At 65.0% G+C, this 111,657-nt stretch carries 109 protein-coding genes, 1 other RNA gene, 1 pseudogene and 1 riboswitch (1 of these 112 running past the window's edge); of the genes and pseudogenes, 52 read left to right on the plus strand and 59 right to left on the minus strand.

Annotated elements, in window-relative coordinates; translation table 11 throughout:
- The first annotated feature begins 5 nt into the window (after nt 1-5).
- Nucleotides 6-893: a 50S ribosomal protein L11 methyltransferase gene (locus MTR72_RS00780; RefSeq protein ID WP_341509983.1), complete on the plus strand. Its 888-nt coding sequence runs from the start codon at nt 6-8 to the stop codon at nt 891-893.
- A 113-nt stretch (nt 894-1,006) separates the two neighbouring features.
- Here MTR72_RS00780 and MTR72_RS00785 read toward each other — a convergent pair whose 3' ends face one another.
- Nucleotides 1,007-1,189 carry a hypothetical protein gene (locus MTR72_RS00785; RefSeq protein ID WP_280965825.1) on the minus strand — a complete coding sequence of 61 codons (183 nt, stop codon included), beginning with the start codon at nt 1,187-1,189 and terminating at the stop codon, nt 1,007-1,009.
- A 188-nt stretch (nt 1,190-1,377) separates the two neighbouring features.
- Between MTR72_RS00785 and MTR72_RS00790 the strand changes: the two genes are divergently transcribed.
- Together MTR72_RS00790 and MTR72_RS00795 are read left to right on the plus strand one after the other, a co-directional pair.
- On the plus strand, nt 1,378-3,204 hold the full coding sequence (locus tag MTR72_RS00790) for an aminopeptidase P family protein (RefSeq protein ID WP_341509984.1): 1,827 nt from the start codon (nt 1,378-1,380) through the stop codon (nt 3,202-3,204).
- A gap of 328 nt (nt 3,205-3,532) precedes the next feature.
- Nucleotides 3,533-4,813 carry a multidrug effflux MFS transporter gene (locus MTR72_RS00795; RefSeq protein ID WP_341509985.1) on the plus strand — a complete coding sequence of 427 codons (1,281 nt, stop codon included), beginning with the start codon at nt 3,533-3,535 and terminating at the stop codon, nt 4,811-4,813.
- A 161-nt stretch (nt 4,814-4,974) separates the two neighbouring features.
- Here MTR72_RS00795 and ligA read toward each other — a convergent pair whose 3' ends face one another.
- From ligA to rsmH, 19 genes are all read right to left on the minus strand, one after another.
- Nucleotides 4,975-7,128, minus strand: coding sequence for an NAD-dependent DNA ligase LigA (gene ligA, locus MTR72_RS00800; RefSeq protein WP_341509986.1), 2,154 nt, complete (start codon nt 7,126-7,128; stop codon nt 4,975-4,977).
- Between the two features lie 175 nt (nt 7,129-7,303).
- Entirely contained in the window at nt 7,304-8,977 is a 1,674-nt protein-coding gene (recN, locus tag MTR72_RS00805) for a DNA repair protein RecN (RefSeq protein ID WP_341509987.1), read from the minus strand.
- Between the two features lie 15 nt (nt 8,978-8,992).
- The gene (locus MTR72_RS00810) at nt 8,993-9,895 is read right to left on the minus strand and encodes an outer membrane protein assembly factor BamD (RefSeq protein WP_280965829.1); all 903 of its coding nucleotides are present in this window, start codon (nt 9,893-9,895) and stop codon (nt 8,993-8,995) included.
- Nucleotides 9,896-10,150: 255 nt separating this feature from the next.
- A complete protein-coding gene (gene lpxC / locus MTR72_RS00815) occupies nt 10,151-11,113 on the minus strand; it encodes a UDP-3-O-acyl-N-acetylglucosamine deacetylase (protein WP_280965830.1) in 963 nt (320 codons plus the stop codon).
- 363 nt (nt 11,114-11,476) lie between these two features.
- Entirely contained in the window at nt 11,477-13,273 is a 1,797-nt protein-coding gene (gene ftsZ, locus MTR72_RS00820; protein ID WP_341509988.1) for a cell division protein FtsZ, read from the minus strand.
- Between the two features lie 87 nt (nt 13,274-13,360).
- Nucleotides 13,361-14,683: a cell division protein FtsA gene (gene ftsA / locus MTR72_RS00825; protein WP_280965832.1), complete on the minus strand. Its 1,323-nt coding sequence runs from the start codon at nt 14,681-14,683 to the stop codon at nt 13,361-13,363.
- Nucleotides 14,680-15,693, minus strand: coding sequence for a cell division protein FtsQ/DivIB (locus MTR72_RS00830; RefSeq protein ID WP_341509989.1), 1,014 nt, complete (start codon nt 15,691-15,693; stop codon nt 14,680-14,682). The genes ftsA and MTR72_RS00830 overlap by 4 nt, the downstream gene beginning before the upstream one ends.
- Nucleotides 15,694-16,041: 348 nt before the next feature.
- Nucleotides 16,042-17,028 (minus strand): D-alanine--D-alanine ligase family protein, encoded by a 987-nt coding sequence (locus MTR72_RS00835; protein WP_341509990.1) that lies wholly within the window; start codon nt 17,026-17,028, stop codon nt 16,042-16,044.
- Nucleotides 17,029-17,117: 89 nt separating this feature from the next.
- Complete coding sequence (gene murB / locus MTR72_RS00840; RefSeq protein ID WP_341509991.1) at nt 17,118-18,035, minus strand: UDP-N-acetylmuramate dehydrogenase; 918 nt, start codon at nt 18,033-18,035, stop codon at nt 17,118-17,120.
- A 187-nt stretch (nt 18,036-18,222) separates the two neighbouring features.
- Nucleotides 18,223-19,626 (minus strand): UDP-N-acetylmuramate--L-alanine ligase, encoded by a 1,404-nt coding sequence (murC, locus tag MTR72_RS00845; protein ID WP_341509992.1) that lies wholly within the window; start codon nt 19,624-19,626, stop codon nt 18,223-18,225.
- A 171-nt stretch (nt 19,627-19,797) separates the two neighbouring features.
- The gene (gene murG, locus MTR72_RS00850) at nt 19,798-20,898 is read right to left on the minus strand and encodes an undecaprenyldiphospho-muramoylpentapeptide beta-N-acetylglucosaminyltransferase (RefSeq protein ID WP_341509993.1); all 1,101 of its coding nucleotides are present in this window, start codon (nt 20,896-20,898) and stop codon (nt 19,798-19,800) included.
- A 113-nt stretch (nt 20,899-21,011) separates the two neighbouring features.
- Entirely contained in the window at nt 21,012-22,163 is a 1,152-nt protein-coding gene (gene ftsW / locus MTR72_RS00855; RefSeq protein WP_341509994.1) for a putative lipid II flippase FtsW, read from the minus strand.
- Between the two features lie 236 nt (nt 22,164-22,399).
- Nucleotides 22,400-23,800, minus strand: coding sequence for a UDP-N-acetylmuramoyl-L-alanine--D-glutamate ligase (gene murD, locus MTR72_RS00860; RefSeq protein ID WP_341509995.1), 1,401 nt, complete (start codon nt 23,798-23,800; stop codon nt 22,400-22,402).
- 10 nt (nt 23,801-23,810) lie between these two features.
- On the minus strand, nt 23,811-24,914 hold the full coding sequence (gene mraY, locus MTR72_RS00865; RefSeq protein ID WP_280965840.1) for a phospho-N-acetylmuramoyl-pentapeptide-transferase: 1,104 nt from the start codon (nt 24,912-24,914) through the stop codon (nt 23,811-23,813).
- A gap of 139 nt (nt 24,915-25,053) precedes the next feature.
- Nucleotides 25,054-26,433, minus strand: coding sequence for a UDP-N-acetylmuramoyl-tripeptide--D-alanyl-D-alanine ligase (locus MTR72_RS00870; protein ID WP_341509996.1), 1,380 nt, complete (start codon nt 26,431-26,433; stop codon nt 25,054-25,056).
- Nucleotides 26,430-27,887, minus strand: a complete 1,458-nt coding sequence (locus MTR72_RS00875; protein WP_341509997.1) for a UDP-N-acetylmuramoyl-L-alanyl-D-glutamate--2,6-diaminopimelate ligase — start codon at nt 27,885-27,887, stop codon at nt 26,430-26,432. The genes MTR72_RS00870 and MTR72_RS00875 overlap by 4 nt, the downstream gene beginning before the upstream one ends.
- A gap of 83 nt (nt 27,888-27,970) precedes the next feature.
- A complete protein-coding gene (locus MTR72_RS00880) occupies nt 27,971-29,725 on the minus strand; it encodes a peptidoglycan D,D-transpeptidase FtsI family protein (protein ID WP_341509998.1) in 1,755 nt (584 codons plus the stop codon).
- On the minus strand, nt 29,722-30,114 hold the full coding sequence (gene ftsL, locus MTR72_RS00885) for a cell division protein FtsL (protein ID WP_280965844.1): 393 nt from the start codon (nt 30,112-30,114) through the stop codon (nt 29,722-29,724). Before ftsL ends, MTR72_RS00880 begins: the two co-directional genes overlap by 4 nt.
- Nucleotides 30,115-30,117: 3 nt before the next feature.
- On the minus strand, nt 30,118-31,107 hold the full coding sequence (gene rsmH / locus MTR72_RS00890) for a 16S rRNA (cytosine(1402)-N(4))-methyltransferase RsmH (protein WP_341509999.1): 990 nt from the start codon (nt 31,105-31,107) through the stop codon (nt 30,118-30,120).
- Between the two features lie 512 nt (nt 31,108-31,619).
- Here rsmH and MTR72_RS00895 point away from each other — a divergent pair.
- Complete coding sequence (locus tag MTR72_RS00895) at nt 31,620-32,402, plus strand: N-acetylmuramoyl-L-alanine amidase (RefSeq protein ID WP_445819535.1); 783 nt, start codon at nt 31,620-31,622, stop codon at nt 32,400-32,402.
- 111 nt (nt 32,403-32,513) lie between these two features.
- Here the strand turns inward: MTR72_RS00895 and MTR72_RS00900 are convergent, their stop codons facing one another.
- Entirely contained in the window at nt 32,514-33,746 is a 1,233-nt protein-coding gene (locus MTR72_RS00900) for an RNA polymerase sigma factor (RefSeq protein WP_341510001.1), read from the minus strand.
- A gap of 23 nt (nt 33,747-33,769) precedes the next feature.
- Nucleotides 33,770-34,123 carry a YciI family protein gene (locus MTR72_RS00905; protein ID WP_280965848.1) on the minus strand — a complete coding sequence of 118 codons (354 nt, stop codon included), beginning with the start codon at nt 34,121-34,123 and terminating at the stop codon, nt 33,770-33,772.
- Nucleotides 34,124-34,272: 149 nt separating this feature from the next.
- Here MTR72_RS00905 and rnpB point away from each other — a divergent pair.
- An RNA gene (gene rnpB, locus MTR72_RS00910) (RNase P RNA component class A) lies at nt 34,273-34,699 on the plus strand.
- 198 nt (nt 34,700-34,897) lie between these two features.
- Here the strand turns inward: rnpB and MTR72_RS00915 are convergent.
- Nucleotides 34,898-35,329, minus strand: coding sequence for a DUF983 domain-containing protein (locus MTR72_RS00915; protein WP_445819536.1), 432 nt, complete (start codon nt 35,327-35,329; stop codon nt 34,898-34,900).
- An 80-nt stretch (nt 35,330-35,409) separates the two neighbouring features.
- Here MTR72_RS00915 and MTR72_RS00920 point away from each other — a divergent pair, with 80 nt between their 5' ends.
- Nucleotides 35,410-36,786: an aminotransferase-like domain-containing protein gene (locus MTR72_RS00920; RefSeq protein ID WP_341510003.1), complete on the plus strand. Its 1,377-nt coding sequence runs from the start codon at nt 35,410-35,412 to the stop codon at nt 36,784-36,786.
- Nucleotides 36,787-36,791: 5 nt separating this feature from the next.
- Here MTR72_RS00920 and MTR72_RS00925 read toward each other — a convergent pair whose 3' ends face one another.
- Nucleotides 36,792-37,055, minus strand: coding sequence for a hypothetical protein (locus MTR72_RS00925; RefSeq protein ID WP_280965851.1), 264 nt, complete (start codon nt 37,053-37,055; stop codon nt 36,792-36,794).
- Nucleotides 37,056-37,286: 231 nt separating this feature from the next.
- Here MTR72_RS00925 and MTR72_RS00930 point away from each other — a divergent pair, with 231 nt between their 5' ends.
- A complete protein-coding gene (locus MTR72_RS00930; protein WP_280965852.1) occupies nt 37,287-38,030 on the plus strand; it encodes a sulfite exporter TauE/SafE family protein in 744 nt (247 codons plus the stop codon).
- A gap of 77 nt (nt 38,031-38,107) precedes the next feature.
- On the opposite strand, the gene MTR72_RS00935 is transcribed toward MTR72_RS00930, so the two are convergent.
- From MTR72_RS00935 to MTR72_RS00945, 3 genes are all read right to left on the minus strand, one after another.
- Entirely contained in the window at nt 38,108-39,910 is a 1,803-nt protein-coding gene (locus MTR72_RS00935) for an ABC transporter ATP-binding protein (protein ID WP_341510004.1), read from the minus strand.
- A gap of 426 nt (nt 39,911-40,336) precedes the next feature.
- Nucleotides 40,337-41,923, minus strand: coding sequence for a DHA2 family efflux MFS transporter permease subunit (locus MTR72_RS00940; RefSeq protein ID WP_341510005.1), 1,587 nt, complete (start codon nt 41,921-41,923; stop codon nt 40,337-40,339).
- Between the two features lie 25 nt (nt 41,924-41,948).
- Nucleotides 41,949-43,286 carry an HlyD family secretion protein gene (locus MTR72_RS00945; protein WP_341510006.1) on the minus strand — a complete coding sequence of 446 codons (1,338 nt, stop codon included), beginning with the start codon at nt 43,284-43,286 and terminating at the stop codon, nt 41,949-41,951.
- Between the two features lie 196 nt (nt 43,287-43,482).
- Here MTR72_RS00945 and MTR72_RS00950 point away from each other — a divergent pair, with 196 nt between their 5' ends.
- Nucleotides 43,483-44,118: a TetR/AcrR family transcriptional regulator gene (locus MTR72_RS00950; RefSeq protein WP_341510007.1), complete on the plus strand. Its 636-nt coding sequence runs from the start codon at nt 43,483-43,485 to the stop codon at nt 44,116-44,118.
- A 79-nt stretch (nt 44,119-44,197) separates the two neighbouring features.
- Nucleotides 44,198-44,548, plus strand: a complete 351-nt coding sequence (locus tag MTR72_RS00955; RefSeq protein WP_341510008.1) for a DUF6665 family protein — start codon at nt 44,198-44,200, stop codon at nt 44,546-44,548.
- Nucleotides 44,549-44,584: 36 nt separating this feature from the next.
- Here the strand turns inward: MTR72_RS00955 and MTR72_RS00960 are convergent, their stop codons facing one another.
- Nucleotides 44,585-45,793, minus strand: a complete 1,209-nt coding sequence (locus tag MTR72_RS00960) for an extensin-like domain-containing protein (RefSeq protein WP_341510009.1) — start codon at nt 45,791-45,793, stop codon at nt 44,585-44,587.
- A gap of 496 nt (nt 45,794-46,289) precedes the next feature.
- Here MTR72_RS00960 and MTR72_RS00965 point away from each other — a divergent pair, with 496 nt between their 5' ends.
- Nucleotides 46,290-47,708, plus strand: a complete 1,419-nt coding sequence (locus tag MTR72_RS00965; protein WP_280971076.1) for a FecR family protein — start codon at nt 46,290-46,292, stop codon at nt 47,706-47,708.
- Nucleotides 47,709-47,883: 175 nt separating this feature from the next.
- Here MTR72_RS00965 and MTR72_RS00970 read toward each other — a convergent pair whose 3' ends face one another.
- Nucleotides 47,884-48,450, minus strand: coding sequence for an NUDIX hydrolase (locus MTR72_RS00970; protein ID WP_280965859.1), 567 nt, complete (start codon nt 48,448-48,450; stop codon nt 47,884-47,886).
- A gap of 71 nt (nt 48,451-48,521) precedes the next feature.
- Nucleotides 48,522-49,385, minus strand: coding sequence for an archaetidylserine decarboxylase (gene asd, locus MTR72_RS00975; protein ID WP_280965860.1), 864 nt, complete (start codon nt 49,383-49,385; stop codon nt 48,522-48,524).
- Between the two features lie 35 nt (nt 49,386-49,420).
- Between asd and MTR72_RS00980 the strand changes: the two genes are divergently transcribed.
- A complete protein-coding gene (locus tag MTR72_RS00980; protein WP_280965861.1) occupies nt 49,421-51,085 on the plus strand; it encodes an aminotransferase class III-fold pyridoxal phosphate-dependent enzyme in 1,665 nt (554 codons plus the stop codon).
- A gap of 311 nt (nt 51,086-51,396) precedes the next feature.
- Here MTR72_RS00980 and MTR72_RS00985 read toward each other — a convergent pair whose 3' ends face one another.
- From MTR72_RS00985 to MTR72_RS00995, 3 genes are all read right to left on the minus strand, one after another.
- A complete protein-coding gene (locus MTR72_RS00985) occupies nt 51,397-52,056 on the minus strand; it encodes a hypothetical protein (protein ID WP_341510010.1) in 660 nt (219 codons plus the stop codon).
- 127 nt (nt 52,057-52,183) lie between these two features.
- Complete coding sequence (locus tag MTR72_RS00990; protein WP_280965863.1) at nt 52,184-52,873, minus strand: class I SAM-dependent methyltransferase; 690 nt, start codon at nt 52,871-52,873, stop codon at nt 52,184-52,186.
- Nucleotides 52,874-52,908: 35 nt separating this feature from the next.
- Complete coding sequence (locus MTR72_RS00995) at nt 52,909-53,961, minus strand: glycosyltransferase family 4 protein (RefSeq protein ID WP_280965864.1); 1,053 nt, start codon at nt 53,959-53,961, stop codon at nt 52,909-52,911.
- 274 nt (nt 53,962-54,235) lie between these two features.
- On the opposite strand from MTR72_RS00995, the gene MTR72_RS01000 reads away from it, so the two are divergent.
- From MTR72_RS01000 to MTR72_RS01010, 3 genes are all read left to right on the plus strand, one after another.
- On the plus strand, nt 54,236-54,952 hold the full coding sequence (locus tag MTR72_RS01000) for a L,D-transpeptidase (RefSeq protein ID WP_280965865.1): 717 nt from the start codon (nt 54,236-54,238) through the stop codon (nt 54,950-54,952).
- A gap of 117 nt (nt 54,953-55,069) precedes the next feature.
- Complete coding sequence (locus tag MTR72_RS01005) at nt 55,070-55,492, plus strand: c-type cytochrome (RefSeq protein WP_445819537.1); 423 nt, start codon at nt 55,070-55,072, stop codon at nt 55,490-55,492.
- 110 nt (nt 55,493-55,602) lie between these two features.
- Nucleotides 55,603-55,878 (plus strand): GIY-YIG nuclease family protein, encoded by a 276-nt coding sequence (locus MTR72_RS01010; RefSeq protein WP_280965866.1) that lies wholly within the window; start codon nt 55,603-55,605, stop codon nt 55,876-55,878.
- Nucleotides 55,879-56,103: 225 nt separating this feature from the next.
- Here the strand turns inward: MTR72_RS01010 and MTR72_RS01015 are convergent, their stop codons facing one another.
- The gene (locus MTR72_RS01015; protein ID WP_280965867.1) at nt 56,104-56,391 is read right to left on the minus strand and encodes a hypothetical protein; all 288 of its coding nucleotides are present in this window, start codon (nt 56,389-56,391) and stop codon (nt 56,104-56,106) included.
- Nucleotides 56,388-57,182, minus strand: a complete 795-nt coding sequence (locus MTR72_RS01020) for a DUF899 domain-containing protein (RefSeq protein WP_341510011.1) — start codon at nt 57,180-57,182, stop codon at nt 56,388-56,390. Before MTR72_RS01020 ends, MTR72_RS01015 begins: the two co-directional genes overlap by 4 nt.
- Nucleotides 57,183-57,332: 150 nt before the next feature.
- On the opposite strand from MTR72_RS01020, the gene MTR72_RS01025 reads away from it, so the two are divergent.
- From MTR72_RS01025 to MTR72_RS01040, 4 genes are all read left to right on the plus strand, one after another.
- Nucleotides 57,333-58,553: a helix-turn-helix domain-containing protein gene (locus tag MTR72_RS01025; RefSeq protein ID WP_280965869.1), complete on the plus strand. Its 1,221-nt coding sequence runs from the start codon at nt 57,333-57,335 to the stop codon at nt 58,551-58,553.
- 28 nt (nt 58,554-58,581) lie between these two features.
- A complete protein-coding gene (locus tag MTR72_RS01030; RefSeq protein WP_280965870.1) occupies nt 58,582-59,229 on the plus strand; it encodes a Vgb family protein in 648 nt (215 codons plus the stop codon).
- Between the two features lie 124 nt (nt 59,230-59,353).
- A complete protein-coding gene (locus tag MTR72_RS01035; RefSeq protein ID WP_280965871.1) occupies nt 59,354-60,916 on the plus strand; it encodes a DUF4403 family protein in 1,563 nt (520 codons plus the stop codon).
- Between the two features lie 235 nt (nt 60,917-61,151).
- Nucleotides 61,152-62,366, plus strand: a complete 1,215-nt coding sequence (locus MTR72_RS01040) for an ABC transporter substrate-binding protein (protein ID WP_280965872.1) — start codon at nt 61,152-61,154, stop codon at nt 62,364-62,366.
- 169 nt (nt 62,367-62,535) lie between these two features.
- Here MTR72_RS01040 and MTR72_RS01045 read toward each other — a convergent pair whose 3' ends face one another.
- The gene (locus MTR72_RS01045) at nt 62,536-63,060 is read right to left on the minus strand and encodes a PRC-barrel domain-containing protein (protein ID WP_280965873.1); all 525 of its coding nucleotides are present in this window, start codon (nt 63,058-63,060) and stop codon (nt 62,536-62,538) included.
- A 223-nt stretch (nt 63,061-63,283) separates the two neighbouring features.
- A complete protein-coding gene (locus MTR72_RS01050) occupies nt 63,284-63,850 on the minus strand; it encodes a hypothetical protein (protein WP_280965874.1) in 567 nt (188 codons plus the stop codon).
- 179 nt (nt 63,851-64,029) lie between these two features.
- Between MTR72_RS01050 and MTR72_RS01055 the strand changes: the two genes are divergently transcribed.
- Nucleotides 64,030-64,800, plus strand: a complete 771-nt coding sequence (locus tag MTR72_RS01055; RefSeq protein ID WP_280965875.1) for a response regulator — start codon at nt 64,030-64,032, stop codon at nt 64,798-64,800.
- A 14-nt stretch (nt 64,801-64,814) separates the two neighbouring features.
- Nucleotides 64,815-66,140, plus strand: a complete 1,326-nt coding sequence (locus MTR72_RS01060) for an ATP-binding protein (protein WP_280965876.1) — start codon at nt 64,815-64,817, stop codon at nt 66,138-66,140.
- A gap of 8 nt (nt 66,141-66,148) precedes the next feature.
- Here the strand turns inward: MTR72_RS01060 and MTR72_RS01065 are convergent, their stop codons facing one another.
- Entirely contained in the window at nt 66,149-66,349 is a 201-nt protein-coding gene (locus MTR72_RS01065; protein ID WP_280965877.1) for a hypothetical protein, read from the minus strand.
- A gap of 254 nt (nt 66,350-66,603) precedes the next feature.
- Here MTR72_RS01065 and MTR72_RS01070 point away from each other — a divergent pair, with 254 nt between their 5' ends.
- The 7 genes from MTR72_RS01070 (at nt 66,604) to MTR72_RS01100 (ending at nt 72,872) form a co-directional block, all read left to right on the plus strand.
- Nucleotides 66,604-67,146: a transglycosylase SLT domain-containing protein gene (locus tag MTR72_RS01070; protein ID WP_280965878.1), complete on the plus strand. Its 543-nt coding sequence runs from the start codon at nt 66,604-66,606 to the stop codon at nt 67,144-67,146.
- A gap of 197 nt (nt 67,147-67,343) precedes the next feature.
- Nucleotides 67,344-67,472: riboswitch (TPP riboswitch) on the plus strand.
- The gene (locus tag MTR72_RS01075; protein WP_280965879.1) at nt 67,460-68,470 is read left to right on the plus strand and encodes an FAD-dependent oxidoreductase; all 1,011 of its coding nucleotides are present in this window, start codon (nt 67,460-67,462) and stop codon (nt 68,468-68,470) included. It overlaps the preceding riboswitch by 13 nt.
- A 7-nt stretch (nt 68,471-68,477) precedes the next feature.
- Nucleotides 68,478-68,675: a sulfur carrier protein ThiS gene (gene thiS, locus MTR72_RS01080; RefSeq protein WP_280965880.1), complete on the plus strand. Its 198-nt coding sequence runs from the start codon at nt 68,478-68,480 to the stop codon at nt 68,673-68,675.
- A gap of 228 nt (nt 68,676-68,903) precedes the next feature.
- The gene (locus MTR72_RS01085) at nt 68,904-69,686 is read left to right on the plus strand and encodes a thiazole synthase (protein ID WP_280965881.1); all 783 of its coding nucleotides are present in this window, start codon (nt 68,904-68,906) and stop codon (nt 69,684-69,686) included.
- Complete coding sequence (locus MTR72_RS01090; RefSeq protein WP_280965882.1) at nt 69,673-70,281, plus strand: thiamine phosphate synthase; 609 nt, start codon at nt 69,673-69,675, stop codon at nt 70,279-70,281. Before MTR72_RS01085 ends, MTR72_RS01090 begins: the two co-directional genes overlap by 14 nt.
- Before the next feature lie 178 nt (nt 70,282-70,459).
- Entirely contained in the window at nt 70,460-72,358 is a 1,899-nt protein-coding gene (thiC, locus tag MTR72_RS01095) for a phosphomethylpyrimidine synthase ThiC (RefSeq protein WP_280965883.1), read from the plus strand.
- Between the two features lies 1 nt (nt 72,359).
- Nucleotides 72,360-72,872 carry a mismatch-specific DNA-glycosylase gene (locus MTR72_RS01100; protein ID WP_280965884.1) on the plus strand — a complete coding sequence of 171 codons (513 nt, stop codon included), beginning with the start codon at nt 72,360-72,362 and terminating at the stop codon, nt 72,870-72,872.
- A 242-nt stretch (nt 72,873-73,114) separates the two neighbouring features.
- Here MTR72_RS01100 and MTR72_RS01105 read toward each other — a convergent pair whose 3' ends face one another.
- Nucleotides 73,115-73,552, minus strand: coding sequence for a VOC family protein (locus MTR72_RS01105; RefSeq protein WP_280965885.1), 438 nt, complete (start codon nt 73,550-73,552; stop codon nt 73,115-73,117).
- Between the two features lie 152 nt (nt 73,553-73,704).
- Between MTR72_RS01105 and MTR72_RS01110 the strand changes: the two genes are divergently transcribed.
- Nucleotides 73,705-74,400, plus strand: a complete 696-nt coding sequence (locus MTR72_RS01110; RefSeq protein WP_280965886.1) for a glutathione S-transferase family protein — start codon at nt 73,705-73,707, stop codon at nt 74,398-74,400.
- A 141-nt stretch (nt 74,401-74,541) separates the two neighbouring features.
- Here the strand turns inward: MTR72_RS01110 and MTR72_RS01115 are convergent, their stop codons facing one another.
- Nucleotides 74,542-74,976: a hypothetical protein gene (locus MTR72_RS01115; RefSeq protein ID WP_280965887.1), complete on the minus strand. Its 435-nt coding sequence runs from the start codon at nt 74,974-74,976 to the stop codon at nt 74,542-74,544.
- Between the two features lie 631 nt (nt 74,977-75,607).
- On the opposite strand from MTR72_RS01115, the gene MTR72_RS01120 reads away from it, so the two are divergent.
- The 3 genes from MTR72_RS01120 to MTR72_RS01130 all read left to right on the plus strand — a co-directional run bounded on the left by MTR72_RS01120 (nt 75,608) and on the right by MTR72_RS01130 (nt 76,957).
- Nucleotides 75,608-75,991, plus strand: coding sequence for a RidA family protein (locus MTR72_RS01120; protein ID WP_280965888.1), 384 nt, complete (start codon nt 75,608-75,610; stop codon nt 75,989-75,991).
- Nucleotides 75,992-76,145: 154 nt separating this feature from the next.
- Nucleotides 76,146-76,406 carry a hypothetical protein gene (locus tag MTR72_RS01125; protein ID WP_280965889.1) on the plus strand — a complete coding sequence of 87 codons (261 nt, stop codon included), beginning with the start codon at nt 76,146-76,148 and terminating at the stop codon, nt 76,404-76,406.
- A 299-nt stretch (nt 76,407-76,705) separates the two neighbouring features.
- Complete coding sequence (locus MTR72_RS01130; protein ID WP_280965890.1) at nt 76,706-76,957, plus strand: hypothetical protein; 252 nt, start codon at nt 76,706-76,708, stop codon at nt 76,955-76,957.
- A gap of 140 nt (nt 76,958-77,097) precedes the next feature.
- On the opposite strand, the gene MTR72_RS01135 is transcribed toward MTR72_RS01130, so the two are convergent.
- A complete protein-coding gene (locus MTR72_RS01135; RefSeq protein WP_341510012.1) occupies nt 77,098-77,586 on the minus strand; it encodes a J domain-containing protein in 489 nt (162 codons plus the stop codon).
- Nucleotides 77,587-77,697: 111 nt separating this feature from the next.
- On the opposite strand from MTR72_RS01135, the gene MTR72_RS01140 reads away from it, so the two are divergent.
- The 3 genes from MTR72_RS01140 (at nt 77,698) to MTR72_RS01150 (ending at nt 79,678) form a co-directional block, all read left to right on the plus strand.
- Nucleotides 77,698-78,465: an SDR family NAD(P)-dependent oxidoreductase gene (locus MTR72_RS01140; protein WP_280965892.1), complete on the plus strand. Its 768-nt coding sequence runs from the start codon at nt 77,698-77,700 to the stop codon at nt 78,463-78,465.
- 338 nt (nt 78,466-78,803) lie between these two features.
- Entirely contained in the window at nt 78,804-79,049 is a 246-nt protein-coding gene (locus MTR72_RS01145) for a helix-turn-helix domain-containing protein (RefSeq protein WP_280965893.1), read from the plus strand.
- A 131-nt stretch (nt 79,050-79,180) separates the two neighbouring features.
- Nucleotides 79,181-79,678 (plus strand): collagen-like protein, encoded by a 498-nt coding sequence (locus MTR72_RS01150; protein WP_280965894.1) that lies wholly within the window; start codon nt 79,181-79,183, stop codon nt 79,676-79,678.
- Between the two features lie 91 nt (nt 79,679-79,769).
- On the opposite strand, the gene MTR72_RS01155 is transcribed toward MTR72_RS01150, so the two are convergent.
- Nucleotides 79,770-80,036 carry a DUF2277 domain-containing protein gene (locus tag MTR72_RS01155; RefSeq protein ID WP_279375615.1) on the minus strand — a complete coding sequence of 89 codons (267 nt, stop codon included), beginning with the start codon at nt 80,034-80,036 and terminating at the stop codon, nt 79,770-79,772.
- A 118-nt stretch (nt 80,037-80,154) separates the two neighbouring features.
- Nucleotides 80,155-80,847 carry an ArsR/SmtB family transcription factor gene (locus MTR72_RS01160; protein ID WP_280965895.1) on the minus strand — a complete coding sequence of 231 codons (693 nt, stop codon included), beginning with the start codon at nt 80,845-80,847 and terminating at the stop codon, nt 80,155-80,157.
- A 143-nt stretch (nt 80,848-80,990) separates the two neighbouring features.
- On the opposite strand from MTR72_RS01160, the gene MTR72_RS01165 reads away from it, so the two are divergent.
- The 4 genes from MTR72_RS01165 to MTR72_RS01180 all read left to right on the plus strand — a co-directional run bounded on the left by MTR72_RS01165 (nt 80,991) and on the right by MTR72_RS01180 (nt 83,685).
- A complete protein-coding gene (locus MTR72_RS01165) occupies nt 80,991-81,398 on the plus strand; it encodes a nuclear transport factor 2 family protein (protein WP_280965896.1) in 408 nt (135 codons plus the stop codon).
- A gap of 170 nt (nt 81,399-81,568) precedes the next feature.
- Entirely contained in the window at nt 81,569-82,630 is a 1,062-nt protein-coding gene (locus tag MTR72_RS01170) for an alpha/beta fold hydrolase (protein ID WP_280965897.1), read from the plus strand.
- Nucleotides 82,631-82,648: 18 nt separating this feature from the next.
- A complete protein-coding gene (locus tag MTR72_RS01175; protein ID WP_280965898.1) occupies nt 82,649-82,996 on the plus strand; it encodes an MmcQ/YjbR family DNA-binding protein in 348 nt (115 codons plus the stop codon).
- Between the two features lie 83 nt (nt 82,997-83,079).
- Nucleotides 83,080-83,685 carry a pyridoxamine 5'-phosphate oxidase family protein gene (locus MTR72_RS01180; protein ID WP_280965899.1) on the plus strand — a complete coding sequence of 202 codons (606 nt, stop codon included), beginning with the start codon at nt 83,080-83,082 and terminating at the stop codon, nt 83,683-83,685.
- 214 nt (nt 83,686-83,899) lie between these two features.
- Here MTR72_RS01180 and bfr read toward each other — a convergent pair whose 3' ends face one another.
- Together bfr and MTR72_RS01190 are read right to left on the minus strand one after the other, a co-directional pair.
- Nucleotides 83,900-84,388: a bacterioferritin gene (gene bfr, locus MTR72_RS01185; protein ID WP_280965900.1), complete on the minus strand. Its 489-nt coding sequence runs from the start codon at nt 84,386-84,388 to the stop codon at nt 83,900-83,902.
- Between the two features lie 132 nt (nt 84,389-84,520).
- Entirely contained in the window at nt 84,521-84,793 is a 273-nt protein-coding gene (locus tag MTR72_RS01190; RefSeq protein WP_280971078.1) for a (2Fe-2S)-binding protein, read from the minus strand.
- 377 nt (nt 84,794-85,170) lie between these two features.
- Between MTR72_RS01190 and MTR72_RS01195 the strand changes: the two genes are divergently transcribed.
- From MTR72_RS01195 to MTR72_RS01205, 3 genes are all read left to right on the plus strand, one after another.
- Nucleotides 85,171-85,311 (plus strand): hypothetical protein, encoded by a 141-nt coding sequence (locus MTR72_RS01195; protein WP_341510013.1) that lies wholly within the window; start codon nt 85,171-85,173, stop codon nt 85,309-85,311.
- 62 nt (nt 85,312-85,373) lie between these two features.
- A complete protein-coding gene (locus tag MTR72_RS01200; protein ID WP_280965901.1) occupies nt 85,374-85,703 on the plus strand; it encodes a hypothetical protein in 330 nt (109 codons plus the stop codon).
- Between the two features lie 211 nt (nt 85,704-85,914).
- Nucleotides 85,915-86,196, plus strand: coding sequence for a hypothetical protein (locus tag MTR72_RS01205; RefSeq protein WP_279375605.1), 282 nt, complete (start codon nt 85,915-85,917; stop codon nt 86,194-86,196).
- Nucleotides 86,197-86,285: 89 nt separating this feature from the next.
- Here the strand turns inward: MTR72_RS01205 and MTR72_RS01210 are convergent, their stop codons facing one another.
- Together MTR72_RS01210 and ettA are read right to left on the minus strand one after the other, a co-directional pair.
- A complete protein-coding gene (locus MTR72_RS01210; protein ID WP_280965902.1) occupies nt 86,286-87,512 on the minus strand; it encodes a lytic murein transglycosylase in 1,227 nt (408 codons plus the stop codon).
- 7 nt (nt 87,513-87,519) lie between these two features.
- The gene (gene ettA, locus MTR72_RS01215; RefSeq protein ID WP_280965903.1) at nt 87,520-89,169 is read right to left on the minus strand and encodes an energy-dependent translational throttle protein EttA; all 1,650 of its coding nucleotides are present in this window, start codon (nt 89,167-89,169) and stop codon (nt 87,520-87,522) included.
- A gap of 234 nt (nt 89,170-89,403) precedes the next feature.
- Between ettA and MTR72_RS01220 the strand changes: the two genes are divergently transcribed.
- Together MTR72_RS01220 and MTR72_RS01225 are read left to right on the plus strand one after the other, a co-directional pair.
- Complete coding sequence (locus MTR72_RS01220) at nt 89,404-89,619, plus strand: hypothetical protein (RefSeq protein ID WP_280965904.1); 216 nt, start codon at nt 89,404-89,406, stop codon at nt 89,617-89,619.
- A 136-nt stretch (nt 89,620-89,755) separates the two neighbouring features.
- Nucleotides 89,756-90,718 (plus strand): D-2-hydroxyacid dehydrogenase family protein, encoded by a 963-nt coding sequence (locus MTR72_RS01225; RefSeq protein ID WP_280965905.1) that lies wholly within the window; start codon nt 89,756-89,758, stop codon nt 90,716-90,718.
- 12 nt (nt 90,719-90,730) lie between these two features.
- Here the strand turns inward: MTR72_RS01225 and MTR72_RS01230 are convergent, their stop codons facing one another.
- Both MTR72_RS01230 and MTR72_RS01235 read right to left on the minus strand, forming a co-directional pair.
- Nucleotides 90,731-91,699 carry an NAD-dependent epimerase/dehydratase family protein gene (locus MTR72_RS01230; protein ID WP_280965906.1) on the minus strand — a complete coding sequence of 323 codons (969 nt, stop codon included), beginning with the start codon at nt 91,697-91,699 and terminating at the stop codon, nt 90,731-90,733.
- A 157-nt stretch (nt 91,700-91,856) separates the two neighbouring features.
- A complete protein-coding gene (locus tag MTR72_RS01235; protein ID WP_280965907.1) occupies nt 91,857-93,071 on the minus strand; it encodes a L,D-transpeptidase family protein in 1,215 nt (404 codons plus the stop codon).
- Nucleotides 93,072-93,432: 361 nt separating this feature from the next.
- Here MTR72_RS01235 and MTR72_RS01240 point away from each other — a divergent pair, with 361 nt between their 5' ends.
- Nucleotides 93,433-94,254 (plus strand): hypothetical protein, encoded by an 822-nt coding sequence (locus MTR72_RS01240; RefSeq protein ID WP_280965908.1) that lies wholly within the window; start codon nt 93,433-93,435, stop codon nt 94,252-94,254.
- Nucleotides 94,255-94,257: 3 nt separating this feature from the next.
- On the opposite strand, the gene sseA is transcribed toward MTR72_RS01240, so the two are convergent.
- The 3 genes from sseA to MTR72_RS01255 all read right to left on the minus strand — a co-directional run bounded on the left by sseA (nt 94,258) and on the right by MTR72_RS01255 (nt 97,011).
- Nucleotides 94,258-95,115: a 3-mercaptopyruvate sulfurtransferase gene (gene sseA / locus MTR72_RS01245; RefSeq protein WP_280965909.1), complete on the minus strand. Its 858-nt coding sequence runs from the start codon at nt 95,113-95,115 to the stop codon at nt 94,258-94,260.
- A gap of 149 nt (nt 95,116-95,264) precedes the next feature.
- Nucleotides 95,265-95,678, minus strand: coding sequence for a rhodanese-like domain-containing protein (locus MTR72_RS01250; protein WP_280965910.1), 414 nt, complete (start codon nt 95,676-95,678; stop codon nt 95,265-95,267).
- A gap of 157 nt (nt 95,679-95,835) precedes the next feature.
- Nucleotides 95,836-97,011, minus strand: coding sequence for a vWA domain-containing protein (locus MTR72_RS01255; RefSeq protein ID WP_280971079.1), 1,176 nt, complete (start codon nt 97,009-97,011; stop codon nt 95,836-95,838).
- 123 nt (nt 97,012-97,134) lie between these two features.
- Here MTR72_RS01255 and MTR72_RS01260 point away from each other — a divergent pair, with 123 nt between their 5' ends.
- Nucleotides 97,135-97,380 carry a GlsB/YeaQ/YmgE family stress response membrane protein gene (locus MTR72_RS01260; protein WP_280965911.1) on the plus strand — a complete coding sequence of 82 codons (246 nt, stop codon included), beginning with the start codon at nt 97,135-97,137 and terminating at the stop codon, nt 97,378-97,380.
- A 98-nt stretch (nt 97,381-97,478) separates the two neighbouring features.
- Nucleotides 97,479-98,321: an AAA family ATPase gene (locus tag MTR72_RS01265; RefSeq protein ID WP_280965912.1), complete on the plus strand. Its 843-nt coding sequence runs from the start codon at nt 97,479-97,481 to the stop codon at nt 98,319-98,321.
- A gap of 265 nt (nt 98,322-98,586) precedes the next feature.
- Here the strand turns inward: MTR72_RS01265 and MTR72_RS01270 are convergent, their stop codons facing one another.
- From MTR72_RS01270 to MTR72_RS01285, 4 genes and pseudogenes are all read right to left on the minus strand, one after another.
- Nucleotides 98,587-100,233 carry a GMC family oxidoreductase gene (locus MTR72_RS01270; protein WP_280965913.1) on the minus strand — a complete coding sequence of 549 codons (1,647 nt, stop codon included), beginning with the start codon at nt 100,231-100,233 and terminating at the stop codon, nt 98,587-98,589.
- Between the two features lie 19 nt (nt 100,234-100,252).
- Complete coding sequence (locus MTR72_RS01275) at nt 100,253-100,846, minus strand: GNAT family N-acetyltransferase (protein ID WP_280965914.1); 594 nt, start codon at nt 100,844-100,846, stop codon at nt 100,253-100,255.
- A gap of 123 nt (nt 100,847-100,969) precedes the next feature.
- Nucleotides 100,970-101,896, minus strand: a complete 927-nt coding sequence (locus MTR72_RS01280; RefSeq protein WP_280965915.1) for an SMP-30/gluconolactonase/LRE family protein — start codon at nt 101,894-101,896, stop codon at nt 100,970-100,972.
- 204 nt (nt 101,897-102,100) lie between these two features.
- Nucleotides 102,101-102,947, minus strand: a pseudogene (locus MTR72_RS01285) (GyrI-like domain-containing protein).
- Between the two features lie 183 nt (nt 102,948-103,130).
- Here MTR72_RS01285 and MTR72_RS01290 point away from each other — a divergent pair.
- A complete protein-coding gene (locus tag MTR72_RS01290) occupies nt 103,131-104,234 on the plus strand; it encodes a mandelate racemase/muconate lactonizing enzyme family protein (RefSeq protein ID WP_280965916.1) in 1,104 nt (367 codons plus the stop codon).
- A 146-nt stretch (nt 104,235-104,380) separates the two neighbouring features.
- Here MTR72_RS01290 and MTR72_RS01295 read toward each other — a convergent pair whose 3' ends face one another.
- Nucleotides 104,381-104,770 (minus strand): hypothetical protein, encoded by a 390-nt coding sequence (locus tag MTR72_RS01295; RefSeq protein WP_280965917.1) that lies wholly within the window; start codon nt 104,768-104,770, stop codon nt 104,381-104,383.
- Nucleotides 104,771-104,953: 183 nt separating this feature from the next.
- On the opposite strand from MTR72_RS01295, the gene MTR72_RS01300 reads away from it, so the two are divergent.
- Nucleotides 104,954-105,172, plus strand: coding sequence for a hypothetical protein (locus MTR72_RS01300; RefSeq protein WP_280965918.1), 219 nt, complete (start codon nt 104,954-104,956; stop codon nt 105,170-105,172).
- 314 nt (nt 105,173-105,486) lie between these two features.
- Here MTR72_RS01300 and MTR72_RS01305 read toward each other — a convergent pair whose 3' ends face one another.
- Nucleotides 105,487-106,143 carry a glutathione S-transferase family protein gene (locus MTR72_RS01305; protein ID WP_280965919.1) on the minus strand — a complete coding sequence of 219 codons (657 nt, stop codon included), beginning with the start codon at nt 106,141-106,143 and terminating at the stop codon, nt 105,487-105,489.
- A 166-nt stretch (nt 106,144-106,309) separates the two neighbouring features.
- On the opposite strand from MTR72_RS01305, the gene MTR72_RS01310 reads away from it, so the two are divergent.
- Nucleotides 106,310-107,533, plus strand: coding sequence for a polyhydroxyalkanoate depolymerase (locus tag MTR72_RS01310; protein WP_280965920.1), 1,224 nt, complete (start codon nt 106,310-106,312; stop codon nt 107,531-107,533).
- Between the two features lie 252 nt (nt 107,534-107,785).
- Nucleotides 107,786-109,672, plus strand: a complete 1,887-nt coding sequence (locus MTR72_RS01315; protein WP_280965921.1) for a PAS domain S-box protein — start codon at nt 107,786-107,788, stop codon at nt 109,670-109,672.
- A gap of 8 nt (nt 109,673-109,680) precedes the next feature.
- Here the strand turns inward: MTR72_RS01315 and MTR72_RS01320 are convergent, their stop codons facing one another.
- Nucleotides 109,681-110,706 carry an AraC family transcriptional regulator gene (locus MTR72_RS01320; RefSeq protein ID WP_280965922.1) on the minus strand — a complete coding sequence of 342 codons (1,026 nt, stop codon included), beginning with the start codon at nt 110,704-110,706 and terminating at the stop codon, nt 109,681-109,683.
- A gap of 198 nt (nt 110,707-110,904) precedes the next feature.
- Here MTR72_RS01320 and MTR72_RS01325 point away from each other — a divergent pair, with 198 nt between their 5' ends.
- Complete coding sequence (locus tag MTR72_RS01325) at nt 110,905-111,354, plus strand: cupin domain-containing protein (protein WP_063698171.1); 450 nt, start codon at nt 110,905-110,907, stop codon at nt 111,352-111,354.
- A 109-nt stretch (nt 111,355-111,463) separates the two neighbouring features.
- Nucleotides 111,464-111,657 carry the start of a flavin-containing monooxygenase gene (locus MTR72_RS01330; RefSeq protein WP_280965923.1) on the plus strand. It continues 1,300 nt past the right edge of the window, so only the first 194 of its 1,494 coding nucleotides appear in the window; it begins with the start codon at nt 111,464-111,466; its stop codon lies off the right edge, out of view.

A 111,657-nucleotide genomic window follows, 5' to 3' on the forward strand; every position in this document is an offset into this window, starting at 1 on the left:
TTAAGATGCAGCCATCTCCCACCCATCGCGCAAGCTTTTCAATCGGCACTGAGGCCGCGGCCAAGCGTGTCGTCGACGTGCTCACTGAGGTCTTTTTCGATGGCGACGCGGCAGTTGCCGCCTTCGAGCGGCCGGACGGACAATGGGACGTCACCCTGCATTTCGCCGAGGCGCCTGATCAGGCGCTATTGCGCGAAGTCGTTGCAACTTCAGCAGGAAACGAGATCGCAGATCAACTCGCCTTCGATACGATCGAGGCCAAGGACTGGGTCAAGGCGAGCCTGGAAGATCTCATCCCGGTGCCGGCGGGGCGCTTCGTGGTGCACGGCAGCCATGATCGCGACCGCGTGGCGCAGAACAAGCTCGCCATCGAGATCGAGGCGGCGCTCGCCTTCGGCACCGGCCATCATGGCACCACGCGCGGCTGTTTACTGCTGCTTGACCATATCCTGAAGAGCGCGCGGCCACGGCGCGTGCTCGACCTCGGTACCGGCACCGGCGTGCTGGCGATCGCAGCAGCCAAGGCGCTGCATCGCGCGGTGCTCGCCTCCGATATTGACCCGCCTTCCGTGCGCGTGGCGGCCGAGAACGCCAGGCTGAACGAAGTTGGTCACCATGTGCGGGCGATCCGCGCCACCGGCTTCGCCGCGCCGGACTTTGCCGAGTGCGGCCCGTTCGACCTGGTGCTGGCCAACATCCTCGCCAATCCGTTACGGCAATTGGCGAGCCCGATGACGCGGCATCTCGCCCCTGGCGCCCGGGTGATCCTTTCCGGCCTGTTGACCCATCAGGCCCCTGCTGTGATCGCCGCCTACCGCGCGCGCGGGCTCGTTCCGCTGCGCCATCTGCGGATCGAGGGCTGGAGCAGCTTGTTGCTGCGCAAGGTGGGTTGAGCTGCTGTAGGGTGGGTTAGCGAAGCGTAACCCACCACTTGTCTCGCCCGTGAATGGAAAGTTGGTGGATTACGCCTTCGGCTAACCCAGCCTACGAAGCCGTCGATGCGGCGCTACTCCGCCGGCTTCTCTTCCCGGCGCGTCGGCGCGCAGTCGCCTTGCAGGGCACGCCGGGCGCGGCGCTCGGCGAAACGGTCGATCATCTGGCTGATGACGCCGCGCGGCTTCTTGGGCGTCGTTGCAGCCGGGGCGCGGCGGACCGGCGGCGAGATCTTCTCAAAGGTGAACGCTGGCATCGTGTGTCCCCTCGCCGTTGAGTAGAACCACTTGCTCGAATTTCCCTGTTATCCGGACGAAGCCTAGAGGCCGCATCCCTTTACTCCACGCGACTCAGACGGAATTTTTCAAGCACAGTCCATGCCAAATGCGCTGCAAATGCGTCTACATTGCGGACTGATCCCCTTGATCCTAAACTGAGCCTGCCATGTTCGAAGCGCACTTCCAGACATTCGAGGAGCCGGAGGCCGGCGTCGCATTGACGGCGCGGCTTGCCGCATTTCGTGAAGAGCTCGCTCGCCGCAAGCTGTCGGGGTTCGTGATTCCGCGCGCCGACCAGCAGCAGAATGAATATGTGGCGCCATCGGAGGAGCGGCTCGCCTGGTTGACCGGTTTCACGGGATCGGCGGGACTTGCGGTGGTTCTGACCCTGGAGGCCGCAGTCTTCGTCGACGGCCGCTACACGCTTCAGGCCGCCAAGCAGGTCGATGCGAAGGCCTGGGCGGTGGAGTCCTTGATCGATCCGCCGCCGGAGAGTTGGCTGACGGCGCATCTGAAGCCCGGCGACCGCCTCGGATTTGATCCGTGGCTGCACACTTCTGCGGCAGCCGAGCGCCTCGCAGGCGCCTGCGCCAAGGCCGGCGCCGAGCTGGTCGCCGTCGACAGCAACCCGGTCGACGCAGTCTGGCCGGACCGGCCGCTGCCGCCGCTCGCGCCGGTCGCGGTGCACGGCCTGCAATATGCCGGTACCGCCGAAGCCGAGAAGCTGAAGCAGATCCGGAGCGAGATCGAAAAGCTCGGTGTCGATGCGCTGGTGCTGTCGGACAGCCATGCCGTGGCGTGGACCTTCAACATTCGCGGCGCCGACGTCGCGCACACGCCGCTGCCGCTGTCCTACGCGCTGGTGCCGAAGGACGGCCGGCCGACCGTGTTCATCGACCACCGCAAGCTTTCCAACCTGACCCGCGACCATCTCGAGCAGTCGGCGGATGTGCGCGAGCCCGATGCGATGGCGCCGACGCTGATGGCGCTCGCCAAGAGCGGCGCCGCGATTGCGCTCGACAATGCCACCGCGGCCGATGCGCTCAGCCGGTTGATCACAGGCGCCGGTGGCAAGCCGGTGCGCGGCAACGATCCGATTGCGCTGTTGAAGGCGGTCAAGAATACGACCGAGATCGCCGGCACGAAAACCGCGCACCGGCGCGATGCCGTGGCGCTGGCGCGCTTTCTCGCCTGGGTCGACCGCGAGGCAGGAAGCGGCAAGCTCACCGAGATCGATGCCGTCGAGGCGCTGGAGACGTTCCGCCGCGACACCGGTGCATTGAAGGACGTGTCGTTCCCGACCATCTCCGGCACCGGACCGAACGGCGCCATCGTGCACTACCGCGTCACCCGCAAGAGCAACCGGCGGATCGCACGCGGCGACCTCTTGCTGATCGATTCCGGCGCACAATACGAAGACGGCACAACCGACGTCACCCGCACTATGGCGGTGGGCGAGCCGACCGCCGAGATGCGCGACCGCTTCACTCGTGTCTTGCGCGGCCACATCGCGATCGCGCGCGCGGTGTTCCCCGACGGCACCACTGGCGCGCAGCTCGACACGCTGGCGCGGCAATATCTCTGGGCCGCCGGCGTCGATTTCGAGCACGGCACCGGCCACGGCGTCGGCAGCTATCTCTCGGTGCATGAGGGGCCGGCGCGGATCTCGAAGCTCGGCACCACGCCGCTGAAGCGCGGCATGATCCTCTCCAACGAGCCCGGCTACTACAAGACCGATGGTTTTGGCATCCGCATCGAAAATCTCGAGCTGGTGGTCGCGGCAGACATTCCGGGCGCCGAGAAACCGATGAATGCATTCGAGACGCTGACGCTGGCGCCGATCGACCGCCGGCTGATCGACGTCGCGATGCTGAGCCGAGACGAGCTCGATTGGCTCAATGCCTACCACGCCCGCGTCAGCGCCGAGGTGCGGCCGGCGCTGGATGAGGCGACCAGGGCGTGGCTGGATCAGGCCACGGCGGAGCTGACGTAGCGCACGCATAGCGCTACGCGATTTGCGCAAGGCTCTATCCTCAACACAGCCGTCATGCCCCGCGCAGGCGGGGCATCCAGTATTCCAGAGACCGCAGTTGTATGCGGAGAAGCCGCGCGTACTGGATTCCCCGCCTTCGCGGGGAATGACACCGGCAACGAGGCGCGAGCGCACCAACTTCCCACCACGCGCTCCGCAGAACAACGGCCTCTCCGCCCGCCGTCATCATAACCCTCCCGGTTTCGGTATGGCCGCATTCCGAAACGCCGATATGCGCCTTGCGCGAGCGCGCTACAGTCGATTCGAATTCTTGAAGAGACGGACACGCATGCACGGCATGATCAGCAAGCCGCGGGGAGCGGCAGCGCACGGGAACATCGCGACCTCGCGCGTGATGCTGCTGTTGCTGGCCGTCATGACGGGCATAGCGCCAATCTCCCTCTACATGCTGGTTCCGGCGCTGCCGGTGCTTGCGACGACGTTCGGCCGCGACATCTCGATCGCGCAGATGACGGTGTCGCTCTATATGGTCGGCATCGCCTGCTCGCAGATCATCATGGGGCCGCTATCGGACAAGTTCGGCCGGCGGCCGGTGCTGCTCGGAGGGCTGGCGCTGATGGTGGCGGCGAGTGTTGCCTGCATCTTCGCGCAAGACCTGCCGCAACTGATCGCCGCGCGCTTCTTCCAGGCGCTGGGCGGTGCCGCCGGCATGGTGGTGAGCCGCGCCATCATCCGCGACATCTACGAGCGCGAGCGCGTCGCCTCCATGATCAGCCTCGTGGTCGCAGCGCTGATGATCGGACAGATGCTGTCGCCGCTGACCGGTGGCCTGATCGAGACCGTGTTCGGCTGGCGCGCGATCTTCTATGCCATCACCATCGGCGCGATCGCGGTCGCCGTCGGCATCGCGTTCGCGCTGCCGGAGACGCGCCGAAACCGCGCCGCCGGCAGCGGCTTTCGCCGCGATGTCGGCATCCTGATCAGGAACCGCGCCTTCGTCGGCTATGTGCTGTGCCAGGTGCTGGCTTCGCAGATCATCTTCGCCTTCGCCGGCGGCGGTCCCTACATCGTGGTGACGCAGATGGGCCGCAGCAGTGCCGAATATGGTGCGTGGTTTGCGACGACCGGCTTTGCCTATCTGGTCGGCAATCTGCTCTGCGTGCGCTTTGCGCCGCGGCACTCACTCGAGAAGCTGATCTGGCTTGGCCTCGGCCTGCAACTCTGCGGCAGCCTCGCCAACCTCGTGTGGAGCTTTGCGGGCTGGAACGAAGCGCCGGCATGGCTGTTCGGAACGCAGATGATCGTGATGGCGGGCAACGCCTTCGTGATGGCGAACTCGGCCGCCGGCGCAATCAGCATCCGCCCCGAGGCCGCCGGCACCGCATCGGGCGCGATGGGCTTTCTCCAGCAGGGCATCGGCGCGCTGATGTCGCAATTCGGCGCCTATCTCGGCGGCCATTCCACCACGACGCTGCCGCTGACCGCGGCGATCCTCGCGATTTCGCTACTCTGCGCCGCCACGATGATCTTCATCGTGCCGCGCCGCGAAGTGGTGGTGACCGAGACGCTGATCGAGCAGGCCGAGGAGGAAGAGCGCGGGATGATGTGAGGGGCGTAAGACGCCTCCCCAATCTCGGTGTCATGCCCCGGCTTGACCGGGGCATCCAGTACGCCGCGGCCTCTCCGTGTCCCCGCACGGCCTCTGGAATACTGGATCACCCGCTTTCGCGGGTGATGACAGCGCATTGAAAGGCGCGATGGGAGCAAACCTCACTCCCCGATCAGCTTCAGCCACTCTTCCTCGGTCAGCACCTTGACGCCGTGCTTGTTGGCTTCCGCGAGCTTCGAGCCGGCACCCGGACCTGCGACCACGAGGTCGGTCTTCTTCGACACCGAGCCCGACACCTTTGCGCCCAGCCGCTCCGCGGTTGCTTTCGCTTCGTCGCGTGTCATGCGCTCCAGCGAGCCGGTGAACACGACAGTCTTGCCGGTGACGGGCGAGTTGCGCTTCGGCTTCTCGGCGTCGACGATCTCGACCTCGCTGGTCAGCCGTTCGACGATGCCGCGATTGTGGCTCTCGCCGAAATAGTCTGCGATGCTCTTGATCACGGTGTCGCCGATCTGGTCCAGCGCGTCCATGTCGGCCATCGCCTCCTTGTCGTCCTTGGCGACCCTGAGGCAGGCATCGTGGAAAGCGTCCCACGAGCCATAGCCGCGCGCCAGCGCCAGCGCCGTGGTCTCGCCGACATGGCGCATGCCGAGCGCGTAGATGAAGCGCTCCAGCGCGATCTTGCGCCGGCTTTCGATGGCGCCGAAGAGATTGCGCACCGACGTTGCGCCGTAGCCCTCGATCTGCTCGAGCTTGAGCTTCGAATTGCGCTTTTCCAGCGTGAAGATATCGGCGGGCTCCTTCACGAAACCTTCGTCGAAGAAATATTGGAGTTGTTTCTCCCCCAAGCCGTCGATATCGAAGGCGCGCCGCGACACGAACAGCTTGAGGTGCTCGATCTTCTGATAGGGACAGGCGAACTCGCCGGTGCAGCGGGCGCGCGAGCCTTCTTCGCCGGTCGCCGTCTCCTCGCGCACGACGTCGGTGTGTAGCGGGCACGGGCACTTCTTCGGAAAATGGAATTCCTTGGCGCTCCTGGGCCTCTTGTCGATGACGACGTCGACGACCTGCGGGATGACGTCGCCGGCACGCTGGATCACGACGGTGTCGCCGATCCGGATGTCGCGGCCCTCACGCAAGACCTCGCCCTTATTGCCGATGCCCTTGATGTAATCCTCGTTGTGCAGCGTGACGTTCTGCACGATCACGCCGCCGACGCCGATCGGCTCGAGCTTGCCGACGGGCGTGAATGAGCCGGTGCGACCGACCTGGATCTCGATGTCACGCAGCACCGTCATGGCGCGCTCGGCCGGGAACTTGTGCGCGATGCCCCAGCGCGGTGTGCGCGAGACGAAACCGAGCCGCTCCTGCCAGTCGATGCGGTCGACCTTGTAGACGACGCCGTCGATGTCGTAGTCGAGCTCGGCGCGCTGCTCCTCGATCGAATGATGGAAGGCCAGCAACTCCTCGACCGAGTGGCACAGCTTGGTCAGCGGATTGGTCTTGAAGCCGCAGCGCTCGAACCAGTGGATCATGCCGCTCTGCGTACCCTCGGGCATCGCACTCATCTCGCCCCAGGCATAGGCGAAGAAGCCGAGCGGGCGCGAGGCCGTGATGGTGGGGTCCTTCTGCCGCAAGGAGCCTGCGGCCGAGTTGCGCGGATTGGCGAAAACGGTGTCGCCGGCGGCCTTCTGCCGCTCGTTGAGCGCCAGGAACGCCTTCTTGGTCATGTAGACCTCGCCGCGGACTTCGCAGATCTCGGGAACGTTGCGGCCCTTCAGCTTCTGCGGCACGTCCTCGAGCGTGCGGATATTGGCGGTGACGTCCTCGCCCACCGCGCCGTCGCCGCGCGTCGCTGCGGTGACGAGCTCGCCGCCCTCGTAGCGCAGCGACATCGAGAGCCCGTCGATCTTCGGCTCGGCGGAGAAATCGATCTTGTCATCGGCAAGCTTCAGGAATCGCGCGATGCGGCCGACGAAGTCGCGCACATCCTCTTCCGCAAAGGCGTTGTCGAGCGACAGCATCGGAAGGGCATGCCGGACTTTCTTGAAGCGCCCTGACGGCGCGGCGCCGACCTTCTGTGACGGCGACTCCGCGCTGACGAACTCCGGAAAGCGCTTCTCGATCGCATTGAAGCGCTGACGCAGCGCGTCATATTCGGCGTCGGTGACCGTCGGCGCGTCCTCTTGATAGTAGCGCCTGTCGTGCTCCTCGAGCTCGAGGGCGAGCCGCATATGCTCGACCTTGGCCTGCGCCTGGGTGAGATCGGCGACGTCGCGAAGCGGCTTGGCTTTGGTTTTTGCTGCTCTTGCCATGGCGCTTGAATACGACGGAGCGGGTGGGACGGTAAAGGCGGGTTGAGGTCTCGTACCCCGGATGCTGCGCAGCGCGCCGCCCCAGCGGCGTGGTGCGCGGCTGATCCGGGGCCCACGTGGCGGCATTCTGGGTCCCGGCGCTGCGGCGCGTTGCGCCGCGTCCGGGACACGAAAGTTAAGCCGTGGCCGCCCGCAGCAACCGTTCCGCCGCCGCCCTTGCCTCCGCCGTGATCTCCGCACCAGCCAGCATCCGCGCGATCTCCTCGCGGCGGTGGTCGGCGGCGAGGGCGTTGACGCGAGTGGCGACGCGCTTGCCCTTGTCGAGCGCGTCCTTGGAGATCAGCAGATGCTGGTCGGCACGCGCGGCGACCTGCGGGGCGTGGGTCACGGCCATGACCTGGACCTTGCCGGCAAGGCGGGCGAGGCGCGCGCCGATGGCATCCGCGACCGCGCCACCGACGCCGGTATCGATTTCGTCGAACACCAGGGTCGGCGCCGAGCCGCGGTCGGAGAGTACGACCTTGAGCGCGAGCAGGAAGCGCGACAGCTCGCCGCCGGAGGCGACTTTCATCAGTGCTCCCGGCTTGGTGCCTGGATTGGTCTGCACCCAGAATTCGACGCGGTCGAACCCTTGCGGTCCCGGCGCGCTCTCGTCGGTCTCGACCTGCGTCATGAACTTTGCGCGTTCGAGCTTGAGCGGAGCGAGCTCGGCATTGACGGCCTTGTTGAGCTTCTCCGCCGATTTCTGCCGCGCCGCCGACAGCTTTTTCGCAGCCGTCGCATAGCGCGAATCGGCTTCGATGGCCGCCTGCTCCAGCTTCTTCAACTGCGTTGCGCCGGCATCGATCAGCACGACGTCGGCGGCGTATTTGGCCGCGAGCGCGGCCAGCCCATCGACCGGCGTCGAATATTTGCGCGAGGCGGCGCGCAGCGCGAACAGCCGCTCCTCGATGCGTTCGAGCTCGGCCGGATCGAAATCGGTCGCCGCCAGGGCAGCCTGGAGGTGCTGATCCGCCTCCTCCAGCGCGTTGATCGCAGCGTCGATCGCCTTGACCGCGGGCTCGACCAGTGCCGGCGAATTGACGCCACGGCGCTCCAGCCGGCGTACTGCGGCCGACAGGGCCGCGACGGGCGAGTGATTGCCGCCGACCGCTTCCTGCGCCTCGCGCAGGTCGGCGGCGATCTTCTCGCCCTGCATCATGGTGGTGCGGCGCGAGGCCAGCGCGGTCTCTTCGCCGTCCTTCGGCGCGAGCTGCTTCAGTTCGTCGGAGGCATGGCGCAAATAGTCGGCCTCGCGGGCGGCGCGCTCCATGCCGGCGCGATGCTCCTCCAGCGCGGTATTCGCCGTGCGGCGCGCGTCCCAGAGCGACTCGACCGCCGCGACATCCTTTTCGAGGCCGGCAAAGGCGTCGAGCAGGCGGCGGTGGGTGGCGGCATCGACCAGCGCGCGCTCGTCATGCTGGCCGTGGATCTCGACCAGCGCGGCACCGACCGCCTTCAGGGTCTGCACGCTGATCGACTGGTCGTTGATGAAGGCGCGGGTGCGGCCGTCGGCGAACTGCACGCGGCGCAGGATCATCTCATCGGTATCCTCCAGCCCATTCTCGGCGAGGATTTTTGCGGCGGGATGGGTCTTCGGCACGTCGAAGACGGCCGTGACCTGCCCCTGCTCCGCGCCATGGCGCACGAGGCCGGCATCGCCGCGGCCGCCGAGCGCCAGCGCAAAGGCATCGAGCAGGATGGATTTGCCCGCCCCGGTCTCGCCGGTCAGAACCGCAAGGCCGGGTGCGAATTCGATATCGAGCCGTTCGATCAGGACGATGTCACGGATCGACAGACGCGCCAGCATGGAACCCCAAATTTCCTAGCCGAGGCCCATCTTCTTGAAGGTCCTGCTGATCCAGGACCCCTGATTCTCGCTCGGCTCGAGACCGCCGGATTTTACAAGATTATAGGCGTCCTTGTACCAGCGGCTGTCAGGAAAATTGTGCCCGAGCACGGCGGCCGCCGTCTGCGCCTCGCCGACGATGCCAATCGCCATATAGGCCTCGGTGAGCCGGTACAGCGCCTCCTCGACATGGCGCGTGGTCTGATACTGCGTCACCACGGCCTTGAAGCGATTGATCGCGGCGGTGTAGTCGCGCTTCTGCATGTAGTAGCGGCCGACATTCATTTCCTTGCCGGCAAGCTGGTCGCGCGCGCCCTCGATCTTGGCCTTGGCGCTGGCCGCATATTCCGAGTTCGGATACTTGCGCACCACCTCTTCCAGCGCGGCGACCGCCTTCTCGGTGCGGCCCTGGTCGCGGCTGATGTCCGGGATCTGGTCGTAATGGGAGGCCGCGATCAGATATTGCGCATAGGCGGCGTCCGGGCTGCCGGGATGCAGTGTGACGTAGCGGGTGGCCGCGCCGATGCATCCGTCATAGTCGCCGCCCTGGTAGGCCGCATAGGCCGACATCAGCAGCGATTTGCGCGCCCAGTCGGAATAGGGATGCTGGCGATCGACCTCCTCGAACTTCTTGTTCGCCTGCTTCATGTCCTTCTTTTCGTTCATGAGGTACAGGCCCTCATTGTAGAGCTTGTCGGCGGGCTCCTCGACGAAGGTGTCATCCTTGGCGGTGAACTTGTCCCAGAGGGCGCCGGTGCCGCAGCCGCCGAGCGGGAGCGCGAGAATCAGGAAGGTCGCGGCCTGCGCCAGCCGACGGACCTTGATCGACGCCTTGAGCGAAACCGGAGAATATTCGCGCGTCATACGCTGTGCCGACATGAATTGAGACTCGTCGCCCTGTGATGCGGTGCCCGCCGCCCCATGATCCGGCCATATTCCGTCATGGACGCAAGATTGTCCGTGGCGCCCTGCCAATGCGACCACGCCGATGTATCCAAAAAACGATCGTTAACCGACCCGGATAGGTGCGCAATTCGCCCGGATTAAGGCGGCCACGCGTCATGGTAGCCGATCATGGTTACCAGGAGTTTCGCGGGTGCCGCAGGCCACCGAATACCCGTGGCGACAGGTCCTTCAGGACACGTCCGGCCCGTAGGCCGCGGCAATCCGGCCACCGACGATGCCGCTGCCGACCTCGACGACCGGACGGGTGGTGCGGCGGGCCGCCTCGCCATCGACCACACGCCACGCGGTACGGTCGCGGAGGAGCGCGGTCAGAACAGCGTGGTTGAGCTTGTGGCCGCCGCGAACCGAGCGGTAGGCGCCGAGCAGCGGCAGGCCGGCCAGCGCCAGATCGCCGATGACGTCCAGAACCTTATGGCGCACGCATTCGTCGGCGTAGCGCAGGCCCTCTGGATTGAGCAGCCGCTCGTCGTCGAACACGACGGTATTTTCGAAGGAGGCGCCGAGCGCATAGCCTGCGCTCCAGAGCCGCGCCTGGTCGCACATCAGGCCGAAGGTCCGAGCGCGGCTGACTTCGCGACGGAAGCGCTCCGGATTGAGCTCGAGCGCAAAGCTCTGCTTGCCGATCACGGGATTGGCGAAATCGATCGCAATCTCGGCGCGGAACCCGCCGGCATAAGGCCGCAGTTCGCCGAAGGAATCACCCATCGCAACCGAAACCGGTTTCAGAACCTGGATGAAGCGGCGCTGCGCCGGCTGGGTGACGATCCCGGCCTGCTCGATCGCCGCGACAAAAGCCGCGGCGCTGCCGTCCATGATCGGCACTTCCGGGCCATCGATCTCGATGATGGCGTTGTCGACGCCCATGCCCCGCAGCGCAGCAAGCACATGCTCGGCAGTGGAAACCAGCGGGCCGTCACGGTCGCCGAGAACGGTCGCAAACTCGGTCGCGATCACCTGCTCGGCGGTCGCCTGAACTTCACGGTCACTTCCCTCAAGGCCGGTGCGGACAAAAATATAACCTGCATCGACAGGTGCAGGTCCGAGCGTGAGGGTGACGGGAGAACCGGAATGAACGCCGACGCCGGCCACTGTGGCTTGCGCACGAAGCGTTGTTTGCCGGCTAAATTTCATCAGGAACCGCCCCACCAAGACCCAACTGCGACTTATACAAGACCCGACTGATCGACCCCCGTCGACCGTGCGAATCTTCGTATCCCCAAGTCGTGGTGAACCATAGTCACTGCCCTAAACAGCGCCAACTCACGCTTTTTTACCGATTGTTACCCCAACTCTGCCGTATTCGCGCCAAGGCTTAACCAAATTGCGCCGACGTTGAGGGCGGCTACCGGCACTTTTACTGAACCACCGAAAGCATAATTAATGATTTAAAATCAGTTGCTTGGGCGCACAATCCAGACCCGCATGGTGAAAATGGAAAGGCCCCGGCAAGCTTCCCGCCGGGACCTTTTTTCGTCTGCCTTATTGTAACAATCCTCAGGTCGCCTGCCGACGCAGGAAGGCCGGGATATCAAGATGGTCGTCTCCCTGTGGCGCCGGCGCAACAGGCGCGGGGCGACCATGGGCGTCCAGACCTTGCGGCGCCGGACGGCGGGCATATTCCGATACCGGCTCATTGGCCGCGATCTGCTGGGCGACGTTGCGCTGCGGCTTGCGCTCGGGCAGCGGCGGCATCGCTGGACCGGCGGTACGGGCCGTGACCGGCGGCTCGCTCTCTTCGTCGCGGCGGCCGAGGCCGACATTGGCGAGGCGCTGGAGCAGCGACAGGCGGGTCTTCTGCGGGTGCTCCTCCTCGACCTCACCGCGAGCCTGGCGAATCTCGGCCTGGGCCGGCATCGGCAGTTCCTCCAGGCGCGGCATCCGCGGCGCGCGCACCGGCGGGCGCTCGGCCTGCGGCGGGATGAAGGTGTCGGGCGTCATCGGCTCCTGCATGGCGTGCGGGGCCTGCTCAGGCTCCGGGAACAGGGTGGGCTTCTGCGCGATCGGACGCACGGTGACGTCGCCGTAAGAGGCGGGCTGCACCGGCGCCGCCGGAACGTCCGGAGCAACAGCGGCGGCGATAGCGGCGAGTGCGGCCCGCTCGACCTGGGGACGCGGCGCGATCGGGGCTGCCGGCGCGGGCGCGCCAGGCGGAATGTGCGCCTCCAGTTTCTGGGCGCGCTCGGCGAGGCGCTGATTGTCGGCACGCAGGCGCGCGGTCAGGTCAGCGAGACGACTCTCGGCAGCCGCAGCCGGAGCCGCAGGCTGGGCCTGCGGGGCCGGGTTCGCGACGGGAGCGCTGGTCGCCTGGCTGTTGCGGGCGATCGCAGCCTGCTCGATGCCGGTGGCGACGACCGAGACGCGGATCAGGCCGTCGAGCGCTTCGTCGAAGGTGGCGCCGACGATGATGTTGGCGTCCTGGTCGACCTCCTCGCGGATGCGCGTGGCGGCTTCGTCGACTTCGAACAGGGTCAGGTCCTTGCCGCCGGTGATGGAGATCAGCAGGCCCTTGGCGCCCTTCATCGAGGAGTCGTCGATCAGCGGGTTGGCGATCGCGGCTTCAGCGGCCGTCAGCGCGCGCTTGTCGCCGGAGGCTTCGCCCGTGCCCATCATCGCCTTGCCCATCTCCCGCATCACGGCGCGAACGTCGGCGAAGTCGAGATTGATCAGGCCTTCCTTGACCATCAGGTCGGTGATGCAGGCAACGCCCGAGTAGAGCACCTGGTCGGCCATCGCGAAGGCGTCGGCGAAGGTGGTCTTCTCGTTGGCGACCCGGAACAGGTTCTGGTTCGGGATGATCAGGAGCGTGTCGACGACCTTGTGCAGCTCGTTGATGCCCGCTTCCGCGGTGCGCATGCGGCGGCCGCCTTCGAAGTGGAACGGCTTGGTCACCACGCCGACAGTGAGGATGCCCATCTCGCGCGCGGTCTTGGCAATCACGGGAGCAGCACCCGTGCCGGTGCCGCCGCCCATGCCGGCGGTGACGAACACCATGTTGGCGCCCGAGAGATGGTCACGCAGCTCGTCGATCACCTCTTCCGCAGCAGCCGCGCCGACGTTGGGCTGCGAACCGGCACCGAGGCCTTGCGTCACCTGCGTGCCCATCTGCACGATGCGCTGCGCCTTCGACATCGTCAGCGCCTGCGCGTCGGTGTTGGCGACCACGAAGTCGACGCCTTGCAGGCCCGCCGTGATCATGTTGTTGACGGCGTTGCCGCCAGCGCCGCCGACGCCGAACACGGTGATCCGCGGCTTCAATTCGTGAATATCAGGAACATTGATATTGATGGTCATGTTTGCCTCTCGATCACGCGCGCGTGGGTTCGCCCCGGCCGGCGGCCGCGGGAGTTGGTGAATTTCGAAGATTGCGGAACCGGTTCATCAGAAGCCCTCGCGTAGCCATCGTCCAACCTTTCCGAAATAACCGCCGGTCCCTGTCCTGACCTGCTGCCGCGTATGTCGCGGTTCGACATGTTCGAGATGAACATATTGCGGGTAGACCAGAAGCCCGGCAGGCACCGCGAAGGCGGCGTTCTTCGCCTCGTTGGGCAGCCGGCCGAAGCCAAGCGGCCGTCCGACCCGAACCGGCCGGCCGAGGATCTGCGTTCCGAGTTCGACGAGACCGGTGAGCTGCGAGGCGCCGCCTGAGAGCACGACACGCCCCTTGGGTTCTGCCGCGAAGGGCGAATCCTTGAGCCGGTCCCGGACCATTTCGAAGATCTCCTCGGCACGGTGCTTGACGATGGTGGCGATGGTGGCGCGGGAGACGATCTGCGGCAGATCCTGCTCGTCACCGGCAGTCGGCACAGACATCAGCTCACGCGAGTCCGATCCGCCGGTGAGGACGGTGCCATATAACGTCTTGATTCGCTCGGCATCGGCAATCGTCGCCGAGAGTCCGCGCGCGAGATCCATCGTGATGTGTTGTCCGCCGACAGCAAAGCCCGCAGCATGCACGAAATGGCCGCCGGAATAGACAGCGATCGTCGTGGTGCCCGCGCCCATCTCGATGACGGCAGCGCCAAGATCGGCCTCGTCGTCGGTCAGCACCGACAGGCCGGCCACATAGGGGCTCGCCGCCATGGCTTCGACATTGATGTGGCAGCGCTCCACCGCCAACATCAAGTTCCGCGCCACATTGGCATCGCAGGTGACGACGTTCACGTCGACGCCGAACTGGCGAGCGATCATGCCGCGGGGATCGCGGATGCCCTTGACGCCGTCGAGCGTGTAGCCGACCGGAAGCGCGTGCAGCACGGTGCGGCCCTCGCCGGTGGCGTGGCGCATGCCCGCCGAGGTGACGCGATTGACGTCGGCCGGCGTGACCGCGCCGCCGCGAATGTCGGCCGCAGCCTCGACGAGCTGGCCGGCGAGCCTGCCGCCGGAGACCGACAGCAGCACGGACTCGACTTGCACCTTGGCCATCTTCTCGGCGAGCGCGACGGCCTGGCGCACTGCTTGTTCGCATTCGCCGAGATCGATCACCGCGCCGGCCTTCATGCCGCGCGCCTGGATCTGGCTGTAGCCGATCAATTCCACCGCATGAGTGCGGCCGCGCAGGGCTTCGCTCGGCGCCGACGGCTTCAGCCGCGCGATCATGCAGGCGATCTTGCTGGTGCCGATGTCGAGGCAGGCGACGAGGCCGCCGCGGTTGTGCGGCATCGGGCGGGTCTTCGGCGTCTGGGTGCGATCGAGACCGGTCATGCGGAATCCCCGGCCTTCTTCTTCGACTTTTTGTCCTTGAACTGCTCCTCGCGCGCCTTCGCGGCGTCGTCGGAGAGCTGCACGATCAGCCGATCCGGCAGGCGCATGTCGACCGCGACGATGTCGCGGGAGAACAGCTTTTCGTCCTTGTCGAGCTTGGACAGGGCCGCGAGCGCGTTGCCGACGTCCTGTTCGGGCAATCGGACGTCGAGGCCGTCCTTGAGCCTCAGGTTCCAGCGCCGCTCGCCGACGAAGATCGCGGCTTTGGTCACCGAATTGACCTGCGGATAGCGCGCCAGCAGCGCGAGGAAATCCCTTGCCTGCGTCTCGGCGCCCTTGCCGACCACGAGCGGCAGCGACAGGAAGCGGCGCGAGACATAGGGCTCGAGCACGGCACCGTCATCGGCGATCACGGAGAGCCGGCCACCCTCCTGCCACAGCGCGAACGCCTTGCGCTCGGTGATCTCGATCATGAGCTGGCCCGGATAGAGCTTCAGCACGGTCGCATCGGCAATCCACGGATTGGCCTTGAGCTTGTCGCGGACGTCGTCGGCGTCGAGGAACAGCAGCGAGGAGCGGCCGCTGACGCCGCCGACCGCGAGGATCTCGTCCTGGCTGAGCTGCTTGCGCCCGTTGATCACGACGGAGGTGATGCGGAAGCCGGCGGAGTTGGCCAGCGCATTGCGGGCGTCGCTGACGGCGGTGATGAAATCCTGGAGGTGGCCGCCCTTGACGATGCCGAAGCCGCAGCTTCCGATCAGCAGCAGCACGGTCATGCTGATTCCGACCCGGCGCGGCAGATAGCGCTCGACCAGCGCGACCACCCGCGGCGGCGGCTCGCGCACGACGACGGCCTTGGCCTTGATCTTGGTGGCAGCGCGCTTCTCGTCGCGCTTCTCCTGCACCCACTCGCGCAGAAGTACGACCGCTCCAACAGCGGCCGCCTTCAAGTCAGCTTCGGGCCTCAGCGATCTGAAAAGCGACCGGGTGAGGCTGCCTGCACCATCCATTGCACGAGCTCGTCAACAGTTTGCCCGCGACATCACGCGGATCCTGGCGAACATGACGTCTCGGTCTTGCCGGGCCGGGTGCTGGTCTTCAGCAGAAGAAGCCTCTCCCGTTCAAAGCGTTCGCTGGAGGCGGGAACCCCGCAACCCCTCACGCGCCGGCAGCCAAAGCGCCATATGCGCCGCCAGCGTTAACCTTCGGACTTCCTGGTAAACAAAAGGTAAAATTCGTTAACGCGGGACGCTTTTTGCCCCGCTCTTTGAGGCATTTATGCCGCGATATCCGGCAATTTACCGGTTTTAGCCCCCAAACCGGGCGCTTTCGCCCGTCGGCGGATTAACCAATCCTAATTATTTCCGCACCCGCCGCTCGGCGAGCGCGATCAGGCCGCGCAGGAAGTCGACGAACTCGATGCCCTCGGCCTTCAGCGCCTTGGGGTAGAGCGAGGATTTGGTCAACCCGGGGAGCGTGTTGGTCTCGAGATAGACGAGGCCCTTTTCCGCGACGATGAAGTCCGACCGCGAATAGCCGGTGCAGGACATCGCGCGGTGCGCCAGCATCGCCTGCTCCTTCAAAGCGGCGGTGACCTCCGCCGTGAAGCGGCCGGGGCAGATCTCCTGGGTCGACTTCAGGAGATATTTTGCCGCATAGTCGAAATTGCCCTCGCCCGGAATGATCTCGATCGGAGGCAGCGAGATGATCGAGCCGTCCGGCCGCTCGAGCACGCCGCAGGTTGCCTCGACGCCGGCAATATAGGGCTCGATGACGTATTCCTCGAGCTTCGCCGCATTGCGGACGGCAACGAGGTCCTGCTTGGCGTTGACGAAGATCAGGCCGTAGCTCGACCCGTCGCGCGCCGGCTTTGCGATAAGCCGGCCGTATTCGGCGAAGGCCTCGTCGATGTTGTCGAGCGCGACGCCTGCCGGCGGCGTCACGCCGCCGAGCGCGGCAAAATGCTTGGCTGCGATCTTGTCGAAGGCAAGGTGCGAGGAGGCCGAGCCCGATCCGGTGAAGGGCACGCCGCGTGCTTCGCACATCACCTGCAATTCGCCGTTCTCGGCGCGGCCACCGTGCAAAGCGAGCACCAGCACGCGGTCCTCTGCCTTGGCCTGATTGAGTGCTTGCTCCAGCGGAACGCCGCGCGTGCCCGGTTTGAACTCGTCCTCGAAGGGACGGGCGTGCTCTTCGAGCTGTTTCGACGAGACGACATGCACCCTGTCCTGGATGTCCCAGAACCAGAGATCAGCCTCAGGCAGCGCCTGATGCAGCGCCTGGGCCGACGCGACCGAAACCAGACGCTCTCTGTTGGATCCGCCGAACAGGATGGTGATGCGCATGTTTTCAGTTACCTATCCAGTCGTCATTCCACATTGCGCAAGCGCGCAATGGGGATGTGCCGTAAGGCGCAGGCCCGGAATGACGGTGATCATGGAATCCCAATCCGCTTGATTTCCCAGTGTAGCTCAATTCCGGAATTCGCCTTCACCCGTTCGCGCACGGTCTCGCCGAGCGTCTCGATGTCATGACCGCTGGCATCGCCCGTGTTGATCAGGAAGTTGCAATGCATTTCCGAGACCTGCGCGCCGCCGACGCGCAAGCCGCGGCAGCCGGCGGCGTCGATCAGCTTCCAGGCAGAGTGGCCGGGCGGATTCTTGAAGGTCGAGCCGCCGGTCTTCTCCCGGATCGGCTGCGCGGTCTCGCGATGGCTCTGGACCTCGGCCATTCGCGCGCGGATCGCCTCCGCATCCCTGATCGCTCCGTGAAAGCGCGCGGAGGTGAAGATGATGGAGGGATCGACGCCGCTCCTGCGGTAGACGAACTTCATCTCGGCGTTGGAGAAGACGTGCTTCCTGCCGTCACGCGCGACGCCGGTCGCTTCGACCAGAACGTCCTTGGTCTCGCCGCCATTAGCGCCGGCATTCATGCGCAGCGCGCCGCCGATCGTGCCGGGAATACCGAAGTAGAATTCGAGCCCGCCGATGTTGGCACTCGCCGCCACCTCCGCCACGCGCTTGTCGAGCGCCGCCGCGCCGGCGATGACGACGTCGCCGCTCGCGCTCACTTCGCCAAACGCGCGCGGCGCAAGCCGGATCACTACGCCGGGAATGCCGCCATCGCGCACAATGAGATTGGAGCCGACGCCGACCACATAGACGGGAATGTCGCGTGCAAGATGCGCGAGGAAATAAGCGAGGTCGTCCTCATCCGCAGGGGTGAACAGCACCTGCGCAGGACCACCGACGCGAAACCAGGTGAGCTCAGCCAGCGACTGGTTGGCAAGCAGCCGGCCGCGAAGGTCAGGCATCGCGGCTTTGAGGTCGGGCGTGATGTCGGGGAAGGTCATGCCGCATCCTCAAGTGAGGGAGGCATCATCTCTCCGTTCCCTCCCCCCTTGCGGGGGAGGGTCAGGGAGGGGGGTAGCCCCAAGCGAGGTCGGAGTTCGTGACTACCCCCCTCCCCCGCCCTCCCCCGCAAGGGGGGAGGGAGCGCAGCGTTCCTGGCGGCAAGCAGTGAATGCAACATCGCCGCCCTCACCCCAGCGCCTTCAAATCGCCGGGCAGCGCGTACGCCCATTGCGTGATGTTGCCGGCGCCGAGGCACACGACGAGATCGCCCGATGCGGCGAGCCCCTTGACGATGCCCGCGAGATCGGACGCTGCCGGCAGCGGGATCACCTCGCGGTGACCGTGGGCGCGTAAGCCCGCGACGAAATGATCGCGGTCGATGCCCTCGACCGGCGTCTCGCCGGCGGCATAGACGTCGGCGACGATCACCGCATCCGCATCGTTGAAGCAGGTGCAAAACTCCTCGAACAGCGATTGCAGGCGGGTGTAGCGATGCGGCTGCACCACGGCGATCACCTTGCCGTTGTAGGAATCGCGCGCGGCCTTGAGCACGGCCGCAATCTCCACGGGATGATGGCCGTAGTCGTCGATGATCGTGACGCCGTTCCACTCGCCGGTCTTGGTGAAGCGCCGCTTCACGCCGCCGAAGCTTGCAATCGCGCTGCGGATCTTGTCGTCGGAAATGCCGAGCGCATGCGCGACGGCAATGGCCGCTGTCGCGTTCGACGCGTTGTGCCGGCCGGGCATCGGCAGCGCGAGATCGGCGATCTCGTGGGTGGTGCCGGCCTTGCGGTCGCGAATCACCACCTTGAACTTCGAGCCGCCGCCACCGGCGGTCAGATCGACCAGCCGCGCATCGGCCTGCGGGTTCTCGCCATAGGTGATGATGCGGCGATCCTCGATCTTCCCGACCAGGCTCTGCACGACGGGATGGTCGATGCACATCACGGCAAAACCGTAGAACGGCAGATTCTCTACGAAATGGCGGAACGCGTCCTGCACCGCATCGAACGTCTTGAAGTGATCGAGATGCTCGGGATCGACGTTGGTGACGATCGCGACGTCCGTCGGCAGCTTCAGGAACGTGCCGTCGCTCTCATCCGCCTCCACGACCATCCAGTCGCCGGCCCCTAACCGCGCGTTGGAGCCGTAGGCGTTGATGATGCCACCATTGATGACGGTCGGATCGAGGCCGCCGGCATCGAGCAGCGTGGCGACCATCGTGGTCGTCGTTGTCTTGCCATGCGTGCCGGCAATCGCGACGCAGCTCTTGAGCCGCATCAGCTCGGCCAGCATCTCGGCGCGGCGTACCACCGGAATGCGCCGCTCGCGCGCCGCCATCAGCTCCGGATTGTCGCGCTTGATCGCCGAGGACACTACGACGACCTCGGCACCGCCGACATTCTCCGCCTTGTGCCCGACCGAGATCTTGGCGCCCTTCTTGCGCAGACGTTCGACATTGTAGTTGTCCGAGGCGTCCGAACCCCGCACGGCATAGCCGAGATTGACCAGCACCTCGGCAATACCGCTCATGCCGATCCCGCCGATCCCGACGAAGTGGATGGGTCCGATCTCGCGCGGCAGTCTCATATAGGTTCCTCACGGTCATCGTTCCACCTTGTGCGCCCTTGCGCACTGGGTCGGACGATCCAGTACTCTGCGAAGCCTGAGATTCAATTCAGCCTGCGCCGGTTACTGGATGCCCCGCTTTCGCGGGGCATGACAAGGGGCATTTTTGGTCATTCCGGGGCAGACCCGGCGTCAGATTCCCGCGACTTTGACCACCAGATCGGCCAAACGCTCGGCCGCGTCGAGCCGGCCGGCGCCGCGGGCGGCCTCGGCCATCGCGGCGAGCCGCGCCGGTTCGGCGGCGAACGCGGAAATCTCCGACGCCAGCCGGTCCGAGGTGAATTCGGTCTGCGGGATACGGATCGCGCCATCGACTTTGGCCAGCACGCCGGCATTGGCGAACTGGTCCTGGTCGATCGAGCCGGGCAGCGGCACCAGGATCGAGGGCCGCCCGATCGCGGCGAGCTCGGCGACCGTTCCCGCACCCGAGCGCGACACCACCAGATGGTTGGAGGCAAGCCGTGCGGGCAAATCCGCAAAGAACGGCGCGAGCTCGGCATTGATCTTGAGCTTGTCGTAGACGGCGCGCACACGCGTCATATCCTCCTCGCGCACCTGCTGGGTGAGGATCAGCCGGCCCCACAGCGCCGGCTCGAGCCGCTCGATCGCGCCGGGCACGATATCCGCCATGATGCGCGCGCCCTGGCTGCCGCCGACCACGAGCAGGCGCAGAGGACCATTCGGCTCCGGCGCGGTGTACTTTACGGCCGCTGCCGCGAGGATGGCGGGCCGCATCGGCGTGCCGACCGTCGTGGTCTTTCCGGCCAGCGCCGGATCGCGATCGAGCACGCCGGGCAAGGACGTCGCGATCGCGCGGACGCGGCGCGACAGGAAACGGTTGGCGCGGCCGAGCACGGCGTTGGCGTCGTGGATGATGCCGGGCACGCCGGCCAATTTAGCCGCGACCAGCGGCGGCAGCGTCGGGTAGCCGCCGAAGCCGACGACGGCGACCGGCTTCAACCGTTTGATCAGAGCGAAGGCGGCCAACGTGCCGCCGGCGAGCGTGAGGCCGGCATAGGCGAGCTGGAACGGGTTGCGGCCTCGCGCGGTCTCGCTGCTGACGACGTCGATCATGTCCTTGCTGAACAGCCCGCTGTAGCGCAGCGCGCGCTCGTCCGTGACGAGGCGTACGCGAAAGCCGCGCCGGATCAATTCGACGCCGAGCGCCTCGGCCGGGAACAGATGGCCGCCGGTACCGCCCGCGGCGAGAAGAATCAGGGGGGACGTGTCCATGGGCCTCCTTTTACAGGCCCTCCGCCGTCATTGCGAGCGAAGCGAAGCAATCCAGAATCCCTCCACGGACACATTCTGGATTGCTTCGTCGCTTCGCTCCTCGCAATGACGGGTTACGCGTAGCTACGCATCGCCTCGGCGCGGCCGCTCGCCTCGACCTCGGTGCGCGGGCGCAGCCGCGTCAGCGCCAGCATCATGCCGACGCCGTAGGCCAGCGAGACGATCGAGGAGCCGCCATAGGAGATGAACGGCAGCGTCATGCCCTTGGCGGGGATGAGCTGGAGGTTCACCGACATGTTGATCGCGGCCTGCACGCCAAACAGGATCGCAAGCCCCGACGCGGCGAAGCGCGAGAACATGTCGTCATTGGCATAGGCGCGCGATAGCGTGCGGATGACGACGAAGGCGAACAGCGCGAGCATGGCGAGGCACAGGATGATACCGAACTCTTCGGCGGCGACGGCGAACACGAAGTCGGTGTGGCTGTCCGGCAGGCTGCGCTTGGCAATGCCCTCGCCCGGTCCGAGCCCGAACCAGCCGCCGTTGTAGAAGGCTTCCATCGCAGTATCGACCTGGAAGGTGTCGCCAGAGGCCGGATTCATGAAGCGCTTGATACGACCCGCAACGTGCGGAACAAAAAGATAAGCGCTGAACAGGCCGGCAGCGGCGGCGCCCGCGAGGCCGAACACCCAGATCATGCGCATGCCCGCGATGAAGAACAGTGCGCCCCACACCATCAGGATCAGCATGGTCTGGCCGAAGTCGGGCTCCATGACGAGCAGCGAGACCAGCATCAACAGCAGCACCAGCGCCATCGAAGTTGCCGGCATTTCCGGCCGTTTTGTCGACTCCGCGAACAGCCAGGCCGCGATGACCACAAAGGAGGGCTTGGCGATCTCGGAGGCCTGGATGTTGACGCCGAGCAGCGTGATCCAGCGCCGCGAGCCCTTCACCTCCGGGCCGATCGCGAGCGTCACCACGATCAGGATGATGCTGATCGTAAAGATGATCAGCGCGCTGCGCCGGATCGACCGCGGCGACAGGAAGGAGACGCCGACCAGCACAATGAAGGATGGCGCCAGGAACATCACGTGCCGGCTGAAGAAATGGAAGGGATCGAGCCCGATGCGGGTCGCCACCGGCGGGCTTGCCGCCAGCGACAGGATCACCCCGGTCAACATCAGTGCCAGGATGGCGCCGAGCAGCGGCTTGTCGACGGTCCACCACCACTCGGAAAAGGGGGTGCGTTCTTCACGGGAGAGCATGGGCGACCGGCTTTCGGACAGAGGTTGTCCATTGGTCGCCGAGGTTGGTTTACGAGGGGTTAATGAATCGCGGATGTTTTGAGATGATCTCCGCTGGGGCCGCATAACACACCGTCATGCCCCGCGAAGGCGGGGCATCCAGTACGCCGCGGCTTCTCGGCTCAATCAACGTCTCTGGAATACTGGATCGCCCGCCTTCGCGGGCGATGACAGCACAGATTGCGCGAGCGCGCCCCTCACACCACCGGCTTCACGCCCGGCAGCGCCTGCACCAGCTCGCGGAACTTGGCGCCGCGGATCTCGAAATTGCGGTACTGGTCAAAGGAGGCGCAAGCGGGCGACAAGAGCACGACGGCATCGGTGAGGCCGGATGCTTCCGCCTCGCGCGCGGCGTGCTCGACGGCAATGTCGAGAGTCTGGCTGATCTCGTGCGGGACGTCGCGGCCAAGCGTGCCGGAAAATTCCTGCGCAGCCTCGCCGATCAGATAGGCTTTGCGGATGCGCGGGAAGAAAGAGGTCAAACTGGTGATGCCGCCCGCCTTCGCCTTGCCGCCGGCGATCCAGAAGATATCGGTGAAGGATGACAGCGCGTGCGCAGTGGCATCTGCGTTGGTGCCCTTGGAGTCGTTGACGAACAGCACATTGCCGCGGCGACCGACCTGCTCCATGCGGTGCGCCAGCCCCGGAAAGCTGCGCAGGCCGTTCTGCAGGACATCCTGACCGATGCCCATCGCGAGCGCGGCGGCCGCGGCGCAGGCCGCGTTCTGCGCGTTGTGCAGGCCGCGCAGCGAGCCGATGCCCCCGAGCATGGCGACCTCGCTGCGGGCGCCGCCGGAGGCGCGCAGAACCGTGCCGTGCTCGACATAGAAGCCGCTCGCCAGCGGGTTTTTCACGGAGATGCGCTCGACTTTCTTGCCGGCGCGATCGAGCCGGTCGGCGATGTCGCGGCACCAGCCATCGTCGACGCCGACGATCGAGGTGCCGCCTGGCTGCACGCCGGCGACGAGGCGTTCCTTCACCGCGGCGTAATGCTCGATCGTGCCGTGACGGTCGATGTGATCCTCGCTGACGTTGAGCAGGATGCCGACCGACGGATCGAGCGAGGGCGTGAGATCGATCTGGTAGGACGACATCTCGACGACGTGAACACGCCCCATGCGCGGCGGCTCCAGCGACAGGATCGCGGTGCCGATATTGCCGCCCATCTGGGTGTCGTAGCCGGCCACCTTGGTCAGATGCGCGATCAGCGCCGTCGTCGTCGACTTGCCGTTGGTGCCGGTGATGGCGACGAAGGGCGCGTCCGGCGCATGCCGCCGCCGCTCGCGGCAGAACAGCTCGATGTCACCGATCACCTCGACGCCGGCCTCGCGCGCCTTCAAGACACTCCAGTGCGCCACCGGGTGGGTCAGCGGCACGCCGGGCGCCAGCACGAGCGCCGCGAAATTCGCCCAGGACACATTGCGTAAGTCAGCGGTGACGAAACCAGCTTGCGCGGCCTTGGCGACGTTGTCCGCGTTGTCGTCCCCGGCGATCACCTCGGCGCCGCCGGCCTTCAAGGCGTGGCAGGACGCGAGCCCCGAGCCGCCGAGGCCGAACACCGCCACCGTCTTGCCGGCGAAGGATGTAATGGGGATCATGATGTAGCCGTCACCGCAGCTTCAGCGTCGACAAGCCGGCGAGCGCCAGCATCACCGAGATGATCCAGAAGCGGATCACGATCTGCGGCTCGGTCCAGCCCAACTGCTCGAAATGGTGATGGATCGGCGCCATCCGGAAGATGCGCTTACCTGTAAGCTTGAACGACACGACCTGCACGATGACGGAGACCGCCTCCAGCACGAACAGGCCGCCGATCACCGCAAGCACGATCTCGTGCTTCACCGCGACCGCGATCGCACCCAGCATGCCGCCGAGCGCGAGCGAGCCGGTGTCGCCCATGAAGATCGAGGCCGGCGGCGCGTTGAACCAGAGGAAGCCGAGGCCCGCCCCCAGCAGGGCGCCGCAGAGCACCGCGAGCTCGCCGGTGCCCGCGACATATTTGATCTGGAGATAGTCGGCGAAGACCGCGTTGCCGGCGAGATAGGCGATCATGGCGAAGCTGGCGGTCGCGATCATGACGGGCACGATGGCGAGGCCGTCGAGACCGTCAGTGAGGTTCACCGCGTTGCCGGCACCGACGATGACGAAGGCACCGAAGATGACGAAGAACCAGCCGAAATGCAGCACGACATCCTTGAAGAAGGGAATGGCGAGCGCGGTGGATGAGGGATCGCGGTTCAGCCGCACCAAGGCGTAGCAGGCGACCAGCGCGATGATTGCCTCGATCAGCAGGCGAAGCTTGCCGCCGAACCCGCTCGTCGTCTGCTTGGTCACCTTGAGGTAATCGTCATAGAAGCCGACGAAGCCGAAGCCGAGTGTCACCGCGAGCACGATCCAGACGTAAGGGTTGAGCGGATTGGCCCACAGCACCGTGCCGACCGTGAGGCCCGACAGGATCATCAACCCGCCCATGGTGGGCGTGCCTTTCTTGGCGAGGTGCGACTGCGGGCCGTCGGTGCGGATCGGCTGGCCCTTGCCCTGGCGAATGCGCAAATGATCGATGATCCAAGGCCCGAACAGGAACACGAACAGGGCGCCGGTGACGATCGCGCCGCCGGTGCGGAAGGTGATGTAGCGAAAGACGTTCAGGACGGTGCGCACCGCACCAAAGCCCGGAAATGTATTGGAGAGCTCGATCAGCCAGTAAAACATTCAGACGGTCCTATGGCGCCTTCGCGCGCGGCCTTGGCCTCGCGCATTCGCGGGTCTTCGTCATGGGGCGGGCGACCTCTAAGAAACCGGACGGCTTCGCGCCGCGTATGGGGAACGGGAACAGCGCCTTCCAAGCAGTTTACGCCTTTGCCTGCAAGGCGGCCACTAGCCCCGGCACAAACTTGTTGACCCAGAACATCTTCTTGCTGCCCTTGACAACCACCATGTCGCCTGCCTTCAGGAGCGCCGCAACATCGCTCGGCCTCAGCGTGGCGGGATCATCGTGCCAGCCGAGGCCCTTACCCGGCGGGAGCGCGTCGTAGAGGTGGCGCATCAAGGGGCCGACGCAATAAACGCCGTCGATGGCGTCGAGATATTTGGCAAGGCCAGTGTGATAGGTCGGCGCGTCGCCGCCCAGTTCCAGCATGTCGCCGAGCACCGCAATGCGGCGGCCGCCGCTCATGTGGCGTGCCGCGAGGCTTTGCAGCGCCGCCGCCACGCTGGCCGGATTGCCGTTGAAACTGTCGTCGATCACGGTGACGCCGCCGACGAACTGCTCGACGCCGCGGCCGGTCATGATGCCGACGCGATCGAGCTTGGTCGCGAGCGTCGCGGCATCGAGGTTCGCGGCATGGACCGAGGCAAGCGCGGCGAGCGCATTGTAGACGCGGTGCGGCGCGCCCGGCGTCAGGCTGAACGAAATCTGCGTCTTGCCGATCTCGGCCACGACCTGCCAGCTCTCGCCATGCGGCGCGTGCGTGAGCTCGCGCATTTCGGTGCCTTCGCCGAAGCGCACCACCCTCCCCTTCCATTCGGGCGCGGCGATCCCCGCCGGCAGCACCAGCACGCCATCCTTCGGCAAGCCCAAAGCGATCGACACCTTCTCCCGCCGGATCGCCTCGAGCGAGCCGAGCTTCTCCAGATGCACGGGCTGGACATTGACGACGAGCGCGACCGTCGGCCGCGTCAATTCGCTGAGCCGCGCGATTTCGCCGGTCTGATTCATGCCCATCTCGACGACCCAGAGGCTGGCATCCGGCCGCGCGTTGCACAGCGTCAGCGGCACGCCCCAGAAATTGTTGAAACTCGACGGGCTCGCATAGGCGTTTGGATAGGCCGCGAGGAATTCCTTGGTGCTGGTCTTGCCCGCACTGCCGGTCAGCCCAATCACGGGCCCTGCGAAACGCGCTCGTGCGGCACGCGCGAGGCCCCAGAGGCCGTCGATCAGCGTGTCCCTCACGATGATCTGCGGAATGCGGATCCCCGCGATCTCATGCGGCACGATCATCGCGGCCGCGCCGGCTGCTTCTGCCTTGTCGGCAAACTCCCAACCGTCACGCGCGCTGGCGAAGCTTGAGATGAAGCCGCCGGTCGGAGTGCCGCTCAGCGCGACGAACAGGCTGCCGGGCTTCACCAGGCGGCTGTCCTGGGTGACGAAATCGATTGGCGTATCGGGAAACGATCCGGCAACGCCCAGCGCACGCGCCACTTCGGCAACCGTCCAAATTGGCGCGCTCATGCAACCCTCGACGCTAATGCGGCGGCAACCGCCTCGTGATCACTGAACGGCAGCACCTGGCCGCCGACGATCTGACCGGTCTCGTGTCCCTTGCCCGCGATCAGCAGGGCATCGCCGGCTTGCAGCTCGTCGATCGCGGTGCGGATCGCGGCAGCGCGATCACCGATTTCCCTGGCGCCCTTCGCGGTGGCGAGGATCGCGGCGCGAATGGCTTCCGGCTTCTCGCTGCGCGGATTGTCGTCGGTGATGATGACGCCATCGGCGTTCTCCGCCGCGATCTCGCCCATGATCGCCCGCTTGCCGGCATCGCGGTCGCCGCCGGCGCCGAACACGACGATGAGCCTGCGCCTGGCGTAAGGACGCAGCGCCTGCAACGCTTTCGCCAATGCATCCGGCTTGTGCGCATAATCGACGAAGATTGGCGCACCGTTGCGCTCGCCGACGCGTTCGAGCCGGCCTTTGGCGCCTTCGAGATGTTCGAGGCTTGCGAACACGCTCGCCGCATCGCTGCCGGTGCCGATCGCAAGGCCGGCGGACACCAGCGCATTCTCGATCTGGAACGCGCCGACCAACGGCAACCTAACCGAATAGCGCTTGCCGCGATGCTCGATCGCGAGCTTCTGCGCGAAGCCCTCGACCTCGACATCAACGAGGCGAATGCCCTCGCCTCTGCCATCGCCATTGCGACCGACCGCCATCACGCGCAAGCCGCGCGTCTTCGCCGCCTCGAGTGCTTCCGTCGAGCAGTCATGATCGGCGGAAATCACCGCCGCTCCACCCGGCGGGATCAGCTCGCGGAACAGGCGCAACTTGGCCGCGAGGTAATGCGCGACGGTCGGGTGGTAATCCATGTGGTCGCGTGAGAGATTGGTGAAGCCGCCGGCGGAGACGCGCACGCCGTCGAGGCGATACTGATCGAGCCCGTGCGAGGACGCCTCGAACGCGAGATGCGTGACGCCCTCGCGCGCGATCTCATCGAGCTGCCGGTGCAGCGCGATCGGATCGGGCGTGGTCAGCGAGCCATAGACCGTGCGCTTCGGCGAAACCAGACCTATGGTTCCGATGCTGGCGGAAGCATGCCCGAGCCGCTCCCAGATCTGGCGCGTGAACGCCGCGACCGAGGTCTTGCCGCTGGTGCCGGTCACCGCCGCGATGGTTGCGGGCTGCATGGGGAAGAATCTTGCCGCGGCGAGCGCCAGCGCGCGGCGCGGATTGGTGACTGCAAGGAACGGCACCTTGCAGGCCGCAGGCGCCTGATCGCCGACTACCGCCACCGCTCCTGCGGCAGCCGCGGCATCGATGAAGCGCGCGCCGTCGGTCTTGCTGCCGGCGAGCGCGAAAAAAAGGTCACCGTGCCTGACCACGCGGCTGTCGAGCGCAAGCCCCGTCACATCGAGGCCTGCGAGGGCCGGCTCGATTGCGGCATCATTGCCTAAGACGTCACGCAGCTTCATGGTGTTCCAGTCGAGATGCCCTGCCGGAACGCCGAATCCTCGGAAAATACCGACTCAGCACCGCCAATGGGCCATCCGGTTGATTACTGGGTTGTCCTGGATGCTGCAAGAATAAGGCGGTCGGACGGCGGCAGGTCAAATCGTGGCTCGACACCCAAGAGCGGTGCGATACGGGCGATGACCTTGCCCCCCGTCGGCACAGCATTAAAGCCCGACGTGATGAAACCATACGTTTCCTGCAAGGGCTGTGGCTCGTCCAGCATGACGAGAATCTGATATTTCGGATCGTCGGAGGGCATGATTGCGGTGAAGGAGTTGAGCACCCGCTTCTTGGCATAACGGCCGTTAATGACCTTCTCGGACGTGCCGGTTTTGCCGCCGATATAGTAGCCGGGAACATCGGCCTTCTTGGCTGTGCCGATCTCGGCATTGAGCCGCATCAGATATCGCATCTTTTCGGAGGTCTCTGGCTTGATCACACGCTTGGCCATCGCCGACGCTTCCGCTTCGCTGCGTTTCAGGAATGTCGGTGGGATCAGGTAGCCACCGTTCATCAGTGCGTTGATGCCCATCACTGCCTGCAGCGGCGCCACCGACAAGCCCTGGCCGAACGCGATAGTCACGGTGTTCAACTCGCCCCAGTGGCGCGGTACCAGTGGTGCAGCGCTCTCCGGCAACTCGGTACGCAACCGCGTCAACTGGCCCATTTTGGCCAGGAACGCTTTGTGGGCCTCAACGCCCTGGCCGAGCGCGATCCGCGCAGCGCCGATATTGGACGAGTAGGTGAACACTTCCTTGGTGTTGATGAAACGTCCGAGCATGTGGCTGTCGTGGATGGTGAACTTGCCGTAGTGCAGGTTTCCGCGTGCATCCCACATCGAGTTCAGGTTGATCTTTCCGGAATCGAGCGCCATCGCCAGTGTGAACGCCTTGAAGGTCGAGCCCATCTCGTAGACGCCGGTGGTCAGGCGGTTGATGCGGTCGGGGTCATGCGCTTCCTTGGGGTTGTTGGGATCGAAGTCGGGCAGCGAGACCATCGCGACGATCTCCCCGGTCTTGACGTTGGAAATGATGCCCGAGGCCGCCTTCGCGTGAAACTTCTCCTTCGCCTTCAACAGCTCGTCGCGCAGTGCATGCTCGACGCGCAAGTCGACTGACAGCTCGATCGGCTTTTGCAGGCGATCGGTGGCAAAGCCTGCGCGGTGGAGATCGGCGAGCCCGTTGTTGTCGAGCCACTTCTCCATGCCGGCGATGCCCTGGTTGTCGATGTTGACGAGACCGATGAGGTGGGCAACCTCGTTGCCGGTCGGATAGACGCGCTTGTTCTCGCGCAGGAAGCCGATGCCGGGAATGCCGAGCTTGTGGATGTCCTGCTGCTGCTTCGGCGTGATCTCGCGCTTCAGCCAGACGAACCCCTTTCGCGACGACAGGCGCTCGCGCACCTCGGCCTCGTCGAGATCAGGCACGGTGGCAGTCAGGAGCTCGATCGCCTCGTCCTTGTCGATGATGCGGCGCGGCTCGCCGAACAGGCTCGGCGCCTTGACGTCGGTTGCGAGGATCGCGCCGTTGCGGTCGACGATGTCGGGCCGCGCGGTCGCGACCACGTCCTGCGCCGCCGCGCGCCGCGCGCCGTGCGCATCGGCGCCGATCGCGAACATCACGAGCCGGGCGCCGATCAGGGCATAGATCGACGCGAAGGCGAGGATGGCAAGCCCGACGCGCGCGCGGGCCTTCGCGGCGCGGTCGACGTTGCGTCCGTAGAGCAGGCTGCGGATCAGCCGCTGGCGCCAAGGCTCGGTTGATTTCGCGGTGGGTTTTGCGGGCGTCGCCGGGCTCATTGCTTGTCCTCGCCCTGAGACACGGAGCCCGTCACCGCGTCGGGATCGCTGGCGGCTTCGATGGTGTTGATCATGGACCCGATCGGATCGGGCTCGCCCGGCCGGAACAGGCGCGGCGGACGCTCCGGCAGATTCTTCAGCGAGTCATATTGCGTGGCGTTGATCGGCTTGAGCGGCAGATGGCGCTCGGTCAGGCCCTGCAGACGCAGCGGCGCATCGAGCTTGGCCCATTCGGACCGCAGCGCCGCGATAGCATCGCGCTGCTCGCGAATCTCCGCGTGCAGCCGCAGCACCTTCTCGGTGCGGGCGGTGGAGTCCATCTTGATCCGGTAGACATAGGCCGCCGCGAAGATCAGCGCGCCGATGACAAGGAGGTGGATGATGCGCATGCGCTAGCCACCCCTCATCACGTCGGCGAGGCTTGGCCAGGACGACGGCTCGGCGTCCTCATGCGCAGGCGCAGCCGTGCGCTCGGCGGCGCGCAGCTTGGCGGATCGCGCGCGTGGATTGTGCGCGACCTCCTCCTCGCCGGCGACGACCGGCCGCCGCGTTAGGAGCTGGAAGCTCGGCGGCACTTGTGCCACTTCGGGCAGATGCCGCGAGCCACCGCCGGTCTTGGCGCGCTCGACGAGGAAAGTCTTGACGATGCGGTCTTCCAGCGAATGGAACGAGACGACCACCAGCCGTCCGCCGGGACGCAGCACGCGCTCGGCCGCAGCCAGCGCGGTCTTGAGCTCGTCGAGCTCTTCATTGACGAAGATGCGTAAGGCCTGGAAGGTTCGCGTTGCCGGATGGATATCGCCGGGCTTCGAGCGCACGACCCGCGCAACGATGTCAGCCAGCGCGCGTGTCGTGGCGATCGGCGCCTCCTGCCGTGCCGCGACGATGGCGCGTGCGACTTTGCGCGAATGCCGCTCCTCGCCGAAGAGATAGATGATGTCGGCGAGATCGCCTTCCGAGGCACGCGCGACGACATCGGCGGCGGTCGGTCCCGCCTGCCCCATCCGCATGTCGAGCGGACCCTCGAGGCGGAAGGAGAAGCCGCGGCCGGCCTGGTCGAGCTGCATCGAGGACACGCCGACATCCATCACGACGCCATCGACGGCATCGACGCCTTGCGCGGCACAGACCTCGGCGAGATTCGAGAATCGGTCCTCGACCAGCGTCAGCCGGCCAGCGGCATGCGCGACCAGCTCGGAACCGCCAGCAATGGCCGTGCGATCGCGGTCGATGGCGATGAGGCGGGTTCCCGGCACATCGAGGATGGCGCGGCTGTAGCCGCCGCCGCCAAAAGTGGCGTCGACATAAATCCCGGCCGCGCGGGGCGCGAGGTAGTTGAGTGCCTCACGGCCAAGCACGGGAATATGGTCGGCCGACGTCATGCGCCACACCTGCCGGGCGTCCATACGACATCGGAGGCACGCAAGCCCATGACGTCTCGAATTATTCCCCGTCGCGGCGGTTCCACGACCAAACCCTCGTGCAGCACGCTTGCCAGCCCCGGTCGTCCAGGGCCGCAAACCCTGTGTTCCCAGCGGAAATTGTCGGGCAGCCATGGGATTTCGAGCCAAAAACGCTTTGGCCGCCTCCGGACGCGGGTCGGCTCTTCACCACTCAGTAACGGCCCTTAGCGTTAAGAAAGCGTTGATCGGCCCGTTACAAGTCGAAAAGGTTACCTTCTGGTGATGCTTCATCCACACACAAGGCGCAAAATCCGTCCGTTAACTGCGCCGCCCGATTGCGTGCGGCGATGGGGTAAAGGAATAGTAAAGAGAAGGGCTTGGCCCTCGTTCCTGTCCGACCTGAGTTGTATATGCCGTCCGGTTCGTCCGCGTCATCTGGATCTGATTCGAAGCGTCAGCGTGTTCTCCCGGCTCCCAAGGCCGCGGCGGGCATGAGGACGTTCGACCCGGATTCCTCGATCGTCTCGGACATCATCCCCTCGCCCAACTATGGCGAGCGCAACAAGGGGCGGCAGCCGGATATGATCCTGCTGCACTACACCGGCATGCCCGACGTCGAGGGCGCGCTGGCGCGGCTGTGCACGGCAGGCACTGAGGTCTCTGCTCATTACGTCGTGCTGGAGGATGGCCGCATCGTACAATGCGTGCCCGAGGCCAAACGCGCCTGGCACGCCGGCGTCTCATCCTGGGCTGGCGAGGACGACATCAACTCGTGCTCGATCGGGATCGAGATCGTCAACCGCGGACACGATTGGGGTTATCCCGAGTTTCCGCTACGGCAGATCGCAGCGGTGATCGCGCTGTGCCGCGGCATCATGCTCCGCCGCAAAGTGCCGGCGCACCGCGTGCTCGGCCACTCCGACGTGGCACCGGCGCGGAAGAAGGATCCGGGCGAAAAGTTCCCGTGGCATTCGCTGGCCAATTCCGGCGTCGGTCACTGGGTCACGCCGGCCCCGGTCGTGCGCGGCGAGAGCCTGATGCTCGGCACCATCAGCGACGAAGTGCTGAGCCTGCAACAGGCGCTCGCAAAATACGGCTATGGCATCCCCCTCACCGGCAAATACGACGCCGCAACGATGGAAGTCGTCACCGCCTTCCAGCGCCACTTCCGCCCGGCGCGGCTCGATGGCGTGGCGGATCACTCGACGCTATCGACATTGCAAGCGCTGCTCGCCAGCTTGCCAGCGGAGGGGACGACGGTCGCGTCGAAGTGACGGCGCAGGTCCCGTCATTGCGAGCGCAGCGGAGCAATCCAGAATCCCTCGGCGGAAAGACTCTGGATTGCTTCGTCGCTTCGCTCCTCGCAATGACTGAGTGTGTGGCGACTACTGCAGTTCTTTGATCCTTCGCGCATAGAGCCGCCGCAACGGTTCGAGCTGCGTCGCCTCCGTCGCAGCAACATACGCCTCACGCGCTTCTTCCTTCCGGCCGAGCCGTCGCAACAAATCCGCCCGCACTGCCGGCAGCAGTTCGTAGCCGTCAAGCCCGCCGCGCGCCGCGATCGCGTTGACGAGATCGAGCGCACGCGCGGGGCCGTCGACCATCGAGATCACGGCCGCATGGTTGAGCTCGATCACCGGCGAGGGACTGATGCGCAGCAGCACCTCGTAGAGGCCGGCGATCTGCGGCCAGTCGGTATCCTCATAGCTCGGCGCGCGGGCATGCAGCGCGGCAATCGCGGCCTGCACCGCATAGGCTTGCGGCCGGCCCGGCACGCGCAGTGCCTCATCCACGAGCTGCAGGCCTTCCGCGATCTGGTCGCGATCCCACAGCGTGCGGTCCTGCTCTTCGAGCAGCACGATGTCGCCGGATGCGGTTTCTCGCCCCTCGCGCCGCGCGTCATGGAGCAGCATCAGGGACAAGAGGCCCTTGATCTCGCTACGATCCGGCACCAGTCGATCGAGCAACCGGCCGAGCCTGATCGCCTCGACCGCGAGATCGGGCCGCATCAGGTCTGTGCCAGACGTTGCCACGTAGCCTTCGGTAAAGACGAGATAGATGACGGCGAGCACGCCGCCGAGGCGCGGCTCCAGCGTCTCACGCTCCGGCACCTCGTAGGGAATGCCGGCGAGACGGATCTTCTGCTTGGCACGGACGAGACGCTGCGCCATCGCCTCTTCACTAATGAGGAAGGCACGCGCGACCTGCGCGGTGGAGAGGCCGCAGACGGTGCGCAGCGTCAATGCGACCTGGACCTCGATCGCGAACGCCGGATGGCAGCAAGTAAAGATCAGCCGCAGCATGTCGTCATCGAGCATCGTCGGCGGCTCGTCGGGAGTTTGCGCATTGAGTTCGAGCTCATGCATCAGCGCCTGCTGCTTGCCGCGGAAGGCGGCATTGCGGCGGATGCGGTCGATGGCCTTGTTGCGTCCGACATTGACGAGCCAGGCGCGCGGATTGTCAGGCACCGCGCATGCCGACCAGCGCTCCAGTGCGACCGCAAAAGCATCCTGAAGTGCGTCCTCGGCGAGATCGAAATCGCCGACGAGGCGGATGAGCGTGGCCAACGCCCGCCCCGCCTCGTCACGGAAGATTTTTTCGATCTCGGAAGGGATCATGTCATGCGATCACCACGCCGCCGTCACTTCTCATACACCCAGATCGGCCGCACCTCGATCGAGCCTATGCGCGCGCTGGGGATCCGCGCCGCGATCTCGATTGCCGCATTGAGATCCTTGGCCTCGACCAGATAGTAGCCGGCGAGTTGCTCGCGGGTCTCGGCGAACGGACCATCCGTCGTGAGCGTCTTGCCTTCGCGCACGCGCACCGTCGTCGCGGTCGTGGTCGGCTGCAGCCGGTCGCCGGCCTTGAAATTGCCGCTCTGGATGATGGACTGGGTGAAGGTCTGATATTCGCCGAGCAGCCTCTGGCTGGTGGCGGCATCATTCTTGGCGTACTCGACCTCGTTCTGGTAGATCATCAGCAGGTACTGCATCGCTTAACTCCTGTTGCTCGGCTGGATCGCCGACATCCAGTCGAACGGGGCGCACACCAAACGACATCTTCAGGATAAATTATTTTCGCCGCCGCGTGCGGCGCGATATCGCCTTGACGAAACCGTCATAAATGCCCATGCGTAAGCGGTCAGTCGGCCGGACGGCCGCTCCGGCAAGTGTCGAAAGGCCGCCGGGGAGGAAAGTCCGGGCTCCCTTGACATGCGGTGCCGGATAGCGTCCGGCGGGGGCAACCCCAGGGAAAGTGCCACAGAGAATGAACCGCCTCGCTTGCCTTCGGGCTTCGCGGGGCAAGGGTGAAAAGGTGCGGTAAGAGCGCACCGCGGTTCCGGCAACGGAGCCGGCATGGCAAACCCCACCGGGAGCAAAACCGAATAGGGACGGCTTAAGCGGGCTGTTCGCGAAAGCGATAACGCCGCGGGGCGATGTCAGGTCCGCCGTCCGGGTAGGTTGCTCGAGGCAATGTGCAAACATTGTCCCAGAGGAATGGCCGTCACGTATCGCCTGCGCAAGCGGGCGGTGCCCTACAGAACCCGGCTTACAGGCCGGCTGATGTGCAACGAGGGGTTCGATGCTGACTGCATCGGACCCCTCACCATTTGGCACCGTCATTCCGGGGCTCGCCAAGCGAGAGCCCGGAATCCATCGGGCCGCAGAGTTGGTGGGGAAATGGATTCTATGATGCGCAATTGCTCATCATGGCTCGCGACTTCGTCGCGCCCCATTGCGCACTTGCGCAATGTGGAATGACGACGTCAGTTAGTGCGCGCCGCCTTCACCAGCACCGGCGCAAGCTCACCGGCGTCGCGCCGGCGCTTGGCGGCCTCGAAGCCGTGCATGCCGATCTGCCATTGCAGGCCGACGATCGCGCCCTTGGTCGGCTGCAGCAGCGCGAGCGAGGCAAACAGCGTCACCGGCAGCCACACCGCGAGCTGCAGCCAGACCGGCGGCGCATAGGCGGTCTCGACCGCGAGGATCGCCGGCACCACGAGATGGCCGACCACGACGATCACAAGATATGCGGGAAAATCGTCGGCGCGGTGGTGAAACAGTTCCTCGCCGCAATGCTCGCAGCTATCCGCCACCTTCAGGAAGCGGCCGAACACGTGCCCTTCGCCGCAGTTCGGACACTTGCCGAGAAAGCCCCGCCACATCGCCTTCGCCAGTGAGACTGAACCCGTCGCCATGACCGCACCTCTTTTGATCTGACGATCCATACAATAATATCCTGCATCCATACATTCAAAGGATATATGGGCGAATTTGCATGGATTGGATCCCTACAATCGCAGAGCTGAGCGGGCCGCGGTACCAGCGCATCGTCGATGCCATGGAGGCCGACATTGCCGCGGGCAGGCTGGTGCGTGGCCAGCAACTGCCGACGCAGCGCGCGCTCGCCAAGGCGCTCGACATCGATCTCACCACGGTCACGCGCGCCTATACCGAGGCGCGGCGCCGCGGGATTCTGGAGGCCCGGGTCGGACAGGGTTCGTTCGTGTCGGAGACCAGCGCGCGCCGCGCGGTCGATCTGCCGCATCCGGTTGCGATCGACCTGTCGATGAACGTGCCGCCGCATCCGCTGGAAGCGCAGCTCGACGAGCGCATCATCGCCGGCCTGGAGGCGATCTGCGAGCAATCGGGGCTGACCGCATTCCTGAACTACCAGCCGCCCGGCGGCAGTGCGCATGAGCGTGAGGTCGCGGCGACATGGATGCGCGCGCGCGTTGCGCATGCGCATGCCGACCGGCTCGTGATCTTTCCGGGCGCGCAGACGATTCTGTTCAATCTGCTCGCCCATCTCGCGCGGCCCGGCGAGGTGGTGCTGACGGAGGCGCTCAGTTTCCCCGGCATCAAGGCAGCCGCAGCCCAGCTTGGCGTCAAGCTGGTCGGCGTGGCGATGGATGAAGGCGGTATTCTTCCTGATGCTCTTGCAAAAGCCTGTCGCGCGCACAAGCCGAAGGCCGTCTACCTCATTCCGACGTTGCACAATCCGACCACCGCTACGCTCACCAAAGAGCGGCGCGATGCGATCGCAAAGATCATTCGCGATGCCGGCACCGTGCTGATCGAGGACGATGCCTATGGGCTGCTCGACCGATCGGCATCACCGATCGCGAACCTCATTCCGGAGCGGACATATCTGGCGACCACCTTGTCGAAATGCATCGCACCGGCGCTGCGCGTGGCCTATCTGGTGACACCCGACAGCGGCGCGCAGCAGCAAATGCGCAGCCATTTGCAGGCCACGGTGCAGATGCCGGCGCCGTTGATGGTCGCGCTGGTGACGCACTGGCTCGAGAGCGGCATCGCCGACCGCATCATCACCGCCATCCGCAACGAGGCGATCGGCCGTCAGCAGCTCGCGCAACGCACACTGAAAGGCTTTCAGTTCCTGGCCAAGCCCGCCGCGCACCATCTGTGGCTTCGATTGCCTGAGGGCCGCGACCGGCTCGAAGTCACCGCGCATCTGCTGCGCAACGGACTCGCCGTCATCGCCAGCGACGCTTTCGTGGTGGATGGAACGCCGCCGCACGCGGCGCGCGTCTCGCTCGGGGCCGCGCGCAACCGATCGGAATTGACCGAAGCACTACGCATCCTGATCGGCGCGCTGCACAAGCCCGCCGAAACCAGGCAAATCGTTTAGCAACGCTAACGATGACGGCGGTGGCGGGGATAGACGACCGGAGCGCCGGCCGGCGGATAGAGCTGCGATGCGTAGGCATCGGCCGGTATGCCGGTCAGGCCGCGCGCCGCTCTGCCTGCGGGCGTGAGCTGCCCGCCATTGAGCACGTCGCGATCCGGATGGGCGGCCTGATAGGCCGCGGGCTCCGAGAGCTGAGCCTCTGCCAAAGTCGGCATCAGCGCCGCCGCAGATAACAGCGCGGCCGCAACGGCAATCTTCGTGCGAGTCATGGTCGTTCTCCATCATCTCATTCGGGACTTGGCCAATCGGAGCGCACCATGGCGTCGGGCGGGTCCGCCGAATTGAAGTACGGCCATCATGTAGGTGCGTCAGTCGCGAAAGCCCGGCCGCCGGGATCACGCTTGCGTGCGATATGGAATTGACCTCTCCAGCCGCACCCGTGCTATGCGAGGGATGGCGATCAACAGTTCGGGATCGTCCATTGCAACAAGGAAAGTCTGTTGGAAACGCTCACCTATGCGCTGCTGCTGTTCGGCGCGCTGGCCGGCGGCTTCGTCTCGGGACTGGCTGGATTCGGCACGGCGCTGATGGCGCTCGGTATCTGGCTGTACGTGCTGCCGCCCTCGCTCGCGGTGCCGCTGGTCCTGATCTGCTCGGTGATCGCGCAGACCTCGACGCTGCCGTCGATGTGGAAGAGTTTCGATCTCTCGCTGGTCTGGCCGTTCCTGATCGGCGGCCTCGCCGGCGTGCCGCTGGGAACGATGATGGTCGCCTCCGCCGATCCGAAGGTGTTCAAGCTGAGCGTCGGCATCCTGCTGCTGATCTTTCCGAGCGCGCTGTACTTGAACAAGCGGCCGCTCGCCTTCAAGTTCGGCGGCCGCGCCGCCGACGGCGCGATTGGCTTTGCAGGCGGCATCCTGGGCGGCCTTGCCGGTCTGTCGGGGCCGCTGCCGATCCTGTGGGCCAATCTGCGCGGCTGGAACAAGCACGAGCGGCGCGGCATCTTCCAGCTCTTCAATTTCACCGTGCTTGCAACCGCGCTGGCGGTGCAGACGGCGTCAGGCCTCGTCGCGCTCAAGGTGGTCTGGCTCGCGCTGATTGCCTTTCCCGGCACGCTCGTCGGAGCATGGGCCGGCGCCCGCGTCTATCACGCACTGAGCGACAAGCATTTTGGCGATGTCGTGCTCGGCCTATTGTTCCTGTCGGGCGTCGGCCTCGTCTGGAACAGTCTTGGCGCGCACTAAAGCGCGATGAGATCAGAATGAATCGTCATCGCGCTTCGGATTGTTGTTTCGGCAAGTAGCAGAGCGGCAAGTGCTGCCTACTCCGCCGCCGAGATCATGCGGCCGAACTCGGTCGCCTGGCGCTCGAACAGCCCGCGATAGATGCCGCCCGGCTTGGCCGCGAGCAGCGCGTGAGTGCCCTGCTCGACGATCTCGCCGCGGTCGAACACCAGGATGCGATCAAGGCCGCGCACGGTCGACAGCCGGTGCGCGATCACGATCGAGGTCCGTCCCTTCATCAGCCGCTCCATCGCCTCTTGGATCAGCGCCTCCGATTCCGAATCAAGGCTCGAGGTCGCCTCGTCCAGGATCAGCACCGGCGCATCGGCCAGGAAGGCGCGCGCCAGCGCCACGCGCTGCCGCTCGCCGCCCGACAGCTTCACGCCGCGCTCGCCGACCAGCGTGCCGTAGCCCTTCGGCAGGCGCAGGATGAAGTCGTGCGCGTTCGCCAGCCGGGCCGCCTGCTCGATCGCCTCCATGCTGGCACCGGGCCGGCCATAGGCGATGTTCTCGGCGAGCGAGCGATGAAACAGGATCGGGTCCTGCTGCACGATCGCGATCTGGCTGCGCAGCGATTGCTGCGTGGCGAGCGCGATGTCCTGGCCGTCGATCAGCACGCGCCCACCGGTGACGTCGTAGAGCCGCTGCACCAGCTTGACGAAGGTCGTCTTGCCGGAACCGGAGCGGCCGACGAGGCCGATCCGTTCGCCGGCGCGGATCGTCACTGACAGGCCGTCATAGAGCGGCGCGCGATGGCCGCCATAATGGAACGTGACGTCGTCGAACACGATCTCGCCGCCCTCGATCGCGATCGGCCGCGCATCCGCGGCATCCGCGATGCCGATCGTCTCGTCGTGGATGGCAACCAGCTCCTCCATGTCGTTGACCGAGCGCTGGAGGTTGTTGATGTGCATGCCGACGTCACGCAAGTACGCGTGAATGACATAGTAGCTCGTCAGCACATAGGTGACGTCGCCGGGCGAAGCGCGCCCCGCCATCCACAGCAGCACCGAGCCGCCGATCACCGATCCGCGGAGGCACAGCAGCAGCGAGAGCTGCGACAGGGCGGTGTAATTGTAGCGCAGCCAGGTCCGCCGCACGCGCACGCGCCAGCGGTTGATGACGCGGGCGAGCCGCGCGTCCTCGCGCGCCTCGGCACCGAAGGACTTCACCACCGCATTGCATGTCAGTGCGTCCGCCAGCGTGCCGCCGACCTTGGTGTCCCAGGCGTTGGAGACGCGAGCGGCCGGAGCGATGTAGCGCGTCGAAAACCACACCGTCATCGCAACATAGATCACCGCGCCGAGCGCGATCACGAGGCCAAGCGAGGCCCAATGCACACCGAGCAGGATCATCGATCCGATCAGCACCAACAGCGAGGGCGCCAGCGCCATCAGGATGGTGTCATTCAACAGGTCGAGCGCCCACATGCCGCGGGTGATCTTGCGCACCGTGGAGCCGGCAAAGGAGTTGGCGTGCCAATCGGTCGAGAAGCGCTGCACGCGCATGAAGGCGTCCTGCGCAACATCGGACATGATCTTGAGCGTGAACGGCACGATCGCCTGCAGCCCGGTCAAGCGCAGCACCATCGATGCCGCGCCGAGTGCCACGATCGCGCCGAACGCGACCAGTGCCGCATGGCGCGCGTCAGGATCGGAAGGGCCGCGCGTCAACGCATCGACCAGATGCCCCGAGAACACCGGCATGAACAGGTCGGCGATCGTCGCGCCTAACAGTCCGCCGGCCACGACGAGGCTTCGTCCCGGCTGCTTCAGCCAGTGCCGGAACACAAAGGGCAGCACCACGCGGATGGCCGCGGGCTTTCTTGACAGAGCGGTCATGGCATCATCCGGCCGCTTGTGCCGCGGGCCGGCTCCATCGATGGACGCATGCCGGCCACGAAGGCCGAAACGACGTCGCGTAAACCTGACTTAAAGTTGGGAAGCGGAGCGATCGGGGCTCTTGGTCGAAACCTTGGCCCAATCGAAGCTGGCGGAAATGACCTCTAAAAGGCCGAGTACCTACCGAGCCAGAACATCATCGAGCGCGGGCGCGTGATCTGCGAATGCGACGAAATCATGCAAATCCCTCCCCGGTTCGGGTCAATGAGGTGCGCTTTATAGATGTGTCGCTTTCGATTTGCAACACGGCCCGCGCGCGATCACGCACGAGTGTTGCAAATTTAATGCGCGTCGCCTGACGTCCCTCGATCTGCCGCGGCGTACTGGATCGCCCGATCGAGTCGGGCGATGACACCTTCTATGTGGCTAATGCGCGTCGCCGCCGCTGCCGAACGGCGAGGCCGGCTTGTTCAGCAGCGTGACCAGGACGCTGAGGCCAAGATAGAACAGCGTCAGGATGAAGAAGGCATCGCCAAAGCTCATCACCACGGCCTGGCGGTGCACGAGCTGCGAGAGCTGCTTCATCGCCATCAGCGTGGAATCCCCAAGCCCCTGAAACTTCTGCATGAACATGTTCAGGGTTTCGGTCGCGGTAGCGTTGCCCCAGGTCACGCGCTCCTGCAGGCGCGTGATGTGCAGGTCGGTGCGGTTGTTGAGAACGGTGTTGATAACGGCGAGCCCCACCGCGCCGCCGAGATTGCGCATCAGATTGAACAGGCCGGAGGCGTTCTTCACCAGGTCCGGCCGTAGCGTGCCGAGCGCGATGTTGTTGGTCGGCACCATCGCGAACATCATGCCGATGCCGCGCAGGATCTGCGGTATCAGGAGCTCGTAGAAGTCGAACTCGCGCGTGATCCAGGTCATCTGGTAGGAGCCGATCGCGAACACGATCAGGCCGAACGCGATCATGTAGCGCATATCGAGCGACGCCATGAGCCGGCCGACCAGCGGGGCGACCAGGAACATGGTGATGCCGGACACGAACATGGTCTCACCGATCATCAGCGCGCTGTAGCCGCGCACCTCGGCGAGATAGCGCGGATAGACGTAGGTCAGGCCGTAGAGGCCGATGCCGATGCAGAATTGCAGGGTGCAGCCGACGGCGAAATTCCGGTTGGTGAAGGTGCGCAGGTTGACGATCGGCTCGGCCGCCGTGAAGACCCGCCAGAAGAAGGCAATCGCCGAGATGGCGCAGATCCAGGCGCAGATCGCGACCGAAGTGTCCTGCATCCATTCATATTGCGGACCTTCCTCCAGCACATATTCCAGAGTGCCGAGGAAGCCGGCCATGAAGATCAGTCCCCACCAGTCGAAGCGGTCGAGCAGCTCGAAATGCGGCTCGTCGAAATCGACCAGCGCGAGCACGCCGATGGTGATGCCGATGCCGGGCACGACGTTGATGAAGAACAGCCAATTCCACGACATCGCGTCGGTGATGATGCCGCCGACCGTCGGCCCTATGGTCGGCGCCAGCGTCGCGACGAGGCCGATGATGGGGCCGACGATGTGGAATTTGGAACGGGGGAATACAGTGTAGGCCGAGGCGAATACGGTCGGGACCATGCCAGCGCCGAGAAAGCCCTGAAGCGCGCGCCAGAGGATCATCTCCTCGCTCGTGGTGGCGAAGCCGCAGAGCAGGCTCGAGACGGTGAAGCCGGCAGCCGAGCTCGCAAACAACAGCCGCGTGCCGAAAGCGCGCGACAAGAATCCCGACAGCGGGATCGCGATCACTTCGGCGATCAGATAGGCGGTCTGGACCCAGGAGACCTCGCTCGAGCTCGCCGACAGGCCCGCCTGGATTTCGCTGAGGGAGGCCGACACGATCTGGATGTCCAGGATCGACATGAATAGCCCGAACACCATGGTGATGAAGGCGAACAGCCGCTTCGGCGCAATGCGCTCCGAAGCGGGGTCCACCATCATGGCAGGTGAAGCAGTGGTGGCGTTGGCCATGGTCGAGACCTGCGGCGCTGACGCGCTACTGCGGATGGATCATGGTGGGATCGTCGAGATCGACTTCGCTGTCGGCGTCGGCCGCGCCCTTGTTGGTATCGACGGTCGCGTAGACCGACATGCCGGCGCGGAGCAGGTTCTGCCTGGCAACCGACCTCGGCACGCGAATGCGGACCGGCACGCGCTGCACGATCTTGGTGAAGTTGCCGGTGGCGTTGTCCGGCGGCAGCAGCGTGAACACCGAGCCAGCGCCCGCCGCGATGCTGTCGACGACGCCGCTGAACTTGCGCATGCCGTAGGCGTCGACCTTGATCGTCACGGGCTGGCCGGGGCGGATGCGCTTGAGCTGCGTCTCCTTGAAATTGGCGTCGATGTAGACCTCGTCGAGCGGCACGATGTTGCCGAGACGCTGGCCGACCGCGACGAAGTCGCCGGTGTTGACGAGGCGGTTGGAGAAGATGCCGTCCACCGGCGCACGCACCGCGGTGAAGCCGAGGTCACGCTCGGCCTTGGCGAGCGTGGTCTTGAGCTCGGCGAGCTGTGCCTGCGCTTCGGCCTGCTGCGCCTTGGCGACGTCGACATTGCTGATCGCGACGTCATAGGCGGCCTGCGCGGCCTTGACCGCGGCGGCGCCCTGGTCGCGTCCGGCTTCCGAGGTCTCGAACGTGGCGCGGGAGGCAAAGCCCTTGCTGCTCAACGCCTGCTGGCGCTCATAATCGAGATCGGCGCGCTTGAGGCCGGCTTCGGCTGAGACGAGCTGCGCCTTGGCCTGCACGACCTGGCTGTCGAGCGCGGCGACCTGCCGGCCAATACGGTCGATGGTGGCCTGCTGGGTCGCGATCTTGGTCGCGGCAGCATCGACCGCGATCTTGTAGTCGCCATCGTCGATGCGGATGACGATGTCGCCGGCATGCACCGGCGTATTGTCACGGGCGAGGATCGAGGCGATGTGGCCGGCAACGCGCGCGCCCAGCATGGTGTTGTTGGCGCGGACATAGGCGTCGTCGGTGGAGACATAGAAACGACCGACCAGCGTGTAGTAACCGGCATAGCTCGCCGCCGCGAGCGCCAGCAGCACGCCGGCGCTCATCAGGACGAATTTGCGCTTGCCGGATTTGGGCGCACCGCCTGCGGCCTGCGGCGCGGGTGCGGTCGGCGCCGGCTTGTCGGTCACGGGGGTCTCCGGCACCTCGACGGTGTGGCGCTTGCCTTCCTCGGCCACATGAGAGCGCAACTGCTCGGCCAGCTCCGTCGCGACCTCCCCGTCTCCCGGCTCCGGCGCATGGTCCGGCGCTTGGTCCAACGGTCGGTCTGCCGGTTCCTGACGAAGGACACGGGCAGCCTGATCTCTCGATGCGGCCATAAAGGCCTCCCCAATGAAAAAGCGCGAGTCGGCACGCGCCGTCGGGTGGCCCGCCCCTCTCGCCCATCCTAAATATCATTGACCGAACCGTTCGGTCAATATAGTTGTTCCGCACCTAAGGACTGTAGCGACGAATCCTTTCCTTGGGCCGCCATCGTCCACGACCCCGAGATAAACCTTTCGAGACCCTAAACCAATGGTTGCAGCCGATCGCGAACATCTGCGTCTTGTCTCCGAAGAGGACAGCTCCAAGCGGCGCCAGATCCTGGATGGCGCCCGCAAGGTATTCATGAATCTCGGTTTTGACGGCGCCAGCATGGGCGAGATTGCGCGGGCGGCCGCCGTCTCCAAGGGCACACTCTACGTCTATTTCGCGGACAAATGCGCGTTGTTCGAGGCAATCCTCGAAGAGGAGGCGCTGCAGCACGGCCAGGTCGTGTTCAATTTCGATCCCGCGCGCGATGCCGAGACCACGCTGAAGGAGTTCGGCTCGGCCTACATCCACCTGCTCTGCCGGCCCGGCGGCGGATCGGCGATCCGCACCGTGATGGCGATCGCCGAGCGCATGCCCGATGTCGGCCGCCGCTACTACGCACGCGTGCTAGACAAGACCATCAACCGGCTCGCCGAATATCTCAGGGCCCATGTCGCCTCCGGCGATCTCAGGATCGACGATTGCGACCTCGCCGCCTCGCAATTCATGGAAGTGTGCAAGGCCTCGCTGTTCCTGCCCTTCATCTTCCAGGCCGCGCCCGCGCCCTCGGAGGAACGCATGGCTGAGGTGATCGACAGCGCCACGCGGATGTTTCTGGCGGCGTATGGAGTGAAGTGAGAGAGAGCCACGGCCGTAGCGCAGGGCGTATCTCTAACCACATCATTGCTAGCGTACCCCGCGACGCTATACATAAGCCATGTCCCGCGATCTTCACCCTCACCGCACGCCGGTCGACGTTCTCAATTATGAGATCGTCCAGGAGCAGGCCTCTGCGTTCGGGCGGATGGGGCGAGCGCTGGAACAAGCGCTCGCGAAGCTGCGCGAATTCGATGCCAGCCATCCGCCCTCGGATGCGCCGGCATCGACGCGGCAAGCACGGCGCGCCCTGGTAATGGAGGCCGGTCACGCGCTTTGGATGTTCGTGGTGCAGCGGGAGGCATGCGGCATGCGCGACAGCCGTCCCGTCATGCGCGACTACAACGTGCCGGGCGAAGTGCAGCACTGCATGGGGCTGGCCCCAGTTGCCTCGACGCGACCTGCAAAGTGACTTGCCCAATCCAACGATCGCACGCGCACACCCGCCCTACTCATCGGCGAACTCGTCTTCCTCGTTGACCTTGTGCTTGCTCATGCGGCCGAGCGAGCCCGTCACGTAGGGATCGCGCGTGTTCGCATAGGGATTGCGCCGCTGCGCGCGGGCGGCGACCTCGTCGCCGGAGACCGCGGCCGGCTGGCAGATCAGGCGGCCGCTGGCGCGCCGCATCAGGTCGACGTGGATGTGATCATAGTGATAGACGTTGGAGCCCGGCGCGAGCACGGTGGTGAAGTGCGCGCACGCCCCTGATTGCACGTCGCGCAAAAAGCCCTGCTCTTCCGGCAGTCCGCGCCAGCCGTCCTTCACCGAGACGCGACGGCCGTCGGCGAGCACGAAGGCGGCGATGTCGAGCGCGTTGCCGAAGGCGTGCTCGGAAATATGGGCATGCGGATTGCCGTTCATGCCGCGGCAGGAATAGGCGGAGATCTGCTTGATCTCGACCACGCGTTGGCCGAACCAGCGCGTCGCCGACGGCTGCACGGTATCGGACAGCCAGCGGTCGAGCTCGGAGACGATCGGGCAGGCGAGCGTTGCGGTCGGCTTCACTGCGACCGGCCCGACGGCGGTGACGGGATTGCCCTGCACAGGACCGAGACGCGGCGGCGGCTGTTGCGCGGGCGCCTGCGAATAAGGTGCCGCCGGCCGCGCCGGATAGCTCGGCGTGTTCATGTAGCGCGCAGCACCCGCAGCATCGGTGCCGTCGGGCGGCAGGTCGATCTCGTCCTCCTGCGGCGCCACGCCGGGCGCGCTCAGCGAGACCGGGCCGGACGATGCGCCATAGCCCGACGGCTGGCGCGCGGTGCTCTCGGGATAGCTCGACCGCTGCGGAGAGCCGGACGACGTCGGATAAGGCTGGCTTGGCGGATAGCTCGACTGTGGCTGCGTCACCGGCCAGCGTGGCTGGTTGCCGATGCTCGCGGGCGGGCGCAATACTTCGTCGGCAAAGCCATAGCTGCTCGAGGCTTCGCCGATCGCGGCGACCTTCAGCGGAAATTCGGCACCGCAGACACCGGGGCCGGAGATCGGCTCGACGCGGACGATGTCCGCGCTCTCCTTCACCGCGCCCGACTTCAGGCACGCGGCTTCCGCCTCGGCCCGCCACGGTTCGCGTTCGGCCTGGAAGAAGCCGCGTCCGCAACCCGCGAGCGAAACAAGGACGATGGAGCCGACGAGATACAAACGAACTCCGCGCGTCATGCATGCACGTTCGGTGAATTTACTTAAAGACTCTTCAACGCATTGATTTCAGCCTTCTTTAACCATGCAGGGCGGGCGCACGCTGGATCAGCGGCAGCACGGCTTACTTTTTCAAGAAGCGACTATATTGGTTGCGCGCAAATCGGCGCGATCAGCGGGAGCATCCCAGGGAGCAACGTCATGACGTTCGTCGGAAGACTGAGCGTTGTCACTGCGTACCTTGCCATGGCCTTTGTCGCCGCCATCGTGCTCGGCATGATCTAGAGGCCTTCAACCGACCGCATCACGGACTTGCCCGAGAAGACCCCCGCATGGAGAGCGGGGCCTGCATGGTTCGAGAGGCGGGCAAGAGCGCGTTCCTCACCATGAGGAGTGAGAGTGGGTTTGAACGTTCGATAATCCCGTGCGACAGACGTTCATCGGCCATTCAGCCGGCCCCGGCTGAAATCGGTCGATCTCGCCTCGCGTTCTCACCGGGACTTCATCAGTGGCATTTTTGGTGGCTTGGCGCCGCTTCGTGTTCGCGCTTGCGCTGCTGGCGTCGCCGCTGGCCGGCGCGAGTGTCGCGTTCGCATCCGATACAATCGAGGTTGCGCAGGCTCAAACCCAGCCACAGGCGCAGCCGGCACCCGAGCCCTCCCCGAGCCCGGCCGCTTCGCCGACACCTGCGGCTGATGCGCAGCCTGCCGAGGAGCCGATCGGCAACGTCGCGACCGTGACCGGGATCGCCACCGTGATCCGCGACAAGAACTCCTATCCGCTGAAGGTGCGCGACGACATCTATCTCAACGACATCGTGCAGACGGCATCGAACTCCTCGCTCGGCATCACCTTCAACGATTCCACCACGTTCAATCTCTCCGCCAGCGCCAAGATCACCATCGACAATTACGTCTATGAGGATGGCGGCAAACAGAACGCCGCGATCTTCGACATCGGCAAGGGCACGGTCGCGTTCGTCGCGGCGGCGGTGGCCAAGACCGGCGACATGAAGATCACGACGCCGACGGCGACGCTCGGCATTCGCGGCACCACCGGCGTCGTCGACGTGCCGGCGACCGCGAGCACGACGGGAGCGACTGCGAACAACGTCAACATCAAGCTCTATCCGGACGCTGACGGCCGGGTCGGACATATCGATGTCAACGACCGCACCAGCGGCACGCGGCTCGGCGTGCTGACGCAAGGATCGAGCGGGTTTGCGATCCGGCCAGGCGCGGGCGGCCCCGGCGGCGTGCGCTTTGCCGCGGTACCGATCACGATCGCGCCGCAGCAGGTCGCACGCGACCGCGCCTTTGTGACCCAGGTGCATCTGGCGCAGACCACGGGCCGGCAGATCGTCACCGAGCAGCGCGATTTCCGCCGCGCCAATCCGACCGCGAGCCCGCGCATCCCGCGGCCGCTCCAGCAACAGCGTCCGGCGGCGCCGGGACAACAGCCGCAGCGTCCGAACGGCCTGCCGGGTCAGAACCGTCCGGGTCAGCAGCAGCCGGGCACGCCGAACCGTCAAGGCCCGCAGCAGCCGCAACGGCAAGGCACGCAGCCGTCGCAACAGCGTCAAGGACAAGGCGGCGCCGTGCAGCCAGGTACGCCGCGCACGGGCCAAGGTCAGCAGGGCCAGCAGCAGGGTGCGGGACAACCGGCAGGCGTGCCACGCGCCGGCCAAGGCACGCAGCCGCGCGGCGCGCCGCAGGCCCAGCCGCCCCGCAACCGACAGCCCCCCTCGCAGCCCGGCGGCGCCACTCCGCCGCAACCCGGCAGGGCGCCGCAGCCGCAAACGCCGCGCAGCGGATTGCAGCCACCGCCCGCGGCTCAGCAACCAGGCGGCGTGCAGCGCCAGGACCTCCAGCAGCGCCTGCCCGGCGCTCCGCGCAAGCCGGCGCCTGCGCCGAAGGAGAAGAAGGAGCGGAGGTGAACATGCTCCCCCTCCGTCATTGCGAGCGCAGCGAAGCAATCCAGAATCCTTCCGTGGGGGGACTCTGGATTGCTTCGCTGCGCTCGCAATGACGACTTGGAAGGAGCTGGCGCTACCCGAGCCCTCCAACTTGCGGATGCTTTCCTCACCTGCAAACAGGCGCGGTAAAAAGAGCTTACGCCTCGCCGCGCAGCCAGGCTCTCACCCTTTGCAACAGGCCATGACGCAGCTCCTCGACGGATGCCGCTTCCGCGGCCGTCAGCGTCTGCATGGCGGCATCGACATCGCCGGCAGCAAGCGGCGGCGTGGCCTCTGTATCGGCCGTCGCGAGGCCGGCGGCGGCGAGCGCGATCGGGCCGATCTCAGTCAGGAAGGCGCGCTCATATTCGCGCGACAGGCGCGCGATCGCATTCTCGAGCGGCAGCCAGTCGACCGCCTTGATGTCGTTCGTCAGCTTGCGGACGGGACCGCCCTCGGCCTCCATCCGCCAGAAATGCACGACCTTGGAGCGTCCGCCCGACTGGTAGACGAGCGTGCCCAGGAATTCATGGATGGCGACGTCGTGGCCGGTCTCCTCCAGTACCTCGCGGTGCGCGGCCTTTTTCGGCGTCTCGCCATCATCGAGCTTGCCCTTGGGCAGGACCCATTCATTGCGCTTGCGCTGCCGCACGACTGCAACCAGCGGCGTCACGCCACGCCGCAGCACAATACCACCCGCCGCCAGCACCGGCGCCCGCGCCATCACTCGTTACCTGTCGTGTCGTCGAATCGTCCCCGCGGACGATATAGGCGGCCGACACGGCGGATTGAAGGCTACCTTCGCCTGAGCAGCGCTTGACCTGCGCGGATGCGCGTGCCCTCGGCGATGCCGTCGCAGAATGTAAAATCGCCGGGCGCGAGGATGATGATGGTCGAGCCGTGCTCGAACCAGCCGAGCTCCTCGCCCTTCGTCACGCTGACGTTGCAGGAGAAATTGACTGGTCCCGGCGTCTGCGCGTTCAGCACCATGTCGAGGAAATGCAAGCGGATGCTCGCGACCAAGATGGCCGCGACCGGCACCAGTGTCACGGCCTCGCCGGTTGCGAGATGCGTGCGGATTACCACGCGCTCATTCTTGCAGAACAGGCGCTCGACCCGCTTCAACGCGATCGGGTTGACGTTCCAGACGTCGCCGTGGATGAGCGTGACGCGTTCGATATGCGCGTCATAGGGCGCGTGGAAGCGGTGATACATGCTCGAAGTCAGCCGCAGCGTGACGAAGGAGCCGTTGCGGTGCTGGTCGACCAGTGCGGAGTCGCCGACGAGGTCGAGCAGCGAATAGGGCGCGCCCTTGACCTGGAACAACTCGGTATCGGCAATCCGGCCGTGGGCGCCGACGATGCCGTCCGACGGGCTTGCGACGACCGCGGGATCGGGATCGAACGGCCGCAGGCCCGGCTTCAGCTCGCGGGTGAAGCAGTCGTGCAGGCTCTTGAAATGGTCTTTTCGCGCCTCCGACAGATCGAGGTCGGAGAACAGCTTCCACAGCGCGATCGAGCCGTCCCGAACCAGCGGGTTCTCGATCTTGGAGAACCAGCCCATGAAGCGGGTCAGAGCCGCGCGGGGGATGCGGTTGGTCAGCAGGAAATTGATGTCTTCCTGCTGGGTGAAAGAGGCGATGAGGGCTTTGACTGTCATGAATCTGTCAGCTCGTAAGGTTAGCGCTTGTTGTCATGGAAACGACACTCCCGATTCTCTCTTTGTCCGTGGCCGCCGCAGCGTCCGCTGCCGCCGCCTTCCCGAAGATCAAGGCGCGGATCGAGCTGTCCCGCGCCAAGCACCGCTCGCTCTCCGGGCACTCCAAGATGTCGCGCCGGGTGGCGCGGCTGATCCCGTTCTACGAGTTCGATAGCAACGACTACTTCGCCTGCGACGGAGCGCCGGCGAACATCGCAAGCCAACGCAAGGACGGCTTCTTCCGCCTCGCTGCCCTCTACGCCGAGCGCTACCCCAAGGGCCGCGCGATGACAAAGGAAGCGGCGGAGAAGATCTCCGACCTGAACTTCACCGAGAGCTACCGCGTGCCGTTCCAGTTCTCGCGCCTCGTGCGCGAGCACCTGGGCACCTCGACCTTCATGGAGTCGTCGAGCGGTGTCACCGTCAAGGATGTCGACGGCAACGTCTCCTACGACCTCACCGGCTCCTACGGCGTCAACATTTTCGGCAACGACTTCTATAAGGAGTGCATCGAGGGAGCCGAAAAACGGGCGCATGCGCTCGGACCAGTGCTCGGCCCCTACCATCCCGTCATCCTGGAGAACGTGGCACGGCTCTGCCAGATCTCCGGCCTCGACGAAGTCTCCTTCCACATGTCCGGCACGGAAGCTGTGATGCAGGCCGTGCGGCTGGCGCGTTACCACACCAAGCGCACACACCTCGTCCGCTTTGCGGGGGCCTATCACGGCTGGTGGGGCGACGTGCAGCCCGGCGTCGGCAACCCGGTTACCGCGCACGAGACCTACACGCTCGCCGAGATGTCGGAGAAGACGCTGCACGTGCTGCGCACGCGGCGCGACATCGCCTGCGTGCTGGTCAATCCGCTGCAGGGGCTGCATCCGAATGCCAACGCTCCCGGCGATTCCGCGCTGGTCGATTCTTCCCGCGGCGGCAACTTCGACCGCCAAGCATACACCAAGTGGCTCATGAGGCTGCGCGAGGTCTGCACCGAGCGCGGCATCGTGCTGATCTTCGACGAAGTGTTCGTCGGCTTCCGCCTCGCGGCCGGTGGTGCCCAGGACTATTTCGGCGTGCGCGCCGACATGGTGACCTACGGCAAGAGCCTCGCCGGCGGCCTGCCGGTCGGCGTGGTCTGCGGCAAGAAGGAGCTGATGCGCCGCTTCCGCGACGACCGCCCCGCCGACATCTGCTTCGCGCGCGGCACCTTCAACTCGCATCCCTACGTCATGACGGCGATGGACGAGTTCCTGAGCCGGCTGGCGAGTCCGAACTTCCGCGTCGTCTATGACGGGCTGGAGGAGACCTGGAACGGCCGCGCGCAAAAGCTCAACCAGATGCTGGAGGGCGCCAGCCTGCCGGTACGCGTCGCCAACCTGTCCTCGATCTGGACGGTGAAATACACCACACCGTCCCGCTACAACTGGATGCTGCAATACTATCTGCGCGCCGAAGGCCTGTCGCTGAGCTGGGTCGGCACCGGCCGGCTGATCTTCAGCCTCAATTACACTGACGCCGATTTCACTGAGGTTGCCGAGCGCTTCGTCCGCGCGGCAGAGAAGATGAAGGCGGACGGCTTCTGGTGGCACGACCCGAGCCTCACCAACAAGCGCATCAAGCGGCAGATCCTGAAGGAGATGCTGGCCAAGCGCTTCGGGCGCTGAAGTCATTTCCGTCACCGCAAGCACCGCTCGTTCCTCCCCCTCTCCCCGCTCCTCGCGGGGAGAGGGTTGGGGTGAGGGCCTGCTTCCGCAATCACGATGAGAGCTGGACTCGCGGAGACTCCCCCTCACCCGAATTTGCGCTACGCGCAAATTCGACCTCTCCCCGCAAGCGGGGAGAGGTGAAGCGAGCATGCGGCTCGGTTGTGTCACCTCCGAAGTGTCCTGCGGGAGTGCCAAGACGTGGATGCCCGGGACGAGCCCGGGCATGACGCAACCTATCGACATCGGAGTGTTTGGTGCGAGCAGCGTGCTCAGGCGTGCTGCTCTTCGAGCGTGGGCTCGCCGATGAGGCCCAGCGTGTGCTCGGGGTTGAGGTGCAGGCCGGGATCCATCAGCTCGCCGCGCATCAAGGCGAGCGGGGCCTTGTGATAGAGCATCAGGTCGTGGAACGGGTCAGTCAGGATCTTGGTCATCCAGACGAGGCCGGTCTCGACGTCGCGGATGAAGAACAGATGCACGGTGCGGAACAGAAGACCGCCGATGCCGACTGCGAGCCAGATCTTTGCAACCTGACGCATGAAGTCGGTCGCGCCCGCCCAGGGCTTGAACAGGCCGAACAGCGTCGGATCGACGAACAGCACCAGCGGCGACAGCGCCCAGATCGACATCAGCACCACCTTGCGCTGCAGGTTGTAGCCGACCTTGATCTCTTCCTTGTGCTCATGCGTCGCCTGGTTGATGTGGTCGTAGCTATGCGGCTCGAAGAAGAAGTGACCGGCCTGGCGCGAGGTCATCGAGACCAGCCAGCCGACCAGCGCTGAGATCACGGGATCGATGAAGATCCAGACATAGGCGAACAGGAAGCTCAGCGCGCTGACGAAGTGCAGGCTCTGATTGATGCGGCTGTGGTGGTAGTAGCGATGGTCGTCCCAGCGCTGGATGCGCAGATGCTCGAGGTAATTCTTGATCATGGTCTCCCCCAAAATGCTTTCGGGCTCGGGATTTACAGAGATTCGATGTAGGCCGTGTGACAACATCATTTTGTCATGTGACGACACGCAGCGGCGCGATGACGCACGCGAAGGCGTGAGCCAGAGCTCAAGCCGCCTTGGCGACCTCGACCTTGCGGAAGCGCACCAGCGAGAAATGGCCGAGCGGCGGGATCAGGCGGCGCTCGGCGAGCTCGATGCCATGGGCGCCGGCGAGCCATTTCGCATAGCGCGACCAGGCGAACTCGGCGGTGCGGAAGCCGAGCGGACGCACCACTGGCTGCAGCTTCTGCTCGATGAAGCGGCGCATGCCGGCATCCGCGCTGACGCGGGTCAGGATGATCAGCTCGCCGCCGGGACGCAGCACGCGGGCGAATTCATCGAGCGCCTTCTCCGGGTTCGGCACGGCGGTGACGACATATTGCGCCATCACGACGTCGAAGGAGTTGTCGGGGAATTCGAGCTTCTCGGCGTCCATCACCGCGAGGCCCTCAACGTTCTTCAGCCTCTGTTCCTTCACGCGCTGGCGCGCTTTGTCCAGCATCGCTTCCGAAATGTCGGTGCCGAAGATGCGAACGTTGCTCGCGTACATCGGCAGCGAGATGCCGGTGCCGACGCCGACTTCGAGCACGCGGCCGCCGATCTTGTTGGTCGCTGCGATCGCGGCCTGGCGCCCCTTGGCGAACACGCCGCCGAACACGAGGTCGTAGACGGGCGCCCAGCGGTCATAGGCCTGCTCGACCGTACCGCGGTCGAGGTCAAGCTGGTGGGTGCCGTCAAGGTTCATGATCTTAGCCATCGATGTGGTTCTCGCTGTGGTTCAAACGGTGGGATTCAACCGCGCACCGGCCGCCGCGCCATCACCGGCGAGGCGCGCAGCGAGCGGCTGGGCTGAAGTGAGGTGAGATTGCCGACGAACTGACGCGCACTGTTCTCCCAGGAACGCTCGAGCGCGAAGTTGCGGCAGGTCTCGCGCGACATGGTGAGCGCATGCAGACAAGCCGCGCGCAGATCGTGGTCGATCGCACCGATCGGATGATCGGCGATGACGTCCTTGGGACCCGTGACCGGGAAGGCCGCAACCGGCGTGCCGCAGGCGAGCGCCTCGAGTTGCACGACGCCGAAGGTGTCGGTAAGGCTCGGAAACACGAAGACGTCGGCAGCGGCAAGATGCGAGGTGAGGTCCGCGCCCTTCTTCTCGCCGAGGAAGACGACGCCCGGATACTTCCTTTCGAGCTGTGTCCGCTGCGGGCCATCGCCGACGACGACCTTGGTGCCGGGCAGATCGAGCGAGAGGAAGGCCTCGAGATTCTTCTCAACCGCCACGCGGCCCATGGTCATGAAGATCGGCCGCGGCAGATCGAGCCGTGCCGGATTGTCGGGATTGAACAAATTGGTGTCGACGCCACGCGTCCAGAAGCCGAGCCGCTTGAAGCCGCGCGCGGAGAGCTCCTGGCGCAGCGAGGGCGTCGCCACCATGGTCATGGCGGCAGCATCATGGAAGTGGCGCAGCACGGCATAGCCGACTGCTGCCGGGATGCCGGTCCGCACCGAGACGTATTCGGGAAAGCGCGTGGTGTAGGAGGTGGTGAAGGCGAGCCGGTTGCGGCGGCAATAGGCACGCGCGGCCCAGCCGATCGGGCCTTCGGTCGCGATATGCAAGGCTTCCGGCGCCGCCTTCTCGATCCGCCGCGCGATCTCCTTGGCCCTCGGCAGCGCGACGCGCAGGCCTGGATAGGTCGGCAGCGGCCATGACGGAAAGCCGTCGGGGGTCAGGAATTCGATATCGACGTCAAGCGCCTTGGCGGCGCCCGCGAGCGAAGTCAGCGTCCGGACCACGCCGTTAACCTGCGGATGCCAGGCGTCAGTCGCGATTAATACCCGCATGGGAAAATCCCGAGAGTTTGATGATTCTCGGCTAGCGACCTTCAACGAAGGATATTTCAGGCGTGTGACGTCACATAAGTGTCGGCAGAATGTTTTGTTGGGATTGGGACCGCGGCAGCCACGAAACTGTCATGAAACAATTCTTGCCGCGACGAAACCGTTTTCGATTTTCAGCGCAAACGTCCCGAAACTTCTTTCCGTTAGTGATTTGGGCAACGGAGCACTGGAAGCGGTGCCGCGGTGATCAACAACACCGAGCAAACAGGGGCGATCAATGTTCAATCTGGACACGTTCAAGACGTATTCGCGCGCCGTTGCCGTTGGCGCAGTTGCGATCTCCGCGATCGCGTTCGCCGGCCCCGCCAAGGCGGCGCCCGTGCAGCTCTTCCCCTTCTTCCAGCCGCTGCCGCCGATGACCGCGCCGCAGCCGGCCCAGCCGTATCAGCCCTACCAGGCTACGCCCTATCAGGCCGCGCCGTCCGAGGATCAGGATCAGGTCGAGATGCCGGCGCGCTTCCGCCGCCAGACCGTTGCTTACGCGACGCGCGAGGCGCCGGGCACCATCATCATCGATACGCCGAACACCTATCTCTATTACGTGCTCGGAGGCGGCCAGGCCATTCGCTACGGCATCGGCGTCGGCCGCGATGGCTTTACCTGGTCCGGCATCCAGTCGGTGACCAAGAAGGCCGAGTGGCCGGATTGGACCCCGCCGCCTGAGATGATCGCCCGCCAGCCCTATCTGCCACGCCATATGGCCGGCGGTCCCGGCAATCCGCTTGGTGCCCGCGCCATGTATCTCGGCGGCACCATCTACCGCATCCACGGCACCAACGCCCCCGAGACGATCGGCAAACACGTCTCCTCCGGCTGCATCCGCATGACCAATGAGGACGTGACCGATCTCTACTCTCGCGTCAGCGTCGGCGCCAAGGTCGTGGTGCGGCCGATGACGGAACGCCGCGCGGAGCTCGGCAGCGCGACGCGGTAAGCGACAGGACATTGTGACGCAAACGGCCCCGGAACCCACCGGGGCCGTTTTCGTTTGCATGGAGTTCTCTGAGCAACATCGCCAGAGACGCAGACGCGCGATCTTAGGGAGGCGCAGATGCAACCCGGCCAGCAAGTGCTGAGAAGCCGATGGGCGTGCTCGATTGCTGCCGTCGGATTGATGTGGCTGTCAGCGCCCGGGTCTGTCGCGCAGCAATCAACCGCGACCACCGATGAGGCGGCCCATCAGGCCTTCAACAATTCTTGCCGCACCTGTCATTCCGTGAAGGAGGGCGACAATCGTCTCGGCCCAAATCTCAACGGGATCGTCGGACGAAAGGCCGGCTCGCTGCCGGACTACAACTACTCCCCCGCGATGAAGGATGCAGGCTTCGTCTGGGACAAGGACAAGCTCGCGCGCTTCATCGTCAAGCCGGACGAGGTCGTGTCGGGCAACAAGATGCAGCCTTATGGCGGCATTTCCCCGGACGAAGCGGCCAAGGTGGTCGCCTATCTGCAATCGGCGTCAGAGCAGCGGTAAGCAGACGAGCGCGCAAATTGACACCGGCGGCACTTGCCCAAGATCGCGATCGCCAGTTAGCCTCATCCTGAGGAGACCGCGAAGCGGTCGTCTCGAAGGATGGGGCGGGCATGACGGCCGAAGGCGCGTACCTCTACATTCTCAAATGCGCGGATGGCAGCTACTACATCGGAACGACGCGGACCGAGCTTGAGCTCAGGATTGCACAGCACAACGCCGGCACATTCGGCGGCTACACCAAGTCACGCAGGGCCGTGACGCTGGTCTTCTCGCAATGGTTCGATCGGATCACCGACGCGATCGAATGCGAACGCAAACCCAAGAAATGGAGCCGCGCCAAGAAGGAAGCTTTCATGCGCGGCGATTTTGCTGAGCTCTTTTGCTGAGCTCCACGAGTCGGCGACGCGTGGGTCTCATCATCCTTCGAGGCGCCCGCCTATGGCGGGCTCCTCAGGATGAGGGTACTGAATCGCGGCAAGCAGACCGTCGCTCTTGGGCCGCCATGCTCGGCCTGTTCGAGGAGGTCTTCGGGCAGAAGCTGCGCTGATGCGAACGGCCCCGGCGACACCGGGACCGTTTCGTTTTGCGCTGATGATCGTTGCCATCCGCGCCTACCCGCGGCTAGCGCCTCGCTGGTCCGAGATCAGCTTCAGCCACGCCGAGGAATGAAACGCGCTCATCAAGAGATACATCGGCACCATCCCGCCGAGCGCCGACCCGTGCCCGGCGGAGCAGAGCATGTCCGTCGGGCCGCCGAGAACGGCGGTCAGGAAGGCCATGATGGCGAAGGTCGGCGTGGCCGCGAGACCCAGCCACCTGGCGAGGTCGTGCACGGCCGCGGCGTTTTTGCCATCACGGCTGGCGCCGGCGGCCGGGCTGACGGGATAGGCCTCGGTCACGTATTCGTGCCCGCAGCTTCGTCGCGGAATGCTTTCTCTCCGGCATCCGATACCTCGACCCACTTCTTGTCGGGCGCGGCGCCTTCGACGTAGCTGTCGTGCCAGTTCCACCACTTGTAGGTCGGGGTCTGGGGATAGCCCTCCGGCGAGTTCTCCCACACCTCCTGCCGGCCGAGCGGCGTGATGTCGAGGTAATTCCAGGTGCCGCCCATCTGCTCGTCACCGCGGCTCTTGATGAAGTAGGTGCGGAAGACGCGGTTGCCGTCACGAAAGAACACGTTCGTGCCATGCCATTCGTCGACGCCGAAGTCGGCATCGAAGCTGTCCGTGATGGTGACCCACGGCATCGTCCAGCCCATCCGCTTCTTCAGCCGCGCGATGTCGGCCTGGGGCGCACGCGAGGCGAAGACAAGGGTGGTGTCGCGGGCGTTCAGGTGTGCGACATGGGCGACCTGGTCGGCCACCATGGAGCAACCACGGCACGCATGATCGGGCCAGCCGAACACCCCGGGCTCGAAGAAGGCGCGGTAGACGATGAGCTGCCGCCGGCCCTGGAACAAATCGAGCAGACTGACCTTGCCGCCGGGCCCGTCGAATGCGTACGTTTTGTCCACCGCCATCCACGGCATTCGCCGCCGCTCGGCGGCCAGGGCGTCGCGGGCGCGGGTATGTGCCTTTTCTTTCACGAGCAGTTGCTGACGGGCTGCCTCCCAGTCTTGCGGCGATACCACCGGCGGTGTGTGCATGGCAGGCGGTCTGTCGTTTCGTCCGTTTTCAACTGATGTCGTCATGGCTCTCCAAACCTCTCGATTGGGCGATCGGCCCGCGCCTCGCTGTGACAGACGCAAGTCCGCTCGCCCCTCACCGCACATTGTCGGTCGTGAGCTATTTGTGGCACCGGACGGTCGCGCGGTGGGAGTAACAAGTTTGGCGGGATTGCAATGGAGTCGCTGATTACCGCCGCGGCGCGTGCGCTCGACGCCGGTGATCCGCTCGGCGCCCTCAACCGCGTGGCGTTGCGCAACGATGCTCCTTCGCTCGCGCTACGCGGCATCGCAATGGCGCAGCTCGGCGATCTCGCGCGGGCCAAGACGCTGCTGCGGAGCGCCGCACGCGCCTTCGGTCCGAAAGAGGCCGTCGCGCGCGCAAGATGCATCGTTGCCGAAGCCGAGGTCGCGCTCGTCTTGCGCGACCTGAACTGGCCGGCGAAGACGCTCGCGGCGGCGCGGGCCACGCTCGAAAGTCGTGGCGATCTCGTCAATGCCGCCCATGCAGGTCACATCGAGGCTCGCCGCCTTCTTCTCGTCGGGCGCCTCGACGAGGCCGAGCTCACGATGGCCGGGCTCGGCACTACGCCGCTCCCGCCTGCCTCGCAGGTCGTCCACGAGCTCGTGGTCGCAGGCATCGCATTTCGGCGCCTGAGGACGAAAGTCGCGCGCGCGGCGCTCGGCCGCGCGGCTCGCGCAGCCCAGCTTGCAGGCATCCCTGCGCTCTCGGCCGAAGTCGAAAGCGCAAATCTCGTTCTCGACACGCCGGCGGCCCGTCTGATCGCCCGGGGCAAGGAGCGTCCGCTGTTGCTCGCAGAGGTCGAGGGGGTGGCAAATTCGGCCGCGCTTGTCGTGGACGCCTTCCATCATACCGTACGCAGGCAAGGTCGCATTGTCTCGCTCGGCACGCGGCCGGTCCTGTTCGCGCTTGCCCGTATCCTGGCGCAGGCATGGCCGGCGGATGTATCGCGCGAAGCGCTCATTTCCGGCGCGTTTCAGGCGCGGCATGTCGATGAATCGCATCGCGCGCGGTTGCGGGTCGAGATCGGTCGGCTCCGCGCCAAGCTCAAGACGTTGGTCAATGTGAGCGCGACGAAGCAGGGCTATGCGCTGGCACCGCGCACGACGCGGCAGGTTATCGTGCTGGCGCGGCCCGTCGAGGAAAAGCACGCTGCCGTGCTCGCCTTTCTCTCCGATGGCGAGCCCTGGTCGAGTTCGGCGCTCGCGCTGGCGCTTGGAACGAGCCCGCGTACGGTGCAGCGGGCGCTCGACGAGCTCGCGAGGTCGAACAAGGTACAGTCGTTCGGGCACGGGCGGGCGCGCCGCTGGATGACCCCGCCTGTCCCGGGTTTCCCGACAGGCTTGTTACTCCCGGGGCCGCTGCTGAAGACGTAGGATGGATCATCTCACAGGGATCAAGCACATGAAGCGATCAGCCGCCGAAATCATCAGCGAGTACGGGCCTTTCGCAGGCGTCGAGAGTGTGCACGGCGTCACCTATGACGGCGCGCATGTCTGGTTCGCGTCCGGCGACAAGTTGAATGCGGTCGATCCGGCAAGCGGCAAGATCGCACGCTCCTTCAATGTCGCCGCACATGCGGGAACGGCATTCGACGGCCGGCACCTGTTCCAGATTGCCGAAGATCGCATTCAGAAGATCGACGCCGCGACGGGTAAGGTGCTCACCACCATCCCCGCGCCGGGCGGCGGTGGCGATTCCGGACTTGCCTGGGCCGAGGGCTCGCTCTGGGTCGGGCAATATCGTGAGCGGAAAATCCATCAGGTCGATCCGGAAACGGGGACGGTTCTGCGCACCATCGAGAGCAAACGCTTCGTGACCGGAGTCACCTGGGTCGACGGTGAGCTCTGGCATGGCACCTGGGAAAACGATGAAAGTGACGTGCGGCGGATCGATCCCGAAACGGGAAGCGTGCTGGAGCAGCTCGATATGCCCGCCGGCACGGTCGTCACGGGGCTGGAATCCGATGGCGGCGATCGCCTCTTCTGCGGTGGCGGAAGCCGCGGCGACGTGAAAGCGGTCCGCCGTCCCAAGCGTGGCGCGCCGCGATGACGCGATGATTACCCGGCGCGTTCGCAGCCGTTCATCATTCGCCCCAATTCCACCCTATCCATGCGCTCTAGCGGCCTCCTCGTCTGCCCTGTAGACTCCAGCCCCGGGGTGGCTTGGGGGATTGATGCGACCAACGTTGTACTTGAAGACTGTGCTGATCGCCGTCGCCGTGATCGCGGCGTCGTTTTTCATCAGCCTGAAGGCGATGGACTGGCTGTCGTCCCCCGCGACGGGGCCGGCGCCCGCGGTCGCACAACTGCCACCGCTGCCGCCGGTCTCGAAAAGCTCGATCGTGGTAGCGCCGGTGGCCATCGCGCTGTCGGCGATCCGGGAACAGGCCGAGAAAGCCGCGCCGCGCAATTTCGCCGGCAAGGCCGACAATCCGATCTCGCAGATCCTGGAGAACGCCGACATCGGCTGGTCTGCGATGCGTGGGCCGATCTCCACCGTCGGCGACAAGGACGTGCTGACGCTGTCGACGCCGCTCAGTGGCAAGCTGAACGTGACGGGATCGCTGTCGTCGAAGGCGACCGGCGCGCTCGGCGAGGCGCTCGGCAGCGTGCTCGGCGGCAATGCCGCAAAGCAGATCGGCGCCGTCAACATCAAGAACCTGAATGCCAGCGCCGAGATCAAGGGCAACGTGGTCATCACCTCGCGACCGAAGCTCGCGGCGGCCTGGCATCTCGAGCCCAACCTCGGCGCCCAGGTCAATCTCGGCGATACCAACCTCTCGGTCGCCGGAGCCAAGGTCAACGTGCCGGCGCAGGTGAAGCCGCTGATCGACAAGACCGTCGACGAGCAGCTCGACGCCGCCGCCGAGCGTATCCGCAACGATCCGAGCCTGCGCGAGAACGCGAAGGCGCAATGGGCCAAGGCATGCCGTTCGATCCCGCTGCAGGGCTCCGGCTCCTCCGCCGCGCTGCCGCCGCTGTGGCTCGAGATGAAGCCGATCCGTGCAATCGCCGCACAGCCGCGCGTCGATGCAAAGGCCGTGACGCTCCTGCTCGGCCTCGAAGCCGAGACGCGCGTCACCGCGGCACAGACCAAGCCCGATTGCCCGTTCCCCGACAAGATCTCGATCGTGCCGCCGACCGGCACCGGCGTGAACATCGGCGTGCCGATCGACGTGCCCTTCGCCGAGATCAACAAGCTCGTCGCCGCGCAGATGGTCGGGCACACCTATCCCGAGGACGGCTCCGGCCCGGTCGACGTCACCGTGAAGAGCGTCAACGTCGTCCCCTCGGGCGACCGGCTCCTGATCTCGCTCCTGGTGCGTGCCAAGGAAAAGAAGAGCTGGTTCGGCCTCGGCGCGGAAGCGACCGTGCACATCTGGGGCCGCCCGATGCTCGACCAGGCGCAGCAGACGCTGCGGCTTGCCGATATCCAGCTCGCAATGGAGTCCGAGGCGGCGTTCGGCCTGTTGGGTGCAGCCGCGCGCGCGGTGGTGCCGCACATGCAGCAGGCGCTGGTGCAGAAGGCGACGCTCGATCTGAAGCCGATCGCCGCCAACGCGCGCGAGAAGATCGCCGCCGCGATCGCCGACTACCAGAAGACCGATGACGGCCTGCGCGTCGAGGCCAAGATCGACAGCCTGACGCTCGCCGACATCGCCTTCGATTCCAAGACGCTGCGCGTGATCGCGGAAGCCGGCGGCTCGCTCAACGTGTACGTGTCGAAGCTGCAGTAACCGCCTTCTCTCCGCGCGCGCACTGCAAATGGATTATTCGCGGAAAGAGCCCCTCACCCGGATCGCATCTTCGATGCGATCCACCCTCTCCCACAAAAGGGAAAAGGGTGAACACCGTCGCCCCCTTCCCTTTTTGCATTCTGCTACGGCGTGGATCGCTTAGCTGGAGCGGCGGATTGCGGCTAGAACCGGCCCGCAACGAAGCCCAAACAACAACGCACAAGGGAGAACAACCATGCACAAACTCTTCGCCGCAGTCGCGGCCGGTCTCGCCATCGCCGCAACGGGCGGCACGGCGCAGGCGCAGATTTCCGACGACGTCGTCAAGATCGGCGTGCTCACGGACATGTCGAGCCTCTATGCGGACGCCACCGGCAAGGGCTCGCTCGCCGCCGTGGAGATGGCGGTTGCCGACTACGGTGGCAAGGTCGCCGGAAAGCCGGTCGCGGTGGTCGCGGCCGACCACCAGAACAAGCCGGACGTCGGCGTCAATATCGCCCGCAACTGGTACGACAACGACAAGGTCGACGCGATCTTCGACGTGCCCACCTCGTCGGTGGCGCTGCCCATCTCGGCGCTGACGCGCGAAAAGAACAAGATCAACATCAATTCCGGCGGCGGCTCGTCCGACATCACCGGCGCCCAATGCTCGCCCAACACGGTGCACTGGACCTATGACACCTATGCACTGTCGAACGTCGCCGGCAAGGCGATGGTCAAGCGCGGCGAGGACACCTGGTTCTTCGTCACCGCCGACTACGCCTTCGGCATGGCGCTGGAGCGCGACGCCGCCAACGTTGTGAAGGAGAGCGGCGGCAAGGTGCTCGGCGACGTACGTCATCCGCTCAACTCGTCCGACTTCTCCTCCTTCCTGCTCCAGGCCCAGGCCTCCAAGGCCAAGGTGGTCGCGCTGGCCAATGCCGGCGGCGACACCACCAACGCGCTGAAACAGGCGGCCGAGTTCGGCCTGACGCAAGGCGGCCAGAAGATGATCGCGCTTCTGCAGGAGATCACCGACACGCATTCGCTCGGCATCAAGGCGACGCAAGGGCTGATCGTCACCGACGCGTTCTACTGGGACATGAACGACGAGACGCGGGCCTTCTCCAAGCGCTTCAACGAGAAGGTCGGACATATGCCGACCATGATCCAGGCCGGCCTGTATTCGGCGACGATGCACTATCTGAAGGCGATCGACGCCATCAAGACCGACGAGGCACCCAAGGTGATGGCGCAGATGCGCTCGACGCCGATCAACGACTTCTTCGCCAAGAACGGCAAGATCCGCATCGACGGCCGCATGGTCCACGACATGTATCTGTTCGAGGTGAAGAAGCCCGAGGAGTCCAAGGGTGAGTGGGATCTCTACAAGCAGATCGCCACCGTGCCCGGCGACGAGGCATTCCGCCCGCTCGACAAGGGTGGCTGCCCGCTGGTGAACGGGCATTGAGTGAAGGATAATTCTCAGTCATTGCGAGCGAAGCGAAGCAATCCAGAAATGCATCCGCGGAAATAACTCTGGATTGCTTCGTCGCTTCGCTCCTCGCAATGACGAAGAGACACGATCGCGCGCCCGGTGAAACCGGGCGTGCTTGGTTTTGGCGATCAGCCGAGCCGCATTACTCCGAGTACTTGAACTCGGGCATGTTCTTCAGATCGTCCTTGCTCGCGTTGAACACGGCGTGATCCGGATACCACTTCGACGACTTGGCCGGAGCCGCAGCGGTCTTGTCGGTGCCGGTTGCAGCGCCCGTCGTCGTGGAGGCCGGGGGCTTGGCACCAGTCGGGCTCGTGCCGGTGCCGGTGTTGTAGGCCACGGCCTCTTCGGAGAACTTCAGCTTCTCGTAGGGTATGGCGACCAGATGCTCGCCCATGCCGAGGAAGCCGCCGACGCCGATCACGGCCATCTTGATGGCGCCGCTCTTGTCCATCAGCAGGTCGTTGATCGAGCCGATGTTCTCGTTGGAGTCGTTATAGACCCTCAGGCCTGCCATCTTCGATGCACGCCACTCGTTCGACGCCGATGTGGTCGTCGCGGACGCAGTCGGAGCCTTGTCGCCGGTGGCGGTCGGCGATTGTGCAAACGCGACGGTCGCAAGCAACGCGGTCCCGGCGAGGCCGGCCGCGATCGATTTGATCAACATGTGTCCTCTCCTTCAGCAAGAAAACTCGTGTGGAGAAAACAGCCTTGCGCAGTCGCAGTTCCGAACGTGCGGCAATTTCGTCGCATGCACTGTCATTTGCCGCTGCGTTGCGATGAAAGTTCCTGTGTCTTGAACGTTCGTGACGCACGGTTCCCCGCCGACGATCATGCGCCCTGGGAAGAAGCGAGATCGCGGCGAGGAACGCCGACCTGCGTCGCTCAGGTCAGCTCTTGTAGTCGATCAGCAGTGCGGAGAATTGCGAGCCGTTCGACGAGCTGGTCGCGTTGCCGGAGGCGCCGTAGGACGATGTCGATGACTGCGCCTGCTGCAGCGCCTGGAGAAATTGCTGGAGGATCTCGGCCGTGGTCTGGTCGCTTGAGGTGCCGCTCGTCGAGTCCGTGGACGAGGACTGGTCGGAGGAGCCGTCATCCGACGGCGGCGGGCCGGGCGGCGGAGCGCCGGCGCCTTGCGGGCCCTTGGCGAAGGCAGCCTCGAACACGCCCTTGAGTTCGTCGGCCTGGTCCGAGGTCAGCGTCCCGTTCGACACCTCATTGGAGATGAGGTCGTCGATCTTCGACTTCATCTCGTCCTTCGACGGCCGCGTGCCGCTGGACTCGTCGCTGCCGCGGCTCTGCTGCAGCGCCGTGTCGATGTCGTTGAGCGCCGTCGAGAGTGCGGACTGATCCGACGACGAGATCGTGCCGGCGGAGACTTCCGATTGCAATTCCTGCTGTAGCCGCTGTAGCGGCGACTGGTAGCTGCTGCTTGCGAGCGACGAGATCGTGCTCATGATGGCTCCGGGGTTTCTACGGTATCTTGCGCGACGGCTTGACGGTATGGTTAACGGTCTTAACGAGATCTTGCCGGTCACCGGCCAGGCTGTTGCCGGGTGTTGCGAGCAGGCCAGCCGGAAACAAACTGAAACAAAAATCTTCGCCATTCGGCCCGAATCTTGGACAAACAGAGGACATGGCCATTCCCTCGCCCAACATCCTGGTCGTCGAGGACGACCGCGAAACCCGGACGTTGATTGCGAAGTACCTGCGCAACAACGCCTGCAACGTCACCGCCGTCAGCGACGGCCGCGAGATGTCGCGCGCCATGGCCGACCACCGCGTCGACCTCATCATCCTCGACGTCATGCTGCCCGGCGAGGACGGCCTCAGCCTGTGCCGCAAGGTGCGCTCGGAGGCGCAGACGCCGATCATCATGCTGACCGCGCGCGGCGAGGACGTCGATCGCATCGTCGGCCTCGAGATGGGCGCCGACGACTACCTGCCGAAGCCGTTCAATCCGCGCGAGCTGCTCGCCCGCATCAACGCGGTGCTGCGCCGCCAGGCGGCGGCCCAGGCCGCAAGCTCGATCGAAGGCGCAAGCACGCTGACTTTCGAGGGCTGGCGCATCGACCTGCGCCTGCGCGAACTACGCAATCCCGAGGGCGCGCGCGTCGCGGTGACCAGCGCCGAGTTTGACCTGCTCAGGACATTCTGCGAGCGGCCCGGCCGCGTGCTCTCGCGCGACAGCCTGCTCGACCTCACACAGGGGCGCAACACCGGTTCGTTCGAGCGCTCCATCGACGTGCTGGTCAGTCGCATCCGCCGCAAGATCGAGCCCAATCCGCAGGACCCGACCATCATCAAGACGGTCCGCTCCGGCGGCTATTTGTTCACGCCAAGAACTGAAGCAATAAGAACTGAAGCAATGCGAACGGAAGCGGTCACGACGCCCCTGAGCAACTAAAGGGAACGTCGGCCATGAATCCGTTCGGGTTCTTCCACCTCAAGGGTATCGGCGGACAGATCGCCGCGCTCGTCCTGGCTTCGACGGTTGCGCTCCATCTCGTCGTCACCACCGCCTTCCTGATCAGCCGTCCGGACCGCCCCGACACGCCGCCCGACGGCGGCCATCAGCTTGCGGACGCCGCGCTGCTGCTCGCGTCCGCAAGCGGGAGCGAGCGGCCGCGCCTCATGAGCGATCTCACACGCGCGTTCCCCAGGCTCGGCATCGAGACGGTGGCGCCCGGCACGGCGAGGATAGTCGAGGACAGCGAAAGTGCGCACCTGCACGGAATGCGCCGTCATCTCGGTCGTGCCTACAAGGTGGTGCAACTCGCCCCGGACGGCGGCATGCATCGCGTCGGCGTGGAGCTACCCGACGGCACCATGATCGCGGGCCGCGTCGACAACGGTCCGCGGCCGTGGTTCTGGGGCGGGCCGTGGCTGATGACGCTGATGACCGCCTTCATCTGCGTCACCGTGCTCGGGCTGTGGGCGGCGCGTGCGCTGGCGACCCCGCTGTCGTCCTTCGCCAAGGCCGCCGAGAATTTCAGCCTGGACGGGACGTCCGAGCCGCTGCCCGAGCGCGGCCCCGAGGAGATCCGCCAGGTCGCGCGCGCGCTCAACCGCATGCATGAGCGGATCGCACGGCTGATGTCCGATCGCACCCGGATGCTGGCGGCGATCAGCCACGATCTGCGCACCCCGATCACGCGCTTACGGCTGCGCGCCGAGTTCATCGAGGACGAAGGCAACCGCAAGCGCATGCTGATCGATCTCGACCAGATGCGCTCGATGCTGGAGTCCGTGCTGTCGCTGCTGCGCAACGACCGCAAGGTCGAGGCGGTGACGCTGGTCGACGTCGCGAGCACGCTGCAGCTCATCGCTGACCAGTTCGGCGACATGGGCCACGTCGTGCATTATGACGGCCCGGCATCGGCAACCGCCGCGGCACGTCCCGACGACCTCCACCGCGGCATCACCAACCTCGTCGAGAATGCGGTGCGCTTCGGCGCCGAAGTGACGATCCGGCTCGATGTCGAGAGCACCCTTTTCAGGATCGATGTCGAGGACGACGGCCCCGGCATTTCGGATGCGCGCAAGCAGGAGATGCTGGAGCCGTTCGTGCGCGGCGACGACGCGCGCACCATGGACGACTCGACCGGGTTCGGGCTTGGCCTGTCGATTGCGCGCGCGATCGCGCTCGCGCATGGCGGCGAGCTGTCACTGCACGATCGCGATCCGCACGGGCTGATCGTGCGGATTCAATTGCCGATGTGGCAGCAGCCGCGGCTCGCGGCGTAAGGAGCAGCTTAAGCGGCGAGCGGCGGATGCTCGACCGCGTGGTGATCGTAGATCGCCACCGCCTCGAAGCGATAGCCGCAGACGTTGCACTTCCAGAGATAGGAAACGCGCCCTTCGCCCGGCTCGATCCAGTCCGGAAACGGGATCGGCGTGCCGCACTGTGCACAGGGGTTCTGCTTGGGGATGTCGCCGATGTCTGCTCTTGTCATGGACGTCCTCCCGTATTGCTGATCTCAACTACTCGTTTTTGGGCGGATGCGCGACCAGACAGGCCTGCTGTCGCGTAACGCGCTCCGCCGTCTGTCGCGTAACGCGCTCCGCCGTCCGCACCCTTAACATAGGTTTAAGTCGTAAAAACGACGAACCGGCCAAAATCGCCCGATCGGGACGTTTCGCCACATCATCGCCGCGTTCCCGCGGCCTAACGCCCGGGCGCAGGTTCATTGTGCCGAGGAACGTTTCGATGAAAATTTTTTATATTGCTGCGCTCGCGGCGGCCGGATTGATGCTGGCGCAGACGGCAAATGCCGGTGAAAGCGAATACGCCGAGATGGTCGCAGCGCATGCCCGCGCCAATGGCGTGCCGGAAGCGCTGGTGCACCGCGTCATCATGCGCGAGAGCCGGTATCAGCCGAGCCTAATCGGCCGCGGCGGCACGATCGGGCTAATGCAGATCAAGCTCGCGACCGCCCGCGGGGTCGGCTACACCGGCGATGCCGCCGGCCTGCGCGACCCCAACACCAATCTCACCTACGCCGTAAAATATCTCGCAGGTGCCTATCACGCCGCCAATGGCGATCACGCGCGAGCCATTCGTTATTATGCAGGCGGCTATTACTATGCCGCAAAGCGGCAGCGGCAAGACCAACACCAGCAGGTGGTGCAACAGGCGAGCAGCGAGACCCTGCTCGAGCCGAACGGCAATCCGCAGCCGATGTTCGGCGCGCCGCCGCACCGGAAGCTGGCGCAGGGCGTGCGCAACGCGCGGGCGCAGGAGCTGAAGTAACCTTCGTCTCGCGGACGCGCTACAGCGTTCCCGGCGATGCGAAGCATCGTCCGGTGCGCTGCTACGCCATCAACAAAACAATTAGCCCGGCTCAGCAGCGCACCACGCCGCGCAAAGCGGCGCGGCCAGCGCTGCGACCGGGGCACGAGAGGTTCCCGTCAAGTGCGTTGACACAGGCCGTCACTGGCATACATTAGAGCCGTTCCGAGGGGTGCTCCGAGGAGGAGCTGAGATACCGCTAAATGGGCAAATCCGCCCAGGACCGCGGTGACCCTTTGAACCTGATCCGGGTCATGCCGGCGAAGGGACAGGGATGTACCAGACCACCAAGCGACCGGATTCTCCGGTATCCATCATCGGCGCAGGCATTGCTGGAGCTTGGCAGGCGCTTTTGTTCGCGCAGGCCGGCCACACCGTGACTCTACACGAGCGCGGTGACGCCGGGATGACCGACTCCACCAGCCATTGGGCCGGCGGCATGCTCGCACCCTATTGCGAGGCGGAGGTCGCCGAGCCCATCATCAGCCGGCTCGGCCTGCGCGCCCTCGATATCTGGCGGCGCGAACTGCCGGACACTCCGTTCAACGGCTCCCTCGTCGTGGCGCATCCGCGCGAGCGCAACGATTTCGAGCGCTTTGCGCGGATGACCGAGGGCCATCGGCGGCTCGATGCCGCCGGCCTCGCCGCGCTCGAGCCATCACTCGAGGGCCGCTTCCGCGAGGCGCTGTTCTTCCCGACCGAGGGCCATGTCGAGCCGCGCCGGGTGCTGCCAAAACTGCACGAGCGCATCCGCGCCGCCGGCGGCACTATCAGGTTTTCCAGCGACGTCAGCAGCAAAGATCTCGACGGCATCGTGATCGACTGCCGCGGCCTCGCCGCGCGCGAGGAACAATCGGAGCTGCGCGGCGTCAAGGGCGAGATGATCCTGATCGAGACCAGCGAGGTGCAGCTTGCGCGCCCCGTGCGGCTGATCCATCCGCGCTGGCCGCTCTACGTCATTCCGCGCGAGGACAACCTGTTCATGCTTGGCGCAACCTCGATCGAGGCCGAGGACACCGGCGTCAGCGTGCGCTCCGCGCTGGAGCTGCTCGGCGCGGCCTATGCGGTGCATCCGGCCTTCGGCGAGGCCCGCATCGTCGAATTCGGCTCCGGCCTTCGCCCCGCCTATCCTGACAACCTGCCGCGCATTGGTGTTCGCGGCGACAGGATCGCGATCAACGGGCTCTACCGCCACGGCTTCCTGATCGCACCGGCGCTCGCCGAACTGACGCTCGCCTATGTCGAGCGCGGCCAGATCGACAATGAGGTGATGCAATGCGGGTGATCGTCCAATGCGTTTGATAATCAACGGCGAGCAACGCGAGGTGACTTCTGCAAGCGTGGACGCGCTACTGGCCGAGCTCGACTACGAAGGCACGCATTTCGCGATCGCGCTGAACTACGATGTGGTCCCGAAAAGCCGCTGGGCCGAGACAGAGCTCAAGGCCGGCGACGAGATCGAGATCATCACGCCGCGGCAAGGAGGGTGAGGTGATGAGCGTACACACTCTCCCCACGTCGCTCGCGCAGGCCACATACTCCGGCGTCATCGCCCGGCTTGACCGGGCGATCCAGTACGCCGCGGCTTCTCCGTATTACGGTACGGCCTCTGGAATACTGGATCCCCGCTTTCGCGGGGATGACTGCTCCAATTGCAGCGACACCAACCGTCACGCGTTCGTGGGGATGACAGCGACATTTGAGGAGACACCTCGAACATGGTGACCTTCTACGGCAAGCAATTCGCCTCCCGCCTCCTGATCGGCAGCGCGCTGTATCCCTCGCCGGCGATCATGCAGGCGGCGATCCGCGCATCTGGCGCCGGCATCGTCACGGTATCGCTGCGGCGCGAAGCGGCCGGCGGCAAGACCGGGGACGCCTTCTGGAATCTGATCCGTGAGCTCGACGTCGCCGTGCTGCCGAACACCGCCGGCTGCCGCAGCGTGCGCGAGGCGGTGACGACGGCAAAGCTCGCGCGCGAACTGTTTGCTACGTCCTGGATCAAGCTCGAGGTGATCGCCGACAACGACACGCTGCAGCCCGATGTCGTTGGCCTCGTCGAAGCCGCCACCATCCTAATCAAGGACGGCTTTGAGGTGTTCCCCTATTGCACCGAGGATCTCTCGGTCGCAAATCGCCTCGTCGATGCCGGCTGCAAGGTGGTGATGCCATGGGCCGCGCCAATCGGCTCGGCCCGCGGCATCACCAACCGCGATGCGCTGAAGCTTCTGCGCGAGCGGCTGCCGGATATCACGCTGGTGGTCGATGCCGGTCTCGGCGCGCCCAGCCACGCGGCGCAGGCGCTCGAGCTCGGCTACGACGCCGTGCTGCTCAACACCGCAATCGCAAAGGCCGCCGATCCCGTCGCGATGGCCAATGCCTTCCGTCTCGGCGTCGAGGCCGGCCGCACTGCTTACGAGGCCGGGCTGATGGACGCCCGCGACTTCGCCTCCCCCTCCACCCCTGTCGTTGGGACCCCGTTCTGGCATGCCGTATCCTGATCCCTTCTATCCCGTCGTCGACAGCCTCAAATGGGTCGAGCGCCTGACCAAGCTCGGCGTCGGTACGATTCAGTTGCGCGCCAAGAACCTCAACGACGCCGACGCGCTCCAGATCGTCAGCGACGCGCTGGCGGTGACGAAGGGCACGCAGGCAAAACTCGTGGTGAACGATTACTGGCGTGCGGCGATCGTCGCCGGCGCGCAGCATCTGCATCTCGGCCAGGAGGACCTGGCCGACGCCGATGTGAAAGCCATCCGCGAGGCCGGGCTGACGCTCGGCGTCTCCACACACGATGACGACGAGCTCGCCGCCGCGCTCGCGGTCAAGCCCGACTATGTCGCGCTCGGACCGATCTTCTTCACCACGCTGAAGTCGATGCGCTTCGAGCCGCAGGGCATTCCGAAGATCACCGAATGGAAGAAGCGCGTCGGCAACATCCCGCTGGTCGCGATCGGCGGCATCAAGTTCGAGCACGCCGCGGAGATTTTTGCCGCAGGCGCCGATTCCATCGCCGTCGTCAGCGACGTCACCCAGAACGCCGATCCCGATGCCCGGGTGCGGCAGTGGCTCGGCCTTTCCGTGGAGGCGGCGTGATGCCTGTTCTTGCCCCACACGCTCTGCCGTCATCGCCCGGCTTGACCGGGCGATCCAGTACGCCGCGGCTTCTCCGTATTACGGCACGGCCTCTGGAATACTGGATCCCCGCCTTCGCGGGGATGACAGCGGTACTTGTTTCTCGTGCAGCGATGCCAACGAATTAAAGGAGGATCCCATGAACATCCGCTCCAACCCGAAAAAGACCGTGCCCGCCGTCACCACCGGCCCGCTGCCCTCCTCGCGCAAGATCTTTGCGACGCCCGAGGCCGCGCCTGACGTGCGCGTGCCGCTGCGCGAGATCATTCTCTCCGAAGGCGCAGGCGAGCCGAACCTGCCGGTCTACGATACTTCGGGTCCCTACACCGATCCGAGCGTGACGATCGACGTCAACGCCGGCCTCTCCCGCAACCGCAAGGCCTGGGTGCTGGAGCGCGGCGGCGTTGAGGAATATGAGGGCCGCACGATCAAGCCGGAGGACAATGGCGGCGTCTCCACCGAGAAGGCCGCGCGTGCGTTTAGCGCCTATCACAAGCCGCTGCGCGGCCTCGACGGCCACAAGGTGACGCAGCTCGAATTCGCCCGTGCCGGCATCATCACCAAGGAGATGATCTACGTCGCCGAGCGCGAGAATCTCGGCCGGAAGCAGCAGCTCGAACGTGCCGAGGGCGCACTTGCCGACGGCGAAAGCTTCGGCGCTTCGGTGCCCGCCTTCATCACGCCGGAGTTCGTCCGCAGCGAGATCGCGCGCGGCCGCGCCATCATCCCCTCCAACATCAATCACTCCGAGCTTGAGCCGATGATCATCGGCCGCAACTTCCTGACCAAGATCAACGCCAACATCGGCAACTCGGCGGTGACCTCGTCGGTCGAGGAAGAGGTCGAGAAGATGGTGTGGGCGATCCGCTGGGGCGCCGACACCGTGATGGATCTCTCGACGGGCCGCAACATCCACACCACCCGCGAATGGATCCTGCGCAACTCGCCGGTGCCGATCGGCACCGTGCCGATCTACCAGGCGCTGGAGAAGTGCAACGGCGATCCGGTGGCGCTCACCTGGGAGCTCTACAAGGACACGCTGATCGAGCAGTGCGAGCAGGGCGTCGACTACTTCACCATCCACGCCGGCGTCCGCCTGCAGTACATCCACCTCACCGCCAATCGCGTCACCGGCATCGTCTCGCGCGGCGGTTCGATCATGGCCAAGTGGTGCCTGGCGCATCACAAGGAGAGCTTCCTCTATACCCATTTCGACGAGATCTGCGACATCATGCGCAAGTATGACGTCTCGTTCTCGCTCGGCGACGGCCTGCGCCCGGGCTCGATCGCCGATGCCAACGACCGCGCGCAGTTTGCCGAGCTCGAGACGCTCGGCGAGCTCACCAAGATCGCATGGGACAAGGGCTGCCAGGTCATGATCGAAGGCCCCGGCCATATCCCGATGCACAAGATCAAGATCAACGTCGACAAGCAGCTCAAGGAGTGCGGCGAGGCGCCGTTCTACACCCTCGGGCCGCTGACCACCGACATCGCGCCGGGCTATGACCACATCACCTCAGGCATCGGTGCTGCCATGATCGGCTGGTTCGGCTGCGCCATGCTCTGCTACGTCACCCCGAAGGAGCATCTCGGCCTGCCCGACCGCAACGACGTCAAGACCGGCGTCATCACCTACAAGATCGCCGCCCACGCCGCCGATCTCGCCAAGGGCCACCCGGCCGCCCAGCTTCGCGACGACGCGCTCTCGCGCGCCCGTTTCGAATTCCGCTGGACCGACCAGTTCAACCTCGGCCTCGATCCCGACACCGCAAAGAGCTTCCACGACGAGACCCTGCCGAAGGAAGCCCACAAGGTCGCCCATTTCTGCTCGATGTGCGGCCCGAAGTTCTGCTCGATGAAGATCACGCAGGACGTGCGCGACTACGCCGCGACGCTGAACGATCCGACCGCCGTCGGCGCATCGATGGCCGGCACCATCGAGGATGGGATGGCGAAGATGAGCGAGAAGTTCAAGGAGATGGGCAGCAACGTGTATCTGGATGCGGAGAAGGTGAAGGAGAGCAATCGGGCGCTGTGAGGTGCCTGACACGACGCTCGAACGACTCCCGGACCAGCTCCGCGAAAACCTTCGCCTCGTTTTCGTCGGTACCGCCGCAAGCACACGATCAGCGCGGGATGGGCACTACTACGCCCATCCCGGCAACCGGTTCTGGCGGGCGATCCATGAGGCCGGGATCACACCGCGGCGCTATCAGCCGAGTGAGTTCGCGGCGCTGTTAGATTTCGGGATCGGCTTCACCGATCTCTCCAAGTCGGGCGCCGGGATGGATCGCCAGATCGAGGCAGCATCGATCGACGTGCCGGGCTTCAGGGCCAAGATCGAGAAGTATCGCCCGAGGACCATTGCGTTCACGAGCAAGAAGGCGGCGAGCCTGTTTTATGGCAGGCCGTCCGGCGTGATTTCGCTGGGGCGGCAGCAGGCTGACGCGCAATTTCCCGACGTGTTCGTGCTCGCCTCCCCATCCGGCGCCGCGTCCGGCCATTGGACGCTGGAGCCGTGGCGTGACCTTGCGGCGTGGATTGCAGCGTAGGGTCGGTTAGCAGCAACGCCCACACTTAGCCGTCGTCCCGGCGAAGGCCGGGACCCATACCGCGGAATCCATCAGTTGCGAATGTTCGCAGTACCGGACCACGAGTCTTCGCCAAACCGCTTCCTGGGGTTATGGGTCCGGCCTTCGCCGTGACGACACCGTGGATTTGGCAATACGGTGCTAAAAAACACGACGCCGCTTTGTGAGCGGCTAATCCACTCTACGCGGTCACGCCCGCCGCCTCACCCCGCATACGCCCGATCCAGATCCGCGATCACGATCTTCTTCATCTGCATCATGGCCTGCATGACGCGACCCGCCTTGGTGCGGTCGGGGTCGCCGAGGTAGCGGCCGAGCGCGGTCGGGATCACCTGCCAGGACAGGCCGAACCTGTCCTTGAGCCAGCCGCACCTGGATTCTTCACCGCCGTACGCGGTGAGCCGGCTCCAGAAATAATCCACCTGCTCCTGCGTCTCGACGCTGATGAAGAACGACACCGCCTCGTTGAAGCGGTGTTGCGGCCCGCCATTGAGGGCGTTGAAGCGCTGCCCTTCCAGCTCGAACACCGCCATGAAGTCGCTGACGGTCTCGACCTTGGCGTTGGGAAACACCGATTTGTAGAAAGCGACGGCTTCCGGGACGTTGTTGTCGAACCAGAGAAACGGCGTGATGGAAGTCATGTTTCGGGAATCCTCGGGTTTGAGATGGGACGGACAGGCGCGGGCCTGCCCGTAGGACGAACGGGAGGCCGGGCGCCCGACAGGCGGCGGATCATTTTTCTTGGCGATCCTGTATGATTGGCCTGGAGTTACCCGGTTGAGGAGCGCCGCCCATGCTGACCCTCTACTCCTACCCCGAACTTTTCGGTGTCGCCGACAACAACGGCTATGGCCTCAAGGTCTACGCTTTCCTGAAGCTGGCGGGCGTGCCCTTCGTGCACGAGCACGTGTTCGACGCCTCCGCCGCGCCGCGCAGGCAGCTTCCTTATGTCGTCGATAACGGCGAGACCATTGGCGACAGCGAGACGATCATCGCGCACGCAATCGCAAAATATCGCCTGACCATCGATGCCGCGCTTTCGCCGGACCAGCGCCGGACTAATCATTTGGTCACGCGCATGCTCGACGATCTCTACTGGGTGATGTCGTATTCGCGCTGGCAGGACGATCGCTACTTTCCGGCGTTCCGCGACGCCTTCATCGCGCAGCATCCGCGGATCAATGCCGAGGGGCTGGAGAGGGCGAAGGCCTACAACGCGCAGCGCTATCATTTCCAGGGCATCGGCCGCTACACGCCCGAGCAGGCTTACGCGCGGGGCCTCACTGACCTGAAGGTGCTGGCCGAGATCGTGCCCGCGCACGGCTTCGTCCATGGAGCGATGCCGACCAGCATCGATGCCGGCATCTACGGCTTCGTCGCCAACATCTATTTCTTCCCGATACCGACGCCGCTGAAGGCGTTCGTCGATGCCCACGAGAATCTCGTCGCGCATTGCGCGAGGATTCATGCGGCGGTCGGAAAATCGTAGGGTGGGTTAGCGAAGCGTAACCCACCTCTTCTCTCGCGGCGGATGGTCTGTCGCTTGTGGCGTGGTGGGTTACGCCTCGCGCCATCGCCTGTTGAACGACGGCGCTCGTGATCGGCTAACCCACCCTAGACACCGGTGCTGTTACCGCATCGTGATCGCAAGACCGCTGAGGTCCGCGTTCGCCATGAGGCCGACTTGCGTGCCGGCGAGCTCCAGCACGGCCCCCTTCTGGTTGGTCAGCACGATGGCCCGCGCGCCGGCCCCCACCGCGAGGCCGGCCCCGGCGGCGCCGTAGACGCCGGCGACGTCGGAGGGGCGGTAGATGTTGGAGACGCGGCCGCGCAGCACGGTCCTGGAGCCGCCGAAGACGAGGCCGTAGTCGAGGCCGCCGGTCGAGAGCGCATAGGAGCGGCCGCGGAAGTTCAGAACGCCCGAGCCGCCGGAGCCGCCGATGATCCAGCCCGCCTTGTAGATCGTCAGCACCACCGTGCCGCTGTCGGCCTGGGCCGCGGTCGAGAGGCCGGCAAGAGCGGCGATGGCGACGAGCGCGGCGCGAAAGGTGGATGCGATCTTCATGGAGGGCTCCGGAGGCTGTTCTTCAAGGCTGGAATCGAATCAGACGAGGCAAATCTATCCAATCGATCGCGGCGGCAAAATGATTGGGGTACTTCTCTCCCTCTCGCCGTTCTTACGGGGCCGAGACGAGCTTCGCTCGCTCTGAGAGGCCTGGGGTGAGGGGCTCCATCCACGATTGCGGTGATCAACGGACTCGCGGAAGCTACCCTCACCCGCATTGCATTTCGATGAAATGCGGCCTCTCCCCGCAGGCGGGGAGAGGCGAAGCTTCGCGATCCTCAGTGGCATCATTGCATCGTGCCGCTGTTTTGCCCGACGTGTCAAACGTCTCTCCCCGCATCCGCCTATGCTGAAGCTTCGGCGGACAAGCGCGACGGAAGGCGAAGCAATACGATCATCGGCGCCATGACAGCGTCTGTTGCGGTTTTGCTCGACCTGTCAAATGCCTACACGACGTCACCGGCAGCATGCATCGGGCGGGCGTTTCTACTTTGCATGGGGTTGTTTTCGAGATTTTTGTTGGGCGCGAGATCGCGGCCTCCGCAGGCGCCGGGAGCGAATGCGGTTGCAACCGTCCCGCATGTCGCTACGCTCATGCGGGTTACGCGACCGTCCTGATCCGAGGTGACTCATGCCGATCCAGCATTTTGCGCCCCCGCCGCATGTCAAGGCGCCGCCGCTGTCGTTCGCCACGCGTGTCGGCGATCTCCTGTTCATCTCGGGCATTCCCGGCTTCGATGCCGACGGCGCGCTGCCTGACGGTTTCGAAGCGCAATTCGGCAACGTCGTCATCAACATCAAGCGTGTGTTGACCGAGGCCGGCGCGACGTTCCGCGATCTCGTCAAGGTCAACGTGCTGCTGACGCGCGCCTCCGACGTCGCGACGATGAACGCGCTCTATGCCGGCGCGTTCGGCCCGCCGCCCTATCCGGCGCGCACCACCTGCGTGGTGCAGGCCCTGCCGAACTCGAAGATGTTGATCGAGATCGAGGCGGTGGCGTCGCTGGCCAAGTGAGCCGCGCTCAGCGCGTGTGGCTTGCCGGGCACGCGGCCAAACCAAGTGCCCGACTCCGTCTGACATGTCCGTGAACGGCCGCTCCCCGGCTTGCAACGGACCTGCTTTTGCCGCACGAAATTTCGGTTCACCCTTCCCCACAAGGAGATACTTCATGCGTCGCGTTCTCGCGCTCTGTGCCGCTGCCGGCATCGCCACGTCCGCCTTTGCCGCACCGGCCTCGGCGAAGGTCGGCTATTACGTGATCCGCTGGGACAACACCGGCATCTGCCAGGTCTGGAACGAGGACCTGAAGTACAAGCCGTTCGAGTGGGGAGCTTCGACCTACAAGGTCGTGAGCAAGCCTCTCCCGACATTCGCGGCCGCTTCGGATATTCAGATCAAGCTGCGCGCGGAGCGCCGCTGCACGCTCTAAGCCAACGACGAGGCGGATCGAACTGGAAGGCGGGTTGCGCGCGCAGCCCGCCTTCGCTTTTTGGCCGGTCGCGCCGTCTGGCTCAGGTGTAACGCGACAGCGATCGAAACGCGGCACCTCACGCGTTAACGCTGCGTTTTCCGGCCAAATTCCAGCATTTCCTGCGCGCGCGGTTTGAACCTGATCAGCTTGCGGAACTACTCACGTCTTGTCCGGGGCGCACTCCCCCCAGCGTCCCGCGCCACCCTCCCCATCATTGTCGGGAGGTGCATCACATCTTTCATTTAAGGAGCTGATCCATGCGTCGTATTTCCATGCTGTGCGCTGCTGCCTGTCTTGCCGCTACCGCCTTCATCGCCGCAAGCCCGGCCGAAGCCGGCTATCACCTGATCCGCTGGCAGGACACGGGCTTCTGCCAGATCTGGGATGAGAGCATCCCGTCCACGCCGTGGCCCGCCGACTACGCCCGCGTCAGCGCGTCCGTTCCGACCTTCGTCGATGCGCTCGCGGTCAAGGACCACGCGCTGCGCAACGGCCACTGCACCTGGTAAAATCGCGATCGAGCGCAGGCATCGTAGGGTGGGCAAAGCGAAGCGTGCCCACCGCTTAGAATCCGGGATCGGCGGCACGGTGGGCACGGCGCAAATGCGCCTTTGCCCACCCTACAAGATCTACAAGATCTCGCTTGTCGCTATCCCGCGTCCTTGTGCGCGCCAGGATGGATCAGGATGTCCCGCGCGGCGGCGAGGTCGATGAAGGCCTGCGCACTGCCACCCTGATCGGGATGCATGCCCTTGGCGGCGCGGCGATAGGCCTGGTTGATGTCCTCGCAGGTGAGCTGCACGGCGAGCGGCAGGCCGAGCGTCCTGCGGGCGCGCTCCTCGTTGGAGAGCTTTTTCGGCAGCGCGTTGCGGCGCCCGAAGCGCGGCGCGGTCAGATCGTGGATGACCTCGAGGATCACGCCGACGCGGCGTTGGGCTGCCAGCGTGACGCTGTCATCGTCATTGTCCACGGCCTGGCGCAGCACCGGAAGCGCCTGCTCGGCCGCCTGGCGCAGCATCGTGTCGGTGCTCATCCGCACGATCTCGGCCACGAGCCGGCCCGCCTCCGCCCAGTCGGCAGAGTCCGCCGACCGCAGGCGTTCGAGGGCGATTTTCCAAGGTTCAAGTCGTTCCATCATGCGCGCAACGTTTAGCAACAGAGATCAGTATGCCAAGGTCGCCGTTTCCGACCCCTTAATTTCGAGTTAGCCTTTCATGAAACTTCGAAACGAATCCGGGAGGAAAATGTCATGGCATTGCTCGCAAACCACATCGCGGTCGTCACCGGCGCAGGATCCGGCATCGGCCGGGCGATCGCGGCGGGCTACGCACGCGAAGGCGCACAGGTCGTGCTGCTCGACGTCAATGCCGACACGGTTGCGGAAGCCGCAACGGAGATCCAAAAAGCAGGCGGCAAAGCCGAGAGCTTTGCGCTCGATGTCACCAGGCGCGAGGACTGTTTTGCGCTGGCAAAGCAGGTCGCCGACAAGGTCGGACAGGTGTCGATCCTCGTCAACAATGCCGGCATCACCCGCCGCAATGCCTTCACCGCCGGGACCGAGACGGTGGCGAAGGACTGGAACGACATCATCTCGCTCAACCTCAACGGCGTCTTCAACATGACGCAAGCGTTCCTCAGCCCCTTGCGCGCGAGCAAGGGCCGCATCGTCAATATCGGCTCGATCCAGTCCTTCGTGCATCTGCGCACGCCGAGCTCGGCGGCCTACACCACCTCCAAGCATGGCGTGCTCGGCTTCACCAAGGCGCTCGCGGTCGAGCTCGGCAAGGAAGGCGTGCGCGTCAACGCGATCGGCCCGGGCTTCATCGAGACCAACATCAACGCGACTGTGCGCGCCACCAATCCGGCGCTGGTGCAGGCCTTCGTCGATCACACCCCGCTCGGGCGCACCGGCAAGCCCGATGACATCGTCGGCCCCGCGATCTTCCTCGCGTCGGATCTGTCGGCTTACGTCACGGGCACGATCGTGATGGTGGACGGCGGGTATCGGACGGTGTGACGGAGCGACGCGTTCGCCACTTGTGCAGTGTCATCGTCCGCGAAAGCGGACGATCCAGTATTCCAGAGACAGTGACGAATACGGAGAAGCCGCGGCGTACTGGATGCCCGCCTCCGCGGGCATGACACCTGCTTTGTGGCGCGAGATCGGCCCGCATCGCTATGCATCCCGTGCCAATCGCGGCGGCTTCGCGGTATTCCTGGGGTCAATTGGTGTGCTGCCCCGGCAATTAACCAATCGTTAACCAAACGCGCCCACCGTAGATCTACGGCTTGGGGGTCGTTTGTTCTCGATCCGCTTCCAATGATGGAAGCGGGCGTTGGTCGGGAGGTGTGTTGATGACCACTGTTCATGTCGCGACGCCGCAGGGCGCGCAATTCCTTGCCCCAAACCAGATCGTTCCGCTGCTGATCGGCGCGACCGTCGACGAGGTCGAGCGCGAGCTCGTGCTTCAGACGCTCGCCCGCTGCGACGGCAACCGCACGCGCGCAGCCCGCGTGCTCGGTCTGTCGGTGCGCACGCTGCGCAACAAGATCAGGCTCTATGCGGCCTCCGGCATCGAGGTGCCGGCGTATCACGACTAGCACGTGACGCCACGCAAAAGCGCCTCGTGCTGCCAATTGATGTTGACCAAGCCCGACGCGCTGCGCGGGCAGAATTGCTGCTGTCGTCAAACGCCGCTAAGTAGCTTGCTTCCGGTAGAGGGAGCAGCGGTGTGGCAGACAATCAGAACCGGCAAGGACGGCAAGGACCTCAGGGGCGGCAGGGCGAGCCGGGACGGCCGGGGCCACAGGGGCATCCGGGCCGGCGCGGGCCGGACGGCGCGCGCGGCAAGCCGGGGCCACAAGGCAAGCCCGGTCCGCTTGGAAAGGCCGGACCGGTAGGCAAGGCCGGTCCGCAGGGCAAGCAGGGCGAGGCCGGGCCACGCGGACCAGCCGGACCGCAGGGGCCGGTCGGGCCGCAAGGCCCACGCGGCGAGGCAGGTCCGCCCGGTCAGTTGCCCTCGATCGAGCAGGTGCTGCCATGGCTGGAGCAGCTCTTCGATGCCTGGGACGAACGTCGCCGCCAGCGCGAGCAGGAAGCCGCCGAGCAAGCGGCGCTGGAAGCCGCCGTGCAGGACGAAGCCGATCCCATCGTCGACAACGACGGCGACGATAGCGAAAAGGACGATCGCAAGAAAAAGAAGAAAAAGAGGAAACACGGCAAGGACTAGCCGCCGCGCCCGGGACTCGAGCCTCGCTCAAGAGGATGAATCGTCCTGGCGTAGCAGCATGCCCATGCGCGGAGCAGCAGCCAAGGAACGGCTAGCCGAAGCGTAGGCGCGAACGCTCCCTCGCCCGCTCCGCCTCGACCTCCCGATCCCGCGCCGGCGCGTGGGTGTGCAGCGACGTGAGGAGGCGGCGCGCGGCGTCCGACACCTCCGCCACGGCGCGGTTGAAGGCTTCCTCATTGACTTGCGAGGGCTTGTTGAAGCCGGAGAGCTTGCGCACGAACTGCAGCGCGCTGGCATGGATCTCGTCCTCCGTCGCCGGCGGCTCGAAGTTGAACAGCGTCTTGATGTTGCGGCACATGAGTTTCTCCTCGGCTCCTCTGAAAGGCACGTCTGTTCAAGGACGATCGGCGCGGGCCCAATGCTACATGCCGGGTCCGCCTCTGTCATCGCCATCCGGGCGTCGCGGACACGGCGAGTCAGAACGGGATGGAGACGCCAAGGCGCGCGAAGAAGGCCCGCCCCTTCGGCGTGAGACGAAGCGCACGTGGAATGCGATACGGCGCGAGCGCATGCGTTTCGATCAACCGCTTCAGGATCGCATTGGCAAACGGGCCTGCCAAATGCGGAACGCGCTCGGTCCAATCGTTGCAGAGGCGCATGTGCGGATCACGGCCCGGCCTGAAGTCGATCGCCTCGGCATGACACCAGGCAAAGCCCTGCTCGGTGAGCGCGGCCTCCCGGCCGCGCAGCGCGATCAGGTCGCGGCGCACCAAACCGTCCCGCAGCGCCACGCCGAGTTGGCCGGCGAGATGGCAATAGCAGGTCCGCGCGCGCCGGAGCTCTGTCGGCGCGCCTCGCGTGCGTTCGATGTGATCGGTCCTGACGGCGAGATTGACCAAGTTTTCGATCAGGCCCGCCACCTCATCGTCTGCGATCCGATAGTACCGGAACCGCCCCTGCTGCCACACCGAGAGCAGGCGCGCCTCTGTCAGCTTCTGCAAATGCGCGCTGGCGCTTTGCGGCGACACGCCGGCCAGCGATGCCAGCTCGCCCGCGGGCAGCGCCTTGCCACCGAAAAGGGCACTGACCATGGCTTCGCGCGCGGGATCGCTCAAAGCCTCGGTGAGCCGCGAAAATCCTGACTGCACTGACCGCCGTGTGACCGCCATCAAATACTCCTGCCCCTGATCTGGGCCTGACGTCATCTCGTCGCAATCCCGCCAAGGCCGGTCATTTCAGAATTGGGTGAAACTTTGGCGAGCCGTCCTCTGCGATCCTTCGAAGATGTCGCCCGAATCCAGAGGATTACATCATGATCGACGAAGCACGCCAAAGCGATGCCGAACGCATCTGCAAACTGTGGGACGAAGCCCTCAGCAACAAGGACCTCGAAGCAGCCCTCGCACTCTATGCCGATGCTGCATCCATCGAAAGCCCGCTGGTCCAACACCTCATGAAGATCCCGACTGGCATCGTCGAAGGCAGGGAGAACTTGCGTGCCTTCATCGCGCGCGTGTTCCAGACCAATCCGCCGCAGCGAAAGCGCTTCAAGCAAGGCTTCTTCACGGACGGCCGTATCGTCACCTGGGAATATCCGCGCGTCTCTCCCGATGGCGACCAGATGGAGCTGGTCGAGATCATGGAGATCGACAAGGGGCTGATCCAGCGCCACAGGGTCTACTGGGGCTGGTACGCGCTCGGCTTTCTCAAGCACGAATGAGCCGGCCACCTGGTTCTGCCTGCCGGCGAAAATATTCCGCTTGCGCGATGCACCATCCAGGAAAATGTTTTGGCGCCCGGCCGTGCATCCGCTCTCGATCCCCGGAGCGACGCTGCTAAGATCGCGCGCGAAGCGGCCCGGATCAAAGCGGCCGCAGCGGGGAGAGAACCATGAAAGCTTCGTGCGCGGTGCTGACGGCCGCATTTCTGTCGATCTCGGTATCTGCCATGGCTGCCGATTATCCGGCACCGAAACAAGGCGACTGGATCGCCAAGGATTTCAAGTTCCACACCGGCGAAGTCATGCCGGAGCTGCGGCTGCACTACACCACCGTGGGCGAGCCGACCGGCCAGCCCGTGCTGGTGCTGCATGGTTCGGGTGGCTCGGCCGCGAGCATGCTGACGCCCGCCTTCGCCGGCGAGATGTTCGGCCCTGGCCAGCCGCTCGACGCATCGAAATACTACATCATCATTCCCGACGGCATCGGCCACGGCAAATCGTCAAAGCCCTCCGACGGGATGAAGACGAGCTTTCCGAAATACGATTACGGCGACATGGTCGAGGCGCAGTATCGCCTGGTGACGGAAGGCCTCGGCGTCAAGCATTTGCGGCTGGTCATCGGCAATTCGATGGGCGGCATGCACACTTGGCTGTGGGGCGAGAAATATCCGAAGGCGATGGATGCGCTGGTGCCGATGGCCTGCCAGCCCACCGAGATGGCGGCGCGCAACTGGATGCTGCGGCGGATCATGCTCGACACCATCCGCAACGATCCCGACTACAATGGCGGCAATTACACGAGCCAGCCGCGGATGATGAAATACGCCATCGTCACTTACGGCATCGCGAGCATCGGCGGAACGCTGGCCTATCAGTCACAGGCGCCGACGGCGGCTAAGGCCGACAAGATCGTCGACGATCGGCTCGGAACGCCCGTGACGGCGGATGCCAACGACTTCGTCTATCAGTGGGAGGCCTCGCACGATTACAACCCCGCGGAAAAGCTGGAGCAGATTGATGCGCCGCTGCTTCTGATCAATTCCGCGGACGATGAGCGCAATCCGCCGGAGACCGGCGTCACCGACGCCGCGATGAAGCGGATCAAGAACGCGCGCCTGTACCTCATCCCCGCGAGCACCGACACGCGCGGCCACGGCACCACCGGCAATGCAAAGTTCTACACCGAGCAGGTCCGGCAATTGCTGCAAACGGCACCACAGCGGACGATGTGAGGCGACCGGCGAGGCACCATGTCGACAGCTCGCTTTCGCCGGGCCGCGCTCGCGCTTCCCGGCGTCATCGAAGGTGCACATCACGGCCATGCCGACTTCCGGGTCGGCAAGCGCGTGTTCGCGTCGCTGGGCTATCCTGATGATGAATGGGGCATGGTGAAGCTGACGCCGGAGCAGCAGGCCTTGCTGGTCGAAACCGAGCCGGAGATGTTTCGTCCGGTGCCCGGTGCTTGGGGCAGAAACGGCAGCACCAATGTGAGACTGGTGAAAGCCGATCAGGTGACGCTGCGGAGCGCGCTTCTGATGGCATGGCGCAACGCCGCACCGAAATCGCTGCTCGGCTCGTGCGACATGCCGGCACGCTGATCGCGCAAGCCCATGCCGAATTCCGTTAGCAGCGAGCGTTCCAATCGGATAGCTTGACGCAAAGCACTTTCGGAGACACGCCCTTGACCGACCTTTGCGCCGAAGACCTCGCCACCATCTATCCGAAGCCTAGCCCCCGCGTGATCGCGAAAGCGCGCCCGGCGATCGATGCACATGCGAAGAAATTCATCGAGATGTCCCCGTTCTGCGTGCTCGCGACATCAGGCGCCGACGGCAGCGTCGACGCCTCACCGCGCGGTGGCGGTACGGGCTTCGTGCATGTCGCCGGCCCCAACCAGTTGCTGATGCCCGACCGTTCCGGCAACAACCGCATCGACAGCTTCAAAAACGTCGTCGAGGGCTCGGGCTTCGTGCACCTGTTGTTCTTCGTGCCCGGGATCGACGAGACGGTGCGCGTCGGCGGGCGCGGCACGCTGTCGGCCGATCCGGATCTGCTCGCCTCGATGGTGGAGTTCGGCAAACCGCCGCGCGCGGTGCTGAACGTCGCCGTCAGCGAAGTCTATTTCCACTGCGGCAAGGCGTTGATGCGCTCAAAGCTGTGGTCGCCGGAGGTCAAGGTGCAGCGCTCGGTGATGCCGAGCATCAGCCAGGTGATCCACGATCAGACCAGCCTGGGCGAGCCCGAAGGCCAGGACGCCGTGGAAGCGCGCTACAGGACGCAACTATAGGCGGCGGCCCTAAGGCGAGTCGTCCCGGACAAGCGCAGCTCCTGGCAACGCGCAACGTTGTCCAGAGCGGAGCGCAGATCCGGGACCCATAACCACAGGGAGGAGTTTTACGAAGACTCGCGATTGCCGATCACGCGCCGCAACTTCTCCCTGGGGTAACGGGTCCTGGCTTTCGCCAGGACGACGCCGGAGAATGCGGCGCTAGACGCGCGATCTAATGCCCGTTGCCTTCGAGCCCGCCGACGTGCTTCTGGGTATAGAGCTCGAGGCCGATGCGGCCGATCAGATCGAGCTGGGTTTCGAGGAAGTCGATGTGGTGCTCCTCGTCGCTCATCAGCTTCTCGAACAGGTCGCGCGTGACGTAGTCCTTGACGCTGTGGCAATAGGTGGCCGCTTCCTGATAGAGCGCCCGCGCGCTCATCTCGGCGGCGAGATCGCACTCGATGATCTCCTTGACGTTCTGGCCGATGCGCAGGGGGTCGAGCACCTGCATGTTGGGGAAACCGTCGAAGAAGATGATCCGGTCGGTCAGCTTGTCGGCGTGCTCCATCTCCTCGATGGACTCCTTGCGCCAGACCTTGGCCATCTCGAGGAGTCCCCAATTGTTGAGGAAGCGGTAATGCAGCCAGTATTGATTGATCGCAGTCAGCTCGTGACGCAGTGCCTTGTTGAGATATTCGATGACTTTTGCGTCGCCCTGCATGATTCACTCCAGCTCTTGCGGCCAACTCGGTCGGAAATCGAGTTTAGAACGCTTCTAAAACAGTTTGGGAACAAGGGCAACCGGCTACGAGGACGCAGCCCGGGATTAGCTCAGCCGACGAAGGCGAGGACTTCAGCAGGCTGCGAGGGCGAAATCGGCCGGCTCGGCCGTCTCGTCGTTGGCGGCCACCTGATGGTTGTGCGGGCAGCCGGCACAGCAGGCCTTGGCGCAGGGACCGAGCGCTTCCTCGATGATGGTTTTGATGGTGCGGGCGCAGCGGCCGCACTCGGCGCTGCAGCCAAGGCATCCATAGACCTGTTTGGCATGACGCACGGCGTCGTCGGAGTCGGCGACGGCGGCGCGGATGTCGTCATCGCTCAGCACGTTACAGGAACAGACGATCATGGAAAGCAACAGGCCCTTCGGTGATGCACCATCATCGATATTTAAGGGGCCGGCAGGATGCAAAAGGAAAAACCGGTATTTGAAGCTATTCCAAACTGGCCTGGAACCAGCCTAGAACGGCTCTAAAATGCGACGTTGCAATGGATCAAGATCGCACCGGATTCGGTCTAATCGCTGCCACCGCCTCCGCCACCGTCGCCGCCGCCCCCACAATCTCCGCCACCGCCGCTGTCACCGCTGGAGCAGCTCCCGCTATCACCCGAGCTGCTCGAACTGTCGCTGGAAAACCAGCTTCCGAGCGAGAGGCCGTCACTCGTCCCCGAATAGCTGTCGGCGCCGGCGCCCGCCCGCGACGGCCGCCGGCCGCGGTTCTGGATATGGGTGATCCAACCATAGCCGATTGCGAAGATGATTCCGGCACGATCAGGGTATTTATCATCGCGCTGCCCATCATCGTCTCCCTGGCGGACCTGCGATCGGTATCAATTGGTCGCCGCCGCAAAGGTGCCGTTCATTGATCATTCAAGCGAAGTATGGAACCTTGCCCCCAAAGAGTTCCGTGTGTGAAAGGTCGCTCCCTATGAAGAAGTCGCTCCTGGCGGTCGCTGCCGCCGCTACCCTGGCCCTGGCGGCCGGGTCCCCGGCTCATGCCCAGCGCGGCGTCGCCGCGGGCGTGGCGGCCGGCATCATCGGCGGTGCCATCGTCGGTGGCGCGCTGGCCTCTCCGTACTATTACGGACCGGGCCCCGGCTACGACTACTACGAGCCCGGCTACTACCCGCCCCGCTACTATGCGCCGGCTCCCGGCTATGTCGCCGATGATTATTATTACGGCGGCTGCGTCTGGCAGAAGCAGCGCTTCTGGGACGGCTTTGCCTGGCGCGTTCGTCGCGTGAGAGTCTGCGGCTGAGGCGCGAAACACCGGTTCATTACGGAGCGCCGTTCATCTGAGGGCCCGAAAAAGACCGCTTTTTCTGGTCACAGCTCCGTGCGCGTTTACCGTGGATTGACCATTTGCGCGCTTCGTAGTCCAACGGCCAATTCCATCAGAGTGTGCGTGAACCTTTGAAACCCTGGCGTTCCTAACTAAGGAGCGTCCATCTCCCAGGAGAGCCAAGAGCATGAAGAAGACTTTTGTTGCCGCCCTTACGGTTGCGACGGTCGCCGGTTCGCTGGTGACCGCCACTCCGCCCGCGAAAGCCGGTGACGGCGTCGGCGCCGGCATCGCGGCCGGCCTGATCGGCGGCGCCATCGTCGGCGGCGCCATTGCGTCGAGCCGTCCCGCCTATGGCGGCCCCGTTTACGTGGCCGAGCCCCCGCCGCCGGCACCCTGCTACTGGCGCCGTGAGCGGTACTGGGACGGCTACGGCTGGGTCGTTCGCCCGGTTCGCGTCTGCTACTGACCTGATCGCACGGCGCGTGAGGCGCCGCGATCGAAGCCCGGCCGAGCACATCGGCCGGGCTTTTTTCTTTGGCGGGAAACTGAGGCTCGCTAGCGCGCCGCCTCGATCGAGCGCAGCACCTCTTCGCTCGGCCAGCAATCCACTTTCAGCCCCGCCGACTTCTGATACGTCCCAAGCGCGGCGCGGGTTTGCATGCCGGCCTTGCCGTCGATCTTGTCCTTGTAGAGCCCGATGCGCGTGAGGCCACGCTGCATTGTCTCGACGTCCTTGGTGCGCAACTGCTTCGAGGCTGACCACGGTGTGGCAAACGACAGCGGGCTCGTCATGCGGTCGCTGAGATGGCCGACAAACAGCACATAGAGGTCGGAGAAATTGTATTCCTTGATGACGAAGTAGTTCTTCGTGGTCAGGAACGAGGGACCGTAAATGCCTTCCGGCTGCAGCAGCGAGGCCGGCTGTGCCTGCTCGGCGGCACTCAACTTTTGCCCGCGTACCGGCACAAAACCTTCGCGCATCCACTGGCTGATCGGCTTCGTCACCTCGGGCACACCCGCCGTGCAATCGACCTTCGCCGGCGCCTGCACCTCGTAGGCCCAGCGCACGCCGCTCTGCCAGCCCTTGTTGACGAGCTGCTGCGCGGCCGAGGCCAGCGCGTCCGGCACCGAATGCCAGATGTCGATGCGGCCATCGCCCTCGAAATCGACGCCGTGCTTGTAATATTCCGACGGCAGGAACTGCGTCAGCCCGGTCGCGCCGGCCCAGGATGAGCGCATGTCCTTGCGCGTCACCGCGCCCTCGCCAAGGATTTTCAGCGCGAGAATGAACTCATTGCGGTATGTGTCCTTACGCCGGCCGACATAGGCCTGTGTCGCGAGCACGCGGACGAGATCGTAGGGCAGCGTATAGCGGCCATAGTCGGTCTCGCGGCCCCAGATCGCGAGCATGACGGTCGCGGGCACGCCGGAGCTTTTCTCGATCTGCGTCAGCGCAGGGCGATATTTTTGCAGCAACCGCTGTCCCTCGCCCGCAAGCCGCGCGATCGAGGCTTCCCTGATGTAGTCCGCCGGCACCTGCACGAACTCGGCCTGCGACGGCGCGCCGGTCGCGGGCCGTCCCGGCAGGATCAAATCGGGCAGCTTGTAGTCCGGCTCGAGTCCGCGCGTCTGTTCGTCGAACGTCGCGCGCGACACGCCGGCCGCCTGCGCCTCCGGCCAGAGCGAGGCGATGAACTGGCTAAAGGCGGCATCGGCCGCCCGGGCGGACGACCAGCCGCAGGTGAGCACAATCACTGCAGCGATGAGCGTCCGCCGCATCATGCTGAAATCACCGCGTCAGCTTCTTGTACTTCACGCGGTGCGGGATGATGCTGTCCTGGCCGAGCCGGCGCATCTTGTCCTTCTCGTAGTCCTGGAAGTTGCCCTCGAACCATTCGACATGGCTGTCGCCTTCGAACGCGAGGATGTGGGTGGCGATGCGGTCGAGGAACCAGCGATCGTGGCTGATGATGACAGCGCAGCCGGCGAAATCCTCCAGCGCCTCTTCGAGCGCGCGCAGCGTGTCGACGTCGAGATCGTTGGTCGGTTCGTCGAGCAGCAGCACGTTGGCGCCGGACTTGAGCATCTTGGCGAGATGCACGCGGTTGCGCTCACCGCCGGAGAGCGCGCCGACTTTCTTCTGCTGGTCCGCGCCCTTGAAGTTGAATGCCGAGCAGTAGCCGCGCGAGTTCACTTCCTTCTTGCCGAGCAGGATCAGCTCGTTGCCGCCGGAGATCTCCTCCCACACGGTCTTGTTGCCTTCGAGCGCATCGCGCGACTGGTCGACATAGCCGAGATGCACGGTTTCGCCGACCGTGATGGTGCCCTTGTCCGGGGTCTCCTGCTTGGTGATCATCTTGAACAGCGTGGTCTTGCCGGCGCCGTTGGCGCCGATCACGCCGACGATGCCACCGGGCGGCAGCTTGAAGGTGAGATCGTCGATCAGAAGGCGATCGCCAAAGCCTTTGCTGAGGCCCTCGAAGTCGACCACGTTGGCGCCGAGACGTTCGGCGACGGGAATGATGATCTGCGCGGTCTGGGTCTGCTTCTCGCTCGCCTTCTTGAGCAGCTCCTCATAGCGCTGATAACGCGCCTTGGATTTGGCTTGACGTGCCTTCGGCGAGGACGCGACCCACTCCTGCTCGCGAGCGAGCGTCTTCTGGTGGGCAGCCTCCTCGCGACCCTCCTGCTCCAGGCGCTTCTGCTTCTGCACCAGCCAGGACGAGTAGTTGCCCTCATAGGGAATGCCGCGGCCACGATCCAGTTCGAGGATCCAGCCCGTGACGTTGTCGAGGAAGTAGCGGTCGTGGGTGACGATCAGGATCGCGCCGGGATAGTTGCGCAAGTGACCTTCGAGCCACGACACCGATTCCGCATCGAGATGGTTGGTCGGCTCGTCCAGCAGCAGCAGCTCCGGCTGGTCGAGCAGCAACCGGCACAGCGCGACGCGGCGGCGCTCACCGCCGGAGAGCTTGGTGACGTCGGCATCGTCGGGCGGACAGCGCAGCGCGTCCATGGCCTGATCGACCTTGCTGTCGAGATCCCAGAGGCTCTGGGCCTCGATCTCGTCCTGCAGCTTGGTCATTTCGTCGGCGGTCTCGTCGGAGTAGTTGACCGCGAGTTCGTTGTAGCGGTCGAGGATCGCCTTCTGCTTGGCGACGCCCTGCATGACGTTCTCGCGCACGGAGAGCTTGGGATCGAGGTGCGGTTCCTGTTCGAGATAGCCGACGCGGGCGCCCTCGGCGACCCAGGCCTCGCCCGAGTACTCCTTGTCGAGGCCGGCCATGATCTTGAGCAGTGTCGACTTGCCCGAGCCGTTGACGCCGAGGACGCCGATCTTGGCGTCCGGGTAGAACGACAAGTGGATGTTATCGAGCACCTTGCGGGTCGGGTAGCTCTTGGTCAGGCCCTGCATGAAATAGATGAACTGGCGCGCCATCGGTCCCGTGAAACCTTCGATTTGAGGAAATTTGCTGCCGCCGATGTAGCGATCCCGTCCCGAAAGGGCAATGTTTTCCGATCGTTCACCAAGGATGAATACGGAACGGACACCATGCGGACACCGATCCGGACAATTGAAACCATTTTTTAATAAAGCAGGCCAAAGCTCGCCTCAGCACTGAAAAAAGTGCCACCCGCGCAGAACGAGCGGGGAGAACAAAGAGGCCGCATCATGGCTCTGATCGAGACCACCTCCCTTCCCGTACCGGCGGAAGCCGGCCGTTCCGCCAGCCTCGTCGCGGAGATCAAGAGCTTCTGGAAGGGCTTCTTCGCCACCGCTTTCAACCCCTATCGTCCCGAGTTGCACTACATGCGCGGCCCCGGTCCGGCCTGGCGCGCCAAGCACGGGATCGATGCGCCGTTGCGCTTGAAGCCCCGCGACCTCTGAGCCCCTTCCTCCCTGCATATCGGATTTTTGAAGACGCGAGCGGCTTGCGCGCGGGTCTGATTGCGCGCAACCATGGCCGGGTTCCGACGATGGCGCCCCCGCTTACGCCATCACCTCTCGCCATGGATGAACGCTGATGACGCGGCTGCGCTGTGCAATTCTCGACGACTATTTCAACATCGCCCTCAACGTCGCCGACTGGCCGAAACTCGCCGACCGCGTCGACGTCACCGTGTTCAGCCATCCGTTCGCCTCCGAGCAGGCCGCGGCCGGCGCGCTTGCCGATTTCGAGATCATCTGTGCGATGCGCGAGCGAACCGCATTCCCAAAGAGTCTGTTCGGAGCGCTACCAAAGCTGAAGCTGCTACTCACCTCCGGAATGCGCAACGCATCGATCGACATGGAGGCTGCGAAGGCGCGCAGCGTTGCGATTGCCGGCACGCAATATTCCCGCGATCCGACCGCCGCGCTGACCATGGGCCTGATCCTTGAACTGACCCGCGGCATCGGCCGCGAGAATGCGCGCATGCATGCGGGCGAACCCTGGCAGACGTTCGCCGGCATCGAGATCGAGGGCCGCACGCTCGGCATCGTCGGGCTCGGCAAGCTCGGCAGCAAAGTCGCCGGCATCGCCAAGGCCTTCGGCATGAACGTGATCGCCTGGAGCCCGAATCTCACGCCCGAGAAGTGCAAGGAGGTCGGCGTCGGCTATGCCAGCAAGGAGGAGCTGTTCGCCAAGGCCGATATCATCACCATCCACGTGGTGCTGAGCCCGCGCTCGCGCGGACTGGTCGGAGCTGCCGATCTCGCGCGGATGAAGCCGACGGCGTTTCTCATAAACAGCGCGCGCGGACCGATCGTCGACGAGGCGGCGCTGCTGGAGGCGTTGCAGCAGAAGAAGATCGCTGGCGCCGGCATCGATGTGTTCTCGGTCGAGCCGCTACCTGTCGATCATCCGTTCCGCAAGCTCGACAATCTCGTGCTGACGCCGCATCTCGGCTACGCGACCGAGGACGGCCTGCGGATCCATTACGGCCAGATGGTCGAGGCGATCGACGCCTGGACCAAAGGCAGCGAGCTGCCGCGCAAGCTCGCCTGAGAGGGCCGCGCCTCAGGCCGCAGAGCGCTCGGCTCCCGACGTCGTCGCAAGCTCAGCGAATCCCTGACGCCATGACGGGTGCGCAGGGTGCCATCCGAGTTCGTCCTTTGCCTTGGCATTGGATGCGCCGCGCACCTGGGTCATCATCGCCACCATATGCTCACCGGCGAGCAGCCGGCCAAGCCAGGCCGGAACATGAAATGGCGGTCTTGCGCCCAATAGCCCCGCCAGCGCCGGCAACCACTCCCTGACTCGCGCCGGGTGATCATCGACAATGTTGTAGATGTTGCCGGGAACGCCATGCCCGATCGCCGCCAGAGTGGCGGAAGCGGCATCCTCGGTATTGATGAATGACCAGTAGCCGCCACCGTCGCCGACGAGCGGCACCCGTCGACGAAAAAGTTGGTCGCGCATCGCGGGCGACAGGGTGCCGGTTTCGGCGCCGTAGAAGAATCCGTAGCGTAGGACGATTCCTTCGGGAGCGGTTGACGCCGTAACGGTCCGCTCGAGATACTGGATCGCCTCGAGCGTACGGCGTAGTTCCTCAGGCGGATGCGGATCGAGCTCGTCCGTCTCGGCCTTGACCGCTCCCCCCGAGCGACTGAACGTCCAGCCGCAGAAGCTTTGCGCAATGAAACGCCGGGCGCCGGCTTCGCGCGCGGCCGCCAGCAGAATGTCGGTTCCCCTTGTGCGCAGTTCGTTGGTCCTGGCGAATGCACGGTCGAAATGCCGAAGGTCGGTTGCTGCCGCGAGGTCCGTCATCTGATGGATCACGACGTCGGGAGTTGCCGAGATTACCGCTGCGCGCATGCCGTTCGCATCGAGGCCATCGGCGATAGCCGGTTCCGCGCCCATCCGCTTGATGAGGTCAGCTTTCGCGGGGCTTCGCGTCGATCCAACGACCTGGTGCCCATTCGCGGCCAACATGGGAACAAGGTGACGTCCCAGGGCGCCGGTCGCGCCTGCAACAAAGACTCGCATTCTGCGCTCCTCGAATTCGTTGACCACTTAGGCAAGTAGTCGACGCATGCGGGGATTCAACGGCGCGAATGGACAGCCGAACCGGCAGGCGCCAAACAAAAGCGACGCGTGGCCGAAGCACACGCGCCGCTTGTCGTTCGGATAATCGTCAGCCGGCTTAGCGCACCGTCACCGGCGCCGGCAGCGGCGGCACCACCGTCGGCTGCGTGCCCGCGACCGGGCCGGCCTGGGCGGACATCGGAGCGGGCGCGGCCGCGCCGGTCGTCGGCGCAGCAGACGCAGTCGCCGTTCCCGGCGCCGGGCCGCCCGGCATCACCACCACGCGGGTGCCGACCTTGACGCGGTCGAACAGGTCCGAGACGTCCTCGTTCAGCATGCCGATGCAGCCGGAGGACACGAACTTGCCGATCGTCGACGGCTGGTTGGTGCCGTGGATGCGGTAGACGGTCGAGCCGAGATACATCGCGCGGGCGCCGAGCGGATTGCCGGGACCGCCGGCCATGAAGCGCGGCAGATAGGGCTGACGCTCGATCATCTCCGTCGGCGGATGCCAATCCGGCCACTCCGCCTTGCGGGTGATCTTCTGCACCCCGGTCCAGGTGAAGCCATCGCGGCCGACGCGCACGCCGTAGCGGATCGCGCGACCATTGCCGAGGATGTAGTAGAGGTAGGTGTTCGGCGTATCGACGACGATCGTGCCGGCCGGCTCCTTGGTCTGGAACGCGACTTCCTGGCGGCGCAGATTCGGCGGCAACTGCGCGGGCGCGGCGTCGGGCTGCTCCTCGGGCGGCAGTGAGGCAACCGTCATCGGTCGGCCGTCGCTGCCGACGGCGGGCTGCTGCCCGACCGCTCCGGTCGCCCCTGGACCATTGACCGACTCCGGAGGACGCAGGCCGTCGCTGGCGGTCGCCTGCGCCGGACGATCGGCATAGATCACCGGCGGCGGGCCATCACGGCGGCCGTAGCGAGGATCGTCGGGCGACATCACCGGGCCCTGCGGCTGGGCGGCCGAATAGGTCGGGCTACCGGCGGGACGTCCATAACGGGGATCGTCCGGCGACATCACCGGGCCTTGGGGCGGGGCCGCCGAATAGACCGGAGGCGCACCTGCGGGACGTCCGTAGCGGGGATCGTCGGGCGACATCACCGGGCCGGTGGGGCCGGGCGGCGGCAACGCCGCGGAGTTCTGCGGCACGGCGTCATCGTCCTCGTCCAGCGCGTCGAAATTCGGCACGCGATCGCCGGGACGATATTCGGACGGAGCGCCATAGCTTGGCGCCTGCTGCACCGGATAGGTCTGAGCCTGCGCGAGCGAGGTTCCCGCCGCAGCGACGGTTGCGGCAGCGCATATCGTCAGAAAATGTTTGATCATCATCGCTCTTGTATAGTCCCCAGGCCCGACCGGACCGTTAACGCGCACATGACCGAAGATCGCGGCACATTCAAGACATATCAGGGTTATTTGCCCCGATTTGGCGATTTGTGATCCGCTGCGTGACCGTTGCTCCGGTGCATCACGGGGCGGAAATCGCATCAGGCCGTAGATTGCCGGAGTCTTCCGCCGTTTTTTAGGGGAACGGCACCGAGGGGTTGCGGTAAGGTCAAATCAGCCTGATTCGTCTCGCTTTGAGCTTCGACCCCGCGCGGCGAACGCGGCAATCAGTACCGTCACCGCGTTCAGATGGCTCAAGGGCCCTGGCCGTCACCGCCAGAGCGGAAATCCGTATCCTTCGATGCTTCCCGGCTTTCGCTTCCTGTTTGCCGCGATCCTGCTGTCAACCGCCATCCTGGTGTTCGGCCTAGGGGCCGCCGCGCTGCTGCGGACGACCCACGAGCAGTACGTCAACAATCCCTCCTGGCGGAACGGCCCGCAGGAGCAGGTGTTTGCCCAAGTCTCCGCGCAGGCCCAGCCGGTCCTCGCCGCATTGCGCGCGGAGCCCGAGCCGGCCGAGCCCGTGGCCGATGAGGCCGAGCCGTCGCTGCGGGACCAGGTCCCGACGATCTCGCTGCCCGCGGTCGAGGTCGGGCCCGAGCAGCTCGCCGCGGTGACGCTTGAAGCCCAATCTCAGCCCGAGCCGCAAGCCGCCGACATCGCGCCCCTCGCCACGGCGCCGTCGGCCACGGAGACCCCCGCCGCCGAGGCGGTCAGGACGGAGGCTGCGGCCGCCCCGCCCACGGATACGCTGACCCCGGCCGACACGACCGCTTCCATCCCCGCGGACAAACCCGCGCCGGCCGCTGCGGTCGCCGAAGCACAGCCGTCCGAGGCAACGGTTGTCGTGGCCTCGCCTGCGACCGACAGCGCTACGGCCAAAGTGGCCGCGCTGAGCGAGCCAGCGACCACGGCACCAAAGGATCTGCCGGGCAACGCAAAAGCCGACAGCAGCACACCGGAGAGCAAGACGACCAAGCCGCGCGCGCACAAGGTGAAGAAGCGGCGCCGCATCGTCCAGCGCCCACCGCCGCCTCAGCCGGTGCAGCAGACGTATTATTATTTTCCGTTCGCGCAGCAGCAGCCGACGCAGGCCGCGACGGCCACACGCGCCCGCCAATAAGGCTTACGCGGGCCCGGTCGCGACCGGCGGGCCGCCGGCCTGGCCCCATTCCGACCACGAGCCGTCGTAGAGCGCGGAGTCGGTGACCCCGAGCCGATAGAGCGCCAGCGTCAACACGCCGGCCGACACGCCGGAGCCGCAGCTCGTCACGATCGGCGCATCGAGCTTGACGCCGGCGCCGGTGAAGGCGGCGCGCAGATCGTCGAGCGGCTTCATCGTGCCGGTCGCGGCATCGAACAGCAGATTGTAGGGCACGTTGCGGGCGCCGGGGATGTGGCCGGAGCGGATGCCCGGCCGCGGCTCAGGCGCCCGGCCCTCGAAGCGGTCGGCGGCGCGCGCATCGATCACCTGCTCTTTGCTGCTTTCGACGTTGGCGATCAATTGCTCCATACTGCGCACGCGCTTCGGATCATAGCTCGCCTTGAAGGTCGCAGGCTTAGGCTTCACCTCGCCGCTTTCGACGGGACGTCCCTCGGCGCGCCACTTCTTCAGCCCGCCATTGAGAATGCGCACATTGCCGTGGCCATAGGACAGGAACATCCACCACGCGCGCGGCGCGGCGACCCAGCCGCCGGCATCGTAGATCACCACCGTATCGGCATTGGAGATGCCGAGATTGCCGACGTCACGGCCGAACTGTTGGGCGCTCGGAAACATGTGCGGCAGCGGATTGGAATGATCCGACACCGCATCGACGTCGAAGAACACGGCACCCGGCAGGTGCGCGGCCAAATAGTCGTCCTTCGGCAGCGGCAGCACGCCCGGCAGCTTGAAGGTGGCGTCGAGGACCTTCACGTTGGCATCGTCAATGTGAGCGGCGAGCCAGTCGGTGGAGACGAGGGGATCGGTGGGGGTGGTCATCAATGCATTTCCTTTTCGTCAGCGCGAGCCCGGAATCCATTCATCCACAAACCCCGTCGCCCGATGGATTCCGGGCTCGCGACTTCGTCGCGCCCCGCAATGACGGGTGGAGCCCGGAATCACGGGTGGAGCGAGTGTAGACCACTCGATCACCCCTTCTTCTTCGGCTCCCACTTCTCCGTCGGGCCGCCGGCGTCGCGCCAGGCGGCGTAGCCGCCGGCGATGTGGGCGACGGGCTTGAGGCCCATGTCCTGCGCGGTCTTGGCGGCGAGCGCGGAGCGCAGGCCACCTGCGCAGTGGAAGACGAACTTCTTGTCCTCCTGGAAGATCGGCTTTGCATAGGGGCTCTGCGGATCGATCCAGAATTCGAGCATGCCGCGCGTGCAGGCGAACGCGCCAGGGATGCGGCCGTCGCGCTCGATCTCTCTGGGATCGCGGATGTCGACGATAACGACGTCGCCGGTCTTGGAGATCTCGATCGCGTCCTTGGCTGTGAGCGTCTCGATCTCGGCATTGGCCTCGTCGATCAGCGCCTTGATGCCGCGGCTGATGGTCTGGGGCATGTGCTTCTCCCTCTTTTCTCTCTCGTCGTTCCGGGCGGTGCGCAGCATCGAACCCGGAATCCATTTCTCCACCAACGCCGCGGCCCGATGGATTCTCAGATGCGCAATTGCGCATCATAGTTCGCGACTTCGTCGCGCCCCGGAATGACGGCGGTGGCTAGTGCGTCAACTCCTTCATCGCGCCTTCGAGACCCTCGATGGTGATCGGGAACATGCGATTGGCGAAGATGCGGCGGATGATAGTCGTCGATTCCGAATAGTCCCAGTGCTTCTGCTGCACCGGATTGAGCCACACCGCATGCGGATAGGTGCGGATGATGCGCTCGAGCCAAACCGAGCCGGGCTCCTCGTTGACGTGCTCGACCGAGCCGCCCGGCACCATGATCTCGTAGGGCGACATCGAGGCGTCGCCGACGAACACGACCTTGTAGTCGTGCGGATATTTGTGCAGCACGTCCCAGGTCGGCGTGCGGTCGGTGAAGCGGCGCTTGTTCTGCTTCCACACGCCTTCATAGAGGCAGTTGTGGAAGTAGAAATACTCCATGTGCTTGAACTCGCTCTTCGCCGCCGAGAACAGCTCTTCGACCTGCTCGATATGCGCGTCCATCGAGCCGCCGATGTCGAAGAAGACGAGCACCTTCACCGCATTGCGCCGCTCGGGCCGCATGTGGACGTCGAGATAGCCGTGATTGGCGGTCTCCCGGATCGTGGTGTCAAGATCGAGTTCGTCCGGCGCACCGGTGCGCGCGAATTTGCGCAGACGGCGCAACGCCACCTTGATGTTGCGGATGCCGAGCTCGACATTGCCGTCGAGATCCTTGAACTCGCGCTTGTCCCACACCTTCACGGCGCGGTTGTTGCGGTTCTTCTCCTGGCCGATGCGCACGCCTTCCGGATTGTAGCCATAGGCGCCGAACGGCGAGGTGCCGGCGGTGCCGATCCACTTGCTGCCGCCCTGGTGGCGGCCCTTCTGCTCCTCGAGCCGCTTCTTCAAGGTCTCCATGAGCTTGTCCCAGCCCATGGCCTCGATCTGCTTCTTCTCCTCCTCGGTGAGGTACTTTTCCGCGAGCTTCTTCAGCCACTCCTCGGGGATCTCCGCCTTCTCCATGGCGTCGAGCAGGCTTTCCAGTCCCTTGAACACCGTGCCGAAGACGCGATCGAACTTATCGAGGTTGCGCTCGTCCTTCACCAGCGCCGAGCGCGACAGGTAATAGAAATTCTCGACCGTGTAATCCGCGAGGTCGGCATCCAGCGCCTCCATCAGCGTGAGGTATTCGCGCAGCGTCACAGGGACCTGCGCATCGCGCAATGAGGTGAAGAATTGCAGGAACATGAGTGACAGATTGCCCGTCGGGTGGCTGCCGTCAAGGGGCGCCGTCCGCCCCTCGAAGCTGGACCGGGGCACTATTTGCTCTAGAATTGAGCCGCTTGAGGCTTGGCTTTGGGGATCTTTATCATGGGAATCATCGCAGCGCTGATCATCGGCGCGATCGCCGGCTGGCTCGCCGGGAAAATTGTCCACGGGGCGGGATTTGGCCTGATCGGCAACATCGTGGTGGGCATCATCGGCGCGCTGGTCGCGAGCTGGGTGCTGCCGCAGCTTCACATCGAGCTCGCTACCGGCACCTTCGGCGCCATCGTGGACGCCACGATCGGCGCGGTGATTGTGCTGGTCATCCTTTCGCTGATAAAACGGGTCTGAACGCTTGACCGAACCCAAGGAACGGCCGCTTCGAGCGGCCGTTCCTTTTGTCGGCCCGAAGCCAAAGGCTCGCGCCGACGATCAACTAAGGACGCGCAATGAAATTTACCGGCACCAAGGACTATGTTGCGACCGACGATCTCAAGGTCGCGGTCAACGCCTCGATCGTGCTGGAGCGGCCGCTGCTCATCAAGGGCGAGCCCGGCACCGGCAAGACGGTGCTGGCCGAGGAAGTGGCGAAGGCGCTGAACGCGCCGCTTTTGACCTGGCACATCAAGTCCACCACCAAGGCGCAGCAGGGCCTCTACGAGTATGACGCGGTGTCGCGCCTGCGCGACAGCCAGCTCGGCGATGCGCGGGTGTCCGACATCAAGAACTACATCAAGCGCGGCAAACTGTGGGAGGCCTTCACCGCCGAGCAGCGCCCGGTGCTGTTGATCGACGAGATCGACAAGGCCGACATCGAGTTTCCGAACGACCTGCTGCTCGAGCTCGACCGCATGGAATTCCATGTCTACGAGACCGGCGAGACGATCAGGGCGAAGCAGCGCCCGATCATGATGATCACCTCCAACAACGAGAAGGAGCTGCCGGACGCGTTCCTGCGCCGCTGCTTCTTCCACTACATCAAATTCCCGGACGCCGAGACCATGGGCCGGATCGTCGACGTCCACTTCCCCGGCATTAAGAAGCGCCTCGTCGAGGAAGCCTTGCGCATCTTCTTCGAGGTGCGCGAGGTGCCCGGCCTGAAGAAGAAGCCGTCGACCTCCGAGCTGCTCGATTGGCTGAAGCTGCTGCTCAACGAAGACATGAGCGTCGAGCAGCTCCGCGAGCGTGATCCGCGAAAACTGATCCCACCGCTGCACGGCGCGCTGCTCAAGAACGAGCAGGACGTGCACCTGTTCGAGCGGCTGGCGTTCCTGAGCCGGCGGGAGGTGTAGGCGGCTGGGATGCCTCGTAGGATGGGTAGAGCGAAGCGAAACCCATCGCGTCCAACGCAAACGCTGCGAGATGATGGGTTTCGCTTCGCTCTACCCATCCTACAAACTATTGGCTTTCGCCAGGACGACATTGGAGGGCGTTGGCGCGCTCTCTCGATTTCGTCATTGCGAGCGCAGCGAAGCAATCCAGAATCCCTCCGCGGAAAGGACTCTGGATTGCTTCGCTGCGCTCGCAATGACGAAACGAGGTTGCGGCGAATTCGCGCTACGCCACCGCCGCATCCGGAATGCGCGCGGCTTCCATGGGCTGCTTGCCGCGGATCAAGTCCGAGGCACGGTCGGCGATCATCATGGTCGACGCATTCAGGTTCGCCGAGATCATGCGCGGCATCACCGAAGCGTCGATCACGCGCAGGCCTTCGAGGCCGTGGACTCGAAGCTGGTCGTCGACCACCGCCCAAGTCGAATCCGCAGGGCCCATGCGGCAGGTGCAGCCGGGGTGGAAGGTGGTGGTACCGCGCTGAGTTGCGGCGTGCAGGAATTCGTCGTCGGTGTTGACGTTCGGACCGGGGAAATCCTCGTACGCGTAATAGGGCGACAGCGGCGCGGATTTCAGCAAGCGCCGCGCGAGCTTCATCCCGCCCACGACGACGCGACGGTCGAGCTCGGCGTCGAGATAGTTGGTCTGGATGATCGGCGGCGCAAACGGGTCAGCCGAGCGGATGCGGACATAACCGCGGCTCTCCGGGCGCTGCTGCCATGAGGCGACCGTCATCCCGGGCTCGTCCTCGAGCTGGCCCTGCACGCCTTCCTTGTAGGACGCCGGCGTGAAGGTGAGCTGCAGGTCGGAGCTCTCCGCGCTCTCGCCCGAATGCCAGAAGCAATAGACCATAGTCGGCGACAGCGACAGCAGGCCGCGGCGCGTGATGGCCCATTTCAGCGCCTCGACCCAGAGCGAGAGGCCTCGGCGCAGCTCGTTGATGGTCTTGATGTCCTTGACGCGCGCGACCGTACGCGGCGCGTAATGGTCCTGGAGACCCTCGCCGACCGGCAACGCGTGACGCACCGTGATGCCGTGGGCCTGCAACAAATCGGGTGAGCCGATGCCGGAGAGCTGCAAGAGCTGCGGCGAATTATAGGTACCACCGGACAGGATCACTTCCTTGTTGGCGCGCACCTCGACAGGATGGCCGCCACGGCCGCCCTTCATGTAGCGCACGCCGACGGCGCGCTTGCCCTCGAAGATGATCTCGGTCGCATGCGCATGCGTGTGCACATGCACGTTGGGCCGCTTCATCGCGGGCTTGAGGAACGCGGTCGAACCGGAGACGCGCAGGCCGTTGTTGATGGTACGCTGGCAGTAGGAGACGCCTTCCTGGGTCTTGCCGTTGTAATCGGGGTTGCGGGGAATGCCGAGCGACACCGCACCTTCCATGAAGGCCTCACAGAGCGGATCGCGCCAATCCATCGTCGTGACCGTGAGACGGCCCTCACGGCCGCGATAGAGCGCCTCGCCCTCGCCCACCCGCTTCTCCAGCCGCCGGAAGTATGGCAGCACGTCGGCGTAACCCCAACCGCGATTGCCCATCTGCGCCCAGGTGTCAAAATCCATGCGCTGGCCACGGTTGTAGATATGGCCGTTGATCGAGGACGAGCCGCCGAGCGTCTTGCCGCGCGGCGCGTAGATGCTGCGCCCGCCGGTCCAGGGCCCCGGCTCCTGCTGGTAGGCCCAGTTGATGCTCTTCATGTGGAAGGTCTTGATGAAGCCCGCCGGCAGGTGAATGTAGGGATGCCAGTCGCTGGGGCCCGCCTCGAGCACGCAGACGCTGGTAGCGGGGTCTTCGCTGAGCCGGCTGGTCAGCACGCAGCCGGCCGAGCCCGCGCCGACGATCACATAATCAAATCTATCCATGGTATCCGCCAGAAGCCGCTCAGCGCGGCTTGTCGTTGAGTTGATAATTCAGATGCGCCTGCACCGTCGGCCATTCCGCGGCGGTGATGCTGTAAACCACTGTGTCGCGCAGCGTGCCGTTGGGCGCGATCTGGTGGCTGCGCAATATGCCGTCCTGCTTGGCGCCCAGACGCTCGATCGCGCGGCGGCTCTGGTGATTGAAGAAATGCGTGCGGAACTCGACCGCGATGCAGTTCAGTGTCTCGAAGGCGTGCTGGAGCAGCAGCAATTTGCACTGCGTATTGAGCGGCCCACGCTGCGCGCTCTTCCCATACCAGGTCGAGCCAATCTCGACGCGACGATTGGCGGCATCGATATTCATGTAGGTCGTCATGCCGACGATTTTCCCTGCGGCATCGAACACGGTGAACGGCAGCATGGAGCCGGCGGCCTGGAGCCCGAGACGGCGGTCGATTTCCTTGCCCATGTTCTCCGGCAGGGGAATCGCGGTGTACCAGAGTTTCGAGAGCTCGCCGTCCTTCACGGCCTCCACCAGCCCCTCGCGATGCTGATGCGACAGCGGCTCGAGACGGGCATGCTGTCCGCGCAGGGTAATGGGATCCGGCCAGGGCATTGAAGGTGTCTCCTTACGTCATTGCGAGCGAAGCGAAGCAATCCAGAATCTTTCCGCGGATGCATTCCTGGATTGCTTCGTCGCTTCGCTCCTCGCAATGACGGTAACTACTACAGGCATTGCTCACTTGTTTAGAAAATTAAGTGGCAAACCGACGCGCGGCCAGTCCATGGCGATCAGCTCGCCCCTGCCCGACAGCGTGATGTAGGCGGTCTTCAGCTCGGGGCCGCCGAAGGCGATGTTGGTGGTGACGCGGTCGCCGGTCGGCACCTGCTCGACCAGCGTGCCGTCGGGCGCGATCACCGAGATGCAGCCGGAGACGAGGGTCGCAACGCAGACATTACCGTTTGCCTCCACCGCAAGCGAGTCGAACATCTGGTAGCCGCCGAGGCCGCAGATCGGCTTTCCGCGCTCGCCGCGGTAGATCGCATCGCGCGGCTTGAGCGTGCCCGGCGCGGAGAGCTCGTAGGCCCAGAGCCGCCCCGTGGGCGTCTCCGCGATGTAGACGGTGGCCTCGTCCGGCGACAGCCCGATGCCGTTCGCCGGCAGCACGCCGTGCACGACCTCGACGATCTCCTTCATGCCGGGCTTGAGGTAATACATGCCGCCGACGTCCATCTCGCGCGCGCGGCGCTTGCCGAGATCGGAAAACCACAGGCCGCCGTGCTTGTCGAAGACGAGATCGTTCGGCCCGCGCAGATCGTGCTCGCCGCACTTCGTCATGACGGTCTCGACCTTGCCGGATTGCAGGTCGACGCGCTGGATCGAACCGCCGAGATAGTCATCGGGCTGCGGTCCCGGCATGATCGTGGTGCGGGTCGGGATCCAGGAGAAGCCGCCATTGTTGCAGACATAGATCTTACCGTCGGGCCCGAGCGCGGCACCATTCGGGCCGCCCGGAACCTTGGCGACGATCTCCTTGCGGCCATCGGGATAGACGCGGGTCAGGCGCTGGCCACGGATTTCGACCAGCACGACCGAACCGTCCGGCATCACGACCGGCCCTTCGGGAAATTCAAGGTCGGTGGCGAGAACGCGGACGTTGGACATTTTGGGACCTCCCGGCTGCTTGTTATGGCTTGCACGGGATGTCCGGCGCGGGCCCCGCAGGCAAGATTTGCCTGCGGTTATGACAAAGTCACTGAGCCTTGCCAAGCAAGCGGGCAGGTATGCCAGCCCTGCGCGGTAAAGCGCGATGAGGACTGTCATCGCGCTCTCGGTTGTTATTTGAGCATGATCTTTCGGAAAACCGCTTTACTCCTTGACCGGCAGCCAGATCTCGAAGCCGCCATTGCCGGTCGCGGGATCGAACCTCTCGTCATAGCGCTCGAAGCTCGGCGCGTCCGCAGCTTTCAGGCCAGAGGCCGGCAGCCATTGATTCCAGATCGTGTTGACGGTGCGGCGGATCGAGGCGACGTGCTCGGCGTGGGTGAACACCGCATAGCGCTGCTCGGGAATGCGGATGCGACCGAAGCGGCGCGGCAGGTCGGAGAAATCGGCGACCTCGACGCCAGCGATGTAGTCGAAATTGCCGGCGTCATCGCCGTTGCAGCAGACGCCATAGGCCACTTGATATTCTCCCTGGCCAATGCGCGCAGGAATGTCGGCGACCTCCTGGTGGAAACGGTGCCACAGGCCCGGGATGACGGCGCCGTTGTCGCAAGAGATGCGCTCGGTGGGGCCGGCGACGAGAAAGGTCTTTGCGGTTTCGAAACGCGGGGCTGTGAGAGTGTCGAGCATGGTGGAGTCCATGAGGATCGGCTCCTGAAGCTTGAGGTCCTTGACGCACGTTGCCGCCCTCACCGCTTCGGGCGTGGCGCCGAAATGGTCGCGGAACGCGCGGGTGAATGCTTCGTGGGAGCCGTAGTCCGCCTCCAGCGCCAGTGACAGGATATCGGGCGCGCCTTTGGCAAGGAGACGCGCGGCCTCCGTCAGCCGCCGCCCGCGCACGTAACGCATCACTGGAAGCCCGGTCGCTGTGGCAAACGCGCGCACCATGTGGAACCGCGATACGCCGCCGACCGCAGCGATCTCGTCGAGCGTCATCGGCTCGGCAAAGATGGCTCTCGACATACCAGAGTGCGCGTTGGGCAGGGTTCATGGTGTGTTGGCCCTCGTTCGAAGCGCGGCCACGATGCGCGCGATGCCGCCCGCTCCGCTTGATCGGCATTGCTGTCGTGCAAGAGGATAGCGCCGGAGCGGCCACTGGCAACGTCCAGGCGTTCATGTCTACACTCCAGAGCTTCCCTGAAACCGCTCACGAGAAAGCTGGAGGAACCGCGCCATGAAAATCACCGATGTGCGGGCACACCATATCCGCATCCCCTATGACGCCGGCGTTGCGAGCTTTCGCCAAGGCGCCTCCGCGATCACCGCCCTCGACATGGTGATCGTCGAGGTTACGACTGACGCTGGGCTGACCGGCTGGGGCGATGCCTTCGCCTATGTCTGCCCGCGCACCACGTGCAGCGCCGTCGAGGAGATGATCGCGCCGCAGGCCCGCGGGCTCGAGGCTCCTGACGCGGCCGGCATTCCGGCAGTGATGGAACAGATCCAGCGCAACCTGCATCTGTTCGGCCGCTATGGCATCACCATGTTCGCGATCTCCGGACTCGACATCGCATTGTGGGACCTTGCCGCGAAGATCAAGGGAGTTCCGGTGCATCGCCTGCTCGGGGAAATCAAGCGCACGGCCATTCCAGCCTATGCGAGCCTGTTGCGGATCGGTAAACCCGAGAGCATCGCCGCCGAATGCAGGAAGGCCCTCGCGCTCGGCTACGGCGCCATCAAGCTGCACGAGACCACGACGCCTGCGGTACTTGCCGCGCGCGAGGCGATCGGCCCCGGCATTCCGCTGATGGTCGACATGAACTGCCCGCTCACCGGCGAGCAGGCGATCGCGTTCGCGAAGACATGCCGGGATGCGCAACCGATGTTCTTGGAGGAGCCGGTCTGGCCGCCGGAGGATTTTGCCACGCTCGCCGAGGTGCGCAGCAAGAGCGGGCTCGCGATCGCCGCCGGCGAGAATGCCTGCACGGAATATCAATTCCGCCAGATGATGACGGCGGGCGCGGTGAGCCACGCCCAGCCATCGGTCATCAAGGTCGGCGGCATCACAGAATTCCTAAAGGTCGTAAGCCTGGCCGATGAGCTCGGCGTCAGTATCGTCCCGCATTCACCGTATTTCGGCCCGGGCCTTCTGGCGACACTGCATCTGTTGGCGTTGCGCGACGACGGGCTCGTCGAGATGTTCTACTTGAAGCGCGAGGCATGCCTCTGGAGTGGTCGCGCCGATGTCGATGCCACCGGTCATGTCGCGGTTCCGGCCGGCCCGGGGCTTGGCTACGAGCCCGATCTTGGCGTGATGGAGCGATATCGCGTCGCGTGATCGCTACAGCGCGATGAGATCGGGATGAATCGTCATCGCGCTTTAGGTTATTGTTTGAGCATGATCTCCGCGCAAACGCGTTCCGCGTTTGTCGCGAGGGAAAGCCGCTGCACACTTTTCCGGATCATGCTCAAGAGCGGGCGCGCCTATCTCGTCGCATCCTTGTTTCCCTCCTTGGCCGCCGGCTGCGCATCCTTTGCGGGCGGCGCATCCTGCTTCTTCTTCAACTCTTCCGCCGTCTTCGCCTGCGCGGCTTGGAGATCGCCGAGTGTCTTCTGCAAGCCGGCGACGCTGGCCTTGAGCGTATCGATCTGGCGATTGGCAGCGTCGAGCTTCTGCTGATGATCAAGGTTGAGCTTGGTGATCGTCTTCTGCAGGAAGTCGACGTTGCTCTGCAGGCAGCTCGTGCGCCGCTCCATTGTCTTCTCGACCGTGCAGATCTCGATGCCGGGCACGTCCTGCGCGCCGACCTGTGGCGGCGCGAGCGTTGCAAGCAGCAACGTCGCGAAACAAATGGCAGCACTCCTGCACGGCATGCGGGTTCCCTATCGATTCGATCACATCAATGTGCGCAGATCGCGCACAGCACGCCGAGGCTACCACACTGACACCGCATTCTCGCGTTGAGCTTGGCCCGTTCCCATGGGCGGGGAGCAATGATCAGCACGCGGGGAGACGTGGGTGCTTCTCCGCGGCTTTCTTTAGGGGAGATTTTTGGAATGGCAACGCGCGAAAGACGTTTGGCAGAGTTCGACGGCGCAGGAGAACCACCGCCCGGCATGCCGCTCGAAGTGCTGTGTGAAGATCATAGCGGAACGTATCAATTGCCGTTCGCATGCCGTTACGTCGAGGGTCGCTGGCGCAACGACGAAGCGGGAATCGCTGTGGAAGCCACCGTCATCGGCTGGCGCCTGCCGCGCGTGAAGCAGACCGCCTGACCGCGCGGCCCTGTCTCAAAATGTAACGGCGCAACGCGTCCGCTTAACCTTCGGAACGCGGCCCGAACGAATCACGTCCGAATCAGTCGGAACGCTTTGTACGCGCCTGTTCACGGCTAGATGTCGCCAAGTGCCTGCGCGCGCGTACCATATCTGCGCGACGCGCGTGCAGGCGTGAGCCGTCGCCTGCTCGCAAAAGTTAACGGCTTCAAGCGCATGGCGTCTCCGGCGGACCATAGCCGGGCGCCGGCGCATCGCGGGATGCTGGGTACCTTCCCCCGCTCCCGAAACAGGCAACGCCGCGGAAGGTCTGCCTAATATTCGACCTCGAGCTCCTCGATCTCGGCAGGTTCCTCCCGGGCCGCCGCAATCCATTCCTGCATCTCGACCATCCCCATGATGGTGTCGGCATAGGCCTTTAGCCGCGGCTCGAGCTTGACGTCATAGGTCACAAAGCGCGTCACGACGGGCGCGTACATCGCATCCGCCATGGTGCGCGTCGCGCCGAACAGGAAGGGCCCGCCGGATTTCTCCAGGCAGTCGCGCCAGATGAACCAGACCCTGTCGATATCGGCCTGCGCCCGCGACCAGATCTTGAAGCCTGGGAAATGCCCCTTCAGATTGACCGGCAGCGACGCGCGCAGCGTGGTGAAACCGGAATGGATTTCGCCGCAGATCGAACGGCAATGGGCGCGCTCGATGCGGTCGGCCGGCAACAGGCCGGCGTCCGGCCTGACCTCGTTGAGATATTCGGCGATTGCCAGCGTATCCCAGATCGTGGCGTCCTCGTGTCGCAGGCACGGCACCAGGATCGACGACGACAGCAGGAGAATTTCGGCGCGCGCGGAAGGATCGTCGGGCGCGGTCACGATCTCCTCGAAATCGAGCCCGGAAAACTTCGCCAGCAGCCAGCCGCGCAGTGACCAGGACGAATAGTTCTTGCTGCTGATCGTCAGTGTCGCCTTCGCCATATGGCTCTTCCCTCACGCTTCGCGACACCGCTGCGCCGTCCCTGCGGTGCCCAATGCTTGTGCTTCCCGCGCAATCAGCAGCAAGCGACGTGCCAGTTTTCAGGGCGCCATGCCCCGGGCTGGCGCCGATATTGCATGGCAGCACGGGACAGGTGGGCGCTTCAGTATGATGTCGATGTTCTATCAGGCCTTTCAGAACCACATGGACCTGACCCAGCCATGGCGGGCGGGGGCCTCTTCCGCGCTGAAGTACCTCAACCTGGTACCGCAGGGCATGTCAGATCAGATCATCGGCCGGCTCGCCGCAGCGCTGGAGTTGATCTCGCGCTCCACCCTTACTTATGACCGCCCAGCCTATGACATCGACCAGGTCACGGTGGGCAATCGCGAGGTCGCCGTCACCGAAGAGATCGTCTACGCCACGCCGTTCGGCTCGCTGTTGCATTTCAAGAAGGAGGACGTGCCCGAGCAGCCGCGCATGCTGCTGGTGGCGCCGATGTCCGGACACTTCGCCACGCTGCTGCGCGGCACCGTGAAGACGCTGCTCCAGGACCACGACGTCTACATCACCGACTGGCACAATCCGCGCAACATTCCGCGCAGTGAAGGCCGCTTCGGACTCGACGACTATACCGAGCACCTCATCGATTTCCTCGGACAGCTCGGTCCGCGCCCGCACATGGTCGCGATCTGCCAACCCTCGGTCTCGGCGCTCGCCGCCGCCGCGATCATGTGCGAGGACAACCACCCGTCCCGGCCGGCCACGCTGACGCTGATGGCCGGCCCGATCGACACGCGGGTGCAACCCACAAAGGTCAATGAATTCGCCAAGAGCAAGCCGATCGCCTGGTTCGAGCGCAACCTGATCAACTACGTGCCGGTGCAGTGCCGCGGCGCCTTGCGGAAAGTCTATCCGGGGTTCGTGCAGCTCACCGCCTTCGTCTCGATGAATCTCGAGCGCCACATCAAGCAGCATCTCGATCTCGCCAACCACATCGCCAAGGGCGAGAAGGACAAGGCCGAAAGCATCAAGACCTTCTACGACGAATATTTCGCAGTGATGGACCTGCCGGCCGAGTTCTACATCGAGACCGTACGCGACGTGTTCCAGGAGCACCTCCTGCCACTGGGCAGGCTGATGCATCGCGGCCGCATGGTGAACCCCAGGGCGATCGGCCGCATGGGGCTGATGACGGTCGAGGGCGAGAAGGACGACATCTGCTCGATCGGCCAGACGCTCGCAGCCCAGGACCTTTGCACCGGCGTGCGCGCCTATCGCCGTGTCCACCACATGCAGGCCGGCGTCGGCCACTACGGCGTGTTCTCAGGCAAGCGCTGGAACAACGAGATCTATCCACTCTTGCGGGATTTCGTGCACGTCAATTCGTGAGGCGCGGCGGGCGTCCGGCCGGGCGAAATGCGCCTCTACCCTCGGGGATTCGCCCAGCCCCCGTAGCACCGCCGATGACGCCCCCCGCAATCCGCACATCTCCGGATTTCGCCGCGCCGGATGCGGGCTAAAATCCCTTCGGAAGACGGCGCCTTCCGTCAGCTTTGACCATCGACTGCGGCAAGCGGAACCTGTAGCTACATTGCGTCAAGGGAACGGCCGATGCCGCGGCTGGAGCTTGGTGTTGGGCCAATGAAACCAAGGGGGCTTTTGACACTTGCCATGGCCTTGCAGGCCGTGGTGACTGCCGCGGCCCTGCTGGCGTCGTATGCCTTGATCCGCACCGCCCAGCCGCACGAGTTCGGCCCGGCGCAAATCCTGGCGCTGCTCGCAAGCGGCGGCGTCGCGCTTGTCCTCGCGCGGTTCTGCGCGCGCCGGGTCGAAAGCCGGCAGAGTAAGCAGGCCGCCGCGCAAATGGCCGGCGAGGCGGAGCTGCGCGCCGCGCTCGCGCAAAGCGAGCGGCAAACGCAGGCGGTAATCGAAACCGCATTCGACGCCTTCGTCCAAACCGATGAAGACGGCATCGTGGTGTCGTGGAGCCCGCAGGCCGAAGCGCTGTCGGGCTGGACGCGCGCGGAGGCGATCGGCCGCGACGTGGTCGACCTCGTCGTTGCCGAGCCGCTCCGCGACGCGTTCAGGCAGCGCATGACGCAGCGCCTGCCCGAGTTGTCTGAAAGCCCGATCGGTATCCGCTTCGAAGCGAGCCTGATCCACAGGAACGGCGACCAGATCCTGATCGAGGCATCGAGCACGGCGCTACGCCGCGGCGGGAGCTATGTCGTCAACACCTTCGTCAGGGACGTGACGCAGAAGCGTGCCGCCGAAGAGCAACTGATCCAGGCGCAGAAGATGGAAGCGGTCGGCCAGCTCACGGGCGGCATCGCGCACGAGTTCAACAATATGCTCACCGTCATCACCGGGACGATCGAGATCCTCGCGGAGGCCGTAAGGAACGATCCGCATCTTTCGACGATCACGAAACTGATCAGCGAAGCGGCCGATCGCGGCGCCACGCTGACCTCCAGCCTGCTCTCATTCGCAAGGAAGCAATCGCTGCTGCCGAGCGAGATCGACGTCAACGAGCTGATCGAGGAGGTCGCCAGACTCCTGCTCGCCACCTTCGACAAGAAGATCGAGATCGCGACGAAGCTCAATCGCGAGGCCTGGCCGGCGCTCGTCGACAAGGGACAGTTGAGCTCGGCGCTGCTCAATCTCGCGCTCAACGCCCGCGATGCGATGGCCGACGGCGGCAAGCTCACGATCATGACGAGCAATGTCGTGTTCGGGCTGCGTGACGCCGCGGCGGCCGGCGTCGGCTATGCCGGCGACTACGTCGAAATCGCCATTGCCGACACCGGCACCGGGATTGCGCAGTCCAATCTCGGCAGGATCTTCGATCCGTTCTTTTCCACGAAGGAGGTTGGAAAGGGGACCGGGCTCGGGCTCAGCATGGTGTTCGGTTTCGTCAAGCAGTCCGGCGGCAGCATCAAGGTCTCCTCGGAGGAAGGCCGTGGCACCACGTTCAGGATCTACCTGCCCAAGGCCGAGACCGGCACAGGCCGCGCGACCGGCGACAGCGTGCACAGGATGGTCGGCGGACATGAGACCATCCTCTGCGTCGAGGACGACCGCGAGGTGCGCAAATACGTGACGGTCCAGCTTGAGAGTTTGGGCTACAAGGTCATCGTCGCTGCCGGCGCCGTCGAGGCGCTCGCCATTGCCGCAGAAGGTACGCCCTTCGACCTCCTGTTCAGCGACATTGTCATGCCCGGCGGCATGAATGGCCGGGAGCTTGCCGAACGCCTTGTCGCCGCGCGGCCGTCATTGCGGGTCCTGCTCACCTCGGGCTACGCCTACGACTCGCTGCATGCGCAGGACCGCGCCGGCCACGGCGTGCCACTCCTGACCAAACCCTACCGCAAGGCCGAGCTCGCGCGCATGTTGCGCCGCTGCCTTGACACTGCCGTCGACGCCGTCGGCGATCCGATCCCGCTACCCTACTCGGTCCAACCCGAGGTTGACCGCTTCCTGCGCAAGCAGGCGTCCGACGAGAACGGCGCGACGCGGTCAAAGAAGTAGCGCGCCCGCTAACTCAGCCGCCGCCTCAGGGTCGCCGAGGGCGTCTCGCCGAATTTTGCGCGGTAGTCGCCGGCCATGCGGCTCAAATGCGTGAAGCCGAGATCGAGGGCGATGTCGGTGATGGAGGCATCGGGCACGGCTTGCGAGAGGCGAGCGTGGAGGTTGGCGAGGCGGATGTCGCGCAACATCCCGGAGATCGACTGGCCGAAATGCCGGCGAAAGCCGAGCTGAAGTGCGCGGATGCCAATGCCGGACACGCAGGCAAGCTGCACGAGATCGAGCGGTTCACCGGCATTGACCGCAAGATAGTCCCGCGCGGCGCGAAGCGCGCGCGGCAGGCGTTCGGCCTGTCCCGAGAACGTCCTGATCGCATCGGACAGGTCGTGCCGTTGGTGGTTGAGGAAATGATCGAGCAGCGTCTCGCGCCAGTCGGCGGTCGCGACCGCCGAAAGGCTGCGGGATGGTCCGAGGCGTTCGGCAAGCGTCATCAAAGCGTCGAGCTTCGCTCGGAGGCCGAATGCAGTGGGCGCGTTCAGGTCTATGACCGGATCGAACTCGACGGCCGCGGATGTCCGGCCCGACAGCGCCGCAGCGCGCTGCTCGACCATGCGGCGGTCGAGCAGCAGGATCGCCTGCGCGCAGTCGGTCCACACCATCCGGGTCGGAATCGTCGGGGACAACAGCGAGGCTGCCCGTCCCGGCGCGGTCGCGATGTCGCTGGCGCCCGCGCGTATCCGGGCGGCGCCCCGCAGGGGGATCTGCACCAGGAAGAAGCGTTCGAGGCAGCCGGGATCGATAATGACCGATCCGCCATAGCCGACATAGCTGATCGAAAAGCCGTCAAAGGCCGCGCAGTTGTGCCGGGCCGAGAAGCCGGACGACCGCGCTTGCATGGGCTTGAGGTCATGCGGGCAGAAGATGCGCCCGACTTGCTCGGCCGCCTCGTCGACATCAGCCGTGCTGACGCGGGCGAACTCCGCGAGCCTTTCGGTACTGGAGCGGCGCGCGCTCATTTCCAGCTCGGCTGCGGACATCACCGACCACGCTTCGCGTCACGGAATTATTTTAAGCCTATAATGGTTTCTCGTCCCCGGAAAGAGCCGCGTCGCAAAATCGTCGTGCTGCAGGGCAGCAGCCAAGTCCGGAGCCGCGTCCGGATTCGTTTAGCGGATAGACAGCGCCGTGCGCGTAGCCGAAGCTCCACCCTCGCCGGAATCCATGAGGAGGCGAGCATGACTGCACTCGAGAAGGGCATTACCGCGAACGGCACGGGCTATGGCGGCAAGAGCTGGAACATCCTGGGCCAGCTCTATTTCCCGAAAGCCATCACCGACTCCACCTTCGCGTTCGAGACCAACAGCGAGCCCGGCCAGTTCGTGCCGGTGCACATCCATCCGACCCAGGACGAGTTCATCCTGGTGCAGGAAGGCGTGCTCGACCTCAAGCTCGACGGCCAGTGGGTCAAGGCCAAGGCCGGCGATCTCGTGCGCATGCCGCGCGGCATCCCGCACGGCTATTTCAACAAGTCGGACAAGCCGTGCCGCGCGCTGTTCTGGGTCTCGCCGATGCAGAAGCTGGAGGCGCTGTTCAACCAGCTCCACAACCTGACCGACCCCGCCGAGGTCGTGCGCATCTCGGCCCTGCACGAGGTCGACTTCCTGCCGCCCGAGGCCAACGACTAGGCGGCCGGCCTCCACGTTCATTTTCGCCCGATCGCAAGTCCACGGGCCGCTCAGCGCGGCCGAGCGTGGCCGCTTGCGCCCAAAGCAACTCCAATGTGCGAGCAGTCCCATGGTCAGCCCCAAGCATGTCTGCGTGATCGGCGCCGGCGTCTCCGGCCTTGCCGCCGCAAAGGCGTTTTCTACCCGCGGTCACCGGGTCACTATCGTCGAACGTAGCGCCGATCTCGGCGGCGTCTGGGAGCCGGCACGCTCCTATCCGGAGGTGCAGACCCAGAGCCCGAAGGAGCTCTACCGCTACACCGA

This window comes from Bradyrhizobium sp. ISRA442, from assembly GCF_038085055.1.
Lineage (GTDB): Bacteria > Pseudomonadota > Alphaproteobacteria > Rhizobiales > Xanthobacteraceae > Bradyrhizobium.

Bases quoted from the DNA above. Each gene is read 5' to 3' on its own strand.
- MTR72_RS01240 (WP_280965908.1), top strand. From the start codon at position 93,433: ATGCTTCCCGGCTTTCGCTTCCTGTTTGCCGCGATCCTGCTGTCAACC.
- MTR72_RS01020 (WP_341510011.1), bottom strand. From the start codon at position 57,182: ATGACGACATCAGTTGAAAACGGACGAAACGACAGACCGCCTGCCATG.
- MTR72_RS01260 (WP_280965911.1), top strand. From the start codon at position 97,135: ATGGGAATCATCGCAGCGCTGATCATCGGCGCGATCGCCGGCTGGCTC.
- MTR72_RS00920 (WP_341510003.1), top strand. From the start codon at position 35,410: ATGGATTGGATCCCTACAATCGCAGAGCTGAGCGGGCCGCGGTACCAG.
- ftsA (WP_280965832.1), bottom strand. From the start codon at position 14,683: ATGACCGGTCTCGATCGCACCCAGACGCCGAAGACCCGCCCGATGCCG.
- MTR72_RS01130 (WP_280965890.1), top strand. From the start codon at position 76,706: ATGCGTCGTATTTCCATGCTGTGCGCTGCTGCCTGTCTTGCCGCTACC.
- MTR72_RS01290 (WP_280965916.1), top strand. From the start codon at position 103,131: ATGAAAATCACCGATGTGCGGGCACACCATATCCGCATCCCCTATGAC.
- MTR72_RS00830 (WP_341509989.1), bottom strand. From the start codon at position 15,693: ATGGATGGTGCAGGCAGCCTCACCCGGTCGCTTTTCAGATCGCTGAGG.
- MTR72_RS00960 (WP_341510009.1), bottom strand. From the start codon at position 45,793: ATGACGCGCGGAGTTCGTTTGTATCTCGTCGGCTCCATCGTCCTTGTT.
- MTR72_RS01250 (WP_280965910.1), bottom strand. From the start codon at position 95,678: ATGCCCCAGACCATCAGCCGCGGCATCAAGGCGCTGATCGACGAGGCC.
- MTR72_RS01010 (WP_280965866.1), top strand. From the start codon at position 55,603: ATGACGGCCGAAGGCGCGTACCTCTACATTCTCAAATGCGCGGATGGC.
- MTR72_RS00905 (WP_280965848.1), bottom strand. From the start codon at position 34,123: ATGCAGTACCTGCTGATGATCTACCAGAACGAGGTCGAGTACGCCAAG.
- MTR72_RS01040 (WP_280965872.1), top strand. From the start codon at position 61,152: ATGCACAAACTCTTCGCCGCAGTCGCGGCCGGTCTCGCCATCGCCGCA.
- MTR72_RS01140 (WP_280965892.1), top strand. From the start codon at position 77,698: ATGGCATTGCTCGCAAACCACATCGCGGTCGTCACCGGCGCAGGATCC.
- MTR72_RS00875 (WP_341509997.1), bottom strand. From the start codon at position 27,887: ATGAAGCTGCGTGACGTCTTAGGCAATGATGCCGCAATCGAGCCGGCC.
- MTR72_RS00780 (WP_341509983.1), top strand. From the start codon at position 6: ATGCAGCCATCTCCCACCCATCGCGCAAGCTTTTCAATCGGCACTGAG.
- MTR72_RS01155 (WP_279375615.1), bottom strand. From the start codon at position 80,036: ATGTGCCGCAACATCAAGACGCTGTTCAACTTCGAGCCGCCGGCGACG.
- murD (WP_341509995.1), bottom strand. From the start codon at position 23,800: ATGATCCCCATTACATCCTTCGCCGGCAAGACGGTGGCGGTGTTCGGC.
- MTR72_RS01105 (WP_280965885.1), bottom strand. From the start codon at position 73,552: ATGACTTCCATCACGCCGTTTCTCTGGTTCGACAACAACGTCCCGGAA.
- MTR72_RS01070 (WP_280965878.1), top strand. From the start codon at position 66,604: ATGAAAATTTTTTATATTGCTGCGCTCGCGGCGGCCGGATTGATGCTG.
- MTR72_RS00880 (WP_341509998.1), bottom strand. From the start codon at position 29,725: ATGAGCCCGGCGACGCCCGCAAAACCCACCGCGAAATCAACCGAGCCT.
- MTR72_RS01275 (WP_280965914.1), bottom strand. From the start codon at position 100,846: ATGCCCTGGCCGGATCCCATTACCCTGCGCGGACAGCATGCCCGTCTC.
- sseA (WP_280965909.1), bottom strand. From the start codon at position 95,115: ATGACCACCCCCACCGATCCCCTCGTCTCCACCGACTGGCTCGCCGCT.
- MTR72_RS00940 (WP_341510005.1), bottom strand. From the start codon at position 41,923: ATGGCCAACGCCACCACTGCTTCACCTGCCATGATGGTGGACCCCGCT.
- MTR72_RS01220 (WP_280965904.1), top strand. From the start codon at position 89,404: ATGGCTCTGATCGAGACCACCTCCCTTCCCGTACCGGCGGAAGCCGGC.
- MTR72_RS01300 (WP_280965918.1), top strand. From the start codon at position 104,954: ATGGCAACGCGCGAAAGACGTTTGGCAGAGTTCGACGGCGCAGGAGAA.
- MTR72_RS00970 (WP_280965859.1), bottom strand. From the start codon at position 48,450: ATGGCGCGGGCGCCGGTGCTGGCGGCGGGTGGTATTGTGCTGCGGCGT.
- MTR72_RS01160 (WP_280965895.1), bottom strand. From the start codon at position 80,847: ATGGCGGTCACACGGCGGTCAGTGCAGTCAGGATTTTCGCGGCTCACC.
- MTR72_RS01120 (WP_280965888.1), top strand. From the start codon at position 75,608: ATGCCGATCCAGCATTTTGCGCCCCCGCCGCATGTCAAGGCGCCGCCG.
- MTR72_RS01270 (WP_280965913.1), bottom strand. From the start codon at position 100,233: ATGGATAGATTTGATTATGTGATCGTCGGCGCGGGCTCGGCCGGCTGC.
- MTR72_RS01190 (WP_280971078.1), bottom strand. From the start codon at position 84,793: ATGATCGTCTGTTCCTGTAACGTGCTGAGCGATGACGACATCCGCGCC.
- bfr (WP_280965900.1), bottom strand. From the start codon at position 84,388: ATGCAGGGCGACGCAAAAGTCATCGAATATCTCAACAAGGCACTGCGT.
- MTR72_RS01035 (WP_280965871.1), top strand. From the start codon at position 59,354: ATGCGACCAACGTTGTACTTGAAGACTGTGCTGATCGCCGTCGCCGTG.
- MTR72_RS01235 (WP_280965907.1), bottom strand. From the start codon at position 93,071: ATGATCAAACATTTTCTGACGATATGCGCTGCCGCAACCGTCGCTGCG.
- ettA (WP_280965903.1), bottom strand. From the start codon at position 89,169: ATGGCGCGCCAGTTCATCTATTTCATGCAGGGCCTGACCAAGAGCTAC.
- MTR72_RS01195 (WP_341510013.1), top strand. From the start codon at position 85,171: ATGGGTGATCCAACCATAGCCGATTGCGAAGATGATTCCGGCACGATC.
- MTR72_RS01045 (WP_280965873.1), bottom strand. From the start codon at position 63,060: ATGTTGATCAAATCGATCGCGGCCGGCCTCGCCGGGACCGCGTTGCTT.
- murG (WP_341509993.1), bottom strand. From the start codon at position 20,898: ATGGACACGTCCCCCCTGATTCTTCTCGCCGCGGGCGGTACCGGCGGC.
- MTR72_RS00900 (WP_341510001.1), bottom strand. From the start codon at position 33,746: ATGATCCCTTCCGAGATCGAAAAAATCTTCCGTGACGAGGCGGGGCGG.
- MTR72_RS00795 (WP_341509985.1), top strand. From the start codon at position 3,533: ATGCACGGCATGATCAGCAAGCCGCGGGGAGCGGCAGCGCACGGGAAC.
- thiC (WP_280965883.1), top strand. From the start codon at position 70,460: ATGAACATCCGCTCCAACCCGAAAAAGACCGTGCCCGCCGTCACCACC.
- MTR72_RS00990 (WP_280965863.1), bottom strand. From the start codon at position 52,873: ATGGCTAAGATCATGAACCTTGACGGCACCCACCAGCTTGACCTCGAC.
- MTR72_RS01255 (WP_280971079.1), bottom strand. From the start codon at position 97,011: ATGTTCCTGCAATTCTTCACCTCATTGCGCGATGCGCAGGTCCCTGTG.
- rsmH (WP_341509999.1), bottom strand. From the start codon at position 31,107: ATGACGTCGGCCGACCATATTCCCGTGCTTGGCCGTGAGGCACTCAAC.
- MTR72_RS01145 (WP_280965893.1), top strand. From the start codon at position 78,804: ATGACCACTGTTCATGTCGCGACGCCGCAGGGCGCGCAATTCCTTGCC.
- murC (WP_341509992.1), bottom strand. From the start codon at position 19,626: ATGAGACTGCCGCGCGAGATCGGACCCATCCACTTCGTCGGGATCGGC.
- MTR72_RS00925 (WP_280965851.1), bottom strand. From the start codon at position 37,055: ATGACTCGCACGAAGATTGCCGTTGCGGCCGCGCTGTTATCTGCGGCG.
- MTR72_RS01030 (WP_280965870.1), top strand. From the start codon at position 58,582: ATGAAGCGATCAGCCGCCGAAATCATCAGCGAGTACGGGCCTTTCGCA.
- lpxC (WP_280965830.1), bottom strand. From the start codon at position 11,113: ATGAAATTTAGCCGGCAAACAACGCTTCGTGCGCAAGCCACAGTGGCC.
- thiS (WP_280965880.1), top strand. From the start codon at position 68,478: ATGCGTTTGATAATCAACGGCGAGCAACGCGAGGTGACTTCTGCAAGC.
- MTR72_RS01005 (WP_445819537.1), top strand. From the start codon at position 55,070: ATGCAACCCGGCCAGCAAGTGCTGAGAAGCCGATGGGCGTGCTCGATT.
- MTR72_RS00955 (WP_341510008.1), top strand. From the start codon at position 44,198: ATGTCCCGCGATCTTCACCCTCACCGCACGCCGGTCGACGTTCTCAAT.
- MTR72_RS01055 (WP_280965875.1), top strand. From the start codon at position 64,030: ATGGCCATTCCCTCGCCCAACATCCTGGTCGTCGAGGACGACCGCGAA.
- MTR72_RS01225 (WP_280965905.1), top strand. From the start codon at position 89,756: ATGACGCGGCTGCGCTGTGCAATTCTCGACGACTATTTCAACATCGCC.
- MTR72_RS01050 (WP_280965874.1), bottom strand. From the start codon at position 63,850: ATGAGCACGATCTCGTCGCTCGCAAGCAGCAGCTACCAGTCGCCGCTA.
- MTR72_RS01315 (WP_280965921.1), top strand. From the start codon at position 107,786: ATGAAACCAAGGGGGCTTTTGACACTTGCCATGGCCTTGCAGGCCGTG.
- MTR72_RS01090 (WP_280965882.1), top strand. From the start codon at position 69,673: ATGCCGTATCCTGATCCCTTCTATCCCGTCGTCGACAGCCTCAAATGG.
- MTR72_RS00835 (WP_341509990.1), bottom strand. From the start codon at position 17,028: ATGCGCATCACCATCCTGTTCGGCGGATCCAACAGAGAGCGTCTGGTT.
- MTR72_RS00895 (WP_445819535.1), top strand. From the start codon at position 31,620: ATGAGGACGTTCGACCCGGATTCCTCGATCGTCTCGGACATCATCCCC.
- MTR72_RS00785 (WP_280965825.1), bottom strand. From the start codon at position 1,189: ATGCCAGCGTTCACCTTTGAGAAGATCTCGCCGCCGGTCCGCCGCGCC.
- MTR72_RS00995 (WP_280965864.1), bottom strand. From the start codon at position 53,961: ATGCGGGTATTAATCGCGACTGACGCCTGGCATCCGCAGGTTAACGGC.
- MTR72_RS01065 (WP_280965877.1), bottom strand. From the start codon at position 66,349: ATGACAAGAGCAGACATCGGCGACATCCCCAAGCAGAACCCCTGTGCA.
- MTR72_RS00985 (WP_341510010.1), bottom strand. From the start codon at position 52,056: ATGATCAAGAATTACCTCGAGCATCTGCGCATCCAGCGCTGGGACGAC.
- MTR72_RS01110 (WP_280965886.1), top strand. From the start codon at position 73,705: ATGCTGACCCTCTACTCCTACCCCGAACTTTTCGGTGTCGCCGACAAC.
- MTR72_RS00945 (WP_341510006.1), bottom strand. From the start codon at position 43,286: ATGGCCGCATCGAGAGATCAGGCTGCCCGTGTCCTTCGTCAGGAACCG.
- MTR72_RS00935 (WP_341510004.1), bottom strand. From the start codon at position 39,910: ATGACCGCTCTGTCAAGAAAGCCCGCGGCCATCCGCGTGGTGCTGCCC.
- MTR72_RS01135 (WP_341510012.1), bottom strand. From the start codon at position 77,586: ATGATGGAACGACTTGAACCTTGGAAAATCGCCCTCGAACGCCTGCGG.
- MTR72_RS01325 (WP_063698171.1), top strand. From the start codon at position 110,905: ATGACTGCACTCGAGAAGGGCATTACCGCGAACGGCACGGGCTATGGC.
- ftsZ (WP_341509988.1), bottom strand. From the start codon at position 13,273: ATGACCATCAATATCAATGTTCCTGATATTCACGAATTGAAGCCGCGG.
- MTR72_RS00870 (WP_341509996.1), bottom strand. From the start codon at position 26,433: ATGAGCGCGCCAATTTGGACGGTTGCCGAAGTGGCGCGTGCGCTGGGC.
- MTR72_RS01025 (WP_280965869.1), top strand. From the start codon at position 57,333: ATGGAGTCGCTGATTACCGCCGCGGCGCGTGCGCTCGACGCCGGTGAT.
- MTR72_RS01175 (WP_280965898.1), top strand. From the start codon at position 82,649: ATGTCGACAGCTCGCTTTCGCCGGGCCGCGCTCGCGCTTCCCGGCGTC.
- MTR72_RS01060 (WP_280965876.1), top strand. From the start codon at position 64,815: ATGAATCCGTTCGGGTTCTTCCACCTCAAGGGTATCGGCGGACAGATC.
- MTR72_RS01000 (WP_280965865.1), top strand. From the start codon at position 54,236: ATGTTCAATCTGGACACGTTCAAGACGTATTCGCGCGCCGTTGCCGTT.
- MTR72_RS00980 (WP_280965861.1), top strand. From the start codon at position 49,421: ATGGAAACGACACTCCCGATTCTCTCTTTGTCCGTGGCCGCCGCAGCG.
- asd (WP_280965860.1), bottom strand. From the start codon at position 49,385: ATGACAGTCAAAGCCCTCATCGCCTCTTTCACCCAGCAGGAAGACATC.
- MTR72_RS01115 (WP_280965887.1), bottom strand. From the start codon at position 74,976: ATGAAGATCGCATCCACCTTTCGCGCCGCGCTCGTCGCCATCGCCGCT.
- MTR72_RS01265 (WP_280965912.1), top strand. From the start codon at position 97,479: ATGAAATTTACCGGCACCAAGGACTATGTTGCGACCGACGATCTCAAG.
- MTR72_RS00950 (WP_341510007.1), top strand. From the start codon at position 43,483: ATGGTTGCAGCCGATCGCGAACATCTGCGTCTTGTCTCCGAAGAGGAC.
- MTR72_RS01320 (WP_280965922.1), bottom strand. From the start codon at position 110,706: ATGTCCGCAGCCGAGCTGGAAATGAGCGCGCGCCGCTCCAGTACCGAA.
- MTR72_RS01280 (WP_280965915.1), bottom strand. From the start codon at position 101,896: ATGTCCAACGTCCGCGTTCTCGCCACCGACCTTGAATTTCCCGAAGGG.
- MTR72_RS01205 (WP_279375605.1), top strand. From the start codon at position 85,915: ATGAAGAAGACTTTTGTTGCCGCCCTTACGGTTGCGACGGTCGCCGGT.
- recN (WP_341509987.1), bottom strand. From the start codon at position 8,977: ATGCTGGCGCGTCTGTCGATCCGTGACATCGTCCTGATCGAACGGCTC.
- MTR72_RS01210 (WP_280965902.1), bottom strand. From the start codon at position 87,512: ATGATGCGGCGGACGCTCATCGCTGCAGTGATTGTGCTCACCTGCGGC.
- MTR72_RS01230 (WP_280965906.1), bottom strand. From the start codon at position 91,699: ATGCGAGTCTTTGTTGCAGGCGCGACCGGCGCCCTGGGACGTCACCTT.
- MTR72_RS01295 (WP_280965917.1), bottom strand. From the start codon at position 104,770: ATGCCGTGCAGGAGTGCTGCCATTTGTTTCGCGACGTTGCTGCTTGCA.
- MTR72_RS01200 (WP_280965901.1), top strand. From the start codon at position 85,374: ATGAAGAAGTCGCTCCTGGCGGTCGCTGCCGCCGCTACCCTGGCCCTG.
- ftsW (WP_341509994.1), bottom strand. From the start codon at position 22,163: ATGCTCTCCCGTGAAGAACGCACCCCCTTTTCCGAGTGGTGGTGGACC.
- MTR72_RS01310 (WP_280965920.1), top strand. From the start codon at position 106,310: ATGATGTCGATGTTCTATCAGGCCTTTCAGAACCACATGGACCTGACC.
- murB (WP_341509991.1), bottom strand. From the start codon at position 18,035: ATGACCTTCCCCGACATCACGCCCGACCTCAAAGCCGCGATGCCTGAC.
- MTR72_RS01125 (WP_280965889.1), top strand. From the start codon at position 76,146: ATGCGTCGCGTTCTCGCGCTCTGTGCCGCTGCCGGCATCGCCACGTCC.
- MTR72_RS01085 (WP_280965881.1), top strand. From the start codon at position 68,904: ATGGTGACCTTCTACGGCAAGCAATTCGCCTCCCGCCTCCTGATCGGC.
- MTR72_RS00810 (WP_280965829.1), bottom strand. From the start codon at position 9,895: ATGTCGGCACAGCGTATGACGCGCGAATATTCTCCGGTTTCGCTCAAG.
- mraY (WP_280965840.1), bottom strand. From the start codon at position 24,914: ATGTTTTACTGGCTGATCGAGCTCTCCAATACATTTCCGGGCTTTGGT.
- MTR72_RS01170 (WP_280965897.1), top strand. From the start codon at position 81,569: ATGAAAGCTTCGTGCGCGGTGCTGACGGCCGCATTTCTGTCGATCTCG.
- ligA (WP_341509986.1), bottom strand. From the start codon at position 7,128: ATGGCAAGAGCAGCAAAAACCAAAGCCAAGCCGCTTCGCGACGTCGCC.
- ftsL (WP_280965844.1), bottom strand. From the start codon at position 30,114: ATGCGCATCATCCACCTCCTTGTCATCGGCGCGCTGATCTTCGCGGCG.
- MTR72_RS00915 (WP_445819536.1), bottom strand. From the start codon at position 35,329: ATGGCGACGGGTTCAGTCTCACTGGCGAAGGCGATGTGGCGGGGCTTT.
- MTR72_RS01075 (WP_280965879.1), top strand. From the start codon at position 67,460: ATGTACCAGACCACCAAGCGACCGGATTCTCCGGTATCCATCATCGGC.
- MTR72_RS01165 (WP_280965896.1), top strand. From the start codon at position 80,991: ATGATCGACGAAGCACGCCAAAGCGATGCCGAACGCATCTGCAAACTG.
- MTR72_RS00790 (WP_341509984.1), top strand. From the start codon at position 1,378: ATGTTCGAAGCGCACTTCCAGACATTCGAGGAGCCGGAGGCCGGCGTC.
- MTR72_RS01305 (WP_280965919.1), bottom strand. From the start codon at position 106,143: ATGGCGAAGGCGACACTGACGATCAGCAGCAAGAACTATTCGTCCTGG.